The sequence below is a fragment of the Chromobacterium sp. LK1 genome (genome assembly GCF_001043555.1).
Classification (GTDB): domain Bacteria; phylum Pseudomonadota; class Gammaproteobacteria; order Burkholderiales; family Chromobacteriaceae; genus Chromobacterium; species Chromobacterium aquaticum.
Genome location: NZ_LDUI01000028.1, coordinates 1 through 110,450, shown reverse-complemented (window position 1 = coordinate 110,450; position 110,450 = coordinate 1). Strand labels below are relative to the sequence as shown.

The 110,450-nt window shown below is 65.5% G+C and carries 114 protein-coding genes and 1 tRNA gene; 65 read left to right on the top strand and 50 right to left on the bottom strand.

What is annotated here, in order from left to right; translation table 11 throughout:
• The 5 genes from VI26_RS12640 to VI26_RS12620 form a co-directional block, all read right to left on the bottom strand.
• Nucleotides 1-215, bottom strand: a 215-nt coding sequence (locus VI26_RS12640; protein WP_048410096.1) for a hypothetical protein, incomplete at its 3' end; no start/stop codon positions are given.
• A 784-nt stretch (nt 216-999) separates the two neighbouring features.
• Nucleotides 1,000-2,148, bottom strand: coding sequence for a glycerophosphodiester phosphodiesterase family protein (locus tag VI26_RS23270; RefSeq protein WP_053074393.1), 1,149 nt, complete (start codon nt 2,146-2,148; stop codon nt 1,000-1,002).
• Between the two features lie 406 nt (nt 2,149-2,554).
• Nucleotides 2,555-3,397 carry a hypothetical protein gene (locus tag VI26_RS12630; protein ID WP_156183861.1) on the bottom strand — a complete coding sequence of 281 codons (843 nt, stop codon included), beginning with the start codon at nt 3,395-3,397 and terminating at the stop codon, nt 2,555-2,557.
• Nucleotides 3,398-3,431: 34 nt separating this feature from the next.
• The gene (locus VI26_RS12625; protein WP_156183860.1) at nt 3,432-6,029 is read right to left on the bottom strand and encodes a hypothetical protein; all 2,598 of its coding nucleotides are present in this window, start codon (nt 6,027-6,029) and stop codon (nt 3,432-3,434) included.
• Nucleotides 6,030-6,123: 94 nt separating this feature from the next.
• Complete coding sequence (locus VI26_RS12620) at nt 6,124-6,519, bottom strand: hypothetical protein (protein ID WP_048410093.1); 396 nt, start codon at nt 6,517-6,519, stop codon at nt 6,124-6,126.
• A 616-nt stretch (nt 6,520-7,135) separates the two neighbouring features.
• Between VI26_RS12620 and VI26_RS12615 the strand changes: the two genes are divergently transcribed.
• From VI26_RS12615 to VI26_RS23265, 10 genes are all read left to right on the top strand, one after another.
• Nucleotides 7,136-8,830 carry a HilA/EilA family virulence transcriptional regulator gene (locus tag VI26_RS12615; protein WP_048410092.1) on the top strand — a complete coding sequence of 565 codons (1,695 nt, stop codon included), beginning with the start codon at nt 7,136-7,138 and terminating at the stop codon, nt 8,828-8,830.
• On the top strand, nt 8,827-9,291 hold the full coding sequence (iagB, locus tag VI26_RS12610) for a type III secretion system invasion protein IagB (RefSeq protein WP_048410091.1): 465 nt from the start codon (nt 8,827-8,829) through the stop codon (nt 9,289-9,291). The genes VI26_RS12615 and iagB overlap by 4 nt, the downstream gene beginning before the upstream one ends.
• Nucleotides 9,288-10,040 (top strand): hypothetical protein, encoded by a 753-nt coding sequence (locus VI26_RS12605; RefSeq protein ID WP_048410090.1) that lies wholly within the window; start codon nt 9,288-9,290, stop codon nt 10,038-10,040. The genes iagB and VI26_RS12605 overlap by 4 nt, the downstream gene beginning before the upstream one ends.
• Nucleotides 10,041-10,376: 336 nt before the next feature.
• The gene (locus tag VI26_RS12600) at nt 10,377-11,558 is read left to right on the top strand and encodes a PrgH/EprH family type III secretion inner membrane ring protein (RefSeq protein WP_156183859.1); all 1,182 of its coding nucleotides are present in this window, start codon (nt 10,377-10,379) and stop codon (nt 11,556-11,558) included.
• Between the two features lie 17 nt (nt 11,559-11,575).
• Nucleotides 11,576-11,827: a type III secretion system needle complex protein gene (locus VI26_RS12595; protein ID WP_048410089.1), complete on the top strand. Its 252-nt coding sequence runs from the start codon at nt 11,576-11,578 to the stop codon at nt 11,825-11,827.
• A gap of 42 nt (nt 11,828-11,869) precedes the next feature.
• Complete coding sequence (gene sctI, locus VI26_RS12590; RefSeq protein WP_048410088.1) at nt 11,870-12,175, top strand: type III secretion system inner rod subunit SctI; 306 nt, start codon at nt 11,870-11,872, stop codon at nt 12,173-12,175.
• Nucleotides 12,172-12,927 carry an EscJ/YscJ/HrcJ family type III secretion inner membrane ring protein gene (locus tag VI26_RS12585; RefSeq protein WP_048410087.1) on the top strand — a complete coding sequence of 252 codons (756 nt, stop codon included), beginning with the start codon at nt 12,172-12,174 and terminating at the stop codon, nt 12,925-12,927. Before sctI ends, VI26_RS12585 begins: the two co-directional genes overlap by 4 nt.
• Complete coding sequence (locus VI26_RS12580; protein WP_048410086.1) at nt 12,920-13,507, top strand: type III secretion apparatus protein OrgA/MxiK; 588 nt, start codon at nt 12,920-12,922, stop codon at nt 13,505-13,507. Before VI26_RS12585 ends, VI26_RS12580 begins: the two co-directional genes overlap by 8 nt.
• A complete protein-coding gene (locus VI26_RS12575; RefSeq protein ID WP_048410085.1) occupies nt 13,464-14,159 on the top strand; it encodes a hypothetical protein in 696 nt (231 codons plus the stop codon). Before VI26_RS12580 ends, VI26_RS12575 begins: the two co-directional genes overlap by 44 nt.
• A complete protein-coding gene (locus VI26_RS23265; RefSeq protein WP_053074392.1) occupies nt 14,156-14,683 on the top strand; it encodes a hypothetical protein in 528 nt (175 codons plus the stop codon). Before VI26_RS12575 ends, VI26_RS23265 begins: the two co-directional genes overlap by 4 nt.
• A gap of 1 nt (nt 14,684) precedes the next feature.
• Here VI26_RS23265 and VI26_RS12565 read toward each other — a convergent pair whose 3' ends face one another.
• Nucleotides 14,685-15,695 carry a questin oxidase family protein gene (locus VI26_RS12565; protein ID WP_048410084.1) on the bottom strand — a complete coding sequence of 337 codons (1,011 nt, stop codon included), beginning with the start codon at nt 15,693-15,695 and terminating at the stop codon, nt 14,685-14,687.
• Between the two features lie 72 nt (nt 15,696-15,767).
• Between VI26_RS12565 and soxR the strand changes: the two genes are divergently transcribed.
• From soxR to VI26_RS12550, 3 genes are all read left to right on the top strand, one after another.
• Nucleotides 15,768-16,262 carry a redox-sensitive transcriptional activator SoxR gene (soxR, locus tag VI26_RS12560; RefSeq protein WP_048410083.1) on the top strand — a complete coding sequence of 165 codons (495 nt, stop codon included), beginning with the start codon at nt 15,768-15,770 and terminating at the stop codon, nt 16,260-16,262.
• Nucleotides 16,263-16,618: 356 nt separating this feature from the next.
• Nucleotides 16,619-17,575, top strand: a complete 957-nt coding sequence (locus tag VI26_RS12555) for a hypothetical protein (protein WP_048410082.1) — start codon at nt 16,619-16,621, stop codon at nt 17,573-17,575.
• 63 nt (nt 17,576-17,638) lie between these two features.
• Nucleotides 17,639-18,073 (top strand): CesT family type III secretion system chaperone, encoded by a 435-nt coding sequence (locus VI26_RS12550; RefSeq protein WP_053074391.1) that lies wholly within the window; start codon nt 17,639-17,641, stop codon nt 18,071-18,073.
• 95 nt (nt 18,074-18,168) lie between these two features.
• On the opposite strand, the gene VI26_RS12545 is transcribed toward VI26_RS12550, so the two are convergent.
• Nucleotides 18,169-18,702 carry a carboxymuconolactone decarboxylase family protein gene (locus VI26_RS12545; protein WP_048410081.1) on the bottom strand — a complete coding sequence of 178 codons (534 nt, stop codon included), beginning with the start codon at nt 18,700-18,702 and terminating at the stop codon, nt 18,169-18,171.
• Nucleotides 18,703-18,809: 107 nt separating this feature from the next.
• Between VI26_RS12545 and VI26_RS12540 the strand changes: the two genes are divergently transcribed.
• Both VI26_RS12540 and blaOXA read left to right on the top strand, forming a co-directional pair.
• Nucleotides 18,810-19,637: an AraC family transcriptional regulator gene (locus tag VI26_RS12540; protein WP_048410080.1), complete on the top strand. Its 828-nt coding sequence runs from the start codon at nt 18,810-18,812 to the stop codon at nt 19,635-19,637.
• Nucleotides 19,638-19,727: 90 nt separating this feature from the next.
• Entirely contained in the window at nt 19,728-20,567 is an 840-nt protein-coding gene (gene blaOXA / locus VI26_RS12535) for a class D beta-lactamase (RefSeq protein ID WP_048410079.1), read from the top strand.
• Here the strand turns inward: blaOXA and VI26_RS12530 are convergent.
• The gene (locus VI26_RS12530) at nt 20,549-22,588 is read right to left on the bottom strand and encodes a prolyl oligopeptidase family protein (protein ID WP_048410109.1); all 2,040 of its coding nucleotides are present in this window, start codon (nt 22,586-22,588) and stop codon (nt 20,549-20,551) included. The genes blaOXA and VI26_RS12530 overlap by 19 nt on opposite strands.
• 88 nt (nt 22,589-22,676) lie before the next feature.
• Nucleotides 22,677-23,741, bottom strand: a complete 1,065-nt coding sequence (locus VI26_RS12525; RefSeq protein ID WP_048410078.1) for a saccharopine dehydrogenase NADP-binding domain-containing protein — start codon at nt 23,739-23,741, stop codon at nt 22,677-22,679.
• A gap of 107 nt (nt 23,742-23,848) precedes the next feature.
• Here VI26_RS12525 and VI26_RS12520 point away from each other — a divergent pair, with 107 nt between their 5' ends.
• Complete coding sequence (locus VI26_RS12520; RefSeq protein WP_197081452.1) at nt 23,849-24,442, top strand: TetR/AcrR family transcriptional regulator; 594 nt, start codon at nt 23,849-23,851, stop codon at nt 24,440-24,442.
• A 46-nt stretch (nt 24,443-24,488) separates the two neighbouring features.
• Here VI26_RS12520 and ltaE read toward each other — a convergent pair whose 3' ends face one another.
• Both ltaE and VI26_RS12510 read right to left on the bottom strand, forming a co-directional pair.
• Nucleotides 24,489-25,517 carry a low-specificity L-threonine aldolase gene (gene ltaE, locus VI26_RS12515; RefSeq protein ID WP_048410077.1) on the bottom strand — a complete coding sequence of 343 codons (1,029 nt, stop codon included), beginning with the start codon at nt 25,515-25,517 and terminating at the stop codon, nt 24,489-24,491.
• 11 nt (nt 25,518-25,528) lie between these two features.
• The gene (locus tag VI26_RS12510) at nt 25,529-26,146 is read right to left on the bottom strand and encodes a TetR/AcrR family transcriptional regulator (protein ID WP_048410076.1); all 618 of its coding nucleotides are present in this window, start codon (nt 26,144-26,146) and stop codon (nt 25,529-25,531) included.
• Between the two features lie 150 nt (nt 26,147-26,296).
• On the opposite strand from VI26_RS12510, the gene VI26_RS12505 reads away from it, so the two are divergent.
• Entirely contained in the window at nt 26,297-26,635 is a 339-nt protein-coding gene (locus tag VI26_RS12505) for a darcynin family protein (protein WP_048410075.1), read from the top strand.
• A 138-nt stretch (nt 26,636-26,773) separates the two neighbouring features.
• Here VI26_RS12505 and VI26_RS12500 read toward each other — a convergent pair whose 3' ends face one another.
• On the bottom strand, nt 26,774-26,998 hold the full coding sequence (locus tag VI26_RS12500) for a hypothetical protein (protein ID WP_048410074.1): 225 nt from the start codon (nt 26,996-26,998) through the stop codon (nt 26,774-26,776).
• Between the two features lie 230 nt (nt 26,999-27,228).
• Here VI26_RS12500 and tcdA point away from each other — a divergent pair, with 230 nt between their 5' ends.
• Entirely contained in the window at nt 27,229-28,029 is an 801-nt protein-coding gene (tcdA, locus tag VI26_RS12495; protein WP_048410073.1) for a tRNA cyclic N6-threonylcarbamoyladenosine(37) synthase TcdA, read from the top strand.
• Between the two features lie 21 nt (nt 28,030-28,050).
• On the opposite strand, the gene VI26_RS12490 is transcribed toward tcdA, so the two are convergent.
• The 9 genes from VI26_RS12490 to VI26_RS12450 all read right to left on the bottom strand — a co-directional run bounded on the left by VI26_RS12490 (nt 28,051) and on the right by VI26_RS12450 (nt 36,940).
• On the bottom strand, nt 28,051-28,704 hold the full coding sequence (locus tag VI26_RS12490) for a hypothetical protein (protein ID WP_048410072.1): 654 nt from the start codon (nt 28,702-28,704) through the stop codon (nt 28,051-28,053).
• A complete protein-coding gene (locus VI26_RS12485) occupies nt 28,701-29,048 on the bottom strand; it encodes a type II toxin-antitoxin system prevent-host-death family antitoxin (protein WP_048410071.1) in 348 nt (115 codons plus the stop codon). The genes VI26_RS12490 and VI26_RS12485 overlap by 4 nt, the downstream gene beginning before the upstream one ends.
• 316 nt (nt 29,049-29,364) lie before the next feature.
• On the bottom strand, nt 29,365-30,108 hold the full coding sequence (locus VI26_RS12480) for a M48 family metallopeptidase (RefSeq protein WP_082151036.1): 744 nt from the start codon (nt 30,106-30,108) through the stop codon (nt 29,365-29,367).
• A 212-nt stretch (nt 30,109-30,320) separates the two neighbouring features.
• Complete coding sequence (locus VI26_RS12475; RefSeq protein ID WP_053074388.1) at nt 30,321-31,112, bottom strand: CDP-diacylglycerol diphosphatase; 792 nt, start codon at nt 31,110-31,112, stop codon at nt 30,321-30,323.
• 103 nt (nt 31,113-31,215) lie between these two features.
• A complete protein-coding gene (oppF, locus tag VI26_RS12470) occupies nt 31,216-32,211 on the bottom strand; it encodes a murein tripeptide/oligopeptide ABC transporter ATP binding protein OppF (RefSeq protein WP_048410070.1) in 996 nt (331 codons plus the stop codon).
• Nucleotides 32,204-33,205, bottom strand: a complete 1,002-nt coding sequence (locus VI26_RS12465) for an ABC transporter ATP-binding protein (RefSeq protein WP_048410069.1) — start codon at nt 33,203-33,205, stop codon at nt 32,204-32,206. Before VI26_RS12465 ends, oppF begins: the two co-directional genes overlap by 8 nt.
• Before the next feature lie 17 nt (nt 33,206-33,222).
• Nucleotides 33,223-34,137 carry an ABC transporter permease subunit gene (locus VI26_RS12460; RefSeq protein ID WP_048410068.1) on the bottom strand — a complete coding sequence of 305 codons (915 nt, stop codon included), beginning with the start codon at nt 34,135-34,137 and terminating at the stop codon, nt 33,223-33,225.
• Between the two features lie 25 nt (nt 34,138-34,162).
• On the bottom strand, nt 34,163-35,083 hold the full coding sequence (gene oppB / locus VI26_RS12455) for an oligopeptide ABC transporter permease OppB (RefSeq protein WP_048410067.1): 921 nt from the start codon (nt 35,081-35,083) through the stop codon (nt 34,163-34,165).
• A 240-nt stretch (nt 35,084-35,323) separates the two neighbouring features.
• On the bottom strand, nt 35,324-36,940 hold the full coding sequence (locus VI26_RS12450) for a peptide ABC transporter substrate-binding protein (protein WP_048410066.1): 1,617 nt from the start codon (nt 36,938-36,940) through the stop codon (nt 35,324-35,326).
• Nucleotides 36,941-37,631: 691 nt separating this feature from the next.
• Here VI26_RS12450 and VI26_RS12445 point away from each other — a divergent pair.
• Nucleotides 37,632-38,765 (top strand): efflux RND transporter periplasmic adaptor subunit, encoded by a 1,134-nt coding sequence (locus VI26_RS12445; protein WP_053074387.1) that lies wholly within the window; start codon nt 37,632-37,634, stop codon nt 38,763-38,765.
• Nucleotides 38,765-41,851, top strand: a complete 3,087-nt coding sequence (locus VI26_RS12440) for an efflux RND transporter permease subunit (RefSeq protein ID WP_048410065.1) — start codon at nt 38,765-38,767, stop codon at nt 41,849-41,851. The genes VI26_RS12445 and VI26_RS12440 overlap by 1 nt, the downstream gene beginning before the upstream one ends.
• A gap of 56 nt (nt 41,852-41,907) precedes the next feature.
• On the opposite strand, the gene VI26_RS12435 is transcribed toward VI26_RS12440, so the two are convergent.
• Nucleotides 41,908-42,405 (bottom strand): CNP1-like family protein, encoded by a 498-nt coding sequence (locus VI26_RS12435; protein ID WP_053074386.1) that lies wholly within the window; start codon nt 42,403-42,405, stop codon nt 41,908-41,910.
• A 16-nt stretch (nt 42,406-42,421) separates the two neighbouring features.
• A complete protein-coding gene (locus tag VI26_RS12430; RefSeq protein WP_048410064.1) occupies nt 42,422-43,201 on the bottom strand; it encodes an NRDE family protein in 780 nt (259 codons plus the stop codon).
• Nucleotides 43,202-43,390: 189 nt separating this feature from the next.
• On the opposite strand from VI26_RS12430, the gene VI26_RS12425 reads away from it, so the two are divergent.
• Together VI26_RS12425 and pyrC are read left to right on the top strand one after the other, a co-directional pair.
• Nucleotides 43,391-43,621, top strand: coding sequence for a sulfurtransferase TusA family protein (locus VI26_RS12425; RefSeq protein WP_043589636.1), 231 nt, complete (start codon nt 43,391-43,393; stop codon nt 43,619-43,621).
• Between the two features lie 199 nt (nt 43,622-43,820).
• Nucleotides 43,821-44,861 carry a dihydroorotase gene (gene pyrC, locus VI26_RS12420; protein ID WP_048410063.1) on the top strand — a complete coding sequence of 347 codons (1,041 nt, stop codon included), beginning with the start codon at nt 43,821-43,823 and terminating at the stop codon, nt 44,859-44,861.
• 48 nt (nt 44,862-44,909) lie between these two features.
• Here pyrC and VI26_RS12415 read toward each other — a convergent pair whose 3' ends face one another.
• Nucleotides 44,910-45,251, bottom strand: a complete 342-nt coding sequence (locus VI26_RS12415; RefSeq protein WP_048410062.1) for an FKBP-type peptidyl-prolyl cis-trans isomerase — start codon at nt 45,249-45,251, stop codon at nt 44,910-44,912.
• Between the two features lie 507 nt (nt 45,252-45,758).
• Here VI26_RS12415 and VI26_RS12410 point away from each other — a divergent pair.
• From VI26_RS12410 to VI26_RS12360, 11 genes are all read left to right on the top strand, one after another.
• Nucleotides 45,759-46,508 carry a sulfite exporter TauE/SafE family protein gene (locus tag VI26_RS12410; RefSeq protein WP_048410061.1) on the top strand — a complete coding sequence of 250 codons (750 nt, stop codon included), beginning with the start codon at nt 45,759-45,761 and terminating at the stop codon, nt 46,506-46,508.
• 245 nt (nt 46,509-46,753) lie between these two features.
• On the top strand, nt 46,754-48,280 hold the full coding sequence (locus VI26_RS12405) for a 4-hydroxyphenylacetate 3-hydroxylase family protein (RefSeq protein WP_197081451.1): 1,527 nt from the start codon (nt 46,754-46,756) through the stop codon (nt 48,278-48,280).
• A 23-nt stretch (nt 48,281-48,303) separates the two neighbouring features.
• Nucleotides 48,304-49,350, top strand: a complete 1,047-nt coding sequence (locus tag VI26_RS12400) for an aromatic ring-hydroxylating dioxygenase subunit alpha (protein ID WP_048410059.1) — start codon at nt 48,304-48,306, stop codon at nt 49,348-49,350.
• Between the two features lie 16 nt (nt 49,351-49,366).
• Entirely contained in the window at nt 49,367-50,743 is a 1,377-nt protein-coding gene (locus VI26_RS24555; RefSeq protein ID WP_048410058.1) for a diaminobutyrate--2-oxoglutarate transaminase family protein, read from the top strand.
• A 15-nt stretch (nt 50,744-50,758) separates the two neighbouring features.
• The gene (locus VI26_RS24550) at nt 50,759-52,075 is read left to right on the top strand and encodes a lysine N(6)-hydroxylase/L-ornithine N(5)-oxygenase family protein (RefSeq protein WP_048410057.1); all 1,317 of its coding nucleotides are present in this window, start codon (nt 50,759-50,761) and stop codon (nt 52,073-52,075) included.
• Entirely contained in the window at nt 52,056-53,357 is a 1,302-nt protein-coding gene (locus VI26_RS12385) for an FAD-binding oxidoreductase (RefSeq protein ID WP_048410056.1), read from the top strand. Before VI26_RS24550 ends, VI26_RS12385 begins: the two co-directional genes overlap by 20 nt.
• On the top strand, nt 53,354-53,986 hold the full coding sequence (locus VI26_RS23260) for an FMN-binding negative transcriptional regulator (protein WP_053074385.1): 633 nt from the start codon (nt 53,354-53,356) through the stop codon (nt 53,984-53,986). The genes VI26_RS12385 and VI26_RS23260 overlap by 4 nt, the downstream gene beginning before the upstream one ends.
• Entirely contained in the window at nt 53,979-55,052 is a 1,074-nt protein-coding gene (zapE, locus tag VI26_RS12375; RefSeq protein ID WP_048410055.1) for a cell division protein ZapE, read from the top strand. The genes VI26_RS23260 and zapE overlap by 8 nt, the downstream gene beginning before the upstream one ends.
• Nucleotides 55,043-55,432 carry a tautomerase family protein gene (locus VI26_RS23255; RefSeq protein ID WP_053074384.1) on the top strand — a complete coding sequence of 130 codons (390 nt, stop codon included), beginning with the start codon at nt 55,043-55,045 and terminating at the stop codon, nt 55,430-55,432. The genes zapE and VI26_RS23255 overlap by 10 nt, the downstream gene beginning before the upstream one ends.
• Entirely contained in the window at nt 55,432-55,935 is a 504-nt protein-coding gene (locus tag VI26_RS12365) for a flavin reductase family protein (RefSeq protein WP_048410054.1), read from the top strand. The genes VI26_RS23255 and VI26_RS12365 overlap by 1 nt, the downstream gene beginning before the upstream one ends.
• Nucleotides 55,932-56,813, top strand: a complete 882-nt coding sequence (locus VI26_RS12360) for an oxaloacetate decarboxylase (RefSeq protein WP_048410053.1) — start codon at nt 55,932-55,934, stop codon at nt 56,811-56,813. The genes VI26_RS12365 and VI26_RS12360 overlap by 4 nt, the downstream gene beginning before the upstream one ends.
• Before the next feature lie 3 nt (nt 56,814-56,816).
• On the opposite strand, the gene VI26_RS12355 is transcribed toward VI26_RS12360, so the two are convergent.
• Nucleotides 56,817-57,362, bottom strand: coding sequence for a TetR/AcrR family transcriptional regulator (locus VI26_RS12355; RefSeq protein WP_048410052.1), 546 nt, complete (start codon nt 57,360-57,362; stop codon nt 56,817-56,819).
• Between the two features lie 96 nt (nt 57,363-57,458).
• Here VI26_RS12355 and VI26_RS12350 point away from each other — a divergent pair, with 96 nt between their 5' ends.
• The 4 genes from VI26_RS12350 to VI26_RS12335 all read left to right on the top strand — a co-directional run bounded on the left by VI26_RS12350 (nt 57,459) and on the right by VI26_RS12335 (nt 60,769).
• Nucleotides 57,459-58,061, top strand: a complete 603-nt coding sequence (locus VI26_RS12350) for a DJ-1/PfpI family protein (RefSeq protein ID WP_048410051.1) — start codon at nt 57,459-57,461, stop codon at nt 58,059-58,061.
• Between the two features lie 162 nt (nt 58,062-58,223).
• The gene (locus tag VI26_RS12345; RefSeq protein WP_048410050.1) at nt 58,224-58,997 is read left to right on the top strand and encodes an isocitrate lyase/phosphoenolpyruvate mutase family protein; all 774 of its coding nucleotides are present in this window, start codon (nt 58,224-58,226) and stop codon (nt 58,995-58,997) included.
• Nucleotides 58,984-60,057 (top strand): bifunctional transcriptional activator/DNA repair enzyme AdaA, encoded by a 1,074-nt coding sequence (locus VI26_RS12340; protein ID WP_048410049.1) that lies wholly within the window; start codon nt 58,984-58,986, stop codon nt 60,055-60,057. Before VI26_RS12345 ends, VI26_RS12340 begins: the two co-directional genes overlap by 14 nt.
• Before the next feature lie 508 nt (nt 60,058-60,565).
• Nucleotides 60,566-60,769, top strand: a complete 204-nt coding sequence (locus tag VI26_RS12335) for a cold-shock protein (protein WP_048410048.1) — start codon at nt 60,566-60,568, stop codon at nt 60,767-60,769.
• 158 nt (nt 60,770-60,927) lie between these two features.
• Here VI26_RS12335 and VI26_RS12330 read toward each other — a convergent pair whose 3' ends face one another.
• The gene (locus VI26_RS12330; RefSeq protein ID WP_156183858.1) at nt 60,928-61,440 is read right to left on the bottom strand and encodes a hypothetical protein; all 513 of its coding nucleotides are present in this window, start codon (nt 61,438-61,440) and stop codon (nt 60,928-60,930) included.
• A gap of 344 nt (nt 61,441-61,784) precedes the next feature.
• Complete coding sequence (locus tag VI26_RS12325) at nt 61,785-62,381, bottom strand: HD family hydrolase (protein ID WP_048410046.1); 597 nt, start codon at nt 62,379-62,381, stop codon at nt 61,785-61,787.
• 290 nt (nt 62,382-62,671) lie between these two features.
• Between VI26_RS12325 and VI26_RS23895 the strand changes: the two genes are divergently transcribed.
• Nucleotides 62,672-63,415, top strand: coding sequence for an FRG domain-containing protein (locus VI26_RS23895; protein WP_082151034.1), 744 nt, complete (start codon nt 62,672-62,674; stop codon nt 63,413-63,415).
• Between the two features lie 371 nt (nt 63,416-63,786).
• Here the strand turns inward: VI26_RS23895 and glmS are convergent, their stop codons facing one another.
• Genes glmS through VI26_RS12310 form a run of 3 tightly spaced genes read right to left on the bottom strand, consistent with a single transcriptional unit; the run spans nt 63,787 to nt 67,787 of the window.
• Nucleotides 63,787-65,616, bottom strand: a complete 1,830-nt coding sequence (gene glmS, locus VI26_RS12320; protein WP_048410045.1) for a glutamine--fructose-6-phosphate transaminase (isomerizing) — start codon at nt 65,614-65,616, stop codon at nt 63,787-63,789.
• A complete protein-coding gene (locus VI26_RS12315) occupies nt 65,616-66,407 on the bottom strand; it encodes a DeoR/GlpR family DNA-binding transcription regulator (RefSeq protein WP_048410101.1) in 792 nt (263 codons plus the stop codon). The genes glmS and VI26_RS12315 overlap by 1 nt, the downstream gene beginning before the upstream one ends.
• 45 nt (nt 66,408-66,452) lie before the next feature.
• Nucleotides 66,453-67,787 (bottom strand): sigma-54-dependent Fis family transcriptional regulator, encoded by a 1,335-nt coding sequence (locus VI26_RS12310; RefSeq protein WP_231581012.1) that lies wholly within the window; start codon nt 67,785-67,787, stop codon nt 66,453-66,455.
• A 330-nt stretch (nt 67,788-68,117) separates the two neighbouring features.
• Between VI26_RS12310 and ddaH the strand changes: the two genes are divergently transcribed.
• The 21 genes from ddaH (at nt 68,118) to VI26_RS12205 (ending at nt 87,634) form a co-directional block, all read left to right on the top strand.
• Entirely contained in the window at nt 68,118-68,879 is a 762-nt protein-coding gene (ddaH, locus tag VI26_RS12305; RefSeq protein ID WP_048410043.1) for a dimethylargininase, read from the top strand.
• A 204-nt stretch (nt 68,880-69,083) separates the two neighbouring features.
• Nucleotides 69,084-70,493, top strand: coding sequence for a basic amino acid/polyamine antiporter (locus VI26_RS12300; protein ID WP_048410042.1), 1,410 nt, complete (start codon nt 69,084-69,086; stop codon nt 70,491-70,493).
• 268 nt (nt 70,494-70,761) lie between these two features.
• Nucleotides 70,762-71,097, top strand: a complete 336-nt coding sequence (eutS, locus tag VI26_RS12295) for an ethanolamine utilization microcompartment protein EutS (protein ID WP_048410041.1) — start codon at nt 70,762-70,764, stop codon at nt 71,095-71,097.
• A gap of 10 nt (nt 71,098-71,107) precedes the next feature.
• Entirely contained in the window at nt 71,108-71,584 is a 477-nt protein-coding gene (locus VI26_RS12290) for a EutP/PduV family microcompartment system protein (RefSeq protein ID WP_048410040.1), read from the top strand.
• 13 nt (nt 71,585-71,597) lie between these two features.
• A complete protein-coding gene (gene eutQ, locus VI26_RS12285; protein WP_048410039.1) occupies nt 71,598-72,275 on the top strand; it encodes an ethanolamine utilization acetate kinase EutQ in 678 nt (225 codons plus the stop codon).
• Nucleotides 72,276-72,282: 7 nt separating this feature from the next.
• Nucleotides 72,283-73,095: an ethanolamine utilization cob(I)yrinic acid a,c-diamide adenosyltransferase EutT gene (gene eutT / locus VI26_RS12280; RefSeq protein ID WP_048410038.1), complete on the top strand. Its 813-nt coding sequence runs from the start codon at nt 72,283-72,285 to the stop codon at nt 73,093-73,095.
• Nucleotides 73,092-74,228 (top strand): phosphate acetyltransferase, encoded by a 1,137-nt coding sequence (pta, locus tag VI26_RS12275; protein ID WP_082151033.1) that lies wholly within the window; start codon nt 73,092-73,094, stop codon nt 74,226-74,228. Before eutT ends, pta begins: the two co-directional genes overlap by 4 nt.
• A 48-nt stretch (nt 74,229-74,276) precedes the next feature.
• Nucleotides 74,277-74,570, top strand: coding sequence for an ethanolamine utilization microcompartment protein EutM (eutM, locus tag VI26_RS12270; RefSeq protein ID WP_048410037.1), 294 nt, complete (start codon nt 74,277-74,279; stop codon nt 74,568-74,570).
• Between the two features lie 131 nt (nt 74,571-74,701).
• Nucleotides 74,702-74,986 (top strand): ethanolamine utilization microcompartment protein EutN, encoded by a 285-nt coding sequence (eutN, locus tag VI26_RS12265; RefSeq protein WP_048410036.1) that lies wholly within the window; start codon nt 74,702-74,704, stop codon nt 74,984-74,986.
• 49 nt (nt 74,987-75,035) lie between these two features.
• Nucleotides 75,036-76,457, top strand: coding sequence for an aldehyde dehydrogenase family protein (locus VI26_RS12260; RefSeq protein WP_048410035.1), 1,422 nt, complete (start codon nt 75,036-75,038; stop codon nt 76,455-76,457).
• A gap of 11 nt (nt 76,458-76,468) precedes the next feature.
• Nucleotides 76,469-77,320, top strand: a complete 852-nt coding sequence (gene eutJ / locus VI26_RS12255; protein WP_053074383.1) for an ethanolamine utilization protein EutJ — start codon at nt 76,469-76,471, stop codon at nt 77,318-77,320.
• Complete coding sequence (locus VI26_RS12250) at nt 77,307-78,521, top strand: iron-containing alcohol dehydrogenase family protein (RefSeq protein ID WP_048410034.1); 1,215 nt, start codon at nt 77,307-77,309, stop codon at nt 78,519-78,521. The genes eutJ and VI26_RS12250 overlap by 14 nt, the downstream gene beginning before the upstream one ends.
• A gap of 42 nt (nt 78,522-78,563) precedes the next feature.
• Complete coding sequence (eutH, locus tag VI26_RS12245) at nt 78,564-79,808, top strand: ethanolamine utilization protein EutH (RefSeq protein WP_048410033.1); 1,245 nt, start codon at nt 78,564-78,566, stop codon at nt 79,806-79,808.
• A gap of 8 nt (nt 79,809-79,816) precedes the next feature.
• Nucleotides 79,817-81,250, top strand: a complete 1,434-nt coding sequence (locus VI26_RS12240; protein WP_048410032.1) for an ethanolamine ammonia-lyase reactivating factor EutA — start codon at nt 79,817-79,819, stop codon at nt 81,248-81,250.
• A gap of 2 nt (nt 81,251-81,252) precedes the next feature.
• Nucleotides 81,253-82,608, top strand: coding sequence for an ethanolamine ammonia-lyase subunit EutB (locus tag VI26_RS12235; protein WP_048410031.1), 1,356 nt, complete (start codon nt 81,253-81,255; stop codon nt 82,606-82,608).
• A 16-nt stretch (nt 82,609-82,624) separates the two neighbouring features.
• Nucleotides 82,625-83,497, top strand: coding sequence for an ethanolamine ammonia-lyase subunit EutC (gene eutC / locus VI26_RS12230; protein WP_048410030.1), 873 nt, complete (start codon nt 82,625-82,627; stop codon nt 83,495-83,497).
• A gap of 11 nt (nt 83,498-83,508) precedes the next feature.
• Nucleotides 83,509-84,168, top strand: a complete 660-nt coding sequence (gene eutL, locus VI26_RS12225) for an ethanolamine utilization microcompartment protein EutL (RefSeq protein ID WP_048410029.1) — start codon at nt 83,509-83,511, stop codon at nt 84,166-84,168.
• 13 nt (nt 84,169-84,181) lie between these two features.
• Complete coding sequence (locus VI26_RS12220) at nt 84,182-84,670, top strand: BMC domain-containing protein (protein WP_048410028.1); 489 nt, start codon at nt 84,182-84,184, stop codon at nt 84,668-84,670.
• Nucleotides 84,667-86,022 (top strand): 4Fe-4S dicluster domain-containing protein, encoded by a 1,356-nt coding sequence (locus VI26_RS12215; protein ID WP_048410027.1) that lies wholly within the window; start codon nt 84,667-84,669, stop codon nt 86,020-86,022. Before VI26_RS12220 ends, VI26_RS12215 begins: the two co-directional genes overlap by 4 nt.
• Nucleotides 86,001-86,549, top strand: coding sequence for a BMC domain-containing protein (locus VI26_RS12210; protein WP_048410026.1), 549 nt, complete (start codon nt 86,001-86,003; stop codon nt 86,547-86,549). Before VI26_RS12215 ends, VI26_RS12210 begins: the two co-directional genes overlap by 22 nt.
• Nucleotides 86,550-86,581: 32 nt before the next feature.
• Entirely contained in the window at nt 86,582-87,634 is a 1,053-nt protein-coding gene (locus VI26_RS12205; RefSeq protein WP_082151032.1) for a helix-turn-helix domain-containing protein, read from the top strand.
• Between the two features lie 10 nt (nt 87,635-87,644).
• Here VI26_RS12205 and glmU read toward each other — a convergent pair whose 3' ends face one another.
• The 14 genes from glmU to mnmG form a co-directional block, all read right to left on the bottom strand.
• Nucleotides 87,645-89,009, bottom strand: coding sequence for a bifunctional UDP-N-acetylglucosamine diphosphorylase/glucosamine-1-phosphate N-acetyltransferase GlmU (gene glmU / locus VI26_RS12200; RefSeq protein WP_048410024.1), 1,365 nt, complete (start codon nt 89,007-89,009; stop codon nt 87,645-87,647).
• A gap of 76 nt (nt 89,010-89,085) precedes the next feature.
• The gene (locus VI26_RS12195; RefSeq protein ID WP_019103740.1) at nt 89,086-89,508 is read right to left on the bottom strand and encodes a F0F1 ATP synthase subunit epsilon; all 423 of its coding nucleotides are present in this window, start codon (nt 89,506-89,508) and stop codon (nt 89,086-89,088) included.
• Nucleotides 89,509-89,519: 11 nt separating this feature from the next.
• Nucleotides 89,520-90,917 carry a F0F1 ATP synthase subunit beta gene (atpD, locus tag VI26_RS12190; protein ID WP_048410023.1) on the bottom strand — a complete coding sequence of 466 codons (1,398 nt, stop codon included), beginning with the start codon at nt 90,915-90,917 and terminating at the stop codon, nt 89,520-89,522.
• Between the two features lie 41 nt (nt 90,918-90,958).
• Nucleotides 90,959-91,825 (bottom strand): F0F1 ATP synthase subunit gamma, encoded by an 867-nt coding sequence (gene atpG, locus VI26_RS12185; protein WP_048410022.1) that lies wholly within the window; start codon nt 91,823-91,825, stop codon nt 90,959-90,961.
• Between the two features lie 43 nt (nt 91,826-91,868).
• Nucleotides 91,869-93,413, bottom strand: a complete 1,545-nt coding sequence (gene atpA / locus VI26_RS12180; RefSeq protein ID WP_048410021.1) for a F0F1 ATP synthase subunit alpha — start codon at nt 93,411-93,413, stop codon at nt 91,869-91,871.
• 8 nt (nt 93,414-93,421) lie between these two features.
• Nucleotides 93,422-93,958, bottom strand: a complete 537-nt coding sequence (locus VI26_RS12175; protein WP_048410020.1) for a F0F1 ATP synthase subunit delta — start codon at nt 93,956-93,958, stop codon at nt 93,422-93,424.
• Between the two features lie 7 nt (nt 93,959-93,965).
• Nucleotides 93,966-94,436, bottom strand: a complete 471-nt coding sequence (locus VI26_RS12170) for a F0F1 ATP synthase subunit B (protein WP_048410019.1) — start codon at nt 94,434-94,436, stop codon at nt 93,966-93,968.
• Between the two features lie 50 nt (nt 94,437-94,486).
• Complete coding sequence (gene atpE / locus VI26_RS12165; RefSeq protein ID WP_019101091.1) at nt 94,487-94,774, bottom strand: F0F1 ATP synthase subunit C; 288 nt, start codon at nt 94,772-94,774, stop codon at nt 94,487-94,489.
• 77 nt (nt 94,775-94,851) lie between these two features.
• Nucleotides 94,852-95,664 (bottom strand): F0F1 ATP synthase subunit A, encoded by an 813-nt coding sequence (atpB, locus tag VI26_RS12160; protein ID WP_048410018.1) that lies wholly within the window; start codon nt 95,662-95,664, stop codon nt 94,852-94,854.
• Nucleotides 95,665-95,675: 11 nt separating this feature from the next.
• Nucleotides 95,676-96,038: an ATP synthase subunit I gene (locus VI26_RS12155; RefSeq protein WP_048410017.1), complete on the bottom strand. Its 363-nt coding sequence runs from the start codon at nt 96,036-96,038 to the stop codon at nt 95,676-95,678.
• Nucleotides 96,039-96,128: 90 nt separating this feature from the next.
• Nucleotides 96,129-96,986: a ParB/RepB/Spo0J family partition protein gene (locus VI26_RS12150; protein WP_048410016.1), complete on the bottom strand. Its 858-nt coding sequence runs from the start codon at nt 96,984-96,986 to the stop codon at nt 96,129-96,131.
• A gap of 5 nt (nt 96,987-96,991) precedes the next feature.
• The gene (locus VI26_RS12145) at nt 96,992-97,783 is read right to left on the bottom strand and encodes a ParA family protein (RefSeq protein ID WP_048410015.1); all 792 of its coding nucleotides are present in this window, start codon (nt 97,781-97,783) and stop codon (nt 96,992-96,994) included.
• Entirely contained in the window at nt 97,780-98,421 is a 642-nt protein-coding gene (gene rsmG / locus VI26_RS12140; protein ID WP_048410014.1) for a 16S rRNA (guanine(527)-N(7))-methyltransferase RsmG, read from the bottom strand. Before rsmG ends, VI26_RS12145 begins: the two co-directional genes overlap by 4 nt.
• Nucleotides 98,418-100,313 carry a tRNA uridine-5-carboxymethylaminomethyl(34) synthesis enzyme MnmG gene (gene mnmG / locus VI26_RS12135; RefSeq protein WP_048410013.1) on the bottom strand — a complete coding sequence of 632 codons (1,896 nt, stop codon included), beginning with the start codon at nt 100,311-100,313 and terminating at the stop codon, nt 98,418-98,420. Before mnmG ends, rsmG begins: the two co-directional genes overlap by 4 nt.
• Before the next feature lie 198 nt (nt 100,314-100,511).
• Here mnmG and VI26_RS12130 point away from each other — a divergent pair, with 198 nt between their 5' ends.
• The 4 genes from VI26_RS12130 to VI26_RS12110 all read left to right on the top strand — a co-directional run bounded on the left by VI26_RS12130 (nt 100,512) and on the right by VI26_RS12110 (nt 104,810).
• The gene (locus VI26_RS12130; RefSeq protein WP_048410012.1) at nt 100,512-101,261 is read left to right on the top strand and encodes a GNAT family N-acetyltransferase; all 750 of its coding nucleotides are present in this window, start codon (nt 100,512-100,514) and stop codon (nt 101,259-101,261) included.
• Between the two features lie 467 nt (nt 101,262-101,728).
• On the top strand, nt 101,729-102,427 hold the full coding sequence (gene tsaA / locus VI26_RS12120; protein WP_048410098.1) for a tRNA (N6-threonylcarbamoyladenosine(37)-N6)-methyltransferase TrmO: 699 nt from the start codon (nt 101,729-101,731) through the stop codon (nt 102,425-102,427).
• Nucleotides 102,428-102,482: 55 nt separating this feature from the next.
• Complete coding sequence (locus VI26_RS12115; protein ID WP_048410010.1) at nt 102,483-103,472, top strand: Tim44 domain-containing protein; 990 nt, start codon at nt 102,483-102,485, stop codon at nt 103,470-103,472.
• A 144-nt stretch (nt 103,473-103,616) separates the two neighbouring features.
• Nucleotides 103,617-104,810 carry an EAL domain-containing protein gene (locus VI26_RS12110; RefSeq protein ID WP_048410009.1) on the top strand — a complete coding sequence of 398 codons (1,194 nt, stop codon included), beginning with the start codon at nt 103,617-103,619 and terminating at the stop codon, nt 104,808-104,810.
• 13 nt (nt 104,811-104,823) lie between these two features.
• Here VI26_RS12110 and VI26_RS12105 read toward each other — a convergent pair whose 3' ends face one another.
• The 5 genes from VI26_RS12105 to VI26_RS12085 form a co-directional block, all read right to left on the bottom strand.
• Nucleotides 104,824-105,627: a DNA-binding protein gene (locus VI26_RS12105; RefSeq protein WP_053074382.1), complete on the bottom strand. Its 804-nt coding sequence runs from the start codon at nt 105,625-105,627 to the stop codon at nt 104,824-104,826.
• A gap of 242 nt (nt 105,628-105,869) precedes the next feature.
• Nucleotides 105,870-106,451 (bottom strand): BON domain-containing protein, encoded by a 582-nt coding sequence (locus VI26_RS12100; RefSeq protein ID WP_048410008.1) that lies wholly within the window; start codon nt 106,449-106,451, stop codon nt 105,870-105,872.
• Nucleotides 106,452-107,042, bottom strand: coding sequence for a phosphoheptose isomerase (locus tag VI26_RS12095; protein ID WP_048410007.1), 591 nt, complete (start codon nt 107,040-107,042; stop codon nt 106,452-106,454). It abuts the gene before it with no gap.
• Between the two features lie 24 nt (nt 107,043-107,066).
• Entirely contained in the window at nt 107,067-107,402 is a 336-nt protein-coding gene (locus VI26_RS12090) for a YraN family protein (protein WP_048410006.1), read from the bottom strand.
• The gene (locus tag VI26_RS12085; RefSeq protein ID WP_048410005.1) at nt 107,399-108,517 is read right to left on the bottom strand and encodes a penicillin-binding protein activator; all 1,119 of its coding nucleotides are present in this window, start codon (nt 108,515-108,517) and stop codon (nt 107,399-107,401) included. The genes VI26_RS12090 and VI26_RS12085 overlap by 4 nt, the downstream gene beginning before the upstream one ends.
• Here VI26_RS12085 and rsmI point away from each other — a divergent pair.
• Complete coding sequence (rsmI, locus tag VI26_RS12080) at nt 108,512-109,408, top strand: 16S rRNA (cytidine(1402)-2'-O)-methyltransferase (RefSeq protein ID WP_197081450.1); 897 nt, start codon at nt 108,512-108,514, stop codon at nt 109,406-109,408. The two genes, VI26_RS12085 and rsmI, sit on opposite strands and share 6 nt — an antisense overlap.
• Nucleotides 109,409-109,478: 70 nt before the next feature.
• Nucleotides 109,479-109,563: transfer RNA gene (locus VI26_RS12075), tRNA-Leu, on the top strand.
• 63 nt (nt 109,564-109,626) lie between these two features.
• Here the strand turns inward: VI26_RS12075 and VI26_RS12070 are convergent.
• A complete protein-coding gene (locus VI26_RS12070; protein ID WP_082151031.1) occupies nt 109,627-110,196 on the bottom strand; it encodes a DUF2939 domain-containing protein in 570 nt (189 codons plus the stop codon).
• Between the last annotated feature and the right edge of the window lie 254 nt (nt 110,197-110,450).

Sequence of the window (110,450 nt, the reverse complement as noted above, 5' to 3'; positions counted from 1 at the left end):
TGGGCGGCGCGCAGATCGATCGCGCCTCGCAGCAGCGCGGCGTCCAGTTCGGCGTGGCAGCGGCTCAATTGCCGGCTCAGCGCGCCCAGCTCAAGCAGATTGCCCGTAGCAGCCGGCAGCGCTTGCAGGCATAGCCGCAGTTGTTCCAGCGGCGCGGCGGCGGTTTCTTCCGGATCAGGCGGAGGAATACAAGAGGGAAAGGTAGGAAAGGTCATCACGGTCTCCATGTCAGTTTGGAAACCTGCCTAGGCGAGGCTAGGACAGGCACGTGACAAGGTGGCAAGACCGGCTTACTAGACCAACGACCGGCAGTCCAGAGGACTCCCTGCCACGGCCTGCCCCGAATGGGTACAGCGTGGCGGCAGACGTAGTTGTGCCAAAGGCGGACACGACTTGTCTGCGGTCTAGAAATTTATAGGCTTGCCAGCCCGGCGCCGCGTGATTAGGCACGACGCGGAACCAAGCCTAAACAGGCTGGAAGGGGGCGTCAAGGACAGCGCGGACTCATTCTGTTCTACCGCGCACAGAGGGCCAACGTAAGAGGGAATAGCAGGAGGAAAGGCCAAAGGGGGCGGCACGGTCGCCCTATCGGCTTGGAAACCCGCCGAGATGGGGCTAGAGCAGGCACGTGGCAAGGTGGCAAAACCGGCTAGCTTCTTCCAAAGAACCGGCAATCCTTTCGGACTCCCTGCCACGGCCCGCTCCGAATGGGTACGGCGCGGGACCCAGCCTAAATAGACGGATGGAGAGCGTCAAGGAAGCGCAGCGAGATCAAACCCGCACATGGCGAGGAAATCACGTCCAAGAACCTGTTCACGATCTTTTGTAGATGTGGTTAAGCGTTGCTAGATACGTAGGAGACCACGTATCCGACGCGCCCCGGGTCCCTTCAAGCCTGCCGACGGGAGGCAGGCCCGAGGTCTTAATGAGTTCAGCCGCACCTCGGGCCTGACGGGACCCGGCGGGAAGCCGCAGGCCGACGCGGCGCTCCGGACCGGCTTAATCGCGGCCCAGCTTTGAGTAGGCAATCGGCTTGTTCGCGCCCGTCTGCAAGATGGCGCTGGTATCTTGCTGATCGCTAGGGCGGTAGAAGTAGAAGCTATCCTCGCCGGCGGCATTCTGCTTGTGCATCATCTGAATCCCGATGCCATTGAGCAGGATGCTGGATTCCAGCAATACCTTGCGGGCATCGTCGACGTTGTCGCACTTGAAGAAAGTATCAACACGCTTGCTCAATTCAAGCAGCACATGGGAGAAATCCCTGTTGTCCGCATACTGGCGGAAATCCGAGGTCGAAGCGTGAATCGCCTTGTTGCCGGCGACGGCAAGATCGACGATGGGTTCGCGCAAGTCCCACAAAATGCCGTCGTAGCCCTGAAAACCATTCCCTTCCACCAGCTTGCGCAGATTATCCATCGCCTGCGGGTGGTAACCCGCGTTCGGATCTTTCAGCGAGAAATCCGGATTCATATTGTCCTGGCCAAACAAGTCAGCGGTTTTGATGCCAGGCGCGATATTGATGCCGGTCATCCCTCTTTGCTCGGCCTTGTCCTTGAGTTCCTTCAGCGCTTCGTGCTTGAACGAGCAGAACACGATGTTTTCCAGCGGCGTGGAGGCATGTCCATCCGAGCCATCGGCCAGCAGGTCCAGCATTTCATTGACCGCGCCGGCGTCTTTCAGCTCGATGTTGAGGATGATGGGGTTCTTGCCATATTGCGTCAGCGTCTGGTTGGCGTCGTTGACCAGTTCCATCACTTCGGCCAAGGTGGGCATGCTTTCGCCGTTGTGGCCGAGTGGAATCTGTTTCAGTTCCTCCACCGTCTTTTGTCCAACCAGATAGGACGCCTTGGTTTCCCCTTCCGGCAATTGAGCGCCGCTGCGGTCGGCCTGGAAAGCGTTACGCCAGATTTCATCGTCATGGGTGACGACCACTTTGCCGTCGCCGGATTTGAAGATATCGATCTCGATGGCATCCGCCCCCTCCAGAATGGCGGCCTTGATCGCCGGCAGGGTGTTTTCCGGCAGATACTTGTCCGGGAAAGAGGAGCCGAACACGCTGGTGGGGCCGGTGCCGCGATGCGCGGTCAGCAGCAGATGCTGGCCGGTGCGCTCTTTCAGCATTTCGCTGTAAGCGCGGGACTGCAGCATTGTTTGCTTGTCTCCCTCATTCAAGCGAGTCATGCCCTGATTGGCTTGCCCGCCGGTATCGGAGCCGGTTTGGTGGATAGTGGATGTCGTATGGGTGGAAGCCGTGGAAATATGCATGATCAAACCCCTAGTGCAATAAGAAATGAACGCTTGCGCCGCACAGATGGAATGACAGGTCTCCGGCTTGGCACGATGCGAGGCATGACTGCATGGTAGCCAGGCCAAGATTGAGGGACTTTCAAAAAACAACTATCCGAGCGAGTGGCTTAGCGCTGAGTCGGCGAGTTTTCACACGCGCACCACACCAATGAAAATCAAGCACTTCAAATGAACCGCTTGCCCCGGACAGACATAAAAAACGGCGCGCCGATTGGGCGCGCCGCTTGCGTCTGAAACCGTCCCGGCTTCAGCGCCGGGCCTGGCGATAAGGCGCCAGCACCTCGGCCAGCTCCGCCCGGTCCTCATGCGGGGCCAGCACCGCCAGTTTCGACAGATCCATCTTGCCGTCCAGGAAGGCCAGCAGCCGCTCCAGGTCGTCCAGATCGCTCATATAGTGGCCGGAGGACAACACCAGCGATCTGGCCTTGCCCTCGCGCAGCTCTATCATCGCCGCCGCCCGCACTGGCTTGCCGGCGCTGGCGCTGGTATGGTGCAGCCGACCCAGCACCGCGTCGTGGACGAATAGCCTGTCGTCGCGGTCCAGCACCAGGATGGCGTAGCCGGGCATGCCCAGCTTGCCGTTGGAGCCGGTGGTGTCGATAGCCGTGCCGTCCGGCCGCCGCCATACGCCGTCGGCCACTTCCGCCAGATAGGGCTGGCGCGCGGCGGCGTCGCTCAGATAGCTGACTTGCGGCGCGTCGCCCAAGCGCGCCATGCGCGGCGGCTGGCCCGGCCTAGCCAGGTTGATTTCCAGTTGCGGACGGGCATCCATCCAGGCGAAGAAGTTTTCCCTGGCGTTGTCGCCGCTGGCCACCCATTGCCGATGCGCCGGCTGCGCGTATTCCCGGTAGCGATGACGAGGATCGCGCGCTTCACGCAATTCCTCGTCCACCAGGCCGGTTTCCCCTTCCCTGGGCATCAGCGCGGCGACGAAGCGGGCGGCGTCGCGGAAACGCTCCAGCGGTCGCGGCGCGGGTTCGCCCGCGTGGTCCACGCCCTTGATAGACTGCGCCAGCCGGCTGGACGCCGCCGGCGGCGGCGCTTCCGGGCGCGGCGGCGGCATCGCCGCGCCGCTTGCCGTGATTCTCATCGAAATATGTCCTCTCGCTCGTTAACGACAGCCGCTAGCGCGCCAGCGGCAGTTCTTCCCAGCCGGCGAAACTCTGCTTGTCCGCCTGCCACAAGGGGTACTGGCGTTCCATCAGCGCGTCCAGCGCGGCGGCGGCGGCGGTGAAGCCGGCGCGGCCGGCGGCGAAGCCTTCCATCGCGGCGAAAAAGGCAGCGCCGTCCTCGCCCTGGCGCCGCAGGTAGTAAGCGGCTTCCTGGCGCACCGCCGAGCCCGGCTCGGCCAGCTTGCGGCACAGCGCTTCCAGCGCCGGGCGTTGCGCCTGCCGCAACGCCGGCCAGCGCTCGCTCTCGTCCACCGCTTTCAGGTGCAGATAGTGCATCAGCGGCGCGCTCAGGCTGTTGTCGCCCCAGCGCTCGCCCAGCACCGCGGTGGCGGAGGCGCCGGCGTTGAGGCCCAGTTCCAGCGACACGCCCGGCTGCAGCGGCACGCCGCCGGAGGCGGACAGGCCGAGATCGCCACTGGCGCTGACCCGGCTCAGTTGCAGGCGGAAGCCGGCGGCTTCGGCCGGGAAATCGGCCTGGGTCTGGTATTGCGGCCGATAGAAGCGCAGCAGCAGGGTCAGCGCGCCGCCGCCTTGCACGCCGACCGAGCTTTGCAGGCCGGCCAGCGCCGCCGGCACCTCGGCGGCCAGGCCATGCGGCGCCAGCTGCGCGCTCAGCGCGTCGCGCAAGGCGTCCAGCGGCCAAGAGCCGCCCAGATTGCCGGACAGGCTGAGCCGCACGTCCTTGTAATCGCCAGCGCGCACCGGGTTGTGGTGCAGGCGGGTGCGCTCGGTCAGCGAGGCTTCCGCTTTCAGGCCCAGCGGGCCTAGCGTCCCGCCCAGGTCCAGCGCCACGCTGCGGTCGCGGATTTGCAGGCGCAGCACGTCGTGGAAGCTGGTGCGCTTGGCCAGCGCCGCCGGGTCGTGGCGGATGGGCGGCGCGTACAAGCGCGGCGCCAGTTGGTCCAGGCTTTGCAGCAGCGCCGCGTCGCCCTTGTCCGTCGCGGCCAGCCGCAGCGCGGCCTGGGCCAGCGCCATATTGGCCAGCGCTTCCTCGCGGCTGCCGGCGCGCCAGGCGCTCTGGATCGAGCGTTCCACCGCCGCGCCGCCCTCGCGTTTGCCGATGCCGGCGTCCAATTGCTGGGCGACGGCGCAGAAGTGTTCGAATTCGGCGCGCAGGCTGTCCGTCGCGTCGCGCAGCCTTGCCGGCGTCTGTTCGCGCAATGCCGCCATGCTTTGCGCGCCGCTGAGCCAGCTCAACGGCCGGCTGCGCGTGTCCGCGCCCATCAGCGCGGCGGCTTTTTGTTCGATGCCGGCCAGCCGCTGCGCGGCGATGGTTTGATTGCGCGCCGCGCCCTGTTCCTGGCTCAGGCCTTGCCAGATCGGCGTCAGCGCGTCGGCCTGGATGTCGATGCGTTCCACCGTCGCGGCGACGCCGGCGCCGATGCCGACGGCTTCGGCGCGGGCGGAGGCGCTGCCCTTGACGCTGTCCACCGTGCTGGGCGGCAGATAGGGTATCTGCGCGCCGGGCAGGGACGCGGCGCTGTCGCGCTGGCCCAGCCAGCCCAGCAAGACGCCCAGCCGCTGCTGTTGATCGGCGGCCTGCTGCTGCAGTTGCCGGTACTGGCGCAACTCATTGCCGTGGCTAGGACGGAACAGACGGATCAGCGCGCCCACCGCGGTGCGGGCGCTGACGCCCAGGGTGTCGCGGCGCGAGCCGTGCGTCAGTTGCTCCGCCTTGAGTTTGACGAAGGCGGTGGCGCTGGCGTATTCGGTCGCCGTGGTGCGCTGGCGGCGGCCTTCCAGCGCGCCGGACAAGGAGGCGACGCCAACGCCGGCCTGAACACCGGCGCGCGCCGATATCGCCTTGCCCTGGTTCTGGAACACGAAGCCTTCGTCGTCGTTGTCCATGCCTCGGTTCCAGGCCAGGCCCACGCTGAAGCTGGCCTTGGCGCCGGTGCCCGCCTCTCCCAGGCCCAGGCCGACGCCTAGCGAGCCGCCGACGCGGCGTTCCTGGCTGACGCCGGGCTGATCGAAACGCTGGAATTGCGGCAGCAGCTGCGCTTCCGCCTCCGTCCGCGCCAGCTGCGCCCAGGCCGCCTGGCCCAGCAAGGCCAGCCGCTGCCCCAGTTCCGCCAGCGGACCGCCGGCCGGCAAGGCGCGCGTCAGCGCTTCCATCTCCAGCGACAGCCGCGCGCATTCCTTGATGTCCAGCGGCGTCTGCGCGTCGCCGGCCGCCAGCCTCTGCCGCAGGCTTTCGATGATGGCCACGGTCTTGGGCGTCACCGTGTGGCTGCGCGGCAGGATGTTCAAGGCCTGCACCCAGCGCGGCCAGCGCGAGCGTTCCGGCTCGGCCTGGCGATAGGCTTCGCGCCGCATCGCCAGCAGAGTCTGGCCCAGGTCTTCGCGCCGCAAGCGCAGCGTGTCGTCGCTGAGCCTGACTTCGGCGCCGCGCGCCGGCGGCGCGTCTTCCACGCGGCGTTCTGTCGCGCCGCGCGCGCCGCTCAAGGCCGCCGCCAGGCCTTGCGCCGGCCGCGGTTCCGAATTTTCCGAGAGGCGACGGAAGCCCTGCAACCGCACCGTACCCGCCCCGCTTGCAACTGTGTCCAGCATGTACACCTCCTCGATAACCGCCTGTTTGCAACGTAAACGCGCTGTCGATCACCTTTGTCCGGGCATCCCGGAAGCCGCGGACGGATGCGGGGCGCTAGCCCCGTGGCTGCGCCACGGCGGCGGCGTGTTTCAGATTGCTGCCCAGGTCCAGGCATCCGCCGCCGGACGCCAGCTTCGCCTGCAAGCGCTCCAGCCCCTGCTGCAAGTCCTGCAGCGCCTTCTCGGTGCCCGGCGGCGCGCCTTCGGCCTTGATCCTGGCGAGCTTGTCCAGCACTTGCTGGCAGCCTTCGCTGCCCCACTGGCGCGACGCCTCGGCGCCGCTGGGCTGCGCCGGCGGCGCGGTCACGGTGGCGTCAGCGGTATTGGCGTAAGCGCTGAACGCCGCCGCCAGCCCCGATTTCTCTCTGGGCGCAAGCGCTTCCGCCGGCGCCGCGGCGTCAGCGGAGCTGGATCGGGCGATGTTCTGATTCGACGAAACCTTAAACAACATTTCAAACGCTCCTGATGTGGCGGCGAGGCCAGAACGACGGTGATGAGTGGCCGCCGGCGCGTGCTCGGCGACAGCGTCAAACTACTCCAAAGCCCAAGGGCGAACTTGCATAAAACGGCCGCGCGGCGCGCTCGCGCGGCCGCCGCGTTTTTGAGAGTTTTCCCATTTGTAGCAAGCACTCCCTCACGTAGTATTTCTACACATGGACTTGTCATCTAAAGGAAATCAAAAACATTTTTACGTTCCAACGACATAACAATCAGGACAGATGAACCGTGTCATTCGCTGAACATTTTTTGCAAGCTGGTCCTTGGCGGCAAAAGTACCATCCACTCTCTCTGTTTTTATGACCGGAAGAAGACCTTGACCGCCAGTTGACGACACTGGCAATCCCAGGCTACAGCGGGCGGGAAGCGGCGGAGCACACGCCGCGCGATGCGAAATCCGCAGCCGGTCCCAAGAACCAGCGCAAATCACCCAACAGATCCACCGAACAAAAAACACGCCGACATGACGCGACGCTACGGGGAATAGCACATAAGTCGCGGCATTGGTCGACTCGATCCGCATGGCCCGCCATGCGCTATTGCGCCGTGCGCGCAAGAGGAACTAGAAGATGGCGTTACATAAAGATGGCTTCATGAACAGGCAATTTGTTTTTGGCGACTTCGTTCTGCACTTCGACGGCATGCTGCTGCACCGCGAGCAGCAGATCAGCATCCCTCCCAAGGAACTGGCGGTGTTGACCACGCTGCTGGAAGCGGCGGGGGAGCTGGTCAGCAAGGACACGCTGCTGGACCGCGTCTGGCCGGACGGCGAGGTCAATGAGGAATCTCTGACCCGCTGCATCTACGCGCTGCGGCGCATCCTGCTGGAAACCAAGGGCTGCCGCTACATCGACACCGTCTACGGCAAGGGCTACCGCTTCAGCCGCCCGGTGGCGGTGGTGTCCCGGCCCACGCCGCTGGCGGCGCAATGCTCGGTGGCGGTGCTGCCCTTCCGCACTCACCCGCAACTGGACGCGGTCAGCCTGCACGACGCGCTGGTGCAGTGCCTGTCGCGCTACTCGCCGTTCGGCCTGATCGTGCTGCCGGCCACCATCACCCAGAACTGCCGCGACGTCGCCGACATCGTGGCGATGATCGACCAGCTGCGCCCGGACTACTATCTGGCCGGCCAGACCCTGCAGCAAGGCGGCGTCTGGAAGCTGCGGGTGGAACTGGTGCGCGCCGCCGGCCATCAGCTGATCCACCACGAAAGCATAGAGCTGAGCCCGGAACAGCCGATCACCGCGCTGCAGACCCGGCTGGCCAGCCTGCTGCCGCAACGCATTCCCGGCCTGCGCTGGAACCAGGGCCAGAACCAGGAGCTGGGCTCGCTGGACATGGCCATCACCTATCTGAACGGCCGCCACGAACTGCAGCAGCACACGCCGTCCAGCCTGCGCCGCGCGCTGGCGCTGCTGCGCCAATGCGTGAGCGCCGGCCCCTGCCACGCGTTGCCTTATTGCAGCCTGGCCGAGTGCTATCTGACCCTGGCCCAGCTGGGCTTGTTCGACCAGGCCCAGGCGCTGATCCAGGCGCAGCAGGCGGTGAACAAGGCGGTGGAGCTGGACGCCGCCAATCCGCAGGCGCTGGGCCTCTTGGCGCTGCTCAGCAGCATGCGCTCGGAACAGGCGGTGGCGGAGGCGCTGTTCGAACAGGCGCGGCTGCTGGCGCCGGACGCCATCGACATCCATTACTACCACGCCTGGCATTTATTCCTGTCCGGCCGGCTCGCGCAGGCGCAGCAGGCGCTGGATGCCTGCCTGGAGCGCGACCCTTCGCGCATCTCCGCCAGCATTCTCAAGCTGTGGCTGACCTATTACGAGCACCGCATCGACGACGCGGTGTCGCTGGGCAAGCGCCAGCTGTGCCAGTACGGCCAGGACCACCCGGTGCTGCAAAGCGTGCTGGGGCTGATGCTGGCGCTGCAAGGCCAGCACGCCCAGGCCGACGAGCTGGTGCAGGCGGTGCGCGCGTCCGGCGAGGAAGCCGGCTTGCTCGCCCTCAACCACAGCTATATCGACTACTGCCGGCGCGGCGACGCGGCGCTGCCGGCGCTGCGCGCCTTCCTGGCCAAGGTGGACAGCCGCCAGGTGCGTTCCAGCCTGCTGCCGCTGATCCTGGCCGCTCACGGTCCGGAAGCCGCCATCCAGCACTGGCGGCAGCTGCAGGCCGAAGGCTATCTGTGGATCAAGGCCTGGCGCCACGATCCGCGGCTGAGCGCGCTGACCGAGCAAGCCCTCCCCTCCCAGCCGGAGGCGGCGTGATCCGCGCCTGTCTGCTGTCCGCGCTGTTGCTGTGCGCCGGCGCCGCGCGCGCGGACTGCTGGGATCGCGCCGGCCGCATGTTCAATATCGCGCCGGACCTGCTCTACGCCATCGCGCTGCAAGAGTCCGGCCTCAAGCCGGACGCGGTTGGACGCAACCGCGACGGCAGCCGCGACCTGGGACTGATGCAGATCAACAGCACCCATTTGCCGCGGCTGCGCAAGCTGGGCGTCACCGAACCGCAGTTGCTGGGCGACGCCTGCCTGTCCGTGGTCGTCGGCGCCTCCATCCTGGCCGAGATGATGAAACGCTACGGTTATTCCTGGGAAGCGGTGGGCGCATACAACGCCGGCACCGCGCCCGCGCGCCGCGCCTTGCGCATGCGTTACGCCGAGCAAGTGTGGCGGCGTTACCAGAAACTGCGCTCAGCCCCACCACCCCCAAGCAAGGAGCTCTCATGATTCGCTCGCTTCCCCCCGCCGCGCGCGCGCTGCCCGCGACGCCGCCGCCCACCGCGCCCAAGCCCGGCCCTTCCTCGGCCTGGGCCGCCCAGTTGCGCGGCGTCAGCCAATCCGCCGCGCTCCCGAGCGGCACCGTCGGCCAATTGCGCTTGGCTTTCGAACCAGCCGCGCCCCAGGTTCGCGCGGAGACTTCGGCGCGGCCCATGGGCAAACTGCGTCAGGCCATCGCACAGGCGAACGGCGGGCCAGCCCGCGCCGACGCCGCGCCGACGCCCAAGCGCGATCCGATGGCGCTGCAGCGCATGTTGAAGATGTCGCCCGAGACCTTCCAGGCTTTCCAGAAAAGTCTGGAGGGCAGCGCCGGCAAGCGCGCGCCGGCCAAGGAGACGCCAGCGCCGGCCGCCGTCGTTCAAGCCGCGCCGGCCGCTCCCGCCGCCCCGGTCCTGGCCGCCGCGCCGCAGCCAACGCCACCCGGTCAGATTCCGCCGCCGCCGCCACCGCCTCCTCCGCCTCCGCCCGTCAACGCGACGGCCGGCCCGGCGCGCGCCTGGCACAAGGTCGCGGCGGCCAGCGCGGCCGATATCCAGCAACTGCGCGACGCAGAGAGCCAAAAACTGCGCAAGGAGCCGGGTTCCAAGCCCGCTGCCGCCTCGCCGGAGGGAGAAAAGCTGATCAATGAATTGAAGGAGCGACAAGCCCTTAGAGAACAAAGAATGGCGGCGCGGGCCTCCGGCGCCCAAGAGCGCTAAGAATGTATTTACGATCTTGCGAGCCAAGGCGAGACAAGGCGTTGCGGTTGAGAAAGCGGAATGTACAAGCGGTAGATGAGCATTTCGAAGGTGTACTCACCATGTAACGCTCCACGACGCCAGCAGATCGTAAACAGGTTCTAAACCCGCACCGTCCCCGATCCCCCTTTACATGGCGGCCGCCGCGCCCGCGGTTAGCCGCCATGCTTTTTCCCTCCGCCCCGAATCTGATTTTCCTCCCGAGATTTCATCGGTTTTCCATCAGGAATCCACGCCGGCATGCGCTTAAAGTGGATGCAAACATCGCAGAACCTTGCGCACTCACCGACAGACACCATGGCAGCTGAAGACATCTCACATCCCGCGCCGGCCCCCATCGTGGTTCGCCTGCTCAACAGCCCGCTGCGCGGCTGCGAATTCCTGTTGCAGCCGGGCAAGACCCTGTTCCTGGTCGGCCCCTCCGCCGCGCTGGCCGACGCCGGCCAGTTGCCGGAGCTGCCGGCGGACACCCTGTTCATTCCGCTGGAACAGGGCGGCGTCAATTTCGAGGTGCTGATCGACCGCGCCGACCCCGGCCGGGTCACGCTGCGCGAACTGGCGGACACGGCCAGCGCCGAGCGCGAGGCCGAATTCAACCGCCCGCTACGCGTCGGCGCGCTGGAACTGGCGCTGCGGCCGGAACATCTGGCCTGGTCGCCGGAAGTGCTGGGCCACGGCCTGGCCGCGCCCGCCACCGAGAAGAAACCGGCGCGCCGTCACGCCGTCGGCGCGGTGGCGCTGGCGGTGGTGGCCGCGCTGCTGCTGGCCGGCGGCGGCTACTGGCTGTGGAACACGCCGCAGCGCCAGGCTTCGGAATTGAACGCGCTGCTGGGACGCGACAGCCAGCGCTTCCAGGTGCTGCCCGGCCGCGACGGCGTGTTCTACGTCGCCGCCGCCAATGAGCGCGACAGCGCCTGGGCGCGACAAGTACTGGCGCGCGGCGACTACGGCCGCCCGGCGCGAGTGCTCAGCCCGCAGCAGGAGAACGAGCGCATGGGCCGCTGGCTGGCGGATCACTACCCGCACCTGCCCTATTACCGCTTGCAGCTGGACAACCCGCGCCGGCCGCAGCTGTGGGTCAGCCAGCAGCGCGCCGCGCTGGGCGGCCCGGCCAGCCAGGCGCTGGCGCAGCGGCTGACCGAGCAGATGCCCTACGCCGACGCTGTGGACATCGTGCCGGTGGACGACGCCGCCGCCGCAAGCCAGGCCGAAACCGGCCTGTCGCGCCAGGCGCTGCCCTTCACCCGCAGCGAGCAGCCCAATGGCGTCACCTTCGTGATCCAGGGCGCGCTGGACGATGGCGAGCTGCTGCGCGCGCGCCGCTTCGTCGACGACTACTACCGCCAGTGGGGCGGCCGCTACGTGCAATTCGCCATTGAGTTGAAGGACGACTGGCTCAAGGGCAAGTCCTTCAAGTACGGCAACCAGGGTTACGTCAAGATGGCGACCGGCCACTGGTATTTCCCCAAACCCCTGTAAACCAAAGGCAAACCACCATGGCAATCGATATCACCAATCCGGACTGGACCCTCAGCGACATGTCCAAGGAGTTCGACGCCGGCACCAGCAAGCTCCAGGGCGAGCTGACCACCGCGCTGGACAAGCTGAACGGCAACCCGTCCAACCCCCAGTTGCTGGCCGACTACCAGAGCAAGCTGTCCGAGTACAACCTGTACCGCAACGCGCAATCCAACACCGTCAAAGTGTTCAAGGACATCGACGCGGCCATCATCCAGAACTTCCGCTAAACCCCGGCGCCGGCCGCGCGCCGGCGCTCCAGGAGTCCACCCATGATTCCCATCGCCGCCCAATCTCTGGACGCGCTGACCGCCCAGGTCAGCGACATCACCCGCTCCGAGCACAATCTCGTGTCGCTGGACGACCGCCTGATCCAGGCCTTCTCGCAAAACGCCGTCGGTGTTGGCATGGAGAAGGACGCCATCCTGCAGCGGCTGGAACAGCCGGGGCTGTTGAGCAACCCCGCCGTGTTGATGGAACTGCAGCAGCGCACCTCCAATTACAACCTGGAGGTGTCGATGATCAGCACCCTCACCCGCAAGACCGTGGGCGCGGTAGAAAGCCTGCTGCGCTCATGATCCGCCATGGTTTCAAAGCCGTATTGCTGGCATTGCTGCTGACCGGCTGCCAGCAGAAGGACTTGCTCAAGGGCCTGGATCAGCAGCAGGCCAATGAAGTGATCGCCGTCTTGCAGCGCCACAATATCGAGGCCGACAAGACCGACCGCGGCAAGACCGGCTTCAGCATCGCGGTAGCGCAGCCGGACTTCGCCGCCGCCGTGGACTGGCTGAAGGCCTATAACCTGCCGTCGCGGCCGCGAGTGGAAGTGGCGCAGATGTTCCCGGCGGATTCGCTGGTGTCCTCGCCGCGCGCGGAGAAGGCGCGGCTGTATTCCGCCATCGAGCAGCGGCTGGAGCAGTCGCTGCAGACCATGGACGGCGTGCTGTCCGCGCGCGTGCACGTCAGCTACGACCTGGATTCCGGCGAGGGCGGCCGCGCCGCCAAGCCCATCCATTTGTCCGCGCTGGCGGTGTACGACCGCGACGTGGACCCGGAGCAGATGGTCAACGACATCAAGCGCTTCCTGAAAAACAGCTTCGCCGACATCGATTACGACAATATCTCGGTGGTGCTGTCGCGGCGCAGCGAGGCGCAGCAGCAAGCGCCCACCACGCCGGCGGAGGAGCGTGGCTCCGGCCTGAGCTGGCTGATGGCCGGCGTGGCGCTGATCGCGCTGTTGGGCGCGGCCGCCGCCTGGCTGTGGCAGCGCCGCGCGCCCAAGCCCGCCGCCGAGCCGCCGGCCGCCGAGCCGCAGGCCGGACATGAATAAGCGGCCCGCCGCCCGCTCGCCGGCGCTGCAAGCGCTGCTGTTCGATCCGCTGGCCTATCTGCATCCGCGGCGGCTGGCCCTGCCGCCGGCGCTGACCGCGGCCGCGCCGGCGCGCGCGGCGGCCAATGAGCTGCTGATCGCCGCCTACCGGCTGGACAGCGCTTGCGCCGACGCCGACCTGGACCCGCTGGCGCGGCAATGGCTGCGCCACTGGCGGCGGCTGCCGCAAACCGCCTATCTGCTGGGCTGCCACGCGCTGCGCGCCGGCCTGGGCTGGCAGGCGGGCCTGCTGCGGCTGCCGGATTGGGCGCGGGATTTCGCCGCCGTGGCGCTGCCGCCGGACGCCGCCGCCGCGCAGCAGCCGGCGCTCAGCCACGGCGCGCTGCTGCTCACCGGCTACGGCCGCCTGCAAGCCTGGCGCGAACGGCTGCCGCGCCCGCTGGCGCAGCGGCTGCCGCTGCTGTTTCCGCCGGAGGTGGACGCCGCGCCGCCGCAGCCGGCCGCCGACGCCCTGATTCTGACCTTGGCCCTACAACATGCCCAGAGACATCCCCACACCCCGCCCGCCGACCGCCGTTGAAGGCGTGCTGGTGCGCCGCGCCCAGCTGCGCCGCGCCGCGCGCGCCGACCAACTGGAACGCGAAGCGCGACGGCAGGCGCAGCGCGTGCTGCGCGACGCCGAACATCAGGCGGAGACCCTGCGCCGACAAGCCAGCCAAGCCGGTTACCAACAAGGCATGCTCGCCGCGCTGGAACAGGCCGCCGGTCATTTCGCCGCCAGCCAGGCCATGGCCTGGCGCTGGCGCGAGCGGCTGGAGCAAGAGGCGCGCGCGATGCTGGCCGCGGCGGTGGACCATCCCGACACCCTATTGCTATTGCTGGATGAATGGCTGCGCGACCGCGACGCGCCGGACGCCACCCTCTATCTGCAACTGCCCAAGCGCGCGCGCGCCTTGCAGCCGCGGCTGATGGCCTTGTTGACGGAAAACTGGCCCGGCACGATCCAGATCGATTACCACGCCGACGCGCGCTTCATGATGCGCTGCGCGGACCAGGCGGCGGAATTCGAGCCGGAGCAATACGTGGAACCGGCCAGCCGCCAGCTGCTGCAATGCCTGGAGCAGATGCCGCAGGATTGCCGCGCGCTGTCGGAACAAGCGCTGCGCGAGTTGATCACGCGGCTGGAACAAGACCTGGCGGCGCTGGCCGCCGCCAAGCGGAGCCCGGAATGATTCCCTCGCTGAACCTGTCCGCCTTGAGCCTCGCCGCCGCCGGCGGCGGCGATGACATCGTTCCCTTGCAGCAGCGGCTGCTGGCCGCGACGCAAGACGCCGGCGGCGCCGCGCCGCCGACGGAAACGCCGGAGGCCGACGACGCCAAGCCGGTCGAACCGCCGCCGCACAAATGGCCGGACTTCAATGCCGACCCGGTGGCGGTGGCCTTCCTCGCCGCGCTGCGCCAGCTGCAGCCGCCGGCAAGCGATTCGCAGCAGGACAAACAGCGCTACGCCGATGCCGTCGGCAAGCTGCTGGCCGACTTCAAGGACCCGGCCACCGGCGAACTGGCCTTCACCACCTTGAAGCAGAAGAACGACATGATCCAGCGCACGCTGGAGCAGGTCGACGCCGCTTCGCCGCTGCACACCGCGCTGATGACCTCGCTGGTGGGCAATATCGGCGTCGGCGGCATGATGCAGCAATGGATGCAGGAGGCCATCCTGTCCGGCGGCGTGCCCAAGGAGATGGAGGACTGGTGATTCACACCGCGTCCCACAAGGCCCGCGCCGCCGCCGCATGGTAGAAGACATCGCCGCTGCGCTGGAACTCGCGGTGGCAGGCGTACACCAGCTTGATCACATGCTCGTTGCGCAGCTTCAGCACCCGCTGCAGCAATAAGGGCCAGGCCGGTTGCGCGTCCGGCAGTTCCGCCGCTTCCAGCGCCGGCGCGCCGATGGACACATAGGCGACGCAGAAGGTCCGCCACAAGGCTGGATGCCAATCCTCCGCCGCCAGGCCGGGCAGGTGCTCGAGCACGTCGCGCAGCGCCAGCGTCGCGGTCACCATGTGCAGCGCGGTGAAGTTGTCGGTCTGCCAATACACCCGCAGCGCGGCCCGCGCCAATTCATCCAGCCAGTCCGGCGTTTGCGGCGCGCCGGGCAGCGCCGCGGCAAAGCGCGGATCGGCCAGCACCGCGTCGAAGCGATCGTGTATCCAGTAATCCGGGCTGTTCCAGCCGGCCAGCGCCCGCGACAGCTGTTCCAGCCCGGCCTCGGCCGAGGCGGCCGGCGCTTGCGCGTCCAGGCCGGCGGGCAGGCGCAGATAGGCGCACAGATAATAGGCCAGGCCCGCCGCCGCCTCGCCGGCGTGGCCGGCGCGCAGCGCGAAGGCCAGCCGGATCAACGGGTGGAAGGCGCCGCCGCCCGGCGAGAACGGCAGGCTGCCCAACACCTCGCGCACGGTTTCGTCCACGCCGCACGCCGCCACCCGCTGTTCCATCACCCGCAGCAAGGCCGGGAAGGCGTCCAGCCGGCCCACGGCGGCGTCCCAGCGCCGCCAGCCGATATCGTATTCCACCGGCTCGGCCGGCTCGGCGCGCTCGCTTTCCCAGAAATCGAAGAAGGTGCGCAGTTGATGCGGCTCCGCGCCCATTTCCGCCAGCGCGGTCAGCGCCATCGGGCAATGGTTGGTGGTGTCGCTGTGCATCAGCGAAAACTCGTGGTTGGCGTCCAGCAAGGCATGCAGTTCGGTGTGACGGCTTGGCGCGTTCATGGCGTCCTCCTTGAAAAAAACCTGCCGTCACGATAAAAGTTAAAGTCAACTTTAAGTCAAGCGAGTCCGGACATGCCAGCCTCCCCCTCATCCAAGCCCAACCCCTGGCTCAGCATAGGCGAGTTGGCGCGCCGTGCCGGCGTCGCCGCCAGCGCGCTGCGCTACTACGAAACCCAGGGCCTGCTGCACAGCGTCCGTTCCGCCGGCGGCCAGCGCCGCTACCCGCGCGACGCGCTGCGCCGCGTCGCCTTTATCCGCGCCGCCCAGATCGTCGGCATCAGCCTGGACGACATCCGCGCCTCGCTGGCCGCGCTGCCCAGCCAGCGCACGCCGACGCCGCGCGATTGGGAGGCCTTGTCCGCCGACTGGCTGCCGCGCCTGCAGCAGCGCATAGACGAGTTGACCCGGCTGCGCGACCGGCTGGGCAACTGCATAGGCTGCGGCTGCCTGTCGCTGAGTCAGTGTGCGCTGTACAACCCCGGCGACCGCGCGGCCAGCCTGGGCGATGGGCCGCGTTACCTGATAGGCGAACCGCCGATGGAAGCGCCGGACCAAGAACCGGGCTGAGAGCCTGTTCCAAAGTCTCTCGAGCAAGAGCGAGACAAGGCGTTGCGGCTGAGAACACGTGGTACATGAGCACTGAGCTCGGTTTCAACGCCCATTTCTATCCATCCCGCCGACGTGCAGCGGATCGTAAACAGGTTCTGAGAACGTGTTTACGATCTCGCGAGCTAAGGCGAGACAAGGCGAAAACGGGCGAAAAAGCGGAATGTACACCTGGTACATGAGCATTTTGAGCTCGGTTTCAACGCCGTATCGCCAACGCGTAGCAGATCGTAAACAGGTTCTGAGCACTTCCTGAAAGCCGCTGTTACAACGGCGCGCTGTAATGGCGCCCATTTCAACGCCACTGGAGCGCCACCATGGTATTTCTCGGCTTTACCTCCATCCGGCCCAATGCCGGCCAAGCCCACGCCCCGGCCCAGGCCCCCGAAACCCCCGTAGCCCAAACCGGCAGCCTCAACGGCAAGCCGGTGCGCATCGACGACAGCGCCGAAAGCCGCGGCAAGGCCCACGCGGTCTTGAGCGAGTGCCTGTCCGATGTGCGCCGTTTCTTCCAGCCGCTGTGCGGCCGGGTCTCCCGCTTCTTCGGCGCGATTCCGGACTGGGTGCGCACGCTGGCCGGCCAGGCCAAGCCAACCGAGGCCAGCGCTCAGCAAGCGCCCGTGTCCCATCTCAACGCGTCGTTCGCCACCAATTTCTGCCGCCTGTGCGATACGTTCCAGGACAGCCTGGCGGATAAGCGCAATATGGACGGCGCCTTCCGCGTGCCTGCATCGCACGAGAAATTGCAGAACGTGAAACAACAGATGGCGCATGGAGAGATGGCGCCGGACTCGCTCAGCCACATCGAGATTGCCGCGCTGATCAAGGACACCCTGAAGCAATTGCCGCTGCCCAGCGATCAAGACCTGCACGCGCTGCACGCCAGCGGCGCAGACGTCACCCGCCTGCACCGCGAGATGTTGTCGCAATTGCCGGAAGGGCCGCTCAAGCAGTGCGGAAGCGAGGCGATGCGCACCCTGGCCTTGAGCCATCGCCATGCCGATACCGGCACCGGCAGCGCGTTCAGTAAAACCTCCATCGAGATTTCCGCGCCGCTGTGGCAGATGACCGATCTCCAACTGGCCAAAACCATGCCCGCGATTGGCGGAGCGCTGCTGCAAGGCTGGCTGGATGAGCCCGCAGCCCCTGCGGACCCGTCAGCCGGGCAACCTTCCTCGCCGGCGGATAAACCCGTCACGGTGGAACCGTGGCGTGCTCAGTACGCCACGGTAATGCAGCAACTGCTGACCAAGCGCCCACAGCGCTCGGAATAAGCGCCATGCCGCCGGCCGCCGCGCGCGGCCGGCTTCCCTTCTCTCATCCAAAAAAGAAAAACCATGCCCACGCCTTTCCAACACGCCGTCGCCGAACTTTGCCAATCCCTATCGCTGCAGCCGCCGGAACAGATCGACAACGCGCTGTTCACCCTGCAAGTGGGCGAACACGCGCTGCATCTGAGCGAACAGCCGGCGCATCAACTGCTGATGTTCTGCTGCCTGTCGCCGCAGCAGGCGCAAGCGGACGCGCCGCCGCTGCGGCAGAACCTGTTCAGCGACGACCCGCTCAAGCCGGTGATAGGCCAATCCGCGCACAGCCAGGACTGGGTGCTGTGGAACCGCCAGCCGCTGGCGCATTGCGACGCCGCCGCGCTGCAGCGGCAGTTGGAACGCCTCAGCGACTGCGCCGAACAATGCTGCCGCGCGCCGGAAGCCGCCGCGCCGGCCTTTGCGCCGCAGGCGCTGCGCCAGCGTCACGCCCGGCTGCACTGCTGAGCGGGACAAGGTCAGCACGAAAACGGCCGAGGCCGCCGGCATACCCAAGTACGCCGGCCAAGCCTCCGCCGTGCTCAATCAGCGGCAACCGTCGTCTACAAGTCCACCACCGGGAAATCGATCTCGGTGCCGGCGATCAGATTGGCGTAATTGGTCAGCGTGTTCAGCGCCACCGCGGCGATCACCTCCACCAGCAGGCCGTCGTCGACGCCGGCGGCGCGCGCCGCGGCCAGGTCCTGATCGGACAACACGCCGCGCTGGCTGACGATTTGCGCGGTCAGCCGGGCGATCGCGCCGGTTTGCGCGTCGGCGGCCTCTCCGGCGCGCGCCGCCTGGATGTCGGCCTCGCTCAGGCCAGCGCCCTTGCTCATCAGGCTATGGGCGGACAAGCAGTACTGGCAGGCATTGGCCTGGGCGGCGGCCAAGGCGATCACCTCGCGCTGGCGCGCGCTGAGCTTGCCCTTGGCCAGGGCTTCGGAGAAGCCCAGATAGGCGTTCAGCACTGCCGGAGACTGGGCGAAGGTGGCGAACAGATTGGGCACCTTGCCCAGCTTGGCCTTGACGGCGTCCAGAGTGGCGCCCAGTTCCGGGCTGGCTTGATGGCGGTCTACGGTGGGGATGCGGGGCATGATGGGCTCCTGACTCTCGGGTTGAACGACAATGGGGACTGCACAGGAGCCATCTTGCAATACAATCAGCGGTCTATCGTCTCGAAAACTTTGCAGATCGTATCGAAATGGACTTGTTGACGCCCTTGCTGCAGCAAAGCGCCTTCTCCGCGCGCGTGTTCCATCATGGCAATCTATGCCATCTGGCCGACTTCGACCCTGGCGCAATGGCCGGTCATCTGCACTTGCTCAAGGGCGGCCGCCTGCGCTGCACCCTGCGCGACGTTCTGGTGCTGGACACCGACCGCCCCTGCGCCTTGCTGTTTCCGCGCCCCAGCGCCCACACCCTGCTGCCGGAGGGCGAACGCGGCGCCGACCTGGTCTGCGCCAAGCTGGACCTGGGCTTCCAGACCGGCGGGCCGCTGGCGCTGGCGCTGCCGGAATGCCTGGTGCTGTATCTGGACGACGCGCCGGGCTTGCTGTCCACGCTGCAGCTCTTGTTCGACGAGGCCTTCTCCGAGCGCTTCGCCCGCCAGGCGGCGCTGGACCGTTTGATGGAGTATTTCCTGATCCAGGCGATACGCGTGGTGATAGACGCCGGCCAGATCCACAGCGGCATCTTCGCCGCCATGTCGGACCCCAAGCTGGCGCGCGCCGTCAACGCCATCCATGCCAGCCCCGAGCGCGGCTGGACCGTGGAACTGCTGGCGGAACAGGCCGGCATGTCGCGCGCGCGCTTCGCCGCTCGCTTCCGGCAACAAGTGGGCCTGCCGCCGCTGGACTACCTGACCGACTGGCGCTTGGCCGTGGTCCGTCACATGCTGCTACAGGGCCAGCCGCTCAAGCGCATCGCCGCCCAGGTGGGCTATGCCAGCCCGGCCGCGCTGAGCCGGGTGTTCGCGCAAAGGCTGGGCTCGCCGCCCGCCGATTGGCTGAAACGGCAGCAAGCGCGCTAGTCCGGACCGGGCATGGAACTTCTGGCGGCGTTTTTCGATCAGACAGCTGGCCGCGGCCAAGCCGCACCCAAACCAATAGATGAAACCGCCATGACCACTCTACGCCTTGCCTCCGCCTGCCTGCTCAGCGCCGGCCTGTTCAGCCTCCCCTCCCACGCCGCCACCTTGTGCACACTGCTGGCCGACGCCAAGAGCGGCGACATCCTGCTGCAACAGGGCAGCTGCGAACAGCGCTACACCCCGGCCTCCACCTTCAAGCTGCCGCTCAGCGTGATGGGCTTCGACTCCGGCTTCCTCCTGAGCGAGCACCAGCCGGCGCTGCCGTATCGGAACGGCGATGTGGACTGGGGCGGCGACAACTGGAAACAGCCCACCGATCCGGTGCGCTGGCTGAAATATTCGGTGGTGTGGTATTCGCAGCGGATCGCCCAGGCCTTGGGCGAGGCGCGGCTAAGCCGTTACGCCGACGCCTTCGGCTACGGCAACGCCGATTTCAGCGGCGACCCGGGCAAGCACAATGGGCTGGAGCGCGCCTGGATCGCCTCCTCGCTGCAGGTGTCGCCGCTGGAACAGCTGGCCTTCCTGCGCAAGCTGGTCAATCTTGAGCTGCCGGTATCCAAGCGCGCGCAGGAACTGACGATGAAGATCGCCGAGGCCAGCGCGGCGGCGGACGGCTGGCAGGCGCACGGCAAGACCGGCATGGCCTATCCGCGCAAGGCGGACGGCGAGTTCGACGAGGAACATCCCTACGGCTGGTACGTGGGCTGGGCCAATAAGGGCGAACGCTCGCTGGTCTTCGTGCGCCTGATCCAGGACGACAAGAAAGAACCGGGCACCGCCGGCGTGCGCTCGCGCGCGGCCTTCCTGGAGGAGCTGCCGGCGCTGGCGGCGGCGGCGGCGCCCGCCTCCGCTCAATCCATCAGCCGCTGATACAGATAGACCAGCACCCGCGCCAGTTCCTGCGCGGTCTGTTCCTGGCCGGCGTTGCCGCTATGGCCGCCGGCCTCGGTTTCCAATAGCAGCGCGTCGTGGCCCAGTTCCTGCATGCGCGCCACCATCTTGCGCGCATGCGCCGGGTGCACCCGGTCGTCCTTGGCGCTGGTGGTGAACAGGGCCAGCGGATAGGCCAGATCGCCGCGCAGCCGGTGGTAGGGCGAATACGCCTCCAGCGCCGGCCGCTGCGCCGGATCCTCCGGATCGCCGTATTCGTCTATCCAGCTGGCGCCGGCCAACAGTTCGGTGTAGCGCAGCATGTCCAGCAGCGGCACTTCGCACACCACCGCGCCGAACAATTCCGGCCGCTGCGTCATGCAGGCGCCCACCAGCAGGCCGCCGTTGCTGCCGCCCTCTATGCCCAGCTTGGCCGGCGCGGTCAGGCCGCGCGCCACCATGTCTTCCGCCACCGCGATGAAGTCGTCGAAGCCCACTTGGCGGTTCACCCCCTGCGCCGCCTGGTGCCAGCCGGGGCCGAACTCGCCGCCGCCGCGGATGCAGGCCAGCGCGAAGGCGCCGCCGCGTTGCAGCCAGTGCGGGCCGAAGTTCTCCACGTAGTAAGGCATCATCGGCACTTCGAAGCCGCCGTAGCCGTACAGCAAGGTGGGCGTGGCGCCGTCCAGCGGCGCGTCGCGGCGGCGCACCACGAAATAGGGAATGCTTTCGCCGTCCGGCGCGCGCGCCTGCCATTGCTCGGCGACGAAGTCGGCCGGATCGAAAGCCTCCGGCTGACGGCGCAGGCATTCCTGTTGGCCGCTGGCCACGTCCAGCCGGTACAGGCCGGTCGGGGTCAGGAAATCGCTGAAGCTGTAGCACAGGATGTCGCTGTCCCAGGGTTGATCGGCGAACTCGATCACCCCGCCGCTGGGCGTGGGCAGCGCGCGCTCGCGCCAGACGCCGTCGACCTTGTCGAAGGCCAGCAGCCGGCTCTTGACCTGGTCCAGCAGATTGACCACCACGCTGGCGCGTGTGGTCTCCACCGATTCCACCGCCAGCCGCGGCTGCGGCGCCACCAGCAGTTGCGCGTCTATCCGTCCCTGGCGCAGCGGCTCCAGCGCCACCGCCAGCAAGGCGCCGGCCGGATAGCGGGCCCCGACGGCGTCCCAGTCCTCCGCCAGCTTGACGATCAGATCGCCGTGCAGATAGGCCTCCAGCTCCGCCTTGGGCGGCAGCGGCAGCGCGTGGGTTTCCAGCGCTTCGTCGATCAGATGGTAGGTCTTGCTGTAGAAGCTGTCCGAGCACTCGATCAGGTCCAGCGTCGCGCCGTCGGCGTCGAGGAAGCGCCAGGCGGCGACCATCATTGCGTCTTCGCTGGCGGCGAACACCTGGCTCCACGCATGCCGCCCTTCCTCGCCGCGCTCCACCAGCCACACTTCGCGCGGGTAGCCGGCGCGGGTCAGCGGCGCGCCCGGCCAGCCGGGGCAGGCCCAGGCGCTGTCCGGATCGCGCCAGGCCACATGGCTCTTGCCTTCGGGAAAGCTGAAGCCGTCCGGCCGCCACGCGCCGGCGGCCAGATCGTATTCGCGGGCGATGCCGGCGTCGCCGCCGCCGGCGGTCAGGTGCACCATCGCTTGCAGCGGCGCCAGCGTGCAGTGGGACACCCCGTCCAGATACCAGTCCTCGCCGGCCTCGTCGGCCAGCGCGTCGATGTCCAGCACCGTCTGCCAGTCCTGCTCGGCGGCGCGGTAGGCCGCCAGCGTGCTGCGGCGGTAAATGCCGCGCGGATGGGCTTCGTCCTGGTGGAAGTTGTACAGCCAGCCGTCGTGCTCGGCGCAGAACGGAATCTGGCGGGTGTCGCGCAGATGGGCGAGGATTTCGTCGCGCAGGCCGGCGAAACGCGGATCGGCGTCCAGCAGCGCCTGCGCGCGCGCGTTCTGCCCGGCCACCCATGCGGCGGCGGCGGGATCGTCCAGGCTTTCCAGCCAGGCGTGGGAATCGGGGGCGTTATAGTCGGACATCGGCGTCATCACGGTTGCGAATCAATGGCCGCGAGGTTAGCACCCCGCGCCGCCAACGCCAAATGCGCCACGCCCCGGCACCCGAAGTTCAGACCGCGGTGATCTCCACCCCTTCCGCCCGCAACTGGCGGCAGGCGTGCTCGGGGTCCAGCAGCGCCTCGCCCAGATAGACGCCGGCGGGCGGCGCGTCCGCCCCCAATAGATGCTCGATCTGCAAAACGGCGCCCAAGGCGGTCAGATGCGCTTGCCCCAGCGGGTCCGCCAGCTGCACGGTTGTTCCGCTCGGCCGGCCGGCGGCGTCCCTGCCCGCGACGGCAATGCGGATGCGGTGAGCCGCGCCCGGCCCCGGATTATAGAGCAGCGCCTGCCTCGCGCTATTGAACATCGGCCGCGACAGCAACCGCCATATGCCGCTGCGCACCAGCAGATGCAGCAAGGCGGTGGCTTTGCCGTCGTCGAAGCCTATGCGCGCATCCACCTGCGCGGCGCCGACGATGGCCGGCAGATTCGCTTGATCCGGGGTATCGAAACGGTAAACCCGGTGGCGTCCGCCAGCGCCGAAGTCCGCGACGCGGCCATCGAGAAAACCGCAGCGCTTGACCCATTCGCCCCCTGCCATGGTGTGGAACGGCTCGGACAGGCGGTCCATGTAGGCGGTGGAATTCGGCCCCGCCTGATCCGCCATCGCGAACAAAATGTCGATGCCGACGCGCTCGACCTCGGCGACGGCCCTCGCCGCGTCTCGCGCCACAAGGCTGGCCACGCCGGCCATCCAGGCCGATGACAGCACCACCGGCGCGCGAGGATGCCCATGCGCGGCCACGGTCAGCAGCGCCTGTTTCTGCCGTTCCGTCCAGCGGGTGACGTCAAGGTAGGCGTGGCCTTGGGCCAGCGCCAGCCGCAATAGCCGGTCATGCCCATCGTTGACCAAGCCCACGATGAGCGCGCCCTGGAGAGATTCCGGCAACGCCGGCGCGTCCACCTCCATCGCCATCGCCTCGGCTCCATATCGCTGCGCCACCGCTTGGGCCGCGTCGAGACGACGGCCGGCGATGACGAGCTTGAGATCCGGCCTGCGCCGTGCCAGCAAGGCCGCCACTTGCGCGCCCACCACGCCGCTGCCGCCAACGAGAACAACGCTTGAAGAAGTCATGCCTCACCCCAGTTTTGGTCAATTGACCAATATTAAAACATGAACTTGGTCGTTTGAACAATTAAACTGGCGCATCAGTAATGTCGGACGATCACGAAGGAGGAAGGATGTCGGCCAAGGGAGAGGAAAGACGGGAGGCGATTCTGCGCGCGGCGATGCGGGTGCTGACCCGCGACGGCGGACAGGGCTTCCGCATGCGCGCCATCGCGGCGGAAGCCGGGGTGGGCATCAGCCATGTCCAGTACTACTTCAAGAACATCGACGCGGTGATGGCAGGCGTCATGGCGCGCTACCTGGAAGACTGGGATGAGCTGATGCTGGACGCGCCCGCCAGCCTGGCCGGCGCGCTGAACTTTGTGCTGGAAACGCAGCTGCGGCATGGCGACTGCAAGCTGCTCTGGGAGTTGTGGGCGCTCTCCAGCCGCAGCGAGGCCGCCGATGCGGCGCTCAAGACTTTCTACGCCGGCTATACCGACCGGGTCTGCGCGCTGCTGCGTCGCGAGGCTCCGGCGGACGCGCCCGACAGCGTGCTTAGGGAACGCGCGGTGCTCATCGTCGCCTTGATCGAGGGCTTATCCATCCTGCGCGGCAATGGCCGGGAGCAAACGCTGGCGCCGCAAGCTCAGCGCCATGCCATAGACGCCGCGCTGGCGCTGGCCGTCCTGCCGCTGCGGCCGGCCGTTCCCGAGCGGCAGGCGTGACCCTGGCGCCCGGCGCCATGGCTGAGCCACGGCGCCGGGGCACGGCTCAGTCGGACAACACCCGCTGCAGCGCATCCACCAGCCGGTCCAGGTCTTCGCGCTGTACCTGCCAGTGGGTGACGATGCGCATCAGCCCGCCTTCCGGCGGGTTGGCCTTGATGCCGGCCTGATGCAGCGCGGCCATCAGTTCGGCCACGTCGATGTCGGCGGTGAGGCGGAACCACACCATATTGATGTGCACGTCCTCCGGCTTCACCTCGACGCAGGGCAGCGCCGCCAGCCGCTCGGCCAGGTAGCGGGCATTGGCGTGATCATCCTTGAGCCGCTCCACCATCTCGTTCAGCGCCACGATGCCGGGCGCGGCGATCACGCCGGCCTGGCGCATGCCGCCACCCAGCAGCTTGCGGTTGCGGCGCGCGCGGGCGATGAAATCGGCGTCGCCGGCCAGGATGGAGCCCACCGGCGCGGCCAGGCCCTTGGACAGGCAGAACATCACCGAATCGGCGTATTGGGCGATCTCGCTCGCTGCGCAGCCCAGATGGGCGGCGGCGTTGAAGATGCGCGCGCCGTCCAGGTGCACCGGCACCTGGTGGCGGCGCGCCACTTCGGCGCTGGCCGCCATCGCCGCCAGCGGGATCACCCGGCCGTTGCAATGCGCGTTTTCCAGACAGATCAAGCCGGTGCGCGGCCAGTGGATGTCCTCGCCGACGCGGATGCGCTGTTCTATCGCCTCCGGCGTCATCACCCCGTCCACGCCGGCGACGGTGCGCAGTTGCACGCCGCCTATCACCGCCGCGCCGCCGGTTTCGTGCCAGACGATGTGGCAGCCCTCTTCCAGAATCACCTCGTCGCCGCGCTGGCAGTGGGTGAAGATGGCCAATTGGTTGCCGAAATTGCCGGTGGGCACGAACAACGCCGCCTGCTTGTCCAGCTTCTCCGCCGCCAATTGTTCCAGCGCCCGCACCGTGGGGTCGTCGCCGTAGACGTCGTCGCCCACCTCGGCGTTGAACATCGCCTCGCGCATCGCCGGCGTCGGCTGGGTCACGGTGTCGCTGCGCACATCAATCCATTGCATGGTTCGCTCCTTCATAAGGTGGAAATCTTGTCGCCATCGGCCGGCAAGGCCAGGTAAGCGCTCAGCGCCGCCGCAATGCAGCGCGTCAACTCGGCCTGCTCCGCGCCCGCGTCCAGCGCCAGGCCATGCAGCAGGCTATCCGCCATGCGCAGCAGGCGCGGCGCGCGCGCGGCGGGCAAGCCGCTATCGGCCAGCCAAGCCTCCACGCAGGCCAACAGCTCCAGGTCCAGCGGATTGTCCGCCGGCGGCAAATCGAACTGCGGCCACTCCCGCTCCAGCACCCGGTACAGGCCCGGCGCGGCCAGATGCAGACGCAGGCAGGCCGACACCAGTTGTTCCAGTTGCGCAGGCCACGGCTGGCCGGCGCTCAGCCGCAAGGCCTCGCGCACCGTCGCCAGCGTTTCCTCGCCGTGGCGGCGGTGCAGCGCCGCCACCAGCGCCTGCTTGTTGGGAAAGTACTGGTAGAGCGAGCCTATGCCTACGCCGGCCAGTTCCGCCGCCCTGTTGGTGGTCAGTCCGGCATAGCCGTCGCGCTCCAGAATGCGAGCCGTCGCCTCCAGAATCGCCGCCACCACGTGGCGGGAGCGAGCTTGGCCGGGCTGTTTGCGGGCTTGCGGGATCATCGGCATGCGGCGGTCCGTAAGGGGGGAAGGCTTGCGCCGCGGCCATGGGGCCAACTGCGGAAAGACGGCGACAAAGGCTTAGCAGAACACGAGTTTTACCCGCTGACAAGGGCGGATACATTGAAAGCGTCGTCCATCCTCAATGAAAGCGGAATCATGAGCCAAAGCTATGCCTTCTTCGCGCTGCTGCGCGTCCATCCCAACTGGCTGCGTCTGAGCAGGCCCGAGCGCCGGCGCTTCGAAACGGAAACCCTGAAGCCTATCTATGCGCGCTACCCGGCGGTGCGCATGCGTTGGTTCGACGCCGAGGCCTTCACCACCCGCTGCAGCGATATCGCGCTGTTCGAGACCGAATCGATCAAGGACTTCTATTATCTGATCGATGCGCTGCGCGACAGCCGGCTCGTCACCGAACCCTTTTTCGAGTTCGTCGACATCCTGCCGGCGGTGGAGGACGGTTTCCGCGACTACGACGCGCATCTGGCCACGGATTGATGGACCGGCCGCTCAAGAACGGCCAATACAAACGGCGACCTTGCGGTCGCCGTGTTGCTGCTGCGGGAGGCCGGGTTATGCCCGGCAAGTCCGACCCGAAACGGCCGGCGGAGACACTCTCAGATTGTCAGCAGTGGCTTAGTGGATTCGATACGATTGCTTGATCTCGCTTACGCGGCGCTCGGCCTGTTGAACGGTCAGCGGGCTCACGGCCATGTGGGCGCCGCAGTGGCAGCGCAACACGCTGTCGGGATGCAGGGACTTGAGATGTTGGCGGAGTTCATGGCCGCATTCCTCGCAGGCGACCACGACGGTGGCGTTGTAATGCTTGTCCAGATCAATATCGAATCTTTGCTGCTTCATGGGAATCTCCCTTGCTGTGACAAAGGCCGGCCGGCCAGAGGAAGCGCAGGAAGCGCTTCATGGCCGACCTGAGTTGAAGGATAGTCCCGGCGGTGAAAGGTTCCCAGCAATCAGTCACTTAAGCTGGATTTTTTTGAGCAGGGACAAAGGCCGCGCCGGCGGCGGCGGCACTGGTCAGCGGCCGGAGCTTGCAGTATCCTTCGCCGATTTGAATATTGACGATTGCAGGCATGGACACCCACAACGCTGATCTGGAACGCCGCTTCGGCGGCATCGCCCGTCTCTACGGACCGGAGGCGCTGGCCCGCTTCCAGGCCGCCCACGTCTGCGTGGTCGGCGTCGGCGGCGTCGGCTCCTGGGCGGTGGAGGCGCTGGCGCGCAGCGCCATCGGCAAGCTGACGCTGATCGATCTGGACAATGTGGCCGAGTCCAACACCAACCGCCAATTGCCGGCGCTGGACCCCAATTACGGCATGGCCAAGGTCAGCGCGCTGGCCGAGCGCGCGCGCGCGATCAACCCCGTCTGCCAGGTGGTGGAGATCGAGGATTTCGTCACCGAGGACAATCTGGAGCAGATGCTGGGCCAGGGCTACGATTTCATCATCGACTGCATAGACAGCCTGCGCATCAAGACCGCGATGGCGGCCTGGTGCGTGCGCCGCCGCCAGCCTTTCATCGTCTCCGGCGGCGCCGGCGGTCAGACCGATCCGACGCAGATCCGGGTGGCGGACCTGGGCGAGGTCACTTACGATCCGCTGCTGTCCAAGCTGCGCTACAACCTGCGTCGCCACCACCAGTTCAGCCGCGAAGCCGGCAAGAAGCTGCACGTTCCGTGCGTGTTCTCCACCGAACAACTGGTCTATCCGGACACGGCGCAGCAGGCTTGCGACACCGCGGAGGCGCGCGGCCCGCAGGGGCTGTCCTGCGCCGGCTTCGGCGCGGCGATGACGGTGACCGCCAGCTTCGGCCTGGTGGCGGTGGCGCAGGCCTTGAAGCACTTGGCCAAGCCGCCCAAAGCCCAGCGCGGCTGACGCTGCGCAGGCCGGGAGACCTCACGACAGCGACAATTCAATAGCCGCTTGCACGATGGGCCTGGCCCAGACCGGAGTGGCGGCCAAGGCGGCAAGATCGTCCACCCCAGGAAACACCATCCGGCCATTGACGGTTTCCAACACCAGCACCGGGTCTGGAATCTCCTGCCCCGGCGCCGCTTCAGCACTATTGTCGAATACTTGCAGCCGGGCCAGCCGCGGCAACAGGCTGATCAGATTAAGGCGCGAGCTGACCCAGCGCTCGTGAATCTTGTGCTCCGGGATATCGTGGCCGCCATGGGCGACACGCAAGCCTACCCGCGCAATGTGTCGTTCCGGCGAGTCCAGGCCGCAAAACAGCATCATGACATTGTGGCTGCCAGCCGCTGCGGCGAGCATGTCCGCCATGGTCCGGCCTCCCAGCGTGGTCTCGAACGCAAAGTTGCCGCCCTCGCGAATGGCGGCCGCCAGGCGGGACCGGCCGTATTCCCATGCCTGCCCATTGGCCTTGTCCGGGTCCAAACCCAGTTGTCTGACCAGTTCGCGCGCATAACTGTCCGGGTTGTACCAGGACAAGCCATGCTCGGCCAGCAAGCTGCCACCCACCGAGCTCTTGCCTGCGCCGTTCACGCCGGCAAGCACCAGGATGAAGGGACGCGCGGCGGCGGCGCTCAAAACGCGTCGCCGGCCTTGGGCCGCGAACCTAACTGACCCTGGGCGCCAAACAGACTATCGACGTTCTGTGCCGTGCCCGCTTGTTGCAATTGGGCCAAGCGGGCATCGAAACGCTGATTCAGCGCGTCCAACGCCGCTTGCTCGCGCTGCTTCAGCGCCTGAACAGCATTCTCCAGCCGCCGGTAAGTGGCGGCGTCCAGCAACACCATCTCCACGGTCGAATGGTTGGTAACAGCCACGCTACCCTGTTGATGAACCAGGCGCACGACCTCCCCCCATTTGTTTTTGACCTGGGAGGCATTCTGACGCGGCAAGGCGTCCAAGCTGGGCAATTCCGTAATCATCGCAGTCCCGCCGGGAAAATAATGACGATAAGGCAATAATAGCCCTAATCTGAAAAAATATCTCTTTTAGCCATTTTAGCCAATTATCTATGACTAACACGCTCCAAGCAGCCACTCAAGATCTCGCGAGCTAAGGCGAGACCAGATGGAAACGAGCGAAAAAGCGGAATGTACAACACGTGGCACATGAGCATTTTGAGCTCGTACTCACCGTGCGACGGCTCGCGACGCGCGGCAAGTTTTGAACAGCGGCTGACGCGGCCATGAAAAAAGCACCGCCATGGCGGTGCTTTTTTCATTTGCGGGCGGATGCCGCTTACATGCTCTGGATCTGCTTTTCCAGTTTCACGGCGCGGTCGCCAGGAGCCGGGTGGCTGCCCAGCAGGCTGCTGTCGTTGCCGTACAGCTCCGCCAGCTTGCGCAGCGCGGCCGGGCCGCCTTGCACATTGTAGTTGTGGCGCTTCAGGAAGCCCACGGAGTAAGCGTCGGCATCGCTTTCCTGCGATTGGGAGAACTGCGCGTTCACCACGGCTTCGGCGAAACCGCCCAGCTCGGACTCGGACAGGTTGGCGGCCACGGCGTTGCCGCTGCCGGCGGCGCCTTTGCGCGCGGCGGAGGTGGCGTAAGCCAGCTGCATCGCCTTCTTGGTGTGGCCCAGTTTCACGTGGCCGATTTCATGGCCGATGACGAAGCGCACTTCGTCGTCGTTCATCTTGTCCATCAGGCCGCTGTACACGCGCACGGTGCCGTCGGCCATCGCGAAGGCGTTGACTTCCTTGGTCAGGTAAACCTTGAAGTTCAGCTTGGTGCCGTCTTCGCTGTCCAGACCCTTGACCATCTTGGTCAGGCGCTTGGAGTAGGCGTTGGAGGCCGGGGCCACTTTGTTCTGCTTGTCCATCACCACGCGGGACTCGGCGGCCATGGCCTTGACGTCGGCGTCGCTGAGGGTGGCGGATTTCACCAGGTCGGTGCCGGCGCTGATCATGGAGCCCAGATCGAAAGCGTGTACCGGAGCGGCGAAGCAGGCAGCAGCCAAGGCTGTCAGAGCGAATTTTTTCATTCTGTTTGTCTCTTTTATTTAAAAGCAGACGGATGCTATCTGCTTTGTCCGCACTTGAAAAGCGATTGGCATAATTGCCCCACTGCCTTGATTCAAGCCACTCGCGCATCGAAGCCGGCAAACCCTTGCCGCCACAAGGTTTTTACCCGAACTATCCGCCTGCGTGGCTAAACCGGCTTGTCGCGGCGGCGCAACGCGACAGCGGCCAACTGTCAATTAGCAGCCGCCGGCGCGCGCAGCTGTGGACAGGCGTGATCTTGCAGTTCTTCCACCGAGCCGCGGTTGGCGCCGATCAGGCTGGCGCGGCTGCTGAGCAGGATGAAGCCGTCGCGGCCATCGGCCAGCCGCGTCGCCACCAAAGCCAGGCCATAGCGCCCCATCTCCAGGCCAGCCTCCGGCAGGCCCGCCGCCAGCGCCTTGAACGGATCCACTTCCGGCCCGCCGCCGGCATTCGCCGCCAGCGTGCGCGCCCAGTAAGCATGGCCCTGCAGCTCCACCGGCAGTTCGCGCCACTCTGGGCCCAAGCTGTCCTTCAGGTCTTCCAGTTGCTGGCGCACGGTGGCGTCGGTGCAGGAGATGTGGATGTGCAGCTGGTTCTGGGTGCGCCCGTACTGGGAGTTGACGGTCAGCGACAGCAATTCGCGCGGAATCGCCTGACCGTAGCGCTGCTCCAGAAAGCGGCGCGCGCGCCAGGCCGCGCCCCAGTAGTCCGGCGCGCGCTCGTTCAGCAGTTCCGGGCTTTCGATGCCGCTGACGCGGGCGGTGGGAATCAACAGGTATTGCAGCCAGCCGTTGCGGTCCTTCAACACCGCGCTGCCGCCGGCTTCGCCGCCTCCCAGGTCCACTTCGGCGCAGGGCGCCGGCTGGCCGCTGGCTTGCTGATTGGGCAGGCATTGCCGGCTGACGATATTCCACAGCGCGTCGGAATCGGCCCACAGCAGCGCCGAGTACCCCAGGGCCAGCGCGGCCAGCAGGCCGGTAGCGATTTTGAGCGTGTTCTTCATGTTCGAATGTATGGTTAGGCCGCTCCGCCACTATAGCGAAGGCCGGGCCCGGAGATGAAAAAACCGCCCATGAAGGGCGGTCTTGCATCGGGCTCGCGCTTGCTCAGACCAGCAGGCAGGAGGTCTGGCTCTGCTCGCTGACATGGTGCAGCCGCGTGGTTTCTTGCGCGCAGCGCGCTTCCGCCTGCGGGCAGCGGGTACGGAACACGCAGCCGGACGGCGGATTGATCGGGCTGGGCAGGTCGCCTTGCAGGATCTGGATCACCTTGTTCTTTTCCAGCTTCGGGTCAGGGATGGGGATGGCCGACAGCAGCGCGCGGGTATACGGATGCGACGGCGCGTCGTACAGCGCGTACTTTTCCGCCAGTTCCATTTCGCGGCCCAGATACATCACCAGGATGCGGTCGGAGATGTGCTTGACCACGGCCAGGTCGTGGGCGATGAAGATCAGCGCCAGGCCCATTTCGCGCTGCAATTCCTTCAGCAGGTTGATGATCTGCGCCTGGATGGACACGTCCAGCGCCGATACCGGCTCGTCGCAGATGATGAGCTTGGGCTCCAGGATCAGCGCGCGGGCGATGCCGATGCGCTGACACTGGCCGCCGGAGAACTCGTGCGGATAGCGGTTGATCATCTGCTCGCGCAGGCCCACCTTGGCCATCATCGCCTTGACGCGGCGCATCACCTCTTCCGGCCCCAGTTCCGGCTTGTGCACGCGCAGCGGCTCGCCGATGATCTGCGCCACCGTCATCCGCGGATTGAGCGAGGCCAGCGGGTCCTGGAAGATCATCTGGATGTCCTTGCGCACCGCCAGCCAGTCCTTGTCGCTGCCCTTGCGCAAATCCTTGCCCATCCACACGATTTCGCCTGCGGTGGCCGGGATCAGGTTGAGGATGGCGCGGCTGAGCGTGGATTTGCCGCAGCCGGATTCGCCCACCACGCCCAGGGTTTCGCCGGCGTAGAGGTCGAAGCTGACGCCGTCCACCGCCTTCAGCGTTTTCTTGGGGCTCCACGGCCAGCTGTCGCCGCCCTTGACCTGGAAGTGCACTTTGACATCGCGCACCGAAAGAATGGCCTGTTGTTTGGCTTGTTCAGACATGGGCCACCTCCTGGGCTGCTTGCGCCAGCTCGGCGGCCGGCTTGTGACAGGCGCGTATCACCTGCGGGTTGTGGCTGCTGGCCTGCAGCGGCGGCAGTTCTTGCGCGCAGCGCTCCAGGCTGTGGGTGCAGCGCTCCGAGAACGGGCAGCCCTTGGGCATGTGCGCCATATTGGGCGGGTTGCCGGGAATGCTGACCAGCTCGCTGCCGTCATGGTCCAGCCGCGGCAGCGCGCCCAGCAGGCCTATGGTGTAGGGGTGGCTGGGGTGGTAGAAGATGCTGTCGGCGTCGCCGTATTCCATCACCCGGCCGCCGTACATCACCATCACTTTTTCGCACAGGCCGGCCACCACGCCCAAGTCGTGGGTGATCATGATGATGGAGGTGCCGAAATCGCGCTGCAGGTCTTTCAGCAGCGTCAGGATCTGCGCCTGCACCGTCACGTCCAGCGCGGTGGTGGGTTCGTCGGCGATCAGCACTTCCGGTTCGCACAGCAGCGCCATTGCGATCATCACCCGCTGGCGCATGCCGCCGGAGAATTCATGCGGATACATGCCGACGCGGCGCGCCGCCTCTGGAATGCGCACCGCGTCCAGCAATTCGATCGCACGCTTCTTGGCTTCGCGCCGGCTGATGCCCTTGTGCAGTTCCAGCACTTCGGTCATCTGCCGCTCCACCGTCAGATAGGGATTCAGCGAGGTCATCGGGTCCTGGAAGATCATGGACACGCGGTCGCCACGGATGGCGTTCAACTCGCTCGCGCCCATGGTCAGCAGGTCTTTGCCGTGGAACAGCACTTCGCCGCTGGCGCTGCCGTTGCGGGCCAGCAGGCCCATGATGGACAGCACGGTCTGGCTCTTGCCGGAGCCGGACTCGCCGACGATGCCCAGGGTCTGGCCCTTGCCCAGTTCGAAGCTGACGCCGTTGACGGCGTTGACCATGCCGTCGTTGGTCTGGAACCGAACCCCGAGATTATTGACTTTCAAGATGCTCATAATGATCTACCTCGGGCTCATCGATCTTTCGGGTCCAGCGCGTCGCGCAGGCCGTCGCCGATATAGTTGGCGCAGTACAGGGTCAGCGACAACATGCCGGCGGGGAACAGCAATTGCCAGGGCTGGCTTTCCATGGTCTTGGTGCCGTCGCCGATCAGCACGCCCCAGCTGGTCATAGGCTCTTGCACGCCCAGGCCCAGGAAGGACAGCACCGATTCGGTCAGGATCACGCCCGGCACCGTCACCGTAGTGTAGATCACCACGATGCCCAGCAGATTGGGCACGATGTGGCGGGCGATGATGGTGGAGGTGGACACGCCGATGGCGCGCGCCGCTTCCACGTATTCCTTGGACTTGATCGACAGCGTCTGGCCGCGCACCACGCGCGCCATGTCCATCCAGCCCAGGATGGTGATGGTCAGCACCACCAGATAGAACTCGCGGCCCAGCAGGGTCACCATCAGGATGGCGATCAGCAGATAGGGCACCGCGTACATCATGTCGACGACGCGCATCATCAGGTTGTCGATCTTGCCTCCGAGGAAGCCGGCGCTGGCGCCCCACAGCACGCCGATGATCACCGCGGCGATGGTGGCCAGCGCGCCCACCATCAGCGAGATGCGGCCGCCTATCAGAGTGCGCACCAGCAAGTCGCGGCCCAGGTCGTCGGTGCCGAACCAGTGCATGCCCTGCCAGGTGGGCGCCAGGCTGATGGCGTCCCAGTCGGTGTCGTCATAGGTATGGGGCGACAACATCGGCCCAAAGATACAGGCCAGCACGATCAGCGACAGGATGATCAGGCTGACCACGGCCGCGCGGTTGCGGAAAAAGCGGATGCGGGCGTCGCGCCACGGGCTGCGGCCTTCTACGGCGGCGTCGTCCAGGCGGGTCTCCAGCGCGATCGCCGCTTGCTTCTGTTTGCTTCTCAACATGGGAAATCCTTCGCGGTCACGCGCGTCAATAGCGAATCTTGGGATCGAGGAAGGCGTAAGCCAGGTCGACCAGCAGATTGAGCACCACGGCGATCACCGTCACCAGCACCACCAGGCCCAGCACCAGCGTGTAGTCGCGGTTGGCCGCGCCGTTGACGATGAGCTTGCCCAGGCCGGGCAGCGAGAAGATGGACTCGGTGACCACGGCGGAGGTGATCGAGGAAATGGTCAGCGGCCCCAGCAGCGTCACCACCGGCATCAGCGCCGGCTTGAGCGCGTGGCGGACGATGATGGTGCGCATCGGCAGGCCCTTGGCGCGCGCGGTGCGGATGAAGTTGCTGCCCAGCACCTCGATCAGGCTGCCACGCATCACCCGGCCTATGGTGGCCACGTTGATGAAGGTCAGCAGCGCCACCGGCAGGATCATGTAGCGCGGATCGAAATCGTTCCAGCCGCCGGACGGCAGCCAGTGCAGGGTGACGGCGAAGATCAGCACCAGCACCGGCCCGATGATGAAGGACGGAAAGGCGCTGCCCATATTGCTGATCAGCATCACCAGGTAATCCACCGCGCTGTTCTGGCGCAGCGCGGCGATGATGCCCAGCACCACGCCTATCACCAGCGAAATCAGGATGGCGCTGCCGCCTATCGCCGCCGACACCGGCAGCGCCTCGGCCACCAGATCGTTGACGCTCCAGTCCGAATAACGGAAGGAAGCGCCCAGATCGCCTTGCAGCAGGCTCTTCAGGTAATACAGGTATTGCTGCCACAGGGGCAGGTCGAGATGGTATTTGGCCTGTAGGTTGGCCAACACCGCCTCGGAAACTTTGCGCTCCCCGTCAAAGGGGCCGCCGGGGGTCATGTGCAGCAGCAGATAACAGACGGTGATGACGGCCAACACGGTTGGGATCGTCAACAGCACGCGTCGCAAGGTATAGGACCACATTGCAAGATACTCCGACTCGCCGCGTTCCGCCGCGCGCCGCCGGCGCGATGCGCGGGCGGCGGACGGAGCAACGGCGATTGACACCGATAGTCACGGGCGGGCGGCGCCGTCTGCGACGGCCGCCCGCTCAACACACCGGGGTTGCCCCCGTCTCCTGATCAAGGCCGAGCGCGCGTGCCGGCGCGCCCCCTATCCCACATGGGGACTGGAGGCGTGCAGGCGTCGGCGCGGGGCCGGCGATCAATGCTGGATGATGTAGAGATCCTTGCTGCGGTAACGATCCACCGGATTCTTCAGCGAGTAGCCGCCCACATACGGTTTCACCAGGCGCGGCAGCGTGTACTGCAGCACCGGGATCATCGGGTAGTCGTCCATCACCAGCTTGGTGGCCTGGGTCAGCAACTGGGTGCGCTTGGCCGGATCGGTGCTTTCATTGCCCTGCTTGATCAACTCATCCGCTTTCTTGTTGCAGTTGAAGTTGTCGTTCTGGGTGTTGCCGCACTGAACCAGCGCCAGGAAGGTGGTGGCGTCGTTATAGTCGGCCAGCCAGCCGTTGCGCGCCACCTGGTAGTCGCCGTCGTGGCGTTTCTTCAGGAATACCTTGAACTCCATGTTTTCCATGGAGGTGTTGAAGCCCAGCTTGCTCTTCCACTCGGAGGCCACGAAGATGGCCATCTTCTTGTGGTAGTCGCTGGTGTTGTAGGACAGCTTGAGCGTGGTGCCCGGCTTGACGCCGGCCTGGGCCAGCAGCTTCTTGGCCTCGTCCACGCGCTTGGCCATCGGCCATTGCGCCCAGTCGTAGCTGGTCGGCAGACCGCCGTGCACGCCCTTGACCATCACGCTGTAGGACGGCAGCTGGCCGTCGCCGGTGATCTTCTTGGTCATCAGATCGCGATCGATCACCATGGACAGCGCCTTGCGCACGCGCACATCCTTCAGCAGCGGGTCCCGGTTGTTCAGGCTGTAGTAGCGCAGGCCGAGGATGGTGGAGGTTTTCAGATCCTTGGGCATGGAGCTCTTGAGCTTGTCGAAGCTGCCCGGCGGGATCTCGTAGGTCATGTCGGTCTGGCCGGACTGGAACAGCTTCTGGTCGGCGTTCTGATCTTCGATCGGCAGGAAGCTGACGCGGGTCAGCTGCACATTCTTGGCGTTCCAGTACTGCGCGTTCTTCTCGATCACCACCTTGCTGTTGACTTGCCAGTCTTTCAGCACGAAGGGACCGTTGCTGACCATCTTGCCCGGCTTGACCCAGTCCTTGCCGAACTTGTCGATCACCGCCTTGGGCGCCGGGCCCAGCTGGGCATTGGACATCAGCTCAGGCAGGTAGGACACCGGGAAGGCGGTGTCCACTTGCACGGTGTACTTGTCCAGCGCCTTGACGCCGATGGCGGTGACCGGCTTCTTGCCGGCGACGATGGCCTCGCCATTCAGGAAGAAGATGCCGAAGGTGCCGGCATAGGGAGCGGCCAGCTTCGGGTCCACCAGGCGGCGGATGCCGTAGACGAAATCGTCGGCGGTGACGCCGCTGCCGTCGGACCATTTCGCGTTCTTGCGCAGCTTGAACACCCAGGTGGTCGGCGCGGTCTGTTTCCAGGACTCGGCCACGCCCGGCTGCAGCTTGCCTTCGTTGTCGGTGGCGGTCAGGCCTTCGAACAGGTCATGAGTGATGATGTTGGCCGGCACGCCTTCCACCACCATCGGGTCCAGCGACTCCGGCTCGGAGCCGTTGGAGCGCACCAGTTCCTGCTTGGCGGCCAGCTTGGTGCCGGCGGGCAACACGGCGGCCAGCGCAGCGCCGGATGTCAGGGCCAGCGTGACCGCGGCCGCGATTGTCTGTAGCGATTTTTTATCTGCCATCTCGCCTACTCTCCTATGTATTGTCTATCCCGTCGACTATCGCGGGATGATCAGAATCTTCACTCGATTGTATCCAGAGTGGTTGGTGGCCATTATGCGCTGAGGATTTTGAATACTTCAAGTGCTAAGCACGGCGCTGCGGCGAGCGATTTAACGTTTTCGTCGCAAATTGATTATCCAAGCCTATATTTGCTGTGGCAGCACTATGATTTCACAATGTTTTTTGTCCGACACCATCAAGCCATTCAATAACTTATTGCCAGTCATAAGTAATGCTCATGGCCGTGGATATCAGCCTATACAATTACAACAAGGGAATATCTGTTTTTTCTTATTTTTATTAAAACAAGCTTTTCCAAAATCATTAACGCTTTAGCGCTTGGCGAAAGCCGGACTGCTTGAGTAAGCTCGGCCTCACGCATGCCGCAAGCCCGTTTTCCGGCCCGCCGTCCGGCGCGCCGCCCAGGCGCCCCTTGATCTGCAAGCCCTGGCGGGCGATACCATTATTCAAGCGCGGACAAGGATAGCCACCCGGCCAATGGAAAACAGCGCTCGCGGCGGCGAGGCATGCGTTCCCGCCCCAGTCCGCCCGGCACGGCGTAGACGCGGGGCTTGAACGGCCAATCGGGTTTCGATGGGACGACACCTGGTATCCACGGCGGGCAGCGCCCGCCCCAAAGCGAGAACAACAATGAAGAGAAGAGTCGTTGCAGCCACCGTTGCGGGCCTGCTGATCGCGGCCGGCGCCGCCGGCGTTTACGGCCTCAAGAACACGGACGGCGGCGCCGGCCAGCGCGCCAAGCCGCCGATTGCCGTTGGCATGGCCAAGGTGGCCACCGAGGACTTGCCGATAGAGCTGTCCGCCACCGGTAATGTCACCGCCATTGAAAAAGTGGAAGTGAAACCGCAGGTTTCCGGCGTGGTGGCCAAGGTCCACGTCAAGGAAGGCCAGCAGGTGACGCCGGGCCAACTCTTGTTCACGCTGGACACCGCCGCCGAAGCCGCTCAGTTGAAGAAAGCCCAGGCACAGCTGCTCAGCGACCAGGCCCAGTTGAAGAATGCCGAGCGCGACCTGGCGCGCAGCCGCGATTTGCTGGTCAAGAACTTCGTGTCGCAAAGCGTGGTGGACGCCAATCAATCCAAGATGGACGCGCTCAGCGCCACCGTCGCCGCCGACCGCGCCCAGGTGGACGCGGCGCGGGTGGCGCTGGACTACAAGACGCTGCGGGCGTCGATAGGCGGGCGCATCGGCGTGATCGGCGTTTATCCCGGCACACTGGTGCAACCGGGCATGGCCACGGCGATGCTGACCATTACCCGCACCCATCCCATCACCGCCACCTTCACCCTGCCGGAGCGCAATCTTGGCGCGGTGCGCAACGCCCAGGCCGCCGGCACGCTGCTGGTGCGCGCAACGCTGCCGGACAGCGGCGACAGCGTGGACGGCAAACTGGTGTTCATCGACAGCGCGGTGGACAGCGCCAACGGCACGCTGACGCTGAAAGCCGAGTTCGCCAACCAGGACGGCAAGCTTTGGCCGGGCCAGTTCGTCAACGTCGCGCTGGACGCCGGACGCTACCAGCAGGCCACCACCATCCCGGTGGCGGCGCTGCTGACCGGGCCGGAAGGCAAGTTCAGCTACACGGTGCAGGCTGACGGCGGCGTCAAGCGCGTGCCGGTGGAACTGCTGGCCATCCACAAGGAAAAAGCCATCGTCAAAGGCCTGAGCGCCGGCGACACCGTGGTATCCAACGGCGGCCTCAATCTGCGCCCCGGCGACAAAGTGCGCGCGGCCAAGGCCGGCCAGGCCAGCGGAGGCCAGTGATGCACATTTCCGAGCTCTGCATCCGCCGTCCGGTGATGACGGTGCTGCTGTGTCTGTCCCTGGTGGTGGCCGGCCTGATTGCCTATCAAAAGCTGCCCATCGCCGCGCTGCCCAGCTTCGACACCCCCACCATCAATGTCTCCGCCAGCCTGCCGGGCGCCAGCCCGGACAGCATGGCCTCCTCGGTGGCCGCGCCGCTGGAAAAGCAGTTTTCCACCATTCCCGGCATCGCGGTGATCAGCTCCTCCAGCACCCTGGGCAGCACCTCGATCACGCTGGAATTCGACAACGACCGCAATATCGACCTGGCGGCGGTGGACGTGCAGGCGGCGCTGCTGCGCGCGCAGCGTTCGCTGCCGACGGAAATGACCTCCACCCCGTCCTACCGCAAGGTCAACCCGGCGGATTCGCCGGTGCTGCTGCTGGCGCTCAATTCGCCGGCGATGTCGCTGTCCGATCTCAACGACTACGCCGAGAACTGGCTGTCGCCCAATATCGCCACCCTCAAGGGCGTGGCCCAGGTCAACATCTTCGGCCAGAAGCGCTTCGCGGTGCGGATCAAGGCCGATCCGGGCAAGCTGGCCTCGCGCAATCTGACGCTGGACGATGTGGCCGCCAGCATCCGCGCCGCCAACGCCAACACCCCGGTGGGCACGCTGGAGGGCAAATCGCAGCTGATGACGGTGGAGGCCAACCGCCAGCTGCAAAACGCCGCCCAGTTCGCCAATCTGGTCATCGCCAGCCGCAACGGCCTGCCGGTGCGCCTGTCCGATGTGGCTGCGGTGGAAGACAGCGTGGAAAACCTCAAGACCGGCAGCTGGGTCAACGGCGAGCGCTCCATCGTGCTGGCGGTGATGCGCCAGAGCGACGCCAACACCGTGGCGGTGGTGGACGCCATCCGCAAGGAGCTGCCGCAGTTGCAGGCGCAGTTGCCCGGCTCGGTGCGGCTGAACCTGCTCAACGACCGCTCGCAGTCCATCCGCGAAGCCATTCACGACGTCAAGCTGACCCTGCTGCTCACCATCGCGCTGGTGATCATGGTGATCTTCATGTTCCTGCAGCGCATGGCGGCCACGCTGATTCCGGCGCTGTCGCTGCCGATCTCGCTGATCGGCACCATAGGCCTGATGTACTGGCTGGGCTACAGCCTGGACAATATCTCGCTGCTGGGCATCACGCTGGCGGTGGGCCTGGTGGTGGACGACGCCATCGTGGTGCTGGAAAACATCGTCCGCTACATCGAGGAAGGGCTGTCGCCGATGGAAGCGGCGCTGCGCGGCTCGCGCGAGATCGGCTTCACCATCGTGTCCATCTCCCTGTCGCTGGTGGCCATCTTCATCCCCATCTTCTTCATGCAGGGCGTGATCGGCCTGCTGTTCCACGAATTCGCCGTGGTGGTGTCGCTGGCGGTGCTGGTGTCGGCGGCGGTGTCGCTGACGCTGATCCCGCTGCTGTCCTCGCGCTTCCTGGCCGCGAACACCGTTGGCCACCAAGCGCAGCGCGGCCGCGTGGCCACCGTGCTGGAAAGCGGTTTCGACGCGGTGCTGAACGGCTACCGCCGCACGCTGGACCTGGCGCTCAAGCATCGCCGGCTGACCCTGGCCGCGGCGCTGTCCACCTTTGCGCTGACCGCGCTGATGTTCAGCGCCATTCCCAAGGGCTTCTTCCCCACCGAGGACACCGGCCAGATCATGGCCAGCACCGAGGCGGCGCAGGACGTGTCCTTCGACGCCATGCTCAAGCTGCAGCAGCGCGCCGCCCAGATCGTGCAGGCCAATCCCAACGTCGCCTTCGTCACCTCCTCGCTGTCCGGCGGCAACACCGGCCGCATGTTCATCCAGCTCAAGCCGCGCGGCGAGCGCGCCAAGCTGGACCCGACCATGGAAAGCCTGCGTCGCGACCTGCGCGCGGTGCCCGGCTTCAGCGTCTATCTGAACCCGACGCAGAACCTGCGCCTGGGCGGCCGCCAGAGCAAGAGCCGCTACCAATACACTCTGCAGGGCATACAGGCGGAAAGCCTGAACGCCTGGTCCGACAAGCTGCAGCAAGGCATGCAGGCCGACCCGATCTTCCGCGACGTCACCAGCGACTCCCAGCTCAAGGGCCTGCAAGCCAAGCTGAACATAGACCGCGACAAGGCCAATCTGCTGGGCGTGGACATCCAGAGCATACGCAGCGCCTTGTACAGCGCCTTCGGCGAGCGGCAGATCTCCACCATCTACACCGCCAGCGACAACTACCAGGTGATCCTGCAGGCGGATGATCCGTTCAAGATCAACGAGTTCGACTTCTCGCGCCTGCGCGTGCGCGCCGCCGACGGCCAATTGGTGCCGCTGTCCAGCATCGCCGCGGTGGAACGCACCGTCGGCCCGATCTCGGTCAACCACCAGGGCCAGCTGCAGGCGGTGACGCTGTCCTTCAACCTGGCGCCCGGCATCCCGCTAAGCCAGGCCGATCAACACCTGCGCCAGCTCAAGGAGCGCATCGCGCTGCCGCCCTCCATCGCCACCAGCTATAGCGGCGACGCCGCCGCCTTCGAGGAAACCCAGGGCAGCCAGATCCTGCTGCTGGGCATCGCGGTGGCGGTGATCTACGTGCTGCTGGGGGTGCTGTACGAAAGCTACATCCACCCGCTGACGATTCTGTCCGGCCTGCCCTCCGCCGCCATCGGCGCGCTGGGCACGCTGATGCTGTTCGGCCAGGAACTGACCATCATCGCCAGTATCGGCATCCTGATGCTGATCGGCATCGTCAAGAAGAACGCCATCATGATGATAGATTTCGCGCTGGAAGCGCAGCGCAAGCAGGGCATGACGCCGGAGCAGGCCATTCACGCCGCCTGCCTGCTGCGCTTCCGGCCCATCATGATGACCACGCTGGCGGCGCTGATGGGCGCGCTGCCGATCGCGCTGGGCCTGGGCGCCGGCGCCGAGCTGCGCCAGCCGCTGGGCCTGGCGGTGGTGGGCGGCCTGATCTTCTCCCAGGTGATCACCCTCTACATCACCCCGGTGCTCTATCTGTACTTCGACGCGCTGGCGCAACGCCACGCGGCCTGGCGGGAGAGACGGCGCGCGCTGCGCGCCTGACGCGACAAGGCCCGCGCCGGACTCCGGCGCGGGCCTTTCAGTTTTCAAACAGCAACTCAGCCCTGGCGCAAGCGCTTCAGCGCCTCCTCGGCGTCGCGCGGCGCGCGCCGATCCGGGCAGGCCAGCTCGCGCAGCGTGCGGCGCAGCTTATCGTCGCGCTCTATCTTGCGCCACACCGCCTTGGTGGAGCGGATCCAGTTTTTATCGACGCTGTTGCCGAAGGCGTAAGCGCGGTAGCTGCCCTCATTGCACAACAGGCCCTCGAAACTCAGATTCTCGCCGCCGGCCGGGCTCTTCACCCGCACGATCATGCGCACCACGCCGTCCTCGCCCGCGCTCAGGGTCTTGGCGTCGACGAAATACTGATTGACCTGCAGATTGTCGGTGCTGACCGCGATCCAATCCGGCTGCGCCGGATACGGCGGCAACTGGTAATCGCCCTCCTGCCACGGCACTTCCGGCGCGAAATCGATGTTCTTCTTGATCTTGTTGTCGGCCAGCGCCGGCTGCGCGGCGCAGAGAGCCAGCGCGATGATGGCGGCAAAAGTCTTCAAATCTCTAACTCCTCGTTCAACGCGCCGGGGCCGCGCTAGGCTGGCCCGGACGCAAGGTGAAACGGCGGCGGCCGGTTTCCCTGCCGGCCAAGCCCCAACTCAATTCCGAAAACTGCATATCGCCGCGCGCCGACACCGTCAGCAGCATGGACGCGCGCGTGCCGTAGTCGCGGCCCTTGATGAAGATGGGCGACAGCACCCGCTCCAACGCGGAGCCGATGCGGGTATTGGGCAACTGCCCCAGCGGCGCCGGCGTGGCGTCGGACAAGGCGGTGAATGCCTGCTCGTCGCTGGGCACGCGCTGAAACTCGCGCAGATACTCCGCCAGCCGCTCGCTCTTGAACCACGGCGTGTCCAGCGTGGCGTTGGACAGCGTATGAATGCCCGGCGTCACCCGCGCGATCTGGCCGCCGCGGCTGTGGAAATGGAACAGGTCCGAGGCATAGCCGAACAAGAGGTTGAACGGCGCGTAGCGGCCTTGCTCGGCGCGCAGCCAGTCGGCGAAGGCGAATGGGTCCTCGTCGCCGCTGACGAAACGCTCCACCAGCTCGCCGCGCGAACGCTCCGCCTTGACCGGATGGCCGTCGCGGATATTGGTCACCGCGGCGATACGGCCGCGGCCGTCCACCATCAGCCAGCTGCCGCCGGACTCGGCGTCGCGCCCGCCCAGGGTATTGGGGTATTGCGGCCACCAATCCAGCGGCTCGGCCGGGCGCGCATAGTATTCATCGCGGTTGGCCAGCAACACCAGCTGGCCCAATCCGGGGGTCTTGTAGGCAAAAGCGATCACGCACATGATAAAGGCCGATTTGAGAATGGCTTGGCGACTCGCGTAAACTTAGGGTCTAGGGAGCAGCCGCGGACAGTTCCGACCAGGCCTGTATTCCGCTCAAGGTCCGCCGCGCGTCGGCGATGCGGCCTTGAACGAGAGCCAAGCGGCCGGGCTTCCCTCCATTGTAACTGATAAGGCTGAGGAAGCCGGACCATGAATTTCGACAAGACCATAGACCTCTCCGGCCTCAACTGCCCGTTGCCCATCCTGCGCGCCAAGAAGGCGCTGGCGGAAATGGACAGCGGCGCGGTGCTGGAGGTGATCGCCACCGATCCCGGCGCGCCCAAGGATTTCGAAGCCTTCTGCCGCCAGACCGGCAACGCGTTGTTGACCTCGGACACCACCGCGGAAGGCAAATTCCGCATGGTGCTGAAACGGAAATAATTTCGATGGCTCAGAGCCTGTTTACCCGCTCGCGAGCAAAGGCGAGACCAGGCGAAAGCGGCTGAAGAAGCGGAATGTGCATAGCGTACATCAGCATTCTGAAGACGTACTCGCCGTGTCGCCTCTCACGACGCGCAGCAGCTTGTAAACAGGTTCTTTTCGGCCGCCGCCTTTTTCATCGCTACCCGCAGGCAAGACCATGACGCAAACCCTGACCCTGATCCGCCCCGACGACTGGCACCTGCACCTGCGCGACGGCGCGGCGCTGGCCGCCGTATTGCCCGACACCTGTCGCCAGATGGGCCGCGCCATCATCATGCCCAACCTCAAGCCGCCGGTGACCACCGTGGACGCCGCCGCCGCCTACCGCGAGCGCATCCTGGCCGCGCGCCCGGCCGGCAGCCGCTTCGAGCCGCTGATGACGCTGTACCTGACCGACAACACCTCGCCGGCGGAAATCCGCAAGGCCAAGGCCAGCGGCTTCGTCCACGCGGTCAAGCTCTACCCGGCCGGCGCCACCACCAACTCCGACTTCGGCGTGTCCGACGTCAACAAGGCGCTGCCGGCGCTGGAAGCCATGGCCGAGGCCGGGCTGCCGCTGCTGGTGCACGGCGAAGTCACCGATCCGGCCATCGATGTGTTCGACCGCGAGGCGGTGTTCATCGAGCAAGTGTTCCAACCGCTGCTGGCCAAGCTGCCGTCGCTGCGCGTGGTGTTCGAACACATCACCACCCGCGACGCCGCCGAATACGTGGCCGCCGCGCCGGACAACGTCGCCGCCACCATCACCGCCCACCACCTGCTGATGAACCGCAACGCGCTGTTCACCGGCGGCATCCGCCCGCACCACTACTGCCTGCCAGTGCTCAAGCGCGAGCTGCACCGCCAGGCGCTGCTCAAGGCCGCCACCAGCGGTTCCGCCAAGTTCTTCCTCGGCACCGACAGCGCGCCGCACGCGCGCCACGCCAAGGAGAGCAGCTGCGGCTGCGCCGGCATGTATACCGCCAACGCCGCCATCGAGCTGTACGCCGAGGCCTTCGAGGCCGCCGGCGCGCTGGACAAGCTGGAAGCCTTCGCCAGCCTCAACGGTCCGGCCTTCTACCGCCTGCCGGTCAACCAGGAACGGGTAACCCTGGCCAAGCAGGCATGGACGGTGCCGGACGCGCTGCCCTACGACGGCGACGCGCTGGTGCCGCTGCGCGCCGGCGAGAGCATGGCCTGGAAACTGCTGGACGCATAAAGCAATGGCGGACAGCGCCGCAGCGCGAGCGCTGCTCGCCGCGCCGCCTCAATCGTCGCGGGTCAGCACTTCCAGCAGCTCGATCTCGAACAGGAGATTGGAATGGGGCTTGATCAGCGCGCCGATCTGGCGCTCGCCGTAAGCCAGGCGCGCCGGCACCCACAGCCGGCGCTTGCCGCCCACTTTCATGCCCATCAGGCCCTGGTCCCAGCCCTTGATCACGCGGCCGGTGCCGATCACGCACTGGAACGGCCGGCCCTTGGCGTGGGATGAATCGAACTCGGTGCCATCCTCCAGCCATCCGGTGTACTGGGTGGTGATCAGCGCGCCGCGCACCGCCTCCTTGCCCTCGCCCATTACCAGGTCGGTGATTTGCAGTTCATCGCTCATATTGGCGTCCTCGCATCAGTCATGCCGCGGATGATAGCCAAGTCGCCGCCCAGCGGCGAGTCCAGCGCCATCCACCAGCATTGCCGCCGCCCCCGGCTCAGCCCGCTACATTTTGTTATCTACCACTACTTAATTTATCTAAATCAGTATATTAATAACTAAATTATTCCCACGGAAATGCAATATCAATACTACAAAAGCGAACTTTCTCATTTGACATACATCATGCCGAATCAGTAGGATGCAAACACTTAAAACGTGTTTACGATCTAGCGAGCTAAGGCGAGACAAGGCGAAAACGGTTGAAGAAGCGGAATGTACAGGTGGTACATGAGCATTCTGAAAGTGTTTTCAACGCCGTATCGCCGACGCGCAGCAGATCGTAAACAGGTTTTTTTAAGAACGGCTGAGTCATACCAAAATAGCCGTCGGAGAAATAGCAAGCACCGTCAGGCCAACACCCACCGCGTTTGCTGGAGCGTGGCCGGCGGGTCAGGAGAACCGCTTATGTTGCTGGATTTGCCATGGCAGGACCTGGCCGCCATTTTCTCGGCCATCGCCATCGCCTACGTGATTTTCGGCGTGGCCGGCTTCGGCACCGCCCTGGTCGCCAGCCCGGTGCTGGCCATCTTCATCCCGGTGGCCAAGATCGTGCCGCTGCTGGCGCTGATGGATATGTTCGCCGCGCTCAGCAACATCCTGCGCGACGGCCGCAAGGCCGACGTGGGCGAATTGAAGCGGCTGCTGCCGCTGATGGTGGCCGGCAGCCTGATCGGCGCCGCCATCCTGCTGAAAACCCGGCCGGACGTGCTGCTGCTGGCGCTGGGCGTGTTCGTGGTGGCGTATTCGCTGTACTCGCTCAGCGGCCTCAGCCCCAAGCGGCAGTTCCAGCCGCGCGCGGCGGTGCCCTTCGGCCTGATCGGCGGCGTGTTCAGCGCCTTGTTCGGCAGCGGCGGCTTCATCTACGCCATTTACCTATCCGGCCGCATCGAACAGAAAGAACATCTGCGCATCACCCAGACCACGCTGATAGGCCTGAGCACCCTGACCCGGGTGATCCTGTTCGCGCTGGCCGGCGTGTATATGGACACCTCCATCCTGCTGCTGGCGCTGCTGCTGGCGCCGGCGATGCTGTGCGGGGTGTTCGCCGGCCGTCACATCACCCTGCGCCTGACGCGCGAGCAATTCATCCGGGTGATCAATACCGTGGTGCTGTTTTCCGGCATCGTCTTGCTCAGCCGCTACTTCAGCCACTGATTCATCCGTTTCAAAGCGGCTGACAAAACGCCTGATGCGGCATGGCGCCGGCGCGCCTTGCCTCGGCCGTAACACTGACTTTTGTTAGCCACTCCCTAGGATATTCCCGCGGCGCCCGCCCCAAGCCGGTCGCGCCGCTGGGCCCCGCTGCGCCTTGAGTTCGACGATTCCGCAACGGCCGGGTGCTGCCTGCCCTCGCTGATGCTTTTGTTTGCCGTTCTTGATTAAGCAAGGAGGAGTACCCAGTGAGTCACGCCGCAAGCAATGAAATGATGACGCCGGAAGAGTATCTGGCCAGTCTCAACGATGGCCGCGAGGTATATATCTACGGCCAGAAAGTGGACAGCGTCACCCGACATCCGGCCTTCCGCAACAGCGCCCATTCGATGTCGCGGCTGTACGCGGCGCTGCACCACCCGGACAGCCGGGAGCTGATGACCGACATCGATCCGGAAGGCTATCGCACCCACCGCTACTTCATGCCCAGCCGTTCCTGTGAGGACTTGCTCAAGGCCCGCGACGCCATCGCCCACTGGTCGCGGCTGAGCTACGGCTTCATGGGCCGCACCCCGGATTACAAGGCCGGCTTCACCGCCACGCTGAAATCCGATCCCCACCTGTACGCGCCCTTTCACGACAATGCGCTGAGCTGGTACCGCCAGAGCGCGCGCAAGGTGCTGTTCCTCAACCATGTGCTGGTGAACCCGCCGGTGGGCCGCGCCCGCGCCGTCGCCGACATGCGCGACATCTATCTGCACGTGGAAAAGGAAACCGACGCCGGCATCATCGTGCGCGGCGCCAAGATGGTGGCCACCAGCGCCGCCATCTCCAACGCCACCTTCGTCGCCCAGAACAGCGCGGTGCAATATCAGACCGGCCGCGAGGAAGACTTCGCGCTGTGTTTCATCCTGCCGATGAACGCGCCCAATCTCAAGATCATCTGCCGTCGCTCCTACGAGGCCGCGGCGCTCAGCCCCTTCGACAACCCGCTGTCCAGCCGCTTCGACGAAAACGACTCGGTGCTGATTTTCGACGGCGTGTTCGTGCCCTGGGAAAACGTGCTGATCTACCGCGACATCGAGCGCGCGCGCAGCTTCTATTCCGCCTCCGGCTTCCTCAACCGCTATCCGCTGCAATCCGGCACCCGGCTGGCGGTGAAGATGGACTTCATCTGCGGCCTGCTGGCCAAGGTGCTGGAATCCAACGGCAGCGACGGCTTCCGCGGCGTGCGCACCCGGCTGGCCGACATCGTGGCGCTGCGCAATCTGATGTGGTCGCTGACCGAATCGCTGTGCCACAACCCGGAACCGCGCCAGGACGGCTCGGTGGTGCCGCGGCTGGAAGCCGCCGCCACGGTGCGCTATTTCGGCACCCAGATGATGTCCCAGCTCAAACCGGTGTTCAACACCATACTCGGCGGCTCGCCCATCATGCAGGTGTCCAGCTGGCTGGACCTGCGCAACCCGGACATCAATGAACTGATCGGCTGTTATTTCCAGGGCACCGACCAGGAAGCGGTGGACCGGCTCAAGCTGATCAAGCTGCTGTGGGACGCGCTGGGCAGCGAATTCGGCGGCCGCCACGAGCTGTACGAGCACAACTACGCCGGCAACAACGAGCAAGTGCGGCTGGACATGCTGCGCCACTGCGAGAGCAGCGGCGTGCTGGAACAGTGCCGCTCGCTGGTGGACGAGTGCATGTCCGATTACACCCTGGACGGCTGGGCGCGTCCGGGCTGGCAGTTCGACGGCGCTTGCCGCGACCGCGCTTGAACCGGACCGGAAAGGAGGCAAGCATGCTGTATGCAGGCAAGTGGGACCGCGCCGGGCTGGATTACCAGGCGCTGAAAAAGCAATGGCACGTGGTGGCGCGCGGCGAGGAAGTCAGCGCCGAACAACCCAAGGCGGTGCGGCTGCTGGGCGAAGAACTGGTGCTGTGGCGCGACGGCAGCGGCCAGATCCACGCGTGGAAGGACTATTGCGGCCATCGCGGCGCCAAGCTGTCGCTGGGCTGCGTCAAAAAGGGCGAGATCGAATGCCCGTACCACGGCTGGCGCTTCGACGCCGGCGGCCAGTGCACGCGAGTGCCGGCCCACCCGGACCAGGCCACGCCGTCGTCGGCGCGGCTGATCTTCCGCCACCACGCGGCCGAGCGCTATGGCCTGATCTGGGTCAGCCTGGACGCGCCGCAGCGGCCGCTGCCGGTGTTTCCGGAATGGGAGGACGGCAGCTTCCGCAAAGTGTTCGCCGGCCCCTACCGCTATATGGGCAATGCCTTGCGCTCGGTGGAAAACTTCCTCGATGCCTCGCACTTCCCCTTCGTCCACGCCAATCTCAACGGCGACCCGGACGCGCCGGAACCGCTGCCGGACTACCAGGTGTTCAAGGACGAACACGGGCTGCGCACCTCGGAAATCTCGGTGTTCCAGCCCTATGGCGACCACCGCGGCATCCCGGTCACCGCGCGTTACACCTATTCGGTGTTCAACCCCACCACCGCCTACTTCGTCAAGAAGACCGGCGACACCGAACGCTTCTGCACCTTCCTCAACGCCACCCCGGTGGACGAGGCCGAATGCGTGATCTGGCTGATCGTCGCCATCAACTTCGGCGCCGACTTGAGCGAGGAAAAAATCCTCTATCGCCAGGACATGGTGTTCGAGCAAGACCGGCTGATCGTGGAATCGCAGCGCCCGGCGCGGCTACCGCTGGACCTCCAGCAGGAAATGCATGTGCGCAGCGACCGGCTGGGCATCGAATACCGACGCTGGATCAAGGAGCTGGGTCTGGCCGCCGCCGGCCAAGACCATGTGGAGCCGCGCGCCGCGGCGTTGATGAGCTGAGCAGGGGAACCAGACGATGAATGCATCGATAGAACAGCGCCGCCTGCAACTGGCCGAGCGCGAATCCAACGCCCGCACCTACGCGCGCGGCATAGACCGCGTGATCAGCCGCGGCGAACTGGCCCGCGTCTACGACAGCGACGGCCGCGAATATCTGGACTGCCTGGCCTGCGCCGGCGCGCTGCCGCTGGGGCACAACCACCCCTTCGTCCAACAGCGGGTGGCCGATTTCCTGCAATCCGGCCAGCTGCAGCAGGCGCTGGACATCGCCACCCCGGCCAAGCTCGCCTTCGTGGAACAGCTGTACCAGGCGCTGCCGGCCGGCTTCGCCGAACACGCCAAGGTGCAGTTCTGCGGCCCGTCCGGCTCCGACGCGGTGGAAGCCGCGCTCAAGCTGTTCAAGACCGCCACCGGGCGCCGCTCGGTGCTGGCCTTCCAGGGCGCCTACCACGGCATGACCATGGGCGCGCTGGGCATGATGGGCAATCTGGGACCCAAGCAGCACATCAGCGGCTATCCGGCGGAAATCCAGTTCCTGCCGTTTCCCTACGCCTACCGCAGCCCCTTCGGCGCCGACGCCGCCGACAGCGAGCGCCTGTCGCTGGCCTATCTGGAAAACCTGCTGTCCGATCCGGAAAGCGGCGTCAACAAGCCGGCCATGCTGCTGGTGGAGCCGATCCAGGGCGAAGGCGGCTGCATCCCGGCCAGCGCGGAATGGCTGCGCGGCCTGCGCGAAATCACCGCCCGCCACGACGTGCCGCTGGTGATGGACGAAGTGCAGACCGGCTTTGGCCGCAGCGGCGACATGTTCGCCCATGAATGGGCCGGCATCGTGCCGGACGCGGTGATCCTGTCCAAGGCGGTGGGCGGCGGCTACCCGCTGGCCTTGGTGGCCTACCACCAGAAATACGACCGCTGGGCGCCCGGCGCCCACGCCGGCACCTTCCGCGGCAATCAGATCGCCCTGGTCAGCGGCGCGGCCACGCTGGAATACCTGCGCCGGCCCGGCGTGCTGGAACAAGTGCGGGAAGTGGGCCAACTGCTGCGCCAGCGCCTGCAGGCGCTGCAAGCGCGCTTCTCCTGCATCGGCGAGGTGCGCGGCCGCGGCCTGATGCTGGGCGTGGAACTGATAGACCCCAACGGCGCGCCGGACGCGCTGGGCCACCCGCCGGCCAACGGCGTGCTGGCCAAGGCGCTGAAACGCGCCTGTCTGGAACACGGCCTGATCCTGGAGAGCGGCGGCCGCCACGGCGCGGTGATGCGGCTGCTGCCGCCGCTGATCATCAGCGCCGACGACGCGGAGGACATCGTCCGCCGTTTTGAAACCGCGCTGGCCAGCCTGTGGCCCGCCGCCCCGGCCGCCGCCTCCGCGCATGCGGCCATGGCACTCTGAACCTGGAGCGACAGCATGACCCACACCGTACACGACATCATCGGCATCGGCTTCGGCCCCGCCAATATCGCGCTGGCCATCGCGCTGGAAGAACTGGCGCCGCAGCTGTCCGTGCGCTTCCTGGAGCGGCGTCCCTCCGCCGCCTGGCAGCCCGGCATGCTGCTGGAAGGCTCGGACATCCAGAACCACCCGCTGCGCGACCTGGTCACCCCGCGCAATCCGCGCAGCCGCTACAGCTTCACCAACTTCCTGCACGAACACAACCGGCTCTACGAGCACCTGAACCTGCCGCTGCACTACCCGCTGCGGCTGGAATACGCGCAATACGTCAGCTGGGTCGCCGGCTGCTTCCAGCACCAGGTGGAATACCAGCGCGAAGTCATCGACATCCTGCCGGTCAACGACAGCGACGGCGCGCTCAACCATTACCGCGTGCTCTGCGCCGACGGCCGCGAATACCTGGCGCTGAGCGTGGTGCTGGCGCCGGGCCGCACCCCCAATATCCCGGAACCGTTCCAGCGCGCGCCGGACCCGCGCGTGGTCCATCTCAACCACTACCTGCCGGCGCTGGAACGGCTCAAGGCCAAGGGCGGCGGCCGGGTGGCGGTGATAGGCGGCAGCCAGAGCGCGGTGGAAATCCTGCTGCACGCCAGCGCCGAGCCGGCGCTGACGCGGGTGGTGGGCGTCACCCGCAACTTCGGCTACCGCCAGAAAGACACCAGCCCCTTCTCCGACGAGGTCTACTTCCCCGCCTTCGTCGACACCTTCTTCGCCGCCAGCCCGGAACACAAGGCCAGGCTGCGCCAGGAACTGGTGTTCACCAATTACTCGGCCGCCGACATCGACGTGCTCAACCAGCTCTACGTCAAGCAATACGCCAACCGCCTGCAAGACAAGGACAGCCTGGCCCTGCTCACCTGCATGGAGACCGAGGCCTGCGAACCGGGCGCCGACGGCGTGACGCTGCGCTTGCGCCACTTCCTGGGCGGAGCAGCCGTCAGCGAAACCGTGGACCTGGTGGTGCTGGCCACCGGCTTCCTCGACCTGGGCCGCGGCCCCAAGCGCGAACCCTGGCCGCGGGTGCTGGAAACGCTGTCGCCGCAGCTGTGCGCCGAGCGCGACACCGTGGAGATCGCGCAGGACTACCGCGTGCGGCTGCAAGGCGCGGCCGACCACGGCGCGCCGCTGTACCTGAACGGCCTGTGCGAATCCTCCCACGGCATGGGCGACGCCGGCTCCTTCAGCCTGCTGGCGCTGCGCTCGCAAGCCATCGTGCAATCGCTGGCGGCGCGGCTGGAACAAGGACCACGGCATGACGCCGCCCGCGCTTGAGGCGCTGCTGGGCGCCGTCAGCGGCTGGCAGGCGCGCGCGCCGCGGCTACTGGCGGACAAGGCCGACGCGCTGCCGGCCAGCTGCGAACTGGCGGTGATAGGCGCCGGCCTCACCGGGCTGTCGGCGGCGCTGGCCGCCGCCGAGGCCGGCTGCAGCGTGGTGCTGCTGGAAGCCGACACCGTGGGCTGCGGCGCCAGCGGCCGCAATTCCGGCTTCGTGGTGCCGGTGCCGGCGCGCTGCGGGCCGCAGGCCTTGAGCGCCTGGCTGGGACCGCAAAGCGAAGACTACCTGGCCGGCCTGAGCGAAGCCGCGGCCGAACTACTGGCGCTGCCCGAAGCCAGCCCGGTGCGCCAAGGCTGGATGCAATTGTTCGCCGCCCCCGCCAACCCCCAAGCCAGCGCGCTGGCCTGGCGCCGGCTGGGCGTGCGCGCCCGCGCGCTGGACGCGGAACAGGCCCTGGCCCTGAGCGCCGCCGCCGGCTACCACGGCGGTCTGTTGTTCGAGGACGGCGGCCAGATCGACCCGCTGGCGCTGGCGCGCGGCCTGGCCGAACGCTGCCGCCGGCGCGGCGTGGTGCTGCTGGAACGCTGCCCGGCCAAGCTGCTGGAACTGAAAAGCCGCGACGGCATGCATGTGATCCGCACCCCGCGCGGCAGCCTGCGCGCCGGTCGCGTGCTGCTGGCCGGCAACGCCTACAGCCGCGACGGCATCGCCGCCGTCGCCCGCCGCAGCGTGCCGCTGACGCTGGCGCTCGGACAGTTCGAGCTGAGCGCGGAACAACAGGCGCGGGTGCTGCCCGCCGACATCCCCTTCTCCGACAACCGCCGCGATATGTGGTTTTTCCGCAAAACCCCGGAAGGCCGGCTCCTGACCGGCCTGTTCGCGCTGCGTTCCGACGCCGGCCCGGAACATTACACCGCCGCGCTGCGCCAGCGCATCCAGGCCGTGTTCGGCCTGGAACCCGCCGGCGAACCGCTGCTGTGGGCCGGCCATGTCGGCCTCACCCCGTCCGGCCGGCCCAGCCTGCAATGCGTCGACGACGGCGTACTGGCCTGGACCGGCTGCAATGGCCGCGGCCTGGCGCTGTCCTTCATGCTGGGCCGGGCGCTGGCGCGGCAGTTGATAGGCGCCGGCCCGGCCCCCTTGCCATTCAATTCGCGACCGCTGCGCGGCCGCGCGCTGCTAAAGTGGATGACCGAAGCGGCCATCGCCCATGACCGGCGGCGGCGCGCGCGGCGGCTGCCGGCAGAACCGCATTTGCGAAAGGAAGCTACCCAGTGAGTTCATGCGCCTTCCATTACTCGGAATACCGCTGCACCCGCCCCGAACTGATCGACCAGATGATCGCCCGCTACCCGCTGGCGCTGATCAGCAGCGAGCACCAAGGCCAGCGGCACAACAACCACATTCCGCTGTTCCGCACCGCCGACCGCACCTTGTTCGGCCATGTCGACCGCCGCAATCCGCAATTCCAGGGCCGCGGCCGCTTTCCCGCGCATCTGGTGTTCATGGGCCCGCAAAGCTATATCCCGCCGGAAGCCTACCGCAGCCGGCTGCTGCCCACCTGGAACTACGTCGCGGTGCACATGGACGTCGAAATCGAAGTCCTCGACGATCTGGAATCGGCCCGCGCCGCGCTGCGCGACACCTGTGAGCGGCTGCAGCCGCCGCAGGCATCGTTCCAGTACGACGCCGCCGATCCCAGAGTGATCGCCAACGCGCCGCACATCCTCGGCCTGTGCATCCACGTGCTGCGCGAGGAAGGCCGCTTCAAGCTATCGCAGGATAAAAAGCCGGAAGACCAGCAAGCGGCGCTGGACCATCTGCTGCGCCGCGACGAGGCCGGCGAGCGCGCGCTGCTGGACGCGCTGCTGCGTTTTGCCGAAACCGCGGAGCCGGCGCATGCTTGAGTCCTCCGCCCTGGCGCGGCGTTTCGCCGAGCGAGGCGTCCTGCTGGACCCCGGCCAGCGCCGCGCCGCCGACGCGCTGGACGCGCTGTGCCTGCAGCCCCGGCCCGCCGCCGGCTGGCTGCGGCGACAGCAAGGCCCCGCCGGCGCCTATCTGTGGGGCGAACCCGGCCGCGGCAAGACCATGCTGATGGATGGGCTGTTCGCCCTGTCCACCCAGCCGGCGCAGCGCATCCACTACCATCAGTTCCTGCGTGATCTGCACCGCGGCCTGGCCCAGGCCGGCGGCGAGCACGCCAACTACCTGCCGGCGCTGGCCAAGCGCGTGGCCGGGCAAAGCCGTTTGTTCTGCCTGGACGAATTCCATCTGCACGACATCGCCGACGCCATCCTGATGGAGCGCTTCCTGACCGTGCTGCTGGAAGAGCGCGTGCAAGTGATCCTGACCTCCAACTACGCGCCGGAACAACTGCTGCCGGACCCCCAGCTGCATCGCTACGCGCTGCGGGTGATCGCGCTGATCCAGCAACACCTGGCCGTGCTGCACCTGGACGGCGCGCAGGACTACCGCTACCGCGAGGCCGCCAGCGCCGAACACTATCTGCACCCCTGCGACGCCGACGCCGAACAAGGCCTGCGCCGGCTGCTGCGGGAAGACGGCCTGCAACTGACCGACGGCGGCGGCGTCAGCCTGTCCGGCCGGCCGCTGCCGACGCGGGCGCAAGGACCGGGCTGCGTCTGGTTCGACTTCGACGCCATCTGCCTGGGGCCGCGCTCCCACCTGGACTACCTGGAAATCTCGGAACGCTGGCACACCGTGATCGTCTCCGACATCGCCCAGGCCCAGCTGAACAAGGCGGACGGCCTGCGCCGCTTCATCTGGCTGGTGGACGTGCTCTACGACCGCCGCCAGCGCCTGCTGCTGATCTCCGAACGCCCGATCGAAACCATGCTGCGCGAAGTGGCGCTGTCGGTGGACACCCACCGCACGCTGAGCCGGCTCGCCGAAATGCAATCCGCCTCCTTCGCCGCCGCCACCGCCATAGAAATGAGCCCCTTATGCCAATAGTCAGAATCGAGGACGCCGCCGCGCGCGCGCCCGAACAGCGCCAAGCCATCATCCACTGCGTCTACGACGCGCTGCGCGCCGTGTTCGGCGTCAGCGACGAGGAATTGCAGGCGCGCTACCAGCGCTATGCGCCGGAAGACCTGCTGCCACCGGGCGGCGATCCGGACTACCTGCACATCGAAATCACCGTCTTCGCCGGCCGCAAGCCGGACACCAAGAAAAAACTCTACGCCCGGCTGGCCGCCGACCTGGCCGCGCTGCTGGACATCGCGCCCGCCTCGGTGCTGATCCTGCTGCGCGAAGAGCCGGCCGACAACTGGGGCATGCGCGGCGGCGTGGCCGCCAGCGAAATCGACTTCGGCTACGCCATCGCCGTCTGATGAGCGCCGGCAACCTCGCACTGCGCCAGGCCCTGGGCAGCTTCGCCACCGGCGTCGCCGTCGCCTCGGTGCTGGACCCCGACCACGGCCCGCTGGGCCTGACCATCAACGCCTTCAGCTCGGTATCGCTGGAACCGCCGCTGATCCTGTGGTGCTTGCGCAAGCAATCCCGCGCCGCCGCCAGCTTTCTCTCCGCCGAGCGCTTCGCCATCCAGGTGCTGAGCCGGCAGCAGCAAGACTTGAGCCGCCTGTTCGCCAGCCCCGGCCTCGAAGAACGCAAGCGCGCCCAGTTCACCCGCCAGCGCCACGGCGCGCCGCTGCTCAGCGGCGTCGCCGCCTGGCTGGCCTGCCGCCGCAAATGCCAGCACGAGGAAGGCGATCACCTGATCTTCATCGGCGAAGTGCTGGAAGCCCAGCACGAGCCGGAACGCCAGCCGCTGGTCTACTGGCGCGGCGACTACCACCAGACCCATCCCCTAGCCATTCTGGAACCGCAACCATGACGCAAAACAGCAAACACACCCTGCGCCGCCTGACAGCCAGCCGCTCCGGCCTGCTGGTGCCCGGCGCCTACAATGCGCTGAGCGCGCGCATCGTCGAGGACCTCGGCTTCGGCGCGCTCTACCTGACCGGCGCCGGCCTGACCAATATGCAGCTAGGCCTGCCGGACCTGGGCTTTGTCGGCCTGAAGGAAGTGGCGGACCAGGTTTCCGCCATCCGCGACGCGGTGTCGATTCCCATCATCGTCGACGCCGACACCGGCTTCGGCAACGCGCTCAATGTGCGCCGCACCGTGCGCGTGCTGGAACGCGCCGGCGCCGACGCCATCCAGCTGGAAGACCAGGTGCTGCCGAAGAAATGCGGCCACTTCTCCGGCCAGAACCTGATCAGCGCCGCCGAAATGTGCGGCAAGATCCAGGCGGCGGCGGAAGCGCGCCAGGACGAGAACCTGCTGATCATCGCCCGCACCGACGCCTGCGCGGTGGACGGCATCGACGCCGCCATCGAGCGCGCCGGCCGCTACGCCGAAGCCGGCGCCGACGTGCTGTTCATCGAAGCGGTGCGCGAACTGGACGACATCCGCCGCCTGCCGGCGCTGTTCGAGCGCCCCTTGCTGATGAATATCGTCATTGGCGGCAAGACCCCGGCGCTGAGCGCCGCGGAGCTGAAGGAACTGGGCTATGGCCTGGTGCTGTACGCCAACGCCGCGCTGCAAGGCGCGGTGCTGGGCATGCAGCGGGCGCTGGGCGCGCTGGCGCGCGACGGCATCCTGCAGGAAGACCCGCAGTTGGTGGTCCCCTTCGCCGAACGCCAACGCCTGGTCAACAAGCCGCTCTACGACGAACTGGACGCGCGCTACGGCGCCGCCGGGCAGGACTGAGGGCTAGCCGCCCGCCAAGCGGCCGACCAGCGCCAGCGCGCCACGGGCCAGCCGCTCAAACTGGCCCGCCTGGTGGCGCGCCCCGGTCTGCTGCCCGCCTATCAGGCACAGATGCGCCGCCTGGCCGATCAACTCAGCCTCGGCGGCGGAGCGCCCCAGGCGGCCGGCGGTTTCGATCGCGAACGCCAGCCGGCGGGCATCGACCCGCTGCTGGAAGGCCGCCGCCAATGGATCGCACAAGGCCCAGGCGCGGATGGCCACCTCCCGCCCCGGCTGCTTTTCCGCCGCAATCCGCAAATAACGCAGCAAGGTAGCGCCGGCGCTGCGCCCCTGCGCCGCATGGGCGAGCATGCGCTCGGTGTAATCCTCCTCCCAGGCGGCCAGCAGCGTGCGGACAAAGTCTTCCCGGTTGCGGAAATGGTGGTAGAAGGAACCGCGCGTCACATTCAGCCGGCGCGCCAGGTTTTCGGCCGACAGGCCGGCATGCCCCTCCTGATCCAGCGCGGCAAAGCCGGCGAGAATCCAATCCTTGCGCGACAGTGTTTTCATGCGCCGCCCTCCATACAGGCTGTGTATGGCCGCCGCTGGATTGCTAGGCTGCGAACTCCCGCGGAAACCGCATTCAACCTGCTCCAGGAGTTCGCCTTGAAAGACATCGCGCTTATCGCCTTCGACCACTTCACTGACATCGACCTATTCCTCATGTGGGACCTGCTGGGCCGCAACGGCAAAGACTGGCGCGTGCGCATCCTGGGCGCACAGCCGGTCCTGCATTCGGCGCACGGCCTGACGGTGCCGACGCACGGCCCGCTCGCGGACGCCAATTACGCCGATGCGGTGCTGTTCTCCAGCGGCAAGCAAGGCGTGCCCGCCGCGCTCGCCGACCCGGACTTTCTGCCCGCGTTCGCGCTGGACCCCCGCCGTCAACGCATCGGCTCCATCTGCGGCGGCGCCTTCATCCTGGAACGGCTGGGCCTGCTGCCGCAGGGCCGCGCCACCACCCATCCGGATGCGAAAGCCGCTTTGCAGGCACAGGGCCTGCAAGTCCTGGACCAACCCTTGGTCTGCCACGGCAATATCGCCACCGCCGGCGGCTGTCTCGCCTCGCTCTACCTAGTGGGCTGGCTGGTGGAATCGCTGTTTGACGCCGACAAGCGCCGCGAAACCCTGCTGCCGGTGCTGCCCGCCGGCCAACAGGCGATTTACGAAGCCTTGATCGACGACAGCCTCCGCCTCAGCGCATCTTGAGGCCGCCGCCAGTATACCCGCGCCGGCCATGCCATTAGAATTTTTCGTTCGCATTCAAACACCGGCGCGGCGGCAAACCCCTCGCAAAATACTCGTCCGATTTTCGGTTGTGACGGTCTTGGGCGCCCCCTAAGCTGTGCGCATTCCAACCGGAGCACACCCATGGACTTCGCCGCCCTGCACCACCAAGCCGAACCGCTGTTGATCGCCAATGTCTGGGACGCCGTCAGCGCCCGCCTCGCCGAACAGGCCGGCTATGCCGCCATCGGCACCTCCAGCGCGGCGATGGCCGCCATGCTGGGCTACGAGGATGGCGAAGCACTCGGCTTTGCCGAATTGCGCCAGCTTGTCGCCCGCCTGCGCACCGCCAGCCGCCTGCCCCTGAGCGTGGACATGGAAGCCGGCTACGGCGACAGCCCCGAGCGCATCGCCGCCAATCTGAGCGAACTGGCCGCGCTCGGCGTCGTCGGCGTCAACCTGGAAGACAGCGTGGTGCGCCAAGGCCAGCGCAGCCTGCAGGATGCGGCTGCATTCGCCGCCATGCTGACGGCGGTGCGGACAGCGCTGCGCCAAGCCGGCCACACGCTATTCCTCAATATCCGCACCGATCCCTTCCTGCTGGGCCTATCCGACGCGCAAGCGCAGACCATCGCCCGCGGCCGCCTGTACGCCGCCCACGGCGCCGACGGCCTGTTCGTGCCTTGCGTGGTGCAAGAAACGGACATTCGCGCCATCGTCGAAGCGGTGCCGCTGCCCTTGAATGTGATGTGCATGCCGGCCTTGCCGGACTTCGCCGCGCTGGCGCGGCTGGGCGTCAAACGCCTCTCCATGGGCAATGCCGTCCACGAACAATTGCAGCGCAGCTTGCTGAACATGCTGCACAATATCCGCGCCCAACAATCCTTCCAGGCAGTCTTCACCCATGCTGATCACTGACACCGAACAGGCCGACGGCTATTACCGGGCGCTGCTGGAACGCGCCGAGGCATACAACGGCATTTTCTTCGTCGCCGTCCGCACCACCGGCGTGTTCTGCATCGCCAGTTGCCGCGCGCGCAAGCCGAAACGGGAAAACGTCGAGTTTCACTCCAGCTTCAAATCCGCGCTGGATGCGGGCTTCCGGCCCTGCAAGATCTGCCGCCCCACCGAGAACGCCCACGCCGCGCCGCCGGCGGTGGCCCAGGTCATGACCTGGCTGCGGGCCAGCCCCAAGGACCGGATCAGCGATGGCCAGCTCAGACAGCGCGGCATCAGCCCGGAAGCGCTGCGCCGCTGGTTTCTCCAGCACCACGGCATCACCTTCCACGCCTTCCAGCGCATGCTGCGCATCAATACCGCGCTGCGCGAACTCAAGGGCGGCCGCAGCGCCACCGAGGTCGCGCTCGACAGCGGCTACGACTCGCTCAGCGGCTTTGCCCACGCCTACAAGAAACTGACCGGCAGCGCTCCCAGCGACAGCGCGCGCGTCATCCTGCTGCACCGCTTCACCACCCCGCTGGGCCCGATGCTGGCCTGCGCGACGGAGCGCGGCCTGTGCCTGCTGGAATTCACCGACCGGCGCATGCTGGAAACCGAATTCAAAGACCTGCAACGCCTGCTCAAGGCGCGGATCATCGCCGGGGAAAACGCGCACACCCGGCAAGCGGAAACAGAGATAGGCGAATACTTCGCCGGCCGCCGGCGACATTTCGACGTGGCGCTGGACACGCCGGGCAGCGAATTCCAGCGCGGCGTATGGCAAAGCCTGCGAGCGCTGGACTACGGCAGCACCCACAGCTATCAAAGCCTGGCGGAACGGATGGGCCGGCCCAGCGCGGTGCGCGCGGTGGCCGCCGCCAATGGCGCCAACCGCATCGCCATCATCGTTCCCTGCCACCGCGTACTGGGCAAGGACGGCGCGCTGACCGGCTATGGCGGCGGCCTGGCGCGCAAGCAATGGCTGCTGGAACACGAACGCGGGCCGGCCATGGACTCGACGTTCCGGCTGGAGGCTTAGAACCTGTTTACGATCTTTTCTGATCGGAAGTGTTGTTCAAAGCATTGAATCCGCTACGCGGATGATGATTTAGAGCCGGTTCCGCCCGGCTAACGGAAAGGGGAACAACGCGGCCAAATTCCCCTTTACCCCAAAGGCCGCCCTGCAAGCCTGGCCTGCGGCTTCCCGCCGGTTCCCGTCAGGCCCGAGGCGCGTCGGATACGTGGTCTCCTACGTATCTAGCAACGGCTAACCACATCTACAAAAGATCGTGAACAGGTTCTTAGAACCCGTGCAAAGCCTCCAGAGCGGGCGGGACCGTTTTTCCGGCAATTTTTCCGGCAATTTCAAAAGCTACTATTGACATGCTCGCGACTTTCCTATAAAAAGTCCGGGCAGGATTTTCAAGCGTCATATCTATCGATACCTCGTTGCCCATCAAGTGGTCTTCTTTGTTTCCTTATCTATTCCTTGATTATCATGCCAATTCGATAATTTTATTGTCCTTAACAGACATATGGAGTGCATTATGGAAACGGGTACCGTTAAATTTTTCAATGACGCAAAAGGCTTTGGCTTTATCACCCCGGACAATGGCGGCGACGATCTTTTCGCTCACTTCTCCGAAATTCGCGCGGATGGCTTCAAATCCCTGCGCGAAGGTCAAAAAGTAAGCTACACCCGCGCAATGGGCCAAAAAGGCCCGGCAGCGACCGCGATTCAGCCGCTGTAAGCATTACAGCGTCTAAATAGCAAAAGCCCCATATGGGGCTTTTCGTATTTTAAAAATAAGACCTGCCTCAAGGCAGGTCTTATTGATTGGATAGCAGAAGTGCACGCAGCACCCCTGCCAACAGCCGGCCCCACAGGGCCGGCTGCTCCTCCTCCGGCTTAACGCTTCTTCTTGCGCCGTGGATTGCGCTGCACCGCGTACAGCTCATCCAGGCTCAGATAGAAGCGCTGCACCGCCTCCACATGCCGCACCAGGTCCACCTGTTGCGCTCCCAGGTTCAACAACATCTCCAGATAGTTGAAGAAGCATTTGCAGAGGCTGCGGTGATGGCCGCGATCGCTGAAATCCATATCGCTGGCGATGCGGAACAACAAGCCGCGCGCGGAGTGCTGGCGGTTGAGTTTCAGCAACTGCGCCAAGTGAGCCGCGTACTGCCGGCCCAAGGCGCAAGCTTCGAACTCATCCTTGGCTTCCGCCGGCTGCCAGTAATGCGGATGAGTGCGGCCTTCGATACGGCGGATGAAGGGCAGGCTGAGGTCTTTGGCTTCGCTGCCGGCAAAGCGATAGCGCGAGCGCGGCAACAGCGGCGCGAGTGGAGATGCCCGGTTTTGGGCGTGAGTGGGGGACGAAGAGAGTTCGATGCCAAGCACCGGACGGACAGGCTTTACCATTTGCAACCTCCTGAGCAGAAGGGCCCAGCCGCAAAGCGGCAAGGCGGGCACATGACAAGAGTTAGTCTACCGGTGAGCTACTGCGAAAGCCGGCGCGCCCGCGAGGGCGCCACTTGCCACGGCCCGCCCGAATAGGCAAAGCAATGGCAACGGATACGCTGTGAAAAAGCGCATCCGCGGCAGTAGCTCTTATTCGGGAGACTAAACCCGAGCGCCGCGATTGCTGCGGCGCGGAGGCTATTGTTGGGGAGGCGCGGGAGAGCGTCAAGCCGGCGACATCCGGCAAGACGGAAATAGCCACGGAGCGCGCGGGATGCAAGCCATCGCTTGGGCTAGGAATAGCGTTAAATCGGCTGTTCAGGCTGCCCCGCAAAATGCCGGCGCACCCACTGCTCGCACAGCAGCCAAAGCTGCGGCGCGCCTTTCTGGATCACCGGGCCGTAACGGGACAGCACCTGCTCCAGCGAAACATCGTTCTGCGTCCAAGTCCCGCCGCCGGTGAAGACATTGATCAGCAAAGGCTGGAAACGGTCCAGCGCCTTGGCGAAACAGGCATCGGCGCTTTCCGCGCGCTCAAACTCGCGCCACAGCGTCAGCAATTCAGCGCCCTGCTCCGGCGGCAACAAGCCAAACAAACGCTCCGCCGCCCTCGCCTCCGCTTCCGCCTGCGCTCCAGGCACGGCCTGGCCGTGAATGGGGAAATCGCCGGCATCCACCTCCACCACATCGTGCAACAGCAGCATCTTGATCACCCGCTCGGTGTTGACCGGACCGCTGGCGTAATCGCCCAGCAGCAAGGCGTACATCGCCAGATGCCAGGAATGCTCGGCCGAGTTCTCCCGGCGGCTCTGGTCCAGCAACGGCGATTGCCGCAGCACCGACTTCAAGCGGTCTATCTCTCTCAGAAAATTCAGTTGCCGTTCCAAGGCCGATACTTGCATCGCTTATCCCGCATTCAGGTTTGTTTCGCCACGGAGGGGGATTATAGCTGTGGTCAAAGGTCTAGTTACTCAGCTTTGCCACAGGAGAGCTTCTTGGAATAGTCAGTCATGGCCAGCAGTAGTAAGGATTACAATTGCTCACAGCCCTACATGCGGTCCAAGTACTTATAGATCAGAGCCAAAATTTGACAACGGCATTTTTATGCCAGATGATTGGATTTCATGTGAACACCCCTTACTAGAGGGCCAACCAGGGGTGCCAACTTTTAGCTAGGGCCCGGGAGTTTAGTGTGAACATCGAATCTATTCTCTGCTCATCTTGGCCAGAGTTCAAAACTAAGGTCATCTCAGATCAGTTCCCCGATGGAAATTTCACTCGTGGGCGCTTTCTTTTTCGGGGACAAGGAGGGGAATCATGGCCTCTGAGCTCATCTTTTGATCGTTGGTATAGTGCATACGGCGGAAGCCGAGCAAACAAGACCAAAATAGCAGATCAACTCTTAGACGGTTTTCAGAAAGAGTGTGAGCTTGAGGATATTCCTCCACATGTAAGGGAAAATAAGCTATTGATGCTAAGCATGGCCCAGCACAATGGGCTTCCTACACGCCTGCTTGACTGGAGCGAGAGCCCTTACGTTGCAGCCTTCTTCGCATTCAGCGGCCACATCCGACATGGGACTTCTAACGAAAAAAATGTTGCCATTTGGATTCTAGATAGCACCCAGGATATTTGGCACTCAGATTTTGGATGTGAGATCGTTTCTGTCCCTAGCTTTGGAAACGAACGCATCAGAAACCAACATGGGCGCTTCACCCATCTGAAGACCCCTTCTGACTCATTAGAAGAATACGTGGGTCAGTTCTCGGGCAACATAATCTCCCTCCGAAAATATCTCATCCCAGTAAGAGAGGCTGGTGCTGCAATGGCTGATTTAGACTCAATGGGCCTCAACCATGCCAGAATCTATCCAGGACTGACCGGCAATGCCAAAGCAGCCGAAGTCCGCGTGATTCTCGGGATGTACAAAGTATGACCAGAGGTCTAATAGTTTCATCGGTCATGGTTACCATTGACTGACGATCATCATAGGGCCGTATGTGTGAAATTTTCACATACAGCTTTTGTGATGGCATCACAATAACATATAACTTTAAAAATCGCCCTTGCAGAGCATCTGAATCGCCCCTGCTTCTCTAGATACTTTACGAGTGCAATCCATACAGAAGCAGACGTCAAATGTCTGGCTGTAACTGATCGCCTCGGTCAAAAAGCGAGTATCTAAGGAATTGATACAACATAACAAAGAAGAAGGGACCAACGGCCCCTTCTCTCTTATCAAACTCGGACCATCTTTATTCGGACCCGCCGGACTTTATTCGCTCTGGTCACGAGCCAAGCTCCGCCTCACTCCACCGTCACGCTCTTGGCCAGATTGCGCGGCTTGTCGACGTCGGTGCCGCGCGCCAGCGCCACGTGGTAGGCCAGCATCTGCACCGGGATGGCGTGCACCACCGGGCTGAGCACGCCGACATGGCGCGGGGTGCGGATCACGTGCACGCCGTCGGATTCGCTGAAATGGCTGTCCAGGTCGGCGAACACGAACAGCTCACCGCCGCGCGCGCGCACTTCCTGCATATTGGATTTCACCTTTTCCAGCAGCGCGTCGTTGGGGGCGATCACCACCACCGGCATGTCCTCGTCCACCAGCGCCAGCGGGCCGTGCTTGAGTTCGCCGGCCGGGTAGGCTTCGGCGTGGATGTAGGAGATTTCCTTCAGCTTGAGCGCGCCTTCCAGCGCGATGGGGAAATGCAGGCCGCGGCCCAGGAACAGCGCGTTGTCCTTGGCGGCGAACTTGTCGGCCCAGGCCTTGATCTGCGGCTCCAGGTTCAGCGCGTGCTGCACGCTGCCCGGCAGGTGGCGCAGTTCGTCCAGGTAGCGCGCCTCGTCGGCGGTGCTGACCTTGCCGCGTACCTTGCCCAGCGTCACCGCCAGCGCGAACAAGCCCACCAATTGGGTGGTGAAGGCCTTGGTGGAGGCCACGCCGATTTCGGCGCCGGCACGGGTGAAGAACACCAGTTCGCTGGCGCGCGGAATCGCGGATTCGCGCACATTGCAGATCGACAGCGCGTAGCGGTGGCCCAGTTCCTTGGCATATTTCAGCGCTTCCATGGTGTCCAGCGTCTCGCCGGATTGGGAGATGGTGGTCACCAAGTAGTTGGGGTTGGCCCAGGCGTCGCGGTAGCGGTATTCGCTGGCGATTTCCACGTCGCACTGCACGCCGGCGATGGTTTCGATCCAGTATTTGGCGGTCAGGCCGGCATAGTAGCTGGTGCCGCAGGCCAGGATCTTGACGCCTTCCAGCTGCGGCAGCACTTCGCCGGCGCGCTCGCCGAACAGCTCGGGATTGAAGCCGTAGTCCTGCACCGCGTCTATGGTGTCGGACAGCGCCTTGGGCTGTTCGTGGATTTCCTTCTGCATGAAGTGGCTGTACGGGCCCAGTTCCAGCGAGGCCAGCGATACGTCGGACACATGCACCGGGCGCTGCGCCGGCTGGTCATCCTTGTCCAGCAGTTCCACGCCGTCGCGGGTCAGCCGGCCGATGTCGCCCTCTTCCAGGAAGATCACGCGGCGGGTGGCGGACACGATGGCGGAGACGTCGGAGGCGATGAAGTTTTCGCCGTCACCCAGGCCCACCAGCAGCGGGCAGCCCATGCGCGCGCACACCAGTTCGTCCGGGCGGTCCACCGCGATCACGCCGATGGCGTAAGCGCCGGTCAGCTCGCGGCTGGCGCGCTTGACCGCGTCGAACAGGCTGGCGCCGGCCTGGTAGTAGTGATGCACCAGGTGGGCGATGACTTCGGTGTCGGTCTGGGATTCGAAGGCGTAGCCCAGGCCTTTCAGGCGCTCGCGCTGCTCTTCGTGGTTTTCGATGATGCCGTTGTGCACCACGGCGATCTTGCCGAAGGATACGTGCGGGTGGGCATTGGGTTCGGTGACGCCGCCGTGGGTGGCCCAGCGGGTATGGCCGATGCCCACCTGCCCTTGCAGGCTTTCTTCCGCAGCGGCGTTTTCCATCTCCGCGACGCGGCCGACGCGGCGCACGCGACGGATGGCGTCGCCGGCCAAGACCGCCACGCCGGCGGAGTCATAGCCGCGATATTCCAGCCGCTTCAGGCCGTCCACCAACACCGGAACCACATTACGCGCCGCGATGGCGCCGACAATGCCGCACATTACTTTCTCCTTGGACTATCAGTGGGCGAGGACGCGCAGATCAGCGCAATGCCCTTCGCCTGAATTTGGGTTCTGGCCTCCGCCGACAAGGCGTCGTCGGTCACCAGGGTATGGATGCGCTCCCACGGCAATTCCAGATTGGGGATGCGCCGGCCTATCTTTTCCGATTCCACCATCACGATGACTTCGCGCGCCACTTCGGCCATCACCCGCGACAAGCCCACCAGTTCGTTGAAGGTGGTGGTGCCGCGTTCAAGATCGATGCCGTCGGCACCGATGAACAACTGGTCGAAGTCATAGGAACGCAGCACCTGCTCCGCCACCTGGCCCTGGAAGGATTCGGAATGCGGGTCCCAGGTGCCGCCGGTCATCAGCAGCGTCGGCTCGTTCTCCAGCTCGCGCAGCGCGCCGGCCACGTTCAGGGAATTGGTCATCACCACCAGGCCACGCTTATTGCCCAGCAGCGGAATCATCGCGCTGGTGGTGGTGCCGCTGTCTATGATCACGCGGTTGTGGTCGCGGATGCGCTCGGCGGCGGCGCGGGCGATGGCTATCTTTCGTTTTGAAACCTGTTCCGCGTCTTCCTCAACCACCATCTCCGACGGCAAGGACACCGCGCCGCCGTAGCGACGCAGCAGCAGGCCGCCGGTTTCCAGCAGGGCCAGGTCTTTGCGTATGGTCACTTCAGAGGTGGAGAAACGCTTGGTCAGCTCGTCCACGCTGACCTCGCCGCGTTCCTGCACCAGGGCGGCGATGGCGTGACGGCGTTGCTGAGTGTTTCGCTTGGTCATTTTATGTTTCGTTTCGAAAGTTTTGCGATGATAGCAGCGCAATTTCTAGCGCGCAAGCGGACCCATCAGACCCAGCCGCCGCATCCGCGACACCAGCGTGCTGCGCGCCAGTCCCAGTTGCCGCGCGGCGGCGGATACATTGCCCTGATGCGCGGCCAGCGCGGCCTGGACCTGCTCGGCTTCGCGCGCGCGCAGCTGGCCGCGCAGGCCGCCGTCGGCGCGCGGCGTGACGTCCGGCACGCCCGCGTGCAGCGCGATCCGTTCCAGCCGCGCACCGCCGTCGTGCAGCAGCAGGCTGCGGCGCAGGATGTTTTCCAGTTCGCGCACATTGCCGCGCCAGTCGTGCGCCAGCAGCGCCGCTTCGGCTTCCGGCGCCAGCTGCGTCACCACGGGCTTGAGTTCCGGGGCGTGGCGGGCCAATAGTTCGCGGGCCAGCAAGGGCACGTCGCCGCGCCGGTCGCGCAGCGCCGGGATATGCACATAGCCGACGTTGAGCCGGTAGTACAGGTCTTCGCGCAAACGTCCCTGCGCCACCGCCGCCTGCGGTTCCTGGTTCAACGCTGCGATCAGCCGCACATTGGCCAGCAGCGATTGATGGCTGCCCAGCGGCTGGTAGCTGCCGTCCTGCAGCACGCGCAGCAGCTTGCCCTGTAGCTGAATCGGCATGGAGTTGAGTTCGTCCAGGAATAGCGTGCCGCCGTCGGCCTGGCTCAGCAGGCCCTTGCGGTTTTCCGCGCCGGTGAACGCGCCGCGGACGGTGCCGAACAGCGTGCTTTCCAGCAGGGTGTCGGGGATGGCCGCGCAGTTGATGGTGAACAGCGGCCGGCTGCCGCGCGGGCTCAGCGCGTGCGCGCGCCGGGCAAACAGCTCCTTGCCGGTGCCGGTCTCGCCATAGATCAATATCGGCAGCTCGCTGGCGGCGAAGACGTCCAGCCAGGCGATTTGCTGGCGCATCTGCGGATCGGCGGTGGCGATGCGGGGCACGTCGGCATCCTTGCCGCGCTGGTTGGGCATGTGGCGCAGCTGGCGGCCGATCTCGATCGCGCCCAGCCGTTCGCCGCCACGGCCCGTCAGCGGCACGGCGGTGTGCAGATAGGGAATGGCCTGGCCGTCCGGGCCGATATAGGACTGGCAGACATCGGTGAAGCGCGCGCCGCGCTCCAGGCATTGCAGCAGGGTGCTGTCCTCCCGCGTCAGCCAGGGGTTCTGTTCCAGCACATGCTTGCCGATGACTTCGTCGGCGTCCACGCCGTCCATGCGGGCGCTGGCCGAGTTGTAGTAGACGAAGCGGCCGTCGGCGTCGACCACGGTGGCCGGCCGGTCCAGCGTATCCAGCACCGGCCGCAGGCAGGCCACCAGCCAATCCAGTTCTTCGTTCACGCCCATCCTCCTTTCGCGCCTCTCGCCCAGCGCTCCGCCCGAGCGGATTCGCCGTTGCCATTGACCAATATTCGCCATATTGCGCCAGCTTCCGCGCCATGTCTCGCCAGCTTGATCACCAAAAATCGTCAATTAACCAAACTGGCTGCCGCCCACCCTGGCCGCCAACGCAAAAACCCCGCGCCTTCACGCCGCTGCGGCCGATTTCGGCGCGCCGGCGGCGCACAAGCTTGACCGTGGTCAAACAAAAGCAGCGGCCGAAGCGCCGCGGCTGGCACGCTAGTTGCAGTTAAACAGGCGATATCCCCAACCAAGCATCAGGAGATCGCAATGTTCAAGCACATCATCGCCCGCACCCCTTGCCGTGGATTGGTCAATGGCATTTCCTCCAGCAATCTGGGCAAGCCCGACTACGCCAAGGCGCTGGAACAGCACAATGCCTATATCCGCGCGCTGCAGACTTGCGGCGTGGACATCACCATCCTGCCGCCAGCCGAGGACTTTCCGGATTCGGTGTTCGTGGAAGATCCGGCGCTGTGCACGCCGCATTGCGCCATCGTCACCCGGCCGGGCGCGGACAGCCGCCGCGGCGAAGCCAGCTTGATGGAGCCGGTGCTGCGCCGCTTCTATCAGCAGGTGGAATCCATCCAGGCGCCAGGCACGCTGGATGCCGGCGATGTGATGATGGTGGGCAGCCATTTCTATATCGGCGAATCGGCCCGCACCAATGCGGAGGGCGCGCGCCAGTTGATCGCCATCCTGGAGAAGCACGGCATGAGCGGATCGGTGGTGCGGCTGGAGAAGGTGCTACACCTGAAAACCGGCCTCGCCTATCTGGAAAACAATAATCTGCTGGCGGCCGGCGAATTCATCACCAAGCCGGAGTTCCAGAAGTTCAACATCATCGCCATCCCGGAAGAGGAGTCCTATGCCGCCAACTGCATCTGGGTGAACGGCAAGGTCATCATGCCCTCCGGCTACCCGCACACTCGCGACCGCATCGCCGCGCTGGGCTATACGGTGATCGAAGTGGACACTTCCGAATACCGCAAGGTGGATGGCGGCGTCAGCTGCATGTCGCTGCGCTTCTAAGAACCTGTTTACGATCTCGCGAGCTAGCGCGAGACAAGACGGAAACGAGCGAAAAAGCGGAATGTACACCTGGTACATGAGCACTGAGATCGGTTTCAACGCCGTATCGCCGACGCGTGGCAGATCGTAAACACCTTCTAAAGCCGCCGAGCGCATGAAACCCGGGGCGCGCCGAGCGCGCCCCGCATCTGGGGGAGAACAGAAATGACTCAAGCCGCGGATAAAAAGCTGGGGGTGGTGCCGCTCACCGCGCTGGTGGTGGGCGCCATCGTCGGCAGCGGCATTTTCAGCTTGCCGCAAAACATGGCGGAAGGCGCGGGCGCCGGCGCCATCCTGATCGCCTGGGCGATCACCTTCATCGGCATGCTGGCGCTGACGCGCATTTTCCAATGGCTGTCCATCAACCGCCCCGATATCGGCGACGGGGTCTACGGCTATGCCCGCAACGGCTTTGGCGATTATCTGGGCTTCAACGCCGCCTGGGGCTATTGGATATCGGTGTGGGTGGGCAATGTCGGTTATCTGGTGGTGATGTTCAGCGCGCTGGGCTCTTTTCAGGCGCTGGGTTTCTTCGGCGACGGCAGTTCCCTGCCGGCGCTGCTGTGCGGCCTGTTGCTGCTGTGGACGCTGCACGGCTTCGTGCTGCGCGGCGTGCAGTCGGCCAGCTTGCTGAACCTGATTGTCACCATCGCCAAAATCGTGCCCATCGGCCTGTTCGTGCTGTGCGTGGCGCTGGCGTTCAAGGTTCAGACTTTCCGCCTGGACTTCTGGGGCGGCGCTTCCTTGGGCGGCGTGGGCCAACAGGTGAAGAACACCATGCTGTACACGGTATGGGTATTCCTGGGCATAGAATGCGCAACGGTCTACGCCAGCCGCGCCAAGGATATGCGCACGGTCAGCCTGGCCACGGTGCTGGGCTTCGGCATCACCATGCTGTTGCTGGTTTGCGTGTCGGTGCTGTCGCTGGGGGTCTTGCCGCAGGCGGAACTGGCGGCGATGAAGAACCCGTCGATGGCGGCGGTGCTGGAGCACGCCGTGGGCCCGTGGGGCGGCGCGCTGATCAATATCGGGCTGATCCTGTCGGTGGCCGGCGCCTTGCTGGCCTGGACGCTGATTTCGTCCGAGATGCTCTACCTGGCCGCCCGCGGCGATCAGCACACCGCGCCCGCCTGTTTCGGCAAGCTCAACGCCAAGGGCGCGCCCGCCAACGCGCTGTGGCTGACCAATGGGCTGATCTCGCTGTTCCTGATCATCAATCACCTGAACAACGCCGGCTACAATCTGCTGATCCAGCTGGCGTCCGCGATGGCGCTGATACCCTATCTGCTGTGCGCGGCGTTCAGCCTCAAGCTGGCGTGGTCGGCGCCGGCGAGAACCGCCCGCCTGCTGAGCCTGACGCTGCTGGGCACCCTCTACGGCGCCTGGCTGATCTACGCCGGGGGGATGAAGTTCCTGCTGCTGTCGATGATTCTTTACGCGCTGGGCCTGCCGTTTTACCTGCGCGCGCGGCGCGAGCGCGGACTGCCTGCGTTTTCCTGCCGGCTGGACAGCGTCCTCGCCGCCGGCGTGGCCGCGCTGGGCGCGCTGGCCATCTGGTCGCTGGCGGCGGGATAGCTCGCCCACTCATCGGAGCCACGCCTTGCTTGCGCGGCTCCGATCCGCATTCGTAACGCATCCCCTCACAGGCGCATCCCCGCGCCCAGCGTTCCGGCTCCGGGGCCGTGAAACAGGCATCGCCGTGGGCTTTCCCCATGCCCGTTTCCTCCCTACCCGCCAAGCGTTTGACCCAAGCCCCTGCCTCGCAAGATTTTCCGATTTTTGATACCGGCCGCGCAGCAGTCTGGACTAGCATCGTCTCAACCCAAAAAACCATGGTGACGTTATGGAAAAGGAACGCATCATTCAGGAGTTCGTGCCCGGCAAGCAAGTGACGCTGGCGCATCTGATCTCCCACCCCACCGAGGAGCTGTCGCGCAAGATCGGCGTGGCTCAGGCCGAGGCCATCGGCATCATGACGCTGACGCCTGGCGAAACCGCGATGATAGCCGGCGATCTGGCCTGCAAGGCCGCCGCCATCGAAATCGGCTTCCTGGACCGCTTTTCCGGCGCGCTGGTGATCACCGGCAGCTGCGGCGCGGTGGAGGAAGCGCTGCACCAGACCATAGCCGGCCTGCAACGGCTGCTGGGCTATGCCGTGTGCCAGCTGACGCGTTCCTGAGGGCCGCCCCATGCATCCCTCCCTCCGATACGCGCTGCTGGGACCGGTCGAGGCCGGCAAGTCCACCTTGTTCCACGCTCTGGCCGGCGGTGGCGCGGTACGCAAAACCCAGGCGCTGGAATACGACGCTCAAGGCTGCATCGACACCCCGGGCGAATTCTTCAGCCATCCGCGGCTGTTCCACGCGCTGATCAACAGCACCGCAGAGTGCGAGCTGCTGATCTACGTCCACCCCGCCAACGATCTGGAATGCCGGCTGCCGCCCGGCCTGCTGGACGTGCATGGCCATCGGCGCGTGGCGGTGGTGATCAGCAAGACCGATCTGCCCGACGCCCGGCCCGACGCGGTGGAGGCCATGCTGCGCGAACACGGCTTTGACGGCGAGATCCTGCGCGTGTGCGGCCTGCGACCGGATAGCGTGGCCGAACTCAAGGCCCGGCTGGGGCTGAATCCTGAATCCGCCGCCGCGACGCGGCAAACAGCATGAGGCGAGTAGCAAGATGAAAAAGCTGATCAGTGCCGAAACCGTGCGCGCGGCCCATGCCGCCGGAGAACACGCGCTTTGCGTCAGCCCGCGCGAACACATCGTCACCCCGGAAGCGCGGGTGGTGGCGGAACGCCTGGGCCTGGCCCTAACCGAGGGCGACGCCGCCACGCCGGCCGCAAGCGCCGCACTCCTAGCCGAAACCCCGGCCGCGCCGGCGAGCGGAACCGACGCGCTGGCCGAAATCCGCGCTCAGGTCTTGGCGCGGCTGCCGCCGGGCTCGGTGGCGCCCGAGCTGGTGGAACAACTGGTGCGCAAGGCCGCCGCCGAGCTCCAGCACGCAGGGCCCGCCATCAAATGCGTCCGCGCCCAGGATGTGCGCATGGGCGTATTCGACGGCGCAGGCCCCGGCCAGCAGGTGAGCATCGCCGACGTGATCACCGCCGCCGACGGCAGCTCGATGGCCGCTGGCTTCATGCAGTGGGAACAGGCCTTCTTCCCTTGGACGCTCAACTACGACGAGGTGGACCTGGTGCTGGAAGGCGAGCTGCACATCCGCCGCGGAGAGCAGACCACGGTGGCCAAGGCCGGCGACGTGGTGTTCATTCCCAAGGGCTCCAGCATCGAGTTCGGCACCCCGAGCCGGGTCCGTTTCCTCTACGTGGCCTATCCGGCCAACTGGCAAAGCTGCTGAGGCCGCCATGGGCAATTTCATCACCGAAGACTGGCTGCGCTCCCGCTACTCGCTGGCCCGGCACACTGAAATCCACCTGCCGCGCGATGCCAGGTTGACGCCGTCGGCCGAGGAGCTGCTGAAAAGCCGCGCGGTCGTCATCCGCTATCTGGACTCGCAAGGCAGCGTCTTCGACGCCGGCGCCGACGGCGAACGCCATCCGGTGCACGCGCTGACCGGCAACAACGAACAACGCCAGGAATGCCGCTGCCTGTTGTGCCACCAGCCGGTGGCGCGCAAAACCGAGGCGCTGACCCATCTGGACGCCAACACCCTGGTGCCGAAGAACCATCCGCGCATCGCCCTGCGCGGCAAGCTGGACAGCGCCATCGCCCAGGCGGTGTGGCTGCAGGCCGAATGGGACGAGCGCCAAGCGCCGGCGGCGCTGGCGCGCTGCCTGGCCGATATCCGCTCGGCGCTGGGCAACGCACTGCGCGCCGAAGTCAGCGGCGAGCCCATGCCACCCATCGCCATGGGCGAGGCCGACGAGGCGCACCTCCACGCGCTGTCGCACCGACCGCTGGCCCTGCTCGGCCATGACCACATCGTGCCCGCCGTCGAGCACGGCACGGAAGTGGCGCGGCTCAACCTGCTGCGCGCAACGATACGCGAATGCGAAACCATGGCCGCCGGCCTGTATCTGGACGCGGATTTCCAACTGGCCCGGCCGGACATCCTGCAAGGACTCAACCGCCTGAGCAGCGCGATATACGTGCTGATGCTGCTGGCCTTGCTGGCCAAGCGCGGCCAGCCGCTGCCCGTGCTGGGAGAAACAAGATGAACCTTCTGCTCCAGCAATGCCGTCTCGACGCGCTTAAGCATCCGGCCCGCATCGTGTTCCCGGACAGCCTGGACCCGCGCTGCGTGCGCGCCGCGCATCAGCTGGCGCTGGCCGGCCTGGCGCGGCCCATCCTGCTGGCCAACCCATTCGAGCTGCGCCATTTTTGCCATCTTCACGGCCTGCCGCTCACCGGTTTCACCGTCCATGACCCGGCCGTCTCGCCACGGCTGCCCGTCTACCAGGCGGCGCTGGCCGCGCGCATGCCCAAGGAAGGCGCGGACGCGCTGCTCGCCTCGCTGCGGCGGCCGCTGTGGTTCGGCGCCGCCATGTTGGCGGCCGGTGACGCCGACCTGTGCATCGCCGGCAATCACTCCTCCACCTCGGACGTGCTGCGCGCCGCGCTCAAGGTGATAGGCCTCGCGCCCGGCAACCGCACGGTGTCGTCCATCTTTTTCATGTTGCCGGCAGACGGCGACCAGCCGCTGGGCTTCGCCGACTGCGGCGTGGTGCCGCAGCCCAGCGCCGAGCAGCTGGCCGACATCGCGCTGGCCAGCGCGGACAGCTACCGCCAGATCACCGGTCGGGAACCGCGCGTGGCCATGCTGTCCTTCTCCAGCCACGGCAGCGCCCGCCACCCTGACGCGGAAAAAGTGCGCGCCGCCGCCGCGCTGGCGCGCGGACGCCGGCCGGAACTGATCCTGGACGGGGAGCTGCAATTCGACGCGGCGATGGTGCCGGACGTGGCCGCAGGCAAGGCGCCGGACAGCCCGCTGGCCGGGCGCGCCAATGTGCTGGTCTTCCCGTCGCTGGAGGCCGGCAACATCGGCTATAAGATCGCGCAGCGGCTGGCCGGCTACCAGGCGCTGGGCCCGATGGTGCAGGGACTGGCCCGCCCGCTGCATGACTTGTCACGCGGCTGCAGCGTGGAAGACATGGTCAATGTCAGCCTGCTGGCGATGAAGATGATCCGCGCCAGCGGCGCGGATCAACCGCGAGACCCGCCCGCCGCGCGAGCCCAAACGGCTGACAAAGCGCTTCATTCCGCGGCCGCCTTGCCCCCCGTCTCCCTGCCCTTGCTCGGCAAGGCGGGCGGGGACAGGCAAGCCGAGAACGCTCCGCGTTCCCCTTATTAAAGATGCAGATATTCGTGTTGAACCCCCAACCCCTCAAGGAGTGTGCAAATGGAAGCTCTTGGCATGATTGAAACCCGCGGCATGGTGGCCCTGATCGAAGCGTCGGACGCCATGGTCAAGGCGGCCCGGGTCAAGCTGGTCGGCGTCAAGCAGATTGGCGGCGGCCTGGTAACCGCGATGGTGCGCGGCGACGTGGCGGCCTGCAAGGCCGCCACCGATGCCGGCGCGGCCGCCGCGCAGCGCATCGGCGAACTGGTGTCGGTGCATGTGATCCCGCGTCCGCATGCCGATCTGGAAGAGGTGTTTCCGATCAAGATGTCGGCCGACAAGAACCTGGACTGAGCATCAACTGATCTTGGCCGGCGGCTGAAGCCAAGCCGCCCGGCCGGTTCTCCCCCCGCAAACCGCATGTCGCCCGCGCGCGACAGGGGGAGGTTTTGCCCGCCGCCAGGCGGGATACGGGAGCCAGGCAAATGAAATTGGGCATCGTGGTGGGGCAGGTGGTGTCCACCGTCAAGCACGGCGGCTTGCAGAAAGACCGCCTGCTGCTGGTGGAGATGCTGACGGCGGACGGCCAGCCCAGCGGCGACGCCCAGGTGGCGGCCGACAGCCTGGGCGCCGGCGACGGCGAGTGGGTGCTGCTGGTGGCCGGCAGCTCGGCGCGCAGGATGCAGGACGAAGACGCGCCGGTGGACCTGGCCGTGGTCGGCATCATCGACGAGGTGGTGCACCGGCAGCGGGTGGTTTTCCACAAGTGACCCGGCGCGCCGGGAAGCTTGGCAATTCCAGTTTCAGAAGGAGTGGGTTGTGGAACTCAAGGCAAGCGATATCGAACAAGTGGTGAAGGCGGTGCTGGCGTCGATCGGCCAAACGGCCCCGACGAGCGGCGCGGCGGCCGAAAGCGCGCTGCCGGCCGGCGTTTTCGCCGAACTGGACGACGCGGTGGCGGCGGCGAAGCGGGCGCAGACGGCGCTGGCCAGCGTGGCGCTGCGCGAACGCGCCATCGCCGCCATCCGCGCGGCGGGCGAAGCCCATGCCCGCGAGCTGGCCGAGCTGGCGGTGGCCGAAACCGGCATGGGCCGGGTGGATGACAAGATCGCCAAGAACCTGGCGCAGGCCCGGCACACCCCCGGCGTCGAATGCCTGCAGGCGCAGGTGCTGACCGGCGACCGAGGCCTGACGCTGATAGAAAACGCGGCCTGGGGCGTGATCGCCTCGGTGACCCCGTCCACCAATCCGGCGGCCACCGTCATCAACAACGCCATCAGCATGATCGCCGCCGGCAACAGCGTGGTGTTCGCACCGCATCCGGCGGCCAGAAACACCTCGCAACGCGCGATCACCCTGCTGAACCAGGCCATCGTCGCCGCCGGCGGGCCGGCCGATCTGCTGACCACGGTGGCCAAGCCCGACATCGAAACCGCGCAGCGCCTGTTCCGCTACCCCAGCATTCATTTGCTGGTGGTCACCGGCGGCGAAGCGGTGGTGGAAGCCGCGCGCAAGGTCACCGACAAGCGGCTGATCGCCGCCGGCGCCGGCAACCCGCCGGTGGTGGTGGACGAGACCGCCGACATCGCCCGCGCCGCGCGCGACATTGTCTGGGGGGCCTCCTTCGACAACAACATCATCTGCGCCGACGAGAAGGCGCTGATCGCGGTGGACGCGATCTGCGACGACTTGAAGGTGGAGATGGAAAAACACCATGCGGTGGAACTGACCGCCGACGAGGCCGCCCAGCTACTGCCCATCCTGCTCACCAAGGTGGACGAGCATGGCCGCGGCGCGGTCAGCCGCGACTGGGTGGGCCGCGACGCGGCGAAGATCGCCGCCGCCATCGGTCTGCGAGTGCCGGACGACACCCGCCTGCTGTTTGTGGAAACGCCAGCCGATCATCCGTTCGCAGTCACCGAGCTGATGATGCCGCTGTTGCCGGTGCTGCGCGTCGCCAACGCGGACCAGGCCATAGACCTGGCGGTGCGGCTGGAAGGCGGCTGCCGCCACACCGCGGCCATGCACTCGCGCAATCTGGACAATCTGGACCGGATGGCCAACGCCATCAACACCAGCATCTTCGTCAAGAACGGCCCCTGCCTGGCCGGACTGGGCTTTGGCGGCGAGGGCTGGACCACGATGACCATCTCCACGCCCACCGGCGAAGGCGTCACCTCGGCCCGCAGCTTCGTGCGCCTGCGCCGCTGCGTGCTGGTCGACCACTTCCGCATCGTGTGAGGAACCGCGCCATGCCCACCCTCCCCCTCTCCGCCAACCGGCTGCAACAGCGGCTCAACGCCGCGCGCGCCTTGCATCGCGGCGAAGCCCGCCGCGCGGCCGTGGCCGGCATGCGCCTGGGCATAGACCTGGGCACCAGCGACGTGGTGTCCGTGGCGATGGCGCCGGACGGCGAGCCGCTGGCGCTGCGGCTGGATTGGGCCGATGTGGTGCGCGACGGCGTGGTGTGGAATTTCTTCGGCGCGGTGGACCTCGTCCGCCGCCAGCTGGACGCGCTGGAGCAGACGCTGGGGCATCGCTTCACCGCCGCCGCCACCTCCTACCCGCCGGGCACCGATCCGCGCATCTCGGTCAATGTGCTGGAAGCGGCCGGGCTGGAAGTCAGCGGCGTCATCGACGAGCCCTCGGCGGTGGTGGCGCTGCTGGGGCTCAAGCGCGCCGCCGTGGTCGACATCGGCGGCGGCACCACCGGCATCGCCATCGTCGAGAACGGCCGGGTGAGCCATCGCGCCGACGAGGCCACCGGCGGCCACCATGTATCGCTGGCGCTGGCGGGCCACAGCGGCCTGCCGCTGGCCGAGGCGGAACGCCTGAAGCGCGAGCGCGGCGCCGATGTCTGGCCGGTGGTGCGGCCAGTGTTCGAAAAGATGTGCGACATCGTGCGCCGCCATCTGGCGCGCCTGCCCGCCGGCGATCTCTACCTGTCCGGCGGCTCCTGCTCGCTGCCGGGGGTGCGCGAGCTATTCCGGCGTGAGTTCCCCGCCCACCGCGTCCACCTGCCCGAACACCCCATCTATCTGACCCCGCTCGCCATCGCCCACCATGCGCTGGCCGCGCAAGGAGCAAGCCATGCCAGCCACTGATCTGGGCCAGGCGCTCTATCACGCCATCGATCTGTTCAATGCCCGCGAGGTGCAAACCTTCGCGGTGCCGCCGGCCACCTTCATCGGCGCCGGCGCCATCGCCCGGCTGGGCCAAGCCGCGGCCGAGCGCGGCTATCGCCGCGTCTTCGTCGCCATCGACGGCTTCCTGCTGGAACAGGGGCTGGCCGACAATCTGTTCCGCTCGCTGCAGCGACATGGCGTGGCCGCCGAAACCTACCGCTACCCCGGCGGCGAACCGGACAGCGACACGGTGGAAGCCGCCGCGCGTCAGCTGACCGCCGCGGCCTGCGACGCCATCATCGCCTTTGGCGGCGGCTCGGTGCTGGACACCGCCAAGGCCATCGCCGCGCTGGCCGCCCATCCCGGCATGCGGGTAGCCGATCTGGCCGCCGCCGCCGCGCTGCCCAACGGCCGGATGTCGCTGCTGCTGGCGCCCACCACCGCCGGCACCGGCTCGGAGGCCACCAATATCACGGTGATCACCGACAGCGCCAGCGGTGTCAAACAGGCCATCGCGCAGCCGGCGCTGCTTCCGGACCTGGCGGTGCTGGACGCCTGCCTGACCCTGGCCGTGCCCGCGCCGCTGACCGCGGCCACCGGCATAGACGCGCTGACCCACGCCATCGAGGCCTATCTGGCGCGCGGCGCCAACCCGCTGACCCAGGCGCTGGCGCACCGCGCCATCACCCTGATAGGCCGCGCGCTGCCCATCGCCGTTGGTCAGGGCCACCAGCTGGCCGCCCGCCAGGACATGATGCTGGGCTCCTATCTCGCCGGCATGGCCTTTTCCAATGCCGGCCTGGGGCTGGTCCACGCGATGGCTCACCAGATAGGCGCGCGTTACCACATCCCCCACGGCGTCGCCAACGCGGTGCTGCTGCCCTCGGTGCTGCGCTTCAACCGCCTGGTGTGCGCGCCCCGCTACCGCGAGCTGGCCCACGCGCTCTGCGGCGAAACCCTGGACGCGGACGGGCTGATCGCGGCGGTGACGCGGCTGATCATCGACATCGGCCTGCCCGGCAGCCTGCGGCTGCCCGGCGTCGAACCCGAACACTTCGCCGCGCTGGCCGACGCCGCGCTCGGCGACGCCTGCCTGGCCGGCAATCCGCGCGACGCCAGCCGCGAGCAAATCATCGACATCTACCGCCACGCCTGGCAGCGCCAGGCGCCGGCCTGCTGAATTCGCAATCGGGCACCGCCCACCGTCACAGGAGCAAGAGCAATGGGTATCAATGAAATCATCATGTGGATCATGATGACCTTCATGGTCATCGCGGCGCTGGACAGAATGCTGGCGCAATTCGGCGGTTCGGAAGCCGTGCTGGCCAAGCTGGGGCTCAGCCGCGTCGGCCGCCAGATCGAGGGCTCCGGCGCCCAGTTCGAAGAAGGCTTTCTGGCCATGGGCGCGCTGGGCCTGGCCATGGTCGGCGTGATCGCGCTGGCGCCGGTGCTGGCGCACTGGCTGGGGCCGGTGGTGATTCCGCTGTACGAAGCGGTGGGCGCCAACCCGGCGATGTTCGCCACCACCCTGCTGGCCAACGATATGGGCGGCTTTTTCCTCGCCAAGCAGCTGTCCGGCGGCGACACCGCCGCCTGGCTGTACGCCGGCCTGATCCTGGGCGCGATGATGGGGCCCACCATCGTGTTCAACATCCCGGTGGCGCTGGGCATCATCGCCAAGGAAGACCGCCGTTTCCTGGCGCTGGGGGTGATGGCCGGCATGGTCACCATCCCGCTGGGCTGCATCGCCGGCGGCGCGGTGGCCATGGTCAGCGGCGTCACCGTGGACGGCCAGCCGGTGGACTTCAGCCTGAGCATGATTCTGATCAATATGATTCCGGTGATCGCCGTGGCGGTGCTGCTGGCCATCGGCCTCAAGCTGTGCCCGGAGAAAATGATTTCCGGCTTCCAGATCTTCGCCAAATGCTTGGTGGTGCTGATCACCGCCGGCCTGGCGCTGGCGGTGCTGCAAGCCACGCTGGGTCTCAGCCTGGTGCCGGGCATGGACCCCATCTTCATGGTCAAGGGCGATGCGCCGGGCGCGACGATGCGCGCCATCGAGGTGATAGGCTTCATCGCCTGCGTGCTGCTGGGCGCCTATCCGATGGTGTTCATGCTGACGCGCTGGTTTGAACGGCCGCTGATGAAGGTGGGCGGACTGCTGGGCATGAACAACAGCGCCGCCGCCGGCATGGTGGCCACGCTGGCCAACTCCATCCCAATGTTCGGCCTGATGAGCAAGATGGATGATCGCGGCAAGGTGATCAACGTGGCCTTCGCCGTGTCCGCCGCCTTCACCTTCGGCGACCATCTCGGCTTCACCGCCGCCAATGTCTCCAGCATGATTTTCCCGATGATAGTCGGCAAGCTGGTGGGCGGCTTCAGCGCGGTGCTGCTGGCGATGAGGCTGGCACCCAAGCCGGCCGACGACCGCCTCCGCGCCGCGCTGTCGGCGCAGCAAGGCTGAGGCCCGCGATGAACCGCCGCCAGATACACAGCGTGGGCATCGACATCGGCACCACCACCACTCAGGTGATCTTCTCGCTGCTGGAGCTGGTCAACCGCGCCGGGGTATCGCAAGTGCCGCGCTACGAATTCTCGCGCCGCGACATCGTCTACCAGAGCCCGGTGGCCTTCACGCCGCTGGATGAGGACGGCCGCGTGCGCGAGGACGAACTGATGGCCTTCATCCGCGCGCAATACCAAGCCGCCGGCCTCGCTCCCGGCGAGGTGGAATCCGGGGCCATCATCATCACTGGAGAAACCTCCAAGGCGCGCAACGCCCGCGACACGGTGCTGCGCCTGTCCGAAACCCTGGGCGACTTCGTGGTGGCCAGCGCCGGCCCGCATCTGGAGTCGGCCATCGCCGGCTACGGCTCGGGCGCGGCCGAGCTGTCCGAACGCGAAACCAGCCGTGTCGCCAATATCGACATCGGCGGCGGCACCGCCAACTACGCGGTATTCGAAGCCGGCCGCTTGCTGGACAGCGCCTGCCTGAACGTGGGCGGCCGCCTGCTGGAGGCCGACGCCGACGGCGCCACCCGCCGCCTGCACGCTCCGGCCCGCGCCATCTGCGCCGAGCTGTTCGGCGCCGGCTTCAACGCCGCCGCGCTGGGCCCGGCCGAGCACGCGCGCGTGGCCGAGCGCATGGCCGAGCTGCTGTGGGAGGTGCTGCTGGGCCGGCCTTCGGCGCTGGCGCGCCAATTATTGATGACCGACGCGCTGCAGGCCGGCCGCCCGTTCGACGCGGTGCTGCTGTCCGGCGGCGTCGGCGAGTGCTACCGCCACCCGCCGACCAAGCCCTACGCCTTCGGCGACATCGGCCCTCTGCTGGCGCGCGCCATCGCCGCCCATCCCGGCCTTGGCGCCCAGCCGCTGCGCGCCGCCGCGCAAACCGTGCGCGCCACGGTGATAGGCGCCGGCGCGTACACGCTGTCGCTGTCCGGCAGCACCATCTGGCTACGCGGCCTGAGCCTGCCGCTGCGCAATATCCCGGTGGCCCATCCCGATCTCAATTGGGCCGACTTCAGCCCCGGCGCCCTGACGGACAGCCTGGAGCGGGCGGTGCGGCGGCTGGACCTGAACCCGGCGCAAGACCTCTACGCGCTGGCGCTGCCGGCCGACCTGCCCATCGCCTACCGGGCGATAGACGCCTGCGCCGGCGAGCTGGCCGAATTCTCCCGCCGTTTTCCGCAACAACGCCCCTTGCTGGCCTTGTCCCGCAGCGATCTGGGCAAGGCGCTGGGCATGCTGCTGCAACCGGCGCTGGCCGGCCGCGAGCTGGCGGTCATCGACGAAGTGGCCACCCGCGCCGGCGACTACATCGACATCGGCGCGCCGCTGTTCGGCGGCGACATCGTGCCCGTCACCGTCAAATCGCTGGCCTTTCCAACATCCAAAGAGGTTTGATCATGAAACTGAAGACGCATTTATTCGGCAAGACCTATCAGTTCCGCGACGTCAAGGAGGTGTTGGCCAAGGCCAACGAGCCGCGCTCCGGCGACATGCTGGCCGGCGTGGCCGCGCAAAGCGCGCAGGAACGCGTGGCCGCCAAGCAGGTCCTGTCCGAGCTGACCCTGGCCGACCTGCGCGAAAACCCGGTCATTCCCTACGAGGAGGACTGCGTCACCCGGGTGATCCAGGACGACCTCAACGAGGCCGCCTACGCCCGCATCCGCAACTGGAGCGTGGGCGAGCTGCGCGAGGCGGTGCTGGGCGACGACGCCGAGGCGCTGGACTTCCTGCGCAAGGGACTGACCTCGGAAATGGTGGCGGCGGTGGCCAAGCTCTGCTCCAACGCCGACCTGATCTACGGCGCCAAGAAAATGCCGGTGATCAAGCGCGCCAACACCACCATAGGCCTGCCCGGCCGCTTCAGCGCGCGCCTGCAGCCCAACGATACCCGCGACGACGTGAAAAGCATCGCCGCCCAGATGTTCGAAGGGCTGTCCTTCGGCATGGGCGACGCGGTGATAGGCGTCAACCCGGTGACCGACAACGTGGAAAACGTGCGCCGCATCCTGGACACCATCTACGACGCCATCGACAAATACCGGATCCCCACCCAGGGCTGTGTGCTGGCGCACATGTCCACCCAGATCGAGGCCATCCGCCAGGGCGCACCCGGCGGGCTTATCTTCCAGAGCATTTGCGGCAGCGAGAAAGGGTTGAAGGAATTCGGCGTGACGCTGGAGCTGCTGGACGAGGCACGCGAGGTGGGCCGCCAGCACAACCGCATCGCCGGCGACAATTATCTGTACTTTGAAACCGGCCAGGGCTCGGCGCTGTCCGCCGGCGCCCACAACGGCGCGGACCAGGTGACGATGGAGGCGCGCAACTATGGCCTGGCCCGCCACTACGACCCCTTCATCGTCAATACCGTGGTCGGCTTCATCGGCCCGGAATATCTGTACAACGACCGCCAGATCATCCGCGCCGGCCTGGAAGACCACTTCATGGGCAAGCTCTCCGGCATCTCGATGGGCTGCGACTGCTGCTACACCAACCATGCCGACGCCAACCAGAACTCCAACGAGAACCTGGCCATCCTGCTGGCCACGGCGGGCTGCAACTTCATCATCGCCATGCCGCTGGGCGACGACATCATGCTGAATTACCAAACCACGGCCTTCCACGACACCGCCACCATCCGCCAGTTGCTGGGCCTGCGCCCGGCGCCGGAATTCGAAGCCTGGCTGGAGACCATGGGGCTGATGGAAAACGGCCGGCTGACGCGCCGCGCTGGCGATGCCTCCTTCTTCTTCTGACTTGGAGCCCATAACCATGGACAAGCAGCAAATCGACGAAATCGTACGCGCGGTGATGACCCAACTGGCGCAGCCCGCGCCGGCCGCCGCCCCCGACGCCGCCAAAGCGACCCCGGTCAGCGCCGAGGAAGCCCTGCCCGACCTGGGCGGCGAGGACTTTCGGCTATGGATGGGCGTGGCCGCGCCCCAGCGCGCCGAAGTGCTGGCCGAATTCCGCGCCAACACCGCCGCCCGTGTCTGCACCGGCCGCGCCGGCCCGCGTCCGCGCACCACCGCGCTGCTGCGCTTCCTGGCCGACCACTCGCGCTCCAAGGACACCGTGCTCAAGGAGGTGCCGCAGCAATGGGTGGAGGAAAAAGGCCTGCTGGAGTTGCAAAGCGAGATCGACAACAAAGACCAGTATCTGACCCGCCCCGACATGGGCCGCCGCCTGAACCAAGCCTCGCTGCAGCTGTTGAAAACTCGCTGCAAGCAACGGCCGCAGGTGCAGGTAGTGGTGTCCGACGGCCTGTCCACCGACGCCGTCACCGCCAACTTCGACGAAATCCTGCCCCCGCTGCTCAAGGGGCTGGAAAGCGCCGGCCTCGACGTCGGCACGCCCTTCTTTGTCCGCTACGGCCGGGTCAAGGTGGAAGACCAGGTGGGCGAAACGCTGGGCGCGCAGGTGGTGATCCTGCTGGTGGGAGAACGCCCTGGCCTCGGCCAATCGGAAAGCCTGTCCTGCTACATGGTGTACGCCCCCAACGCCGCCACGGTGGAGGCGGACCGCACCTGCCTCTCCAACATCCACCGCGGCGGCACGCCGCCGGTGGAAGCCGCCGCCGTCATCGTGGACCTCGCCAAACGCATGCTGGAGAAGAAGGCTTCCGGCATGGCGTTGAACCGTTAAAGGAGACCGTCATGGCAGTTCTGGACCTGATCAAACCCAGCGTGAAGGCAGTGCGCCTGATCGCCTCGGCCCAAGCCGACCTCAAGGCCGCGCTCAAGCTGCCCGCCCACATCAACAGCCTGGGCCTGCTCACCGCCGATTCGGACGATGTCGCCTACATTGCCGCCGACGAGGCCACCAAGCAGGCACAGGTGGAAGTGGTGTTCGGCCGCTCGCTGTACGCCGGCGCGGCGCACAGCTCCTCGCCCACCGCCGGCGAAGTGCTGATCATCCTCGGCGGCGGCTCGCCGGCCGAGGTGCGCGCCGGACTGGATTCGATGATGGCCACCATCGCGGACGGCCCCGCCTTCCGCTGGGCCAACGAGGCAGAGGACTGCGCCTTTCTCGCTCACGTGGTCTCGCGCAGCGGCTCCTATCTGTCCGCGCAAACCGGCGTGCGGCTGGGCGAGCCGCTGGCCTATCTGATCGCGCCGCCGCTGGAAGCCACCTTCGGCATCGACGCCGCGCTCAAGGCCGCCGACGTGCAATTGGCCAGCTATGTGCCGCCGCCGTCGGAAACCAACTACTCCGGCGCCTTCCTCACCGGCAGCCAGGCCGCCTGCAGCGCCGCCTGCCAGGCCTTCACCCAGGCGGTGCTGGACGTGGGCCGCCAGCCTATCACCCTGATGTAAGCGGAGGCCGCAGATGATCAATGCCTTGGGCTTGCTGGAAGTCAGAGGGCTGGCCACCGCCATCGAGGCGGCGGATGCCATGCTCAAGTCCGCGAACGTGCGCCTGTTGCGGCAGTGGCGCACCGATCCCGGCATGATCTCGCTGGTGGTGGAGGGCGACCTCGCCGCCTGCCGCGCGGCGCTGGACGCCGGCGTCGCCGCGGCGCGGCGCTTGGGCGAAGTGGTTAGCCGCTGCGAGATAGGCCGGCCCGATCCGGACACCGAAATACTGGTGGACGCGATGCTGCGGCCGCCGGACTCCGTGGCCGCGCCGGCCGCCGCCCTGGACGAGGCGGCGGTGCTGGCCCGCATCGCCGCGGAGCCTGGCGGCATGAGCCTGGTCGACCTGCAAACCGCCTTCCCCTTCGTCGGCCTGAATCGCGGCTGGCTGCAGGCGCAATGCCGCGCCGGCACGCTACTGCGCCGTCGCGGCCGCTATTTCCGCGCCGGAGGCAAGCCATGATCAGCGCCGATCAGATCCGCCAGCGGGTGGCCGCCGCCGGCGTCGTCGGCGCCGGCGGCGCGGGGTTTCCCGTCGCGGTCAAATTGGCGGCCCGTGCCGACACTTATCTCGTCAACGGCGCCGAATGCGAGCCTCTGCTCAAGGTGGACCAGCAACTGGCGGCGCGCGAGGCGGCGGCGCTGCTGCGCGGCCTGCGCCACGGCATGAAGGCCACCGGCGCGACCCAGGGCGTGATCGCTCTCAAGGCCAAGTACCGCGAGGCCATCGCCGCGCTGACGCCGCTGCTGCCCGCCGACGTGCGCCTGCACATTCTGGAGGATATCTACCCGGCGGGCGACGAAGTGATCACCATCTGGCTCGCCACTGGACGACGCGTGCCACCGGCCGGCTTGCCGCTGGACGTGGGCGTGGTGGTCAGCAATGTGCAGACCCTGCTCAATGTGGCGGCGGCGGTGGATCAGGAACGGCCGGTCACACGCCGCACCCTGACCGTCAACGGCCTGGTTAAGCAACCGCTGACGCTGACCCTGCCGCTGGGCACGCCCTTGCGCGAGGCGCTGGCGCTGGCCGGCGGCCCCAGCCGCGAAGATGTCGCCTACATCGACGGCGGCCCGATGATGGGCAGGCTGCTGCCCTCGCTGGATTCACCGGTGACCAAGACTACCGGTGGCCTGCTGGCGCTGCCGCGCGACCATCTGCTGATCCGCCGCCGCCAGCGCGGCGACGCGGCGCAACTGGCGATGGCGCGCACGGTGTGCGAGCAGTGCTGCCTGTGCACCGAGCTGTGCCCGCGCCATCTGATCGGCCATGAATTGCCACCGCATCTGATCGTGCGCGCGGTCAACTACCGCCACGCCGGCCCCAGCCCGGACACCGTGCTGGCGGCGCTGACCTGCTCGGAATGCGGTGTCTGCGAAGCCTACGCCTGTCCGGTGGATATCTCGCCGCTGCGCGTCAACCTCCTGCTCAAGGCCGAGTTGCGCGCCCAGGGACTGCGCTACCAGGGCGCACTGAGGGCTGCCGATCCGATGGCTCGCCATCGTCTGGTGCCGGTATCCCGCCTGATCACCCGCCTCGACCTTGACTTGCTCAACCACAAAGCGCCGTTCCAGGCCCTGGCGTACCGTCCCGAGAAGGTGGTGCTGCCGCTGCGCCAGCACATCGGCGCGGCCGCGCAGCCCTGTGTCGTGGCCGGAGAGCGGGTACGCGAAGGCCAGTTGATCGCCTCCATGCCCCGGGGCGCGCTGGGCGCGGCCCTGCATGCCAGCGTGGACGGCGTCGTCGTCGCGCTGGACGCTGAAACCATCGTCATTCAAAGCTCGGAGCCCACATGCATCACGCCATCGCCCTGATAGAACTGAGCAGCATCGCCAAGGGCATCGAAACCGCCGATGCGATGCTCAAATCCGCCAATGTGGAGCTGCTGACGGCCAAGAGCATCTGCCCCGGCAAATTCATCGTGCTGGTGGGCGGCGACGCCGCCTCGGTCGAGCAGGCCGCGGCGCAGGGCCGACAAGCCGCCGGTCACCTGCTGGTCGACCATGTCGCCATCGCCAGACTGCACCCGGACGTGCTGCCCGCCATCAGCGGCGTGACCCGACTGGAGCAAGCCGCGGCGGTGGGGGTGGTGGAAAGCTATAGCGTCGCCGCCTGCATCGAGGCGGCGGACCTGGCCGCCAAGGCGGCGGAGGTGACGTTGATCCGCATTCATCTGGCCTTCGGCATCGGCGGCAAATGTTATTTCGTCCTCAGCGGCGATGTGGCCGCCGTGGCCAGCGCCATCGAGGTCGCCGCGCACAGCGCCGGCGAGAAAGGATTGCTGGTGCAGCAAACCGTCATCCCCCGCCCCGCTCCGGCGCTATTGGCCAGCTTGCTGTAAGCGGCATCGCCCGCATACGAAAGGGAAACACCATGTCAGGCCCCACTCCAGGATCCGGCCCCTTGCACCAGTTGCGCACGGCCAGCCCTCCGCCCCGGGAGCCACTGGCGCCGCTGGGCGCCGAGGTCGGCGTCAAGCACCGCGAAACCAGCAATAGCTTTGAACAAGCATGCGCGATCACGGCCTGGCAACAACTCTACGATCAGTTGTTGCCAGGCCTTTTTTTCGGCCATGTGAAGGAGTTGTGGCTGGATCAGCTGCAATGCTTCGAGGAGTTCACCAGCCGTGCGCTGCGCCAGTCCTGCGTGGTCTGGCCGAACGCCTACTGGTTCGGACTGCCCTGCCCCGACCAGCCCGGCGCGGCCCGCGACGGCGGGCAGATGGGCAATGGCGCCATCGCCATCAGCACTGGCGGCGAGGACTTCGAACTGACGACGCCGGACAATTTCCGCATCATGGGACTGGTGGTGCCGCAAGCGGAACTGGATGAATACGCCAGGCTGACCCTGGACGGCGGGCTGCCTTTATCGCTGCAAGACCGGCCGCTGCTGCAGCTGGACCCGGAGCGTAAGCGCGACTTCATCCTGCGCCAGCACCAGCTGTTGATCGAGGCAGAACGCAGCCGGCTCGGGCCGGCCGACATCACCGCCTACCGCTTCATGCGCCACGAATTGCTGGACGGCCTGACCGAGTTGCTGGCCAGCGCCTTGCCGGTGCCCGCGCAGCAACGCAGCCTGCGCAGCCACTGGCGCCTGGTGCGCAAGGCGCGCGATTTTGTGATGAGCCAGCCGGACGAAGCGCTGGTGGTGGCCGACCTATGCCGGCACCTCAACCTCAGCCGGCGTACCTTGCAGAATATCTTTCAAAACACGCTGGGACTGTGTCCGTTGGCCTACCTCAAAAGCATGCGCCTGAACGCGGTGCAGCGCGAACTGCTCTGCCCGGACTCCCGCTATCACACCGTGCAAGACATCGCAGCGGCCTGGGGTTTCTGGCATATGAGCCAGTTCGCCACCGACTACAAGCGCTTATTTGGAGAAAGGCCGTCCGCCACCCTGCTGCGGCGTGCCGGCGGCGCGGACTGAGCCGCGCGGCTCAGCTCTTTTTCTGCGGCCGCTTCCAGCCCGGCACCGTGACCTGGCGCGCGCGCGCCACCGTCAGTTCGCCGGCCGGCGCGGTCCGGCTGATCACCGAGCCGGCGCCTATGGTGCTGTAGGATTCCAGCGTCACCGGCGCCACCATCAGGGTGCCGGAGCCAACGAAGACATGGTCGCCGATCACGGTCTTGAATTTGTTGACGCCATCGTAGTTGCAAGTCACCGAGCCGGCGCCCACATTCACCTTGCCACCGATCTCGGCGTCGCCGATATAGCTCAGGTGGTTGACCTTGGAGCCCTCGCCTATCGTGCTCTTCTTCACTTCGACGAAGTTGCCGATATGCACATGGCCGGCCAGTTGCGCGCCGGGACGCAGCCGCGCGTAAGGCCCAATCCGGCACGCCTCGCCCACCACCGCGTCTTCCAGATGCGAGAACGGCGCGATCTTGGTGCCGGCGGCCACTTTGACGTTCTTCAACACGCAATGCGCGCCGATTTCCACCTGACCGCCCAGTTCCACCGCGCCTTCGAACACGCAGCCCACGTCTATGCTCACGTCCATGCCGTGGCTGAGTTCGCCGCGGATATCGATGCGCGCCGGGTCCGCCAGCGTGACGCCGGCCTCCAGCAAGGCTTGCGCCTGGTTGCGCTGCAAGATGCGCTCCAGTTCGGCCAGCTGCACCTTGTTGTTGACGCCGGCCGCTTCCCAGCTGGCGTCCACGCTGGCGCTGTCCACGCTCACGCCGTCCGCCACCGCCAGGGCCAGCACATCGGTCAGATAGTATTCGCCCTGGGCGTTGCCGTTATTGAGCGCGGCGAGCCAGCCGGACAGCCGCGCATTGGGCAAGGCCATCATGCCGGTGTTGATTTCACGGATCGCCAGTTGCTCCGGCGTGCAGTCCTTGTGCTCGACGATGGCCTGGAGCTTGCCGTCCGCGCCGCGCACCATGCGGCCGTAACCGCTGGCGTCATCCAGCACGTCGGTCAGCACCGCCATGCCCGCGCCGGCGGCGTCGGACAAGCGATGCAGCGTGTCCGCCTTGGTCAGCGGCACATCGCCGTACAGCACCATGGTCTTGCCGTCCCGCGGCAGGTGCGGCAAGGCCATCTTCAGCGCGTGGCCGGTGCCCAGTTGCTCGGCCTGTTCCGCCCAGATCAGGTCCGCGTCCGGGATAGCGGCCCGCACTTGCTCGCCGCCGTGGCCGTACACCACGATCAGCCGCGCCGGCTTCAGCGCGCGCGCGGTGCGGATCACCCGCGCCAGCATCGGCTCGCCGCCTATGGGGTGCAATACCTTGGGTTTGGAGGAGTACATGCGCTTGCCCTTGCCGGCAGCGAGAATGACGATGCTGAGACTATCCATGGTTTTTTCACGACTCGAAAAACGGAAAAAGGCTGCCACTTGCGTGGCAGCCTACTATACACGATTACATCTCTTATCAGTGGGCGCGCTTCTTGAGGAAATCCAGCGCCTTCAACTCCGCGATGGCCACTGCCAGAGCAGCGTGCGCCTTCGCGGTGGAGAGGTCGTCGGTGGCGCGCTTGAGGGAATCCTCCGCAGCGCGTTTTGCCTCATTGGCGCGGGCCTCGTCGAGATCCTCGCCGCGAATCGCCGTATCGGCCAGCACGGTGATCAGGCTGGGCTGCACTTCCATCATGCCGCCAGACACTGCCACCAGAACTTCTTCGCTGCTGCCCGGCACTTTCAGACGCAGCACGCCGGGCTTGATACGGGTCAGGAGCGGCACGTGTTGGGGATACACACCGATCTCGCCTTCGGTAGCCGGCGCAACCACGAACTCAGCTTCGCCGGAGAAGATCATTTGCTCGGTGCTGACCACTTCCACACGCATCTTGGACATCAGCCCTCTCCTTAGTTAAGGGTCTTGGCTTTCTCGGCAGCTTCTTCGATCGAACCCACCATGTAGAACGCTTGTTCCGGCAGATGGTCGTACTCGCCAGCGAGAATGGCCTTGAAACCCTTGATGGTTTCGCGCAGCGGCACGTATTTGCCCGGCGAGCCGGTAAATACTTCAGCCACGTGGAACGGCTGGGACAGGAAGCGCTGGATCTTACGGGCGCGAGCCACGACCAGTTTATCTTCCTCGGACAGTTCGTCCATACCCAGAATCGCGATGATGTCGCGCAGTTCCTTGTAACGCTGCAGCGTGGACTGCACGCCACGGGCTACCGTGTAGTGCTCGTCGCCTACCACCAGCGGATCCAGCTGACGCGAGGTGGAGTCAAGCGGATCCACCGCCGGGTAGATACCCAGCGAAGCGATGTCGCGCGACAGAACCACGGTGGCGTCCAAGTGGGCGAAGGTGGTCGCCGGGGACGGGTCGGTCAAGTCATCCGCAGGCACGTATACGGCCTGGATGGAGGTGATCGAGCCATCGCGGGTCGAGGTAATGCGCTCTTGCAGACGGCCCATTTCTTCCGCCAGCGTCGGCTGATAGCCCACGGCGGACGGCATACGGCCCAGCAGAGCGGACACTTCGGTACCGGCCAGAGTGTAGCGGTAGATGTTGTCCACGAAGAACAGCACGTCGCGGCCCTTGCCGCTTTCGTCCTTCTCGTCGCGGAAGTGCTCGGCCATGGTCAGACCGGTCAGCGCCACGCGCAGACGGTTGCCCGGCGGCTCGTTCATCTGGCCGTACACCATCGCCACTTTGTCCAGTACGTTGGAGTCCTTCATCTCGTGATAGAAGTCGTTGCCTTCACGAGTGCGCTCACCAACGCCGGCAAACACGGACAAACCGGAGTGTGCCTTGGCGATGTTGTTGATCAGTTCCATCATGTTCACGGTCTTGCCCACGCCGGCGCCGCCGAACAGGCCCACTTTGCCGCCTTTGGCGAACGGGCACAGCAGGTCGATCACCTTGATGCCGGTTTCCAGCAGGTCGGTGGCGGGGGACAGTTCGTCGAACTTCGGAGCGGGCTGATGGATGGCGCGGCGAACATCGGTCGCTACCGCGCCGGCTTCGTCCACCGGGTTGCCCAAGACATCCATGATGCGGCCCAGGGTGGCGCTGCCCACCGGCACCGAGATCGGTGCGCCGGTGTTGATTACGCTCATGCCACGCTTCAGGCCGTCAGAGCTGCCCATGGCGATGGTGCGCGCTACGCCGTCGCCCAGCTGCTGCTGGACTTCGAGCGTCAGGTCGGCATCAACCAGCTTCAGGGCATCATAAACCTTTGGCATGGCGTCGCGCGGAAACTCCACGTCGATCACCGCGCCAATGATTTGTACGATTTTACCTTGGCTCATTATCGGTTCCTAAACATTAAACTTTTTCAGTCTGCGACGGCTTACACCGCTGCGGCGCCTGCCACGATTTCAGACAATTCGGTAGTGATCGCCGCCTGACGCGCCTTGTTGTACACAAGTCGCAGTTGCTTGATCGTGTTACCGGCGTTGTCCGTGGCGGATTTCATCGCCACCATGCGGGCAGCTTGCTCGGAGGCCATGTTCTCGGCCATCGCCTCGAACACTACCGACTCGATATAGCGTTTGACCAGGAACTCCATCACGGCAAGCGCGCTCGGCTCGTACAGGTAATCCCACGAGTGCGAGTGCTCCACCACCATGTGTTCCGAGGTCAGCGGCAGCAGCTGTTCAGTCGCCGGCTCCTGCTTCATCGTGTTGATGAAACGGGAGTAAACGATGTAGAGCGCGTCCAGTTCGCCTTCGGCGTACTGCTTGAACAGCACCGTAAGCGGGCCAATCAGTTTTTCCATCTTCGGCACATCGCCGAGCTGGGTTGCGCTGGCCACAACGTTGAGGCGCGCGCGCTGGCATGCGGCCAGGCCTTTTTGGCCCAGGCAGCAGACATCCACTTCGATGCCCTGGTCCTGCAGATCCTTGACTTGGGCGAAGAAGCGCTTGAGCGTATTCACGTTCAAGCCGCCGCACAGGCCCTTGTCGGAGGTCATCAGGATGATGCCGGCGCGTTTGACTACGTCGCGGCTTTGCAACAGCGGGTGCTCAAGATCCGTGTTCGCCTGAGCAAGGTGCGCCATGACTGTGCGCACCTTCTCGGCGTAAGGACGGGCAGCGCGCATACGCTCTTGCGTTTTGCGCATCTTGGAGGTCGCCACCATTTGCATTGCGCGAGTGATCTTCTGCGTGTTTTGCACGCTTCGGATCTTGGTGAGAATCTCTTTGCCGACTGCCATTCCTGAACCTTTCCTAGTAACTGTTTGCGTTAACCGAAAAGACTCAGTTGTAGCTGAAGCCAGCCTTGAACGATTCCATCGCCTTGGCCAGGATTTTCTCGTTGTCGCCGGACAGATCGCCGGAAGCGTTCACCGCGGCCAACACGTCGTGGTGGTTCGCGCGCACATAGGCGAGGAACGCCGCTTCGAAAGCCAGGGCCTTCTTCACCGGAACGTCTTCGTAGCTGCCCTTGTTCACAGCCCACAGGGTCAGCGCCATTTCGGCGGTGGCCAGCGGCAGGAACTGCTTCTGCTTCATCAGCTCGGTAACCACTTCGCCGTGTTGCAGTTGCTTGCGGGTAGCCTCGTCCAGATCGGAAGCGAACTGCGAGAACGCAGCCAGTTCACGGTACTGGGCCAGGGCCAGACGGATACCGCCGCCCAGCTTCTTGATCACCTTGGTCTGCGCGGCGCCGCCAACGCGGGATACCGAGATACCGGCGTTGATGGCCGGACGGATGCCTGCGTTGAAGAGGTCGGTTTCCAGGAAGATCTGACCGTCGGTGATCGAGATCACGTTGGTCGGCACGAAGGCGGAAACGTCGCCGGCCTGGGTTTCGATGATGGGCAGCGCGGTCAGGGAACCGGTCTTGCCTTTCACTTCGCCGTTGGTCAGCTTGGCCACTTCGTCTTCATTGATGCGGGAAGCGCGTTCCAGCAGACGGGAGTGCAGATAGAACACGTCGCCAGGGTAGGCTTCGCGGCCCGGCGGACGGCGCAGCAGCAGCGAAATCTGACGGTAGGCGACGGCTTGCTTGGACAGGTCGTCGTACACGATCAGCGCGTCTTCGCCGATGTCGCGGAAGTATTCGCCCATCGCGCAGCCGGAGTACGGGGCGATGAACTGCAGCGCGGCGGCTTCGGAAGCGGTCGCGGCCACCACGATGGTGTGGCCCAGCGCGCCGTGTTCTTCCAGCTTGCGCACCACGTTGGCGATGGAGGAGGCCTTTTGGCCAATCGCCACGTAGATGCATACTACGCCGGTGCCTTTTTGGTTGATGATCGCATCCAGCGCCACCGCGGTCTTGCCGGTCTGGCGGTCGCCGATGATCAGCTCGCGCTGACCGCGGCCAACCGGAACCATCGAGTCGATGGCCTTCAGGCCGGTCTGCATCGGCTGGGATACCGATTGACGCGCAATCACGCCCGGCGCGATCTTTTCGATCGGGCTGGACAGCTTGGCGTTAACCGGGCCCTTGCCGTCGATCGGCTGACCCAGGGCGTTGACCACGCGGCCAATCAGTTCCGGACCAACCGGAACTTCCAGAATGCGACCGGTACAAGTGACTTCGTCGCCTTCCGAGATGTGCTCGTACTCGCCCAGAACCACGGCGCCGACAGAGTCGCGCTCCAGGTTCATCGCGAGGCCGAAGGTGTTGCCCGGGAATTCGAGCATTTCACCCTGCATCACGTCTGCCAGGCCATGGATACGAACGATGCCGTCGGTCACGGAAATCACGGTACCTTTGGTACGGGTTTCTGCGCCTTCGGCCAGGTTCTGAATCTTCGCCTTGATCAGATCGCTGATTTCAGAGGGGTTCAACTGCATGATCTCTCCTAATTCTTGAGGCTTACTGCCATGGCTTGCAGTTTGCCGCGCACGGAAGCGTCGATGACATCATCGCCCACCAACACACGAACCCCGCCGATCAGGTCAGGGTTGTCACGCACATCAATCCGTACGGATTTGCCGTACTTCTTGGAAAGCGTGTCGGTCAGTTCGGCCTTCTGCGCATCGTTCATTGCAAACGCCGTTTCCACCACGGCATCCACAACGCCTTCCGCTTGCGCCTTGAACACTTCAAACTGTTCGGCGATTTGCGGCAGCAGCGTCAAACGGCTGTTCTCGATCAGCGCGGCCAGAAAACGTTTTACGTCTTCGTTGCCGCGCGCGCCCAGAACATCCAGCATCAGCGCCTCAAGCTCTTGTGCGGTATGTTTCGGATTGGTGATGACGGCTTCCAGATCCGGGTTCTTCACCATGGCAGCCAGCCACGACAGCGATTCCGACCATTGCTGGGTGGCGTGCTGCTCGGTGGCGAGGCTGTATACCGCTTCGGCATAGGGCCTAGCTACGGTAATGAGTTCTGCCATGAGTTAATTAAAACTCCGCTTTGATGGAGGCAAGCAGATCAGCGTGCTTGGCCGAGTCGATCTCTTTGCGCAGGATCTTCTCCGCGCCCGCAACCGCCAGGTCGGCCACTTGCGCGCGCAGGGTTTCCTTGGCGCGCAGGACTTCCTGATCGATCTCAGACTTGGCGTCGGCCACAATGCGCGCGCCTTCAACGCGTGCGGCATCCTTGGCTTCGTCCACGATCTGGCTGGCGCGCTTTTCAGCGGCCATCACGATTTCGGTCGCTTGCTGTTTGGCCTTGCGGAGTTCATCCGCAACGCGCTTTTCAGCGGCTTCCAGATCTTGCTTGCCACGCTCGCCGGCGGCCAGGCCGTCTGCGATGCGCTTGGCGCGCTCATCCATCATGTTGGTAAGCGGAGGCCAAACAAACTTCATGGTGAACCATACCAGGATGGCGAACGTGATCGCCTGGCCCAGTAGTGTTACGTTGAATTCCACGCTTGTTTTCCTCCAGTAGTATTACTGCAACAACCAATTCCGCTTAAAAATTAAGCGCCGGCTTTCAGAGCGGCCAGGGCGGCGGACAGGAACGGGTTATTGAAGGTGTACAGCATGGCGATACCAACACCGATCATGGAGATGGCGTCCAGCAGACCGGCCAGAATGAACAGTTTGGTTTGCAGAACCGGGATCATTTCCGGTTGACGGGCGGAGGACTCGAGGAATTTGCCACCCAGGATGGCGAAACCCAGAGCAGTACCGATGGCGCCCAGGCCAATGATCAGGGCAGCGGCCAGTACGGTCATGGACTGGATCTGAGAAACGAGTGCTTCCATTGTGTATCTCCTAAGACTTAATCAAGGATGGTTGGTAAAAAAGCTAAAGAAACAAAGGTAAAACAAAGAAACCGGTATTAGTGCGCTTCCACCGCCAGGCTCAGGTACACGATGGTCAGCATCATGAACACGAAGGCCTGCAGGGTGATGATCAGGATGTGGAAGATCGCCCACGGCGCGCCCAGCAGCCATTGCAGGCCCCACGGCAGCAGCGCGATCAGGATGAAGATCATTTCGCCGGCGTACATATTGCCGAACAAACGCAGGGACAGCGAAATCGGCTTGGCCAGCAGTTCCACCATCTGCAGCAGGAAGTTGGCCGGGGCCAGCAGGATCTTGCCCACGGTACCTTCAGCATGGAAGGGCGCGGTGAACAATTCCTTGGTGTAGCCGCCCACACCCTTGGCGCTGATGGAGAAGCCGATGATGCAGAACATCACGGACAAGGACATCGCGAAGGTGGCGTTCACGTCGGCGGACGGCACGACGCGGAAGTAAACATGGTGCGGCTCGGCGCCGAAGAAGGTATAGCCAACCCACTGGGCCAGCGACGGCAGCAGGTCCACCGGCAGCAAGTCCATGAAGTTCATCAGGAAGATCCAGCAGAAGATGGTCAGCGCCAGCGGGGCGATGACCTTGCTCTTGCCGTGGAATACATCGCGCACCTGCTTGTCCACCATTTCCACGATGCTTTCCACGAACAGCTGCAGCCGGCCCGGATTCTCCAGCTTGGCCTTGCGCGCCACGACGGCGAACACGCCGGCGAAAATGAAGGCGAGAACCAGAGAAATGGAGAAGGTATCAAGGTGCAGGCTCCAGAAGCCGGCGGAAGGATCCGAATTCCAGAAGGTGAGGTGGTGCTTGATATAGTCAGTTGCGTTGCTTGCCATCGCTCATTTTCTCAATTTTTGATTAAAAGCCCGAACCAGTAGCCGGACACGGCGGCAAAAAAGCCCCCAAACAGCCCGACTATCGATAAATCCTTGAAAAACACCAAAGTCGCACCAAATAACAGGATGGTGAGGACGTACTTGACCGCCTCGGCCCTGAAATGCGCCTTCATCAGTTCCGCAGGGGAGACATGGCGCTTGGCGTAGGCGATTCTGGCGTACACCAGCGCCGGCACCACGGCCGACAATCCGCCAAGCAAGACAGAAACCGGAATGGCCAGGTTTCCTCCCCCTGCAACCACTCCAATCAACAGCGCCACCCCCACCAGGGTGCACTGCAGGCGCAGTATACGCTTAACTTCCGGATTAACCATGCTGACCCAGCAAAAAAACCGCCGAATTATAGGCTTCACGCTTGATTTGCGTCAACTTGCGTGTCATTGGGATGCTGCAGTGCAACACGCTCATTTTCCTGAGCTTTTCTGCAACTTTTCCAGCAAGCCTTCCAGCTCGTCCAGCGTCGCGTATTCTATGACCAGCCTGCCATTGCCACGATTTGCATGACGGATGCTGACGCGGGCGCCTATGCGTTCCGACACCTGTTCCGCCAACCTGTCCACGTCCGGATCTGTACGTTTCTGCTGCGGTGCGACTGTGGTTTTTTCCACAGCTTTCTGCTGCACCCGGCGCTCCACCTCGCGCACGGACAGGCCTTTCTCGCCCACTTCCTGCGCCAGGCCCAGCTGCTCCACCACCGGCAGCGCCAGCAAGGCGCGCGCATGGCCCATTTCCAGCTGGCCCTGATGCAACATGGTTTGCACCGGCTGCGGCAAGGCCAGCAGGCGCAATAAATTGCTGACCGCGCTGCGCGAGCGGCCCACCGCGTCGGCCGCGGCCTCGTGGGTCAGGCCGAATTCGTCGATCAGACGCTTGAGGCCCTGGGCCTCTTCTATCGGGTCCAACTCCTGGCGCTGGATGTTTTCGATCAGCGCCATCGCCAGCGCGGCTTCGTCCGGCACGCTCTTGATCACCGCCGGCACTTCGGCGAGGCCGGCCTTGCGCGAGGCGCGCCAGCGCCGTTCGCCGGCGATCAGCTCGTAATCGCCGAAACCGACTTCACGCACCACCAAGGGCTGGATCACGCCCTGGGAGCGGATGGACGCGGCCAGCTCCTCCAGCGCGCCCTCGTCCATGAAGCTGCGCGGCTGGTATTTGCCGGGCCGGATGCTGTCTATGGGGAGGGAAGTGAGTCTGTCGTCCACTGTTTCAGCAGTGGACAGGAGCGCGTCCAGACCGCGCCCCAATCCTTTTAATTTGGCCATAATGCTTAGACGGAGGGGGTTGTGGTTGCGGGCTCGAGCCGGTCCGCCAGCTCTTGCGCCAGCGTCAGATAGGCTTGAGCGCCGCGCGAGGCGCGATCGTAGACCAGGCCGGGCAAACCGTGGCTGGGCGCTTCCGCCAGCCGCACATTGCGCGGAATCACGGTATCGAACACCTTGGCGCCGAAATGGCGCGCCAATTGTTCCGAGACCTGCTGCGACAGATTGTTGCGCGCATCGAACATGGTGCGCAGCAGGCCCATGATCTCGATCTTGGGATTCACCGCCACCCTCACCTTGCGCAGGGTCGCCACCAGGTCGGACAAGCCTTCCAGCGCGTAGTACTCGCACACCATCGGGATCAGCACGCTGTGCGCCGCCACCAACCCGTTCAGGGTCAGCAGGTTCAGCGACGGCGGGCAGTCTATCAGCACATAGTCGTACTGTTCTTCCACCGCCTGCAGCGCGTTCTTCAGCCGCGCCTCGCGCGCCAGCTCGTTGACCAGTTCCAGCTCCGCGCCGCCCAGGTCGCGATTGGCGGGCAGCACGTCATAACCACCCTCCTTCGCCGGCTGGCGCGCCTCTTCGATCGAGGCCTCGCCCAGCAGCACGTCGTAGCCGGACAGTTTCAGGGATTGCTTGGCGATGCCGCTACCCATGGTGGCATTGCCCTGCGGGTCGAGATCGACAATCAGCACGCGCCGGCCCAGTTCAGCCAGGCCCGCCGCCAGATTCACCACAGTCGTGGTCTTGCCGACCCCGCCCTTCTGGTTGGCGACCGCGATCACCCTTGAATTCATTGCGCACCCACCCCTTCCAGGCGCATTCTCACCAGGTGCCGTTCGGCATCCAGGCCCGGCACTGTCACCGGCAATACTTCGGAAACCACCGTACCCTGCGGCAACAAGGCGATTTCCTCGTAAGGATAGACACCCTTCATTGCGACATATTGACCGTGATCCGCCAGCAAGTGGCGGGTCAGCTTGACGAACTCGGCCAGCTCGGAAAACGCCCGGCTGGTGATGCGGTCGAACTTCTGCTCCGGCTGGTAGGCCTCCACCCGCTCGGTCATCACCTGCACATTGGGCAAGCCCAGCTCCACCACCACCTGACGCAGGAAGGTGGTTTTCTTATGATTCGAATCCAACAGCACCACTTGCAGATCCGGACGGGCGATCGCCGCCGGGATGCCGGGCATGCCGCCGCCGGAGCCGACGTCCAGCAGACGGCTGCCGCCGTCCAGATGCGGCACCAGGCTCAGGCTGTCCAGCAGATGGTAGCTGACCATGCGCTTTTCCTCGCGCACCGCGGTCAGGTTATAGGTCTGGTTCCACTTGGCCAGCAGCGCCAGGTAGCGGTCCAGCAAATCGATTTGCGCGTCGCTCAGTTCCAGCTTCAGCTGCGACAGGCCTTGTTGTAGTTCTGCGTTATGTGTCATGCGGTTTTCGTTGCGTCGGCAAAGCCACGTTTCAGGTGGACCATCAAAAGAGCAATCGCCGCCGGGGTAATGCCCTGGATGCGTGACGCCTGGCCCAAGGTCTCCGGCCGTTGCTGGTTCAGTTTTTGCTGCACTTCCTTGGACAGACCCTTGACCAGACCATAATCGATATCGGCCGGCAGGCGCACGTCCTCCAGGTTGTCGCGGCGCGCCAGCTCTTCGTTCTGGCGATTGATATAGCCTTGGTATTTGACCTGAATTTCCACCTGCTCGGCAACCGCCTCGTCCGCCACCGCGCCGCCGGCCTCCGGCAACGCCATCAAGTCGGCATAGGCGACATTGGGCCGCTTCAGCAGATCATACAAGTTGTATTCGCGTTCTATCGCCTTGCCCAGCAGCGCTTGCAGCGCGGCGGCGTCGCTCAGCCGCGCCGGATGCAGCCAGGTGGTCTTCAGCCGCGCCTTTTCGGCCTCCACCGCGTCGCGCTTGCGGCAGAAGCTGTCCCATTGGACATCGCCGATCAAGCCGTAGCGGCGGCCGATCTCGGTCAGACGCAGGTCGGCGTTGTCTTCGCGCAACTGCAGGCGGAATTCGGCGCGGCTGGTGAACATGCGGTAGGGCTCGGCCACGCCCTTGGTGATCAGGTCGTCCACCAGCACGCCCAGATAGGCTTCGTCGCGGCGCGGGCACCAGCCCTCTTCGCCGCGCGCCTGCAGCGCGGCGTTCATGCCCGCTTGCAGGCCCTGGGCGGCCGCTTCTTCGTAGCCGGTGGTGCCGTTGATCTGGCCGGCGAAGAACAGGCCCTGGATCGCCTTGGTCTCCAGCGTGGACTTCAGTCCGCGCGGGTCGAAATAATCGTACTCGATCGCATAGCCGGGCCGCAGGATGTGGGCGTTCTCCATGCCGCGAATCGAGCGCACCGCCGCCAACTGGATGTCGAAGGGCAGGCTGGTGGAAATCCCGTTGGGGTAGAACTCGTGCGTGGTCAGACCTTCCGGCTCCAGGAAGACCTGATGGCTGTCCTTGTCGGCGAAGCGGTTGATCTTGTCCTCGATCGACGGGCAATAACGCGGGCCGACGCCTTCAATCACCCCGGTGAACATCGGGCTGCGTTCGAAGCCGGAGCGGATGATCTCGTGAGTGCGCTCATTGGTGTGGGTGATCCAGCACGGCAGCTGCTTGGGATGCAGCACGCGGCTGCCGCGATAGGAGAACACCGGCTCCGGCGTGTCGCCCGGCTGCTCTTCCATCACCGAAAAGTCGACGCTGCGGCCGTCGATGCGCGGCGGCGTGCCGGTTTTCAGCCGTCCCACCGGCAGGGCCAGTTCGCGCAAGCGCTCGCCCAGCGTGGACGCGGCTTGATCGCCGGCGCGGCCGCCGGTGTAGTTTTCCAGGCCGACGTGGATCTTGCCGGACAGGAAGGTGCCGGCGGTCAGCACCACGGTCTTGGCGCGGAAGGTGATGCCGATGGCGGTGATGGCCCCGGCGACGCGGTCGCCTTCGATCAGGAGATCGTCCACCGGCTGCTGGAACAGCGTCAGATTGGGCTGGTTCTCCAGCATCTCGCGGATCGCCGCCTTGTACAGGATGCGGTCGGCCTGGGCGCGAGTGGCGCGCACCGCCGGGCCCTTGGAGGCGTTGAGGGTGCGGAACTGGATGCCGCCGATATCGGTGGCCAGCGCCATCGCGCCGCCCAGGGCATCCACTTCCTTGACCAGATGGCCCTTGCCGATGCCGCCGATCGACGGATTGCACGACATCTGACCCAGGGTCTCGATGTTATGCGTCAAAAGAAGGGTGTTGCAGCCCATGCGCGCAGCCGCCAGCGCGGCCTCGGTGCCGGCATGGCCGCCGCCCACCACTATCACGTCGAAGTTTGTCGGATAAATCATGGCTTTGTCGGAAAGAGCAAATCGAACGGAAAAACGGCCTATTCTACGCCAAATCCTGACATAGCGTAAGTCGTTGATTTCAATAAATCCAGCTAGTAATGGCGGCGTCAAGCGCCGGTCACCCGATGGTCATATTAAAGACATCGCCGCGTCAAACAAGCTGCCTAGCATGGGGCTCATCACTCAAGGGAGCAAAACATGCTGCTAAATGAACAGCTTGCCGTGAGCGCCAAGCCGCGTTTGAGCGTGCGCGTGGCCACTGAGACGCAGGACATTCGCCGCGCGCAGAAGCTGCGCTTCGATGTGTTCGCCGGGGAAATGGGCGCCGAACTCAACTCCAGGGAACTCGGCATCGATTGCGACGAGTACGACGAGTTGTGCGAACACCTGATCGTCGAGGATGCCGCCAGCGGCCTGGTGGTGGGCACTTACCGCATGCTGTCGCCGGACAATGCGCGCCGCGCGCCCAGCCTGTATTCGGAACATGAATTCGATCTGGCGCGGCTGACCCATTTGCGCGCAGGCCTGATCGAAGTGGGCCGCTCCTGCGTGCATCGCGATTTCCGCTCCGGCGCGGTGATCGCCCTGCTCTGGTCCGGCCTGGCCGATTACGTGCAACAGCACGGCGGCCAATACCTGGCCGGCTGCGCCAGCGTGTCGCTGAGCGACGGCGGCCACCAGGCGGTCAGCCTGTACCGCCAGCTGGAAACCAAGCACTTGTCGCCGCCGGAATGGCGGGTATTCCCCCACCTGCCGCTGCCGCTGGACCGCGTTCGCGACGATGCGCCTTCCGCGCCGATGCCGGCGCTGATCAAGGGCTATCTGCGCGCCGGCGCCTATATCTGCGGCGAGCCGGCCTGGGACCCGGACTTCAACTGCGCCGACTTTTTCATGCTGCTGCCGATGAGCCGGCTGAGCGGCCGCTACAACAAGCACTTTGTCGGCTGATCTGTACCAAGCTGCCAATGTAGATGCGCCGTCAGGCGCATCTTTCATTTTGCAGCCACAAGCCGCATGATGGACGGATTCTCTGTCTGCCCAGCACCATCATGCCTAGGCCACCCTCGGTAACCCGCGCCATTGCGCCCATCCTGCTCTTGCTCCTGATCCTCGCCAGCCTGCTCCAGAGCGCTTACCCGCTGCTACGCGGCTGTGCCCTCATCGCCTTGCCTCTTTTTTTTGCTTGGGGCTCACTAAGCCAGACCTACAAGGCCGTGCAGACAGGTATCTTCAACGATTACAGGTCACAAACAAGCATCGTGAGACAAGACCGGCCCTTTCGTTTCTGGCTCCATGTTTCGGTCATGTTGATATTGGGTATAGGCGCATTGACGGCTGCGATTGCTTTACTTACGCGGCCGCTCCGCTGAGTAGGACTGGAATAAGCGGTGGAGCAGCAATGCTACAATCCGGCTATGAGCTACACCTTTGAAACGGTGGGCGTGATTCGTTCGCCCTACCGCGAGAAATTCGGCATCCCGCGCCAGCCCTCGCTGGTCAACGCCGCCCGCATCACGCTGGAACTGCTGCCGCCCTATGATCACCCCGACATGGTGCGCGGGCTGGACGCGTTTTCCCATGTCTGGATCAGCTTCGTGTTCCATCAAACCGCCGAACGCGGCTGGCAGCCGCTGGTGCGTCCGCCGCGGCTGGGCGGCAACGCCAAGGTCGGCGTGTTCGCCAGCCGCGCCACCCATCGCCCCAATCCGCTGGGCCTGTCGCTGGTGCGGCTGCTGCGCATCGACACCCAGCCCAAGGTGGTGCTGACGCTGGAAGGAGCCGACTTGCTGGACGGCACCCCGGTGCTGGACATCAAGCCCTATATTCCCTTCGTCGAAGCCCGGCCGGACGCCCGCGGCGGCTTCGTCGACGGCCCGCCGCCGCAATTGAGCGTGGGCTGGGACGCCGCCGCGCGCGCGCAGCTGGCAGCCCCCGGCCTGCCGGCCGATTTCGCGCTGCTGGTGGAACAGGTGCTGGCCCAGGACCCGCGCCCCGCCTATCAGGACGACCCGCAACGGGTTTACGGCGTGGCGCTGCAGCAATGGAATGTGCGCTTCCGCATCGAAAAAAACCATGCGCAAGTCATTGAAATTCAGTCATTGACCCCGAACTAATCCTTTGCGTCCCAGTCATATCGGGGCGATACCAACCACTCAGGAAAAAAGCAATATGACCACTCGCGCGAAGACGATCATGCTCGCCTTCACCATGGTTTCCGTGTTGGCCACTCCGTTCGCGGAAGCGGCCCGCCTAGGTAAAGGCAAGAGCGCCGGCATGCAGCGTTCGGCCCCCACCCGTTCTTACCAACAACAAGCGCCGGCGCGCCCGGTTGCGCCGCCTGCGCAAGCGCCCGCTCCGGCTCAAGCTCAACCCAAATCCGGCCCGGGCATCGGCACCGCGGTAGCCGCCGGCGCGGCCGGCGCGGCCGCCGGCTATATGCTGGGCTCCGCCATGAGCGATAAAGGCGGCCAGCAACAAGCTCCGGCAGCCGCCAACGGCAACGCCGATCCGGCTCTGGCGGCGCAACAAGGCCAGCAACCGCAGAAGAGCGGCGGCATGCCGTGGGGCACGCTGGCCCTGCTGGGCGCGGTACTGATCGGCGGCATCATGTTCTTCCGCCGCAAGGCCGGCGCCGCGCGTCCGGCCATGGCAACCCCGCAAGCAGCGGGCATGCCGCAGAACCTCGGCGGCGGCTACCAGGAACCGGCCCGTTTCGATTCCATCCCGAAAATCGGCTCCGGTCTTGGCGGCGCCAAGCCGACCTTCGGCGCGCCGGCGGCGTTCGACGCCCCCGCTCGCCTGCCGGACGGCACGGAAACGCCTAACTTCCTGCGCCAGGCCAAGGCCACCTTCCTGCACCTGCAAAGCCTGAACACCACGGAAAGCCTGGAAGAAGTGCGCAAGTACATGACGCCGGACCTGTTCAACGCGCTGCGCGAGGACATCGCCGGCAATACCGACGTCGCCGACTTCCCGCAGCTGGACTGCCAGCTGTCCGAAGCCAGCACCGAAGGCAATCGTTACATCGCCAGCGTGCGCTTCTCCGGCATGGTCAGCGAAGCCGTGGGCGCGCCGACCGAGCCGTTCACCGAGTACTGGCACTACGTCAAGGATGACAGCACCAACGGCAAGTGGCTGGTGGCGGGCATCCAACAGTAACAAGCTTTTTAACATCTTTATCCAAACGGGCCTCCTGGCCCGTTTTTTATTTTTAATGGCGATGCACTAAACTGGAATGCCAATTGCTTCAGGCAAAAAAACAATACCGACCGTAGAGTCCACGCCACGGAGGGCAGCGTTTCCATGAAAGAATTCGAGCATGCCGGCTTGAAGCTCGGCAGTCACTTCCAGCCTATCTATAGCCTGGCGCATCGCCGCACGATAGGCATGGAAGCCTTGCTGCGCGCCAGACAGGACACCTCCATTCTGACTCCGGCGGAGGCCTTTTACTCCGTCGTCTCGCCCGAACGCCGTCACCAGCTGGATCTGGCGACGAGCGAAGCCCATGCCGCTCGCTTCAGCCAGATGCAAAGCGACCACCCATGCTGGCTGTTTCTCAATATCGACGCCGCCTCGCTGTCGCGGCCGGAACGCGCGATGGCGCTGGCCAACACCATCAAGGCCGCCGGCTTGGATCCCAGCCAAGTGGTGCTGGAAGTGCTGGAACATGTGCTGGAAGTGGACGCCGCACTGATAGAGGGCGTCAATGTGCTGAAAAGCAGCGGCTTTCTGATCGCCATCGACGACTTCGGCGTCGGCCATTCCAATCTGGATCGGGTCTGCCAATTGGAGCCGGACCTGGTCAAATTCGACCGTCATCTGCTGCGCGCCGCCGTGCACCAGCCGCGCACCCGCAATCTGCTGGCCAAGCTGGTGCGGCTGATGCACGAAATTGGGGCGCTGGTGGTGGAGGAAGGCATAGAAACCGATCAGGATGTGCTGATTGCGCTGGAATCCGGCTGCGATCTGGTGCAAGGCTATTTCATCGCCCACCCGCATGAGCAGCCGGACCAGGACCACATCATCACCCCGCGCATAGACGAACGTTGGGATGAACTGATGGCGCGCGAGCTGCTGAAACGCAAGCTGACCCGGCGCCAGATCGAACTGGCGCGGCAATCCTTCGTGCAAAGCGCCATCTCGCTGATGCAGGGCACGCCGTTCAACCTGGCGGCCAAGCCGATGCTGGCGCTGCCGGATGTGGTGCGCTGCTTCCTGCTGGACAGCGAGGGGCGCCAGATCGGCCGCAACCTCAATAGCCGCCAGCCGCTCGCCGTCGCCAACCCCAAGTTTGCGCCGCTGGTGGACACCACCGGCGCGGTCTGGTCGCGCCGCAGCTATTTCCAGCACGCGGTGGACCAGCCCGGCGTGTTGTATATGAGCGAGCCCTATCTGTCGATGACCGACACCCGCTCCTGCATCACCATCTCGATGGCCATAGAAATCGATGAAATCATGCACGTGCTATGCGCCGACGTGCTGATTTCCCAGCATTGACCACGCCCCGCCGTCAGCGGAACTTCAGAATATCCTCGGCGGCTGGCTGCGGGGTGTACGCGGCCTTCAAGGCGGCGCCTTCTTCACCGGATGGCGCCGGCGAGCCCAGTCTGGCCTCCGCCTGGTTCCTGATCTTGGCCACCTCGCCCTTCATCACCGTCTGGGCGCTGGATTGCAGCAGTTCCCCGCGCAGCTTGCTCAGCGCCGCTTCCGCCGCCTGGCCGGCGGCCGAACTCTGCCCCAATTCGCGCTGCGCCCGCTGCAGGCGTTCCTTGGTGTCGGCCAGCTCGCTCTCCAATTCATCCACTCGGCCTTCCGCCAGATCCAGGCGCGCGCGGAACGCCTCGGCCTGCGGCTGTGCCACCGCCAGGTCCTGAGCCTGTTGCGCGGTCAGCGCCAGCGAGGCCGATAACTGCCGGCGCGTGGCGTCCAGCTCCGCCGCCTGCCGTTCAAACGCGCTGGCCAGTTCCGCGCGCAAGCCGTCCAGCTCGCTGCGCTCCAGCTCCCAAGCGGCCTGGGCAGCCAACAAGCTATCGTTGGCCAAGGCCTGGGCTTGCGCCCAGATCGCTTCCAGCGCGGCCAGCCCCGCCTGGCGCACGCCTTCCGGCACTTCGCCTTCCAGCGCCGCCGCCGTGGCCGGCTGAATCCGCCGCCAATCCTTGAGCACCACGCTGGCCGCGTCCATGTCCACTCCCGCCAGCTGACGGACTTGGTCTATCGCGGGAAAGCGCTTGCGACCGGACTTTTCATACAACTCGGCCGCCGCGGCGACCACGCGCTCCCTCACTTCCGCCGAAATCTTGACCGCTTGACTCATAACCCCGCGTCCTCACCCCTGATTGCATCATTCTCATTGCCGATGCGCCCGGATGCTTCCGGGCACAGAAAATGCGGGCGAAGCGCATGGCTTTCGACCGCAGCGGGAATTGCAGCAGAAGCGCCGTGGAGCGGCTATAGGACTTTTCTTAAAATTCCGCGACTTTCGATGAAACCGCGGCCAAGCGCCAACAAAAAGCCCGGCAAGCGCCGGGCTGTTTCACCAAACGAAGTCGACGCGTGTTATTGCGCGATGTCGTTGATGTATTCGAACAAGGTCACCACTTTCTGCACGCCGGAAGTCTCGCTGACCACCTTGGCGGCGGCGGTGCCTTCGGCCTGGGTCACCATGCCCAGCATGTAAACCACGCCGCGCTCGGTCACCACCTTGACGTTGTTCGGGTTATAGCCCTTGCCGTCCAGCAAGCGGGTACGCACCTTGCTGGTTACCCAGGTGTCGTTGCTGCGCTCCGAGAAGCCCGACGACGGCGCCACCACGGTGTAGTTGAACACGCGGCGCACATTGGGGATGCCGCGCGCGGTCAGCTCCGCCTGCTGGCGCGCCTGCTCGCTGGGCACTTCGCCGGTCAGCAGCACCGCGCGGTTGAAACTGGTGGTGTTGACATGGGCCGAGGGCAGCAGCTTGCCCACCTGGTCCGCGGTCTTCAATTCGATGCCCTGGTCATCGACATAGGCGCCGCTGGTGCGGCGATCGGTCGCCACCAGCGCGCCGCCAGCGGCGCCAGCCGCCACCACGCCGAAACAAGCGCTCAGGGTGCTGCTCAAACCCACGGCCAGCAATACGGCAAACACGCGACGCTTCATTTACTCTCCTCCCAGCAACATGTAATCGATGGTATCGCACAAGGCGTGGACCATCAGGGTATGGACTTCCTGAATCCGGCAGCGACGCAGCGCCGGCACAATCAACTGGATATCTTCCGGCGACAGGATCTCGGCCACCTTGCCGCCGTCCATGCCGGTCAAGGCGATCACGCTCATGCCGCGCTCGTGCGCAGCATAGATGGCCTCGATCACATTGGCGGCGTTGCCGGACGCGGAAATCGCCAGCAACAAATCGTTGGTGTGACCCAAGGCGCGCACTTGCTTGGAAAACACCATGTCGAAATCGTAGTCGTTGCCTATCGCGGTCAGGGCCGAGCTGTCGGTGGCCAGCGAAATCGCCGCCAGGCCCGGCCTTTCCTTCTCGAAACGCCCCACCATCTCAGCGGCGAAATTCTGCGCGTCCGCCGCCGAGCCGCCATTGCCGCAGGCCAGAATCTTGCCTTCGTTCATCAGGCAAGCCACCATTTGCTCCGCCGCCGCCGCGATCGCCGGCGACAGCAATTCCATCGCCTCCTGCTTGACGGCAATGCTTTCCAGGAAATGCCCGCTGACGCGGTCAATCAAATCCATGGGACATCCTTATCTCTTTCAGCACTACATGAAAATATTCTGCAACCACTGCGGCTCCGCCTCGCCCACGGTCAACACCGCGTCGAAGCGGCATGGCGCGTCTATTCCCTGTTGGGACAGATAGACCTCGGCGGCCAGCATGAGTTTCCTTTGCTTGGCCGCTCCTATGCTGGCGGCCGCGCCGCCGAAGGCCGCGCTGGCGCGATGGCGCACCTCGATAAACACCCAGTAACGTCCATCGCGCATGATCAGATCGATTTCGCCGCCGCGGCAGGACCAGTTGCGCTCCACCAGCGTCAGGCCGCGCCGCAGCAGCCAGGCCAGCGCGCGATCTTCCGCTTGCCGGCCCAGGGTATTCACTGCTGCTCCGAACTCAACACCGCCATCGGCAACTGGCGCTCGAACAGGCGATCGCGCCCCAGCTTCAAGTCGCCGGTGACGCCATCCAGCTTCAGGCCAAGCGGCTGGCGCGCACCGGCCAGCAGCACCGCCAGCCGCCAGGCGTCCACGCCCAGCGCGTACAGACGCTCGGTCTGCATCGTCAGCGGCATGGATGGACGCGGATAGCGCCGTACCGCCGGGTGTTCCGGCATCAGGAACCAAGGCATGTCTATCACCCGCGCCCCGGCCAAGGCCGCCGCGCTGCCGCGACCGTTGAGCTGGGAAGTGCCGTAAACCGCCAGTTCCGGCGCCAGCGCCGCCTTGACGATGCCGGCCTCGCGCGCGTCCAGCGCCATGAACACCGCGTCGGCGCCAGCCGCCGCCTGCAGGATGGCGGGCAGGCTGTCCGGTTTCGCCTCCAGCAGCATCGGCGACTTGCCGCGGTTCTGAACCCGCCATTCATCGATGAAGGCCTGGCGCAGGCGCTGAGACAGGCTATCGCCGCCGAACAGCAGCAGCGGATTGACCCGGCCGTCCTCGCGCATCAGGCGCGCCACCTGGCGCGCCTCGCCCTCAACGGTCAAGGATAGCGAAAACAGCTTGGGATTGGCCGGCACTTCGCGGCCTATCGAGTTCAAGGCCAGCGTCGGCACCGACACCAGCGGCGCCACCGCGGCGATGGCGCCGCGCGACAAGGGGCCGATCACCACATTGACTCCGCCGGCCAAGGCCTGCTTATAGCCGGCCACGGCGGTGTCCTCGGACGCGTCTATGGTCACCAGCTCGGCGTTCTGATCCACGCTCGCCGCCGCTTCCACGCCGCTGCGCACCACCGCCGCGGCTTCGCCCAGGGTGGCGGAGCCGGTGGGCAGCAGCAGGCCGATGCGCACACGGCCAACGGCCGGCTGCGGTTTCGCCACCGCCGCGCTGGCCTCACGCGGCGCGGCCGCCGGAACGGCCGGTTTCGACGCCGGCTGGCCCAGCAACTTGAGCGGCGCGGTATTGCTTTGGATGATATAGTCCGGGGTTTGCGCCATCGTCGGCGTCAACCAAGTCAATAAGACGCCAACCAACAGCGGAGTCAGTCTTTGCATACTTCGTTCGCTCATCTGCTTGAATCAGCCAGGGAAAGTTTCTGTCGCGGCACATTATATGTGGTGGCCACGCCCATTGGAAACCTGGCCGACATCAGCGCCCGCGCCTTGGCCGCCTTCAGCGCCGCCGACGTGGTCTGCGCCGAGGACACCCGCGTGACCGGACAGCTACTGTCCGCCTATGGCATTCACGCCAAACGCCTGGTCAGCCTGCGCGAGCACAATGAACGCGGCATGGCCGAGCAAGTGGTGCGCTGGCTGTCCGAAGACCAGATCGTGGTGCAGGTGTCCGACGCCGGCACCCCGGCGGTGTCCGACCCCGGCGCGCGCTTGGCGGAAGCGGTGCGCGCCGCCGGTCTGCCGGTACGGCCGGTGCCCGGCTCCAGCGCGGTGATCGCTGCCCTGTCCGCCAGCGGGCTGACCGCGCCGTCCTTCCTGTTCCACGGCTTCTTGCCGCCCAAGAGCGGCGAGCGCCGCAAGACGCTGCGCCAATGGCTGTCCGCGCCGCATCTGACCGTGTGTTACGAAGCGCCGCACCGCATTGTCGATACCCTGCGCGACATCGTCGCGGAACTGGGCGCGGAGCGCCGAGTGCTGCTGGCGCGCGAGCTGACCAAGACTTTCGAAACCTTCCGCAATCTGCCAGCCCAGCACATGCTGGAGTGGGTGGAGTCCGATTCCAACCAGCAGCGCGGCGAGATCGTGCTGATCCTGGACGCCGCGCCGCCGCGCGACGAGGCCGACGACGCGGTGCCGGAAGACACCGTGCGCGTGCTCAAGCTGCTGGCGGCGGAGCTGCCCACCAAGCAGGCGGCGTCGCTGGCCGCGCAGATCTGCGGCGCCAACCGCAAGCAGCTTTACGACCTCGCGCTCAAACTGAAGCAGGACTGAGGCCCAGGAAAAAAGGATTTACAAAGCGATTTGCTATCGCTATCATTCGTTCTCTCGGAATGCCGAAGACGCCCGGATGGCGAAATTGGTAGACGCAGGGGATTCAAAATCCCCCGCCGCAAGGTGTGTCGGTTCGAGTCCGACTCTGGGCACCAGCGATTTTGGCAGGCCGAAACATCAAAAACCCCGCACAGCGCAAGCTCTGCGGGTTTTTTGTTTTACTCGGGCAGGCGCAGCGCCGCCAGCTTCCAGCCAAACCAGCCTTCGCGCTTGAAGACAAAAGCCAGCGGACCGGCTCCGCCGTCCTTCTTCTTCACCGTCACCACGAAGCGGTCGATGTCTTCGTAGCCCATCGTCGTCTCGACGCCAGCGCGCGGCTCCGCCGACGCTTCCGTCCCCTGCGCGCCGCCGCCATCGTTTTCCGCCGACGCGCCGCCATGCGGCAGGCCAGGCTTGGGCTTGATCCCCTGCATCATCAGCGCCAGGCTTTCCGGCGTCACCATCGCGTCGACGACCGGTGCGATCACCGCGTCGGCAATCGCGGCGCCCATCGCCGCCAGCGGATTATTGGCCTTGGATTGGTTCAATTCCAGCACCGCCTTGGGCGCGATCGACTCCTTCAGGCTGCTGCGCAAGGCCGGGTAGTCCACATAGCCGGACAATTTGGCCGCGTCGCGCGCGTCCAGCGCCTGCTGCATGCCATGCACCGTCAAATACGGCGTTGCGTAGAACCAGCCGCCAACTGCCAGCAAGGCCACGCACAGCGCCAGCTTCATTTTAATGCTCATTTTTGAGATCCCCCTGAATCAAGCGGCCGCGTTCATGCGGCTCATAAAGTCTACAGACCGACAAAGGGCGCGCAGATTCCCGCCGGCCGCGGCAAAACCTGCGCGGCCGGTTCTCAGAGCCTGTTCAAAGGCACGCGAACTAGAGCGGGACAAGCGAAAACCGCTGAGAAAGCGGAATGTACGAGTGGTGCAAGAGCATTTCGTAGCGGCACTCACCGTGTCACGTCTCACGACGCGCAGCAGATCGTCAACAG

Bases quoted from the DNA above. Each gene is read 5' to 3' on its own strand.
- VI26_RS23270 (WP_053074393.1), bottom strand. From the start codon at position 2,148: ATGCTGCAGTCCCGCGCTTACAGCGAAATGCTGAAAGAGCGCACCGGC.
- VI26_RS12630 (WP_156183861.1), bottom strand. From the start codon at position 3,397: ATGAGAATCACGGCAAGCGGCGCGGCGATGCCGCCGCCGCGCCCGGAA.
- VI26_RS12625 (WP_156183860.1), bottom strand. From the start codon at position 6,029: ATGCTGGACACAGTTGCAAGCGGGGCGGGTACGGTGCGGTTGCAGGGC.
- VI26_RS12620 (WP_048410093.1), bottom strand. From the start codon at position 6,519: ATGTTGTTTAAGGTTTCGTCGAATCAGAACATCGCCCGATCCAGCTCC.
- VI26_RS12615 (WP_048410092.1), top strand. From the start codon at position 7,136: ATGGCGTTACATAAAGATGGCTTCATGAACAGGCAATTTGTTTTTGGC.
- VI26_RS12605 (WP_048410090.1), top strand. From the start codon at position 9,288: ATGATTCGCTCGCTTCCCCCCGCCGCGCGCGCGCTGCCCGCGACGCCG.
- VI26_RS12600 (WP_156183859.1), top strand. From the start codon at position 10,377: ATGGCAGCTGAAGACATCTCACATCCCGCGCCGGCCCCCATCGTGGTT.
- VI26_RS12595 (WP_048410089.1), top strand. From the start codon at position 11,576: ATGGCAATCGATATCACCAATCCGGACTGGACCCTCAGCGACATGTCC.
- sctI (WP_048410088.1), top strand. From the start codon at position 11,870: ATGATTCCCATCGCCGCCCAATCTCTGGACGCGCTGACCGCCCAGGTC.
- VI26_RS12585 (WP_048410087.1), top strand. From the start codon at position 12,172: ATGATCCGCCATGGTTTCAAAGCCGTATTGCTGGCATTGCTGCTGACC.
- VI26_RS12580 (WP_048410086.1), top strand. From the start codon at position 12,920: ATGAATAAGCGGCCCGCCGCCCGCTCGCCGGCGCTGCAAGCGCTGCTG.
- VI26_RS12575 (WP_048410085.1), top strand. From the start codon at position 13,464: ATGCCCAGAGACATCCCCACACCCCGCCCGCCGACCGCCGTTGAAGGC.
- VI26_RS23265 (WP_053074392.1), top strand. From the start codon at position 14,156: ATGATTCCCTCGCTGAACCTGTCCGCCTTGAGCCTCGCCGCCGCCGGC.
- VI26_RS12565 (WP_048410084.1), bottom strand. From the start codon at position 15,695: ATGAACGCGCCAAGCCGTCACACCGAACTGCATGCCTTGCTGGACGCC.
- soxR (WP_048410083.1), top strand. From the start codon at position 15,768: ATGCCAGCCTCCCCCTCATCCAAGCCCAACCCCTGGCTCAGCATAGGC.
- VI26_RS12555 (WP_048410082.1), top strand. From the start codon at position 16,619: ATGGTATTTCTCGGCTTTACCTCCATCCGGCCCAATGCCGGCCAAGCC.
- VI26_RS12550 (WP_053074391.1), top strand. From the start codon at position 17,639: ATGCCCACGCCTTTCCAACACGCCGTCGCCGAACTTTGCCAATCCCTA.
- VI26_RS12545 (WP_048410081.1), bottom strand. From the start codon at position 18,702: ATGCCCCGCATCCCCACCGTAGACCGCCATCAAGCCAGCCCGGAACTG.
- VI26_RS12540 (WP_048410080.1), top strand. From the start codon at position 18,810: ATGGACTTGTTGACGCCCTTGCTGCAGCAAAGCGCCTTCTCCGCGCGC.
- blaOXA (WP_048410079.1), top strand. From the start codon at position 19,728: ATGACCACTCTACGCCTTGCCTCCGCCTGCCTGCTCAGCGCCGGCCTG.
- VI26_RS12530 (WP_048410109.1), bottom strand. From the start codon at position 22,588: ATGTCCGACTATAACGCCCCCGATTCCCACGCCTGGCTGGAAAGCCTG.
- VI26_RS12525 (WP_048410078.1), bottom strand. From the start codon at position 23,741: ATGACTTCTTCAAGCGTTGTTCTCGTTGGCGGCAGCGGCGTGGTGGGC.
- VI26_RS12520 (WP_197081452.1), top strand. From the start codon at position 23,849: ATGTCGGCCAAGGGAGAGGAAAGACGGGAGGCGATTCTGCGCGCGGCG.
- ltaE (WP_048410077.1), bottom strand. From the start codon at position 25,517: ATGCAATGGATTGATGTGCGCAGCGACACCGTGACCCAGCCGACGCCG.
- VI26_RS12510 (WP_048410076.1), bottom strand. From the start codon at position 26,146: ATGCCGATGATCCCGCAAGCCCGCAAACAGCCCGGCCAAGCTCGCTCC.
- VI26_RS12505 (WP_048410075.1), top strand. From the start codon at position 26,297: ATGAGCCAAAGCTATGCCTTCTTCGCGCTGCTGCGCGTCCATCCCAAC.
- VI26_RS12500 (WP_048410074.1), bottom strand. From the start codon at position 26,998: ATGAAGCAGCAAAGATTCGATATTGATCTGGACAAGCATTACAACGCC.
- tcdA (WP_048410073.1), top strand. From the start codon at position 27,229: ATGGACACCCACAACGCTGATCTGGAACGCCGCTTCGGCGGCATCGCC.
- VI26_RS12485 (WP_048410071.1), bottom strand. From the start codon at position 29,048: ATGATTACGGAATTGCCCAGCTTGGACGCCTTGCCGCGTCAGAATGCC.
- VI26_RS12480 (WP_082151036.1), bottom strand. From the start codon at position 30,108: ATGAAAAAATTCGCTCTGACAGCCTTGGCTGCTGCCTGCTTCGCCGCT.
- VI26_RS12475 (WP_053074388.1), bottom strand. From the start codon at position 31,112: ATGAAGAACACGCTCAAAATCGCTACCGGCCTGCTGGCCGCGCTGGCC.
- oppF (WP_048410070.1), bottom strand. From the start codon at position 32,211: ATGTCTGAACAAGCCAAACAACAGGCCATTCTTTCGGTGCGCGATGTC.
- VI26_RS12465 (WP_048410069.1), bottom strand. From the start codon at position 33,205: ATGAGCATCTTGAAAGTCAATAATCTCGGGGTTCGGTTCCAGACCAAC.
- VI26_RS12460 (WP_048410068.1), bottom strand. From the start codon at position 34,137: ATGTTGAGAAGCAAACAGAAGCAAGCGGCGATCGCGCTGGAGACCCGC.
- oppB (WP_048410067.1), bottom strand. From the start codon at position 35,083: ATGTGGTCCTATACCTTGCGACGCGTGCTGTTGACGATCCCAACCGTG.
- VI26_RS12450 (WP_048410066.1), bottom strand. From the start codon at position 36,940: ATGGCAGATAAAAAATCGCTACAGACAATCGCGGCCGCGGTCACGCTG.
- VI26_RS12445 (WP_053074387.1), top strand. From the start codon at position 37,632: ATGAAGAGAAGAGTCGTTGCAGCCACCGTTGCGGGCCTGCTGATCGCG.
- VI26_RS12440 (WP_048410065.1), top strand. From the start codon at position 38,765: ATGCACATTTCCGAGCTCTGCATCCGCCGTCCGGTGATGACGGTGCTG.
- VI26_RS12430 (WP_048410064.1), bottom strand. From the start codon at position 43,201: ATGTGCGTGATCGCTTTTGCCTACAAGACCCCCGGATTGGGCCAGCTG.
- VI26_RS12425 (WP_043589636.1), top strand. From the start codon at position 43,391: ATGAATTTCGACAAGACCATAGACCTCTCCGGCCTCAACTGCCCGTTG.
- pyrC (WP_048410063.1), top strand. From the start codon at position 43,821: ATGACGCAAACCCTGACCCTGATCCGCCCCGACGACTGGCACCTGCAC.
- VI26_RS12415 (WP_048410062.1), bottom strand. From the start codon at position 45,251: ATGAGCGATGAACTGCAAATCACCGACCTGGTAATGGGCGAGGGCAAG.
- VI26_RS12410 (WP_048410061.1), top strand. From the start codon at position 45,759: ATGTTGCTGGATTTGCCATGGCAGGACCTGGCCGCCATTTTCTCGGCC.
- VI26_RS12400 (WP_048410059.1), top strand. From the start codon at position 48,304: ATGCTGTATGCAGGCAAGTGGGACCGCGCCGGGCTGGATTACCAGGCG.
- VI26_RS24555 (WP_048410058.1), top strand. From the start codon at position 49,367: ATGAATGCATCGATAGAACAGCGCCGCCTGCAACTGGCCGAGCGCGAA.
- VI26_RS24550 (WP_048410057.1), top strand. From the start codon at position 50,759: ATGACCCACACCGTACACGACATCATCGGCATCGGCTTCGGCCCCGCC.
- VI26_RS12385 (WP_048410056.1), top strand. From the start codon at position 52,056: ATGACGCCGCCCGCGCTTGAGGCGCTGCTGGGCGCCGTCAGCGGCTGG.
- zapE (WP_048410055.1), top strand. From the start codon at position 53,979: ATGCTTGAGTCCTCCGCCCTGGCGCGGCGTTTCGCCGAGCGAGGCGTC.
- VI26_RS23255 (WP_053074384.1), top strand. From the start codon at position 55,043: ATGCCAATAGTCAGAATCGAGGACGCCGCCGCGCGCGCGCCCGAACAG.
- VI26_RS12365 (WP_048410054.1), top strand. From the start codon at position 55,432: ATGAGCGCCGGCAACCTCGCACTGCGCCAGGCCCTGGGCAGCTTCGCC.
- VI26_RS12360 (WP_048410053.1), top strand. From the start codon at position 55,932: ATGACGCAAAACAGCAAACACACCCTGCGCCGCCTGACAGCCAGCCGC.
- VI26_RS12355 (WP_048410052.1), bottom strand. From the start codon at position 57,362: ATGAAAACACTGTCGCGCAAGGATTGGATTCTCGCCGGCTTTGCCGCG.
- VI26_RS12345 (WP_048410050.1), top strand. From the start codon at position 58,224: ATGGACTTCGCCGCCCTGCACCACCAAGCCGAACCGCTGTTGATCGCC.
- VI26_RS12340 (WP_048410049.1), top strand. From the start codon at position 58,984: ATGCTGATCACTGACACCGAACAGGCCGACGGCTATTACCGGGCGCTG.
- VI26_RS12335 (WP_048410048.1), top strand. From the start codon at position 60,566: ATGGAAACGGGTACCGTTAAATTTTTCAATGACGCAAAAGGCTTTGGC.
- VI26_RS12330 (WP_156183858.1), bottom strand. From the start codon at position 61,440: ATGGTAAAGCCTGTCCGTCCGGTGCTTGGCATCGAACTCTCTTCGTCC.
- VI26_RS12325 (WP_048410046.1), bottom strand. From the start codon at position 62,381: ATGCAAGTATCGGCCTTGGAACGGCAACTGAATTTTCTGAGAGAGATA.
- glmS (WP_048410045.1), bottom strand. From the start codon at position 65,616: ATGTGCGGCATTGTCGGCGCCATCGCGGCGCGTAATGTGGTTCCGGTG.
- VI26_RS12315 (WP_048410101.1), bottom strand. From the start codon at position 66,407: ATGACCAAGCGAAACACTCAGCAACGCCGTCACGCCATCGCCGCCCTG.
- ddaH (WP_048410043.1), top strand. From the start codon at position 68,118: ATGTTCAAGCACATCATCGCCCGCACCCCTTGCCGTGGATTGGTCAAT.
- VI26_RS12300 (WP_048410042.1), top strand. From the start codon at position 69,084: ATGACTCAAGCCGCGGATAAAAAGCTGGGGGTGGTGCCGCTCACCGCG.
- eutS (WP_048410041.1), top strand. From the start codon at position 70,762: ATGGAAAAGGAACGCATCATTCAGGAGTTCGTGCCCGGCAAGCAAGTG.
- VI26_RS12290 (WP_048410040.1), top strand. From the start codon at position 71,108: ATGCATCCCTCCCTCCGATACGCGCTGCTGGGACCGGTCGAGGCCGGC.
- eutQ (WP_048410039.1), top strand. From the start codon at position 71,598: ATGAAAAAGCTGATCAGTGCCGAAACCGTGCGCGCGGCCCATGCCGCC.
- eutT (WP_048410038.1), top strand. From the start codon at position 72,283: ATGGGCAATTTCATCACCGAAGACTGGCTGCGCTCCCGCTACTCGCTG.
- pta (WP_082151033.1), top strand. From the start codon at position 73,092: ATGAACCTTCTGCTCCAGCAATGCCGTCTCGACGCGCTTAAGCATCCG.
- eutM (WP_048410037.1), top strand. From the start codon at position 74,277: ATGGAAGCTCTTGGCATGATTGAAACCCGCGGCATGGTGGCCCTGATC.
- eutN (WP_048410036.1), top strand. From the start codon at position 74,702: ATGAAATTGGGCATCGTGGTGGGGCAGGTGGTGTCCACCGTCAAGCAC.
- eutJ (WP_053074383.1), top strand. From the start codon at position 76,469: ATGCCCACCCTCCCCCTCTCCGCCAACCGGCTGCAACAGCGGCTCAAC.
- VI26_RS12250 (WP_048410034.1), top strand. From the start codon at position 77,307: ATGCCAGCCACTGATCTGGGCCAGGCGCTCTATCACGCCATCGATCTG.
- eutH (WP_048410033.1), top strand. From the start codon at position 78,564: ATGGGTATCAATGAAATCATCATGTGGATCATGATGACCTTCATGGTC.
- VI26_RS12240 (WP_048410032.1), top strand. From the start codon at position 79,817: ATGAACCGCCGCCAGATACACAGCGTGGGCATCGACATCGGCACCACC.
- VI26_RS12235 (WP_048410031.1), top strand. From the start codon at position 81,253: ATGAAACTGAAGACGCATTTATTCGGCAAGACCTATCAGTTCCGCGAC.
- eutC (WP_048410030.1), top strand. From the start codon at position 82,625: ATGGACAAGCAGCAAATCGACGAAATCGTACGCGCGGTGATGACCCAA.
- eutL (WP_048410029.1), top strand. From the start codon at position 83,509: ATGGCAGTTCTGGACCTGATCAAACCCAGCGTGAAGGCAGTGCGCCTG.
- VI26_RS12220 (WP_048410028.1), top strand. From the start codon at position 84,182: ATGATCAATGCCTTGGGCTTGCTGGAAGTCAGAGGGCTGGCCACCGCC.
- VI26_RS12215 (WP_048410027.1), top strand. From the start codon at position 84,667: ATGATCAGCGCCGATCAGATCCGCCAGCGGGTGGCCGCCGCCGGCGTC.
- VI26_RS12210 (WP_048410026.1), top strand. From the start codon at position 86,001: ATGCATCACGCCATCGCCCTGATAGAACTGAGCAGCATCGCCAAGGGC.
- VI26_RS12205 (WP_082151032.1), top strand. From the start codon at position 86,582: ATGTCAGGCCCCACTCCAGGATCCGGCCCCTTGCACCAGTTGCGCACG.
- glmU (WP_048410024.1), bottom strand. From the start codon at position 89,009: ATGGATAGTCTCAGCATCGTCATTCTCGCTGCCGGCAAGGGCAAGCGC.
- VI26_RS12195 (WP_019103740.1), bottom strand. From the start codon at position 89,508: ATGTCCAAGATGCGTGTGGAAGTGGTCAGCACCGAGCAAATGATCTTC.
- atpD (WP_048410023.1), bottom strand. From the start codon at position 90,917: ATGAGCCAAGGTAAAATCGTACAAATCATTGGCGCGGTGATCGACGTG.
- atpG (WP_048410022.1), bottom strand. From the start codon at position 91,825: ATGGCAGTCGGCAAAGAGATTCTCACCAAGATCCGAAGCGTGCAAAAC.
- atpA (WP_048410021.1), bottom strand. From the start codon at position 93,413: ATGCAGTTGAACCCCTCTGAAATCAGCGATCTGATCAAGGCGAAGATT.
- VI26_RS12175 (WP_048410020.1), bottom strand. From the start codon at position 93,958: ATGGCAGAACTCATTACCGTAGCTAGGCCCTATGCCGAAGCGGTATAC.
- atpE (WP_019101091.1), bottom strand. From the start codon at position 94,774: ATGGAAGCACTCGTTTCTCAGATCCAGTCCATGACCGTACTGGCCGCT.
- atpB (WP_048410018.1), bottom strand. From the start codon at position 95,664: ATGGCAAGCAACGCAACTGACTATATCAAGCACCACCTCACCTTCTGG.
- VI26_RS12155 (WP_048410017.1), bottom strand. From the start codon at position 96,038: ATGGTTAATCCGGAAGTTAAGCGTATACTGCGCCTGCAGTGCACCCTG.
- VI26_RS12150 (WP_048410016.1), bottom strand. From the start codon at position 96,986: ATGGCCAAATTAAAAGGATTGGGGCGCGGTCTGGACGCGCTCCTGTCC.
- VI26_RS12145 (WP_048410015.1), bottom strand. From the start codon at position 97,783: ATGAATTCAAGGGTGATCGCGGTCGCCAACCAGAAGGGCGGGGTCGGC.
- rsmG (WP_048410014.1), bottom strand. From the start codon at position 98,421: ATGACACATAACGCAGAACTACAACAAGGCCTGTCGCAGCTGAAGCTG.
- mnmG (WP_048410013.1), bottom strand. From the start codon at position 100,313: ATGATTTATCCGACAAACTTCGACGTGATAGTGGTGGGCGGCGGCCAT.
- VI26_RS12130 (WP_048410012.1), top strand. From the start codon at position 100,512: ATGCTGCTAAATGAACAGCTTGCCGTGAGCGCCAAGCCGCGTTTGAGC.
- tsaA (WP_048410098.1), top strand. From the start codon at position 101,729: ATGAGCTACACCTTTGAAACGGTGGGCGTGATTCGTTCGCCCTACCGC.
- VI26_RS12115 (WP_048410010.1), top strand. From the start codon at position 102,483: ATGACCACTCGCGCGAAGACGATCATGCTCGCCTTCACCATGGTTTCC.
- VI26_RS12110 (WP_048410009.1), top strand. From the start codon at position 103,617: ATGAAAGAATTCGAGCATGCCGGCTTGAAGCTCGGCAGTCACTTCCAG.
- VI26_RS12105 (WP_053074382.1), bottom strand. From the start codon at position 105,627: ATGAGTCAAGCGGTCAAGATTTCGGCGGAAGTGAGGGAGCGCGTGGTC.
- VI26_RS12100 (WP_048410008.1), bottom strand. From the start codon at position 106,451: ATGAAGCGTCGCGTGTTTGCCGTATTGCTGGCCGTGGGTTTGAGCAGC.
- VI26_RS12095 (WP_048410007.1), bottom strand. From the start codon at position 107,042: ATGGATTTGATTGACCGCGTCAGCGGGCATTTCCTGGAAAGCATTGCC.
- VI26_RS12085 (WP_048410005.1), bottom strand. From the start codon at position 108,517: ATGCAAAGACTGACTCCGCTGTTGGTTGGCGTCTTATTGACTTGGTTG.
- VI26_RS12070 (WP_082151031.1), bottom strand. From the start codon at position 110,196: ATGAGCATTAAAATGAAGCTGGCGCTGTGCGTGGCCTTGCTGGCAGTT.